Annotated in this window: 112 protein-coding genes (2 of these 112 cut by a window edge); 68 read left to right on the top strand and 44 right to left on the bottom strand. The window is 61.1% G+C overall.

What is annotated here, in order from left to right:
* The 3 genes from GR212_RS09430 to GR212_RS09440 all read left to right on the top strand — a co-directional run.
* Positions 1-117: the 3' end of a DMT family transporter gene (locus tag GR212_RS09430; RefSeq protein WP_163986205.1), read on the top strand. Its footprint begins 765 nt before the window's first position; 117 of the gene's 882 nt are visible here — the last part of the coding sequence; its start codon lies off the left edge, out of view; it ends in the stop codon at positions 115-117.
* Positions 118-182: 65 nt separating this feature from the next.
* Entirely contained in the window at positions 183-404 is a 222-nt protein-coding gene (locus tag GR212_RS09435; protein WP_163986206.1) for an AbrB/MazE/SpoVT family DNA-binding domain-containing protein, read from the top strand.
* Positions 401-793, top strand: coding sequence for a type II toxin-antitoxin system death-on-curing family toxin (locus GR212_RS09440; protein WP_163986207.1), 393 nt, complete (start codon positions 401-403; stop codon positions 791-793). The genes GR212_RS09435 and GR212_RS09440 overlap by 4 nt, the downstream gene beginning before the upstream one ends.
* Before the next feature lie 105 nt (positions 794-898).
* Here the strand turns inward: GR212_RS09440 and parC are convergent, their stop codons facing one another.
* Positions 899-3,157 carry a DNA topoisomerase IV subunit A gene (parC, locus tag GR212_RS09445; protein ID WP_163986208.1) on the bottom strand — a complete coding sequence of 753 codons (2,259 nt, stop codon included), beginning with the start codon at positions 3,155-3,157 and terminating at the stop codon, positions 899-901.
* Positions 3,158-3,387: 230 nt separating this feature from the next.
* Here parC and GR212_RS09450 point away from each other — a divergent pair, with 230 nt between their 5' ends.
* Complete coding sequence (locus GR212_RS09450; RefSeq protein ID WP_163986209.1) at positions 3,388-4,575, top strand: hypothetical protein; 1,188 nt, start codon at positions 3,388-3,390, stop codon at positions 4,573-4,575.
* A 66-nt stretch (positions 4,576-4,641) separates the two neighbouring features.
* Here GR212_RS09450 and GR212_RS09455 read toward each other — a convergent pair whose 3' ends face one another.
* Positions 4,642-5,298 (bottom strand): TetR/AcrR family transcriptional regulator, encoded by a 657-nt coding sequence (locus GR212_RS09455; protein ID WP_348643455.1) that lies wholly within the window; start codon positions 5,296-5,298, stop codon positions 4,642-4,644.
* A 66-nt stretch (positions 5,299-5,364) separates the two neighbouring features.
* Here GR212_RS09455 and GR212_RS09460 point away from each other — a divergent pair, with 66 nt between their 5' ends.
* Positions 5,365-6,534: a serine hydrolase domain-containing protein gene (locus GR212_RS09460; RefSeq protein WP_163986210.1), complete on the top strand. Its 1,170-nt coding sequence runs from the start codon at positions 5,365-5,367 to the stop codon at positions 6,532-6,534.
* 75 nt (positions 6,535-6,609) lie between these two features.
* Here the strand turns inward: GR212_RS09460 and aspS are convergent, their stop codons facing one another.
* Complete coding sequence (gene aspS, locus GR212_RS09465) at positions 6,610-8,400, bottom strand: aspartate--tRNA ligase (protein WP_163986211.1); 1,791 nt, start codon at positions 8,398-8,400, stop codon at positions 6,610-6,612.
* A gap of 409 nt (positions 8,401-8,809) precedes the next feature.
* A complete protein-coding gene (locus GR212_RS09470) occupies positions 8,810-9,166 on the bottom strand; it encodes an endonuclease domain-containing protein (protein ID WP_163986212.1) in 357 nt (118 codons plus the stop codon).
* Between the two features lie 193 nt (positions 9,167-9,359).
* On the opposite strand from GR212_RS09470, the gene GR212_RS09475 reads away from it, so the two are divergent.
* The 4 genes from GR212_RS09475 (at position 9,360) to GR212_RS09490 (ending at position 14,830) form a co-directional block, all read left to right on the top strand.
* Entirely contained in the window at positions 9,360-10,751 is a 1,392-nt protein-coding gene (locus tag GR212_RS09475; protein WP_163986213.1) for a multicopper oxidase family protein, read from the top strand.
* A 166-nt stretch (positions 10,752-10,917) separates the two neighbouring features.
* Positions 10,918-12,063: a ribonuclease D gene (gene rnd, locus GR212_RS09480; protein ID WP_163986214.1), complete on the top strand. Its 1,146-nt coding sequence runs from the start codon at positions 10,918-10,920 to the stop codon at positions 12,061-12,063.
* Positions 12,064-12,255: 192 nt separating this feature from the next.
* Positions 12,256-13,308 carry an adenylate/guanylate cyclase domain-containing protein gene (locus GR212_RS09485; protein WP_163986215.1) on the top strand — a complete coding sequence of 351 codons (1,053 nt, stop codon included), beginning with the start codon at positions 12,256-12,258 and terminating at the stop codon, positions 13,306-13,308.
* 163 nt (positions 13,309-13,471) lie between these two features.
* Positions 13,472-14,830 carry an esterase-like activity of phytase family protein gene (locus GR212_RS09490; RefSeq protein ID WP_163986334.1) on the top strand — a complete coding sequence of 453 codons (1,359 nt, stop codon included), beginning with the start codon at positions 13,472-13,474 and terminating at the stop codon, positions 14,828-14,830.
* Between the two features lie 67 nt (positions 14,831-14,897).
* Here GR212_RS09490 and ppx read toward each other — a convergent pair whose 3' ends face one another.
* The 4 genes from ppx to GR212_RS09510 form a co-directional block, all read right to left on the bottom strand.
* Positions 14,898-16,418 carry an exopolyphosphatase gene (gene ppx, locus GR212_RS09495; protein WP_163986216.1) on the bottom strand — a complete coding sequence of 507 codons (1,521 nt, stop codon included), beginning with the start codon at positions 16,416-16,418 and terminating at the stop codon, positions 14,898-14,900.
* An 11-nt stretch (positions 16,419-16,429) separates the two neighbouring features.
* Positions 16,430-18,631 (bottom strand): RNA degradosome polyphosphate kinase, encoded by a 2,202-nt coding sequence (locus tag GR212_RS09500; protein ID WP_163986217.1) that lies wholly within the window; start codon positions 18,629-18,631, stop codon positions 16,430-16,432.
* Between the two features lie 75 nt (positions 18,632-18,706).
* The gene (gene hdaA, locus GR212_RS09505) at positions 18,707-19,420 is read right to left on the bottom strand and encodes a DnaA regulatory inactivator HdaA (protein ID WP_163986218.1); all 714 of its coding nucleotides are present in this window, start codon (positions 19,418-19,420) and stop codon (positions 18,707-18,709) included.
* Positions 19,417-20,553 carry an AI-2E family transporter gene (locus tag GR212_RS09510; protein WP_163986219.1) on the bottom strand — a complete coding sequence of 379 codons (1,137 nt, stop codon included), beginning with the start codon at positions 20,551-20,553 and terminating at the stop codon, positions 19,417-19,419. The genes hdaA and GR212_RS09510 overlap by 4 nt, the downstream gene beginning before the upstream one ends.
* A gap of 222 nt (positions 20,554-20,775) precedes the next feature.
* Here GR212_RS09510 and purM point away from each other — a divergent pair, with 222 nt between their 5' ends.
* Together purM and purN are read left to right on the top strand one after the other, a co-directional pair.
* Entirely contained in the window at positions 20,776-21,849 is a 1,074-nt protein-coding gene (purM, locus tag GR212_RS09515; protein WP_163986220.1) for a phosphoribosylformylglycinamidine cyclo-ligase, read from the top strand.
* On the top strand, positions 21,846-22,517 hold the full coding sequence (purN, locus tag GR212_RS09520; protein WP_163986221.1) for a phosphoribosylglycinamide formyltransferase: 672 nt from the start codon (positions 21,846-21,848) through the stop codon (positions 22,515-22,517). The genes purM and purN overlap by 4 nt, the downstream gene beginning before the upstream one ends.
* Before the next feature lie 65 nt (positions 22,518-22,582).
* Here the strand turns inward: purN and GR212_RS09525 are convergent, their stop codons facing one another.
* The 3 genes from GR212_RS09525 to GR212_RS09535 form a co-directional block, all read right to left on the bottom strand.
* Positions 22,583-23,752 (bottom strand): alpha-D-ribose 1-methylphosphonate 5-triphosphate diphosphatase, encoded by a 1,170-nt coding sequence (locus GR212_RS09525; protein ID WP_163986222.1) that lies wholly within the window; start codon positions 23,750-23,752, stop codon positions 22,583-22,585.
* Positions 23,753-23,902: 150 nt separating this feature from the next.
* Positions 23,903-24,496, bottom strand: a complete 594-nt coding sequence (locus tag GR212_RS09530) for an NUDIX domain-containing protein (RefSeq protein ID WP_163986223.1) — start codon at positions 24,494-24,496, stop codon at positions 23,903-23,905.
* Positions 24,493-26,616, bottom strand: coding sequence for a molybdopterin-containing oxidoreductase family protein (locus tag GR212_RS09535; protein WP_246725718.1), 2,124 nt, complete (start codon positions 26,614-26,616; stop codon positions 24,493-24,495). The genes GR212_RS09530 and GR212_RS09535 overlap by 4 nt, the downstream gene beginning before the upstream one ends.
* Positions 26,617-26,697: 81 nt before the next feature.
* On the opposite strand from GR212_RS09535, the gene GR212_RS09540 reads away from it, so the two are divergent.
* Positions 26,698-27,549, top strand: coding sequence for a 23S rRNA (adenine(2030)-N(6))-methyltransferase RlmJ (locus tag GR212_RS09540; protein WP_163986225.1), 852 nt, complete (start codon positions 26,698-26,700; stop codon positions 27,547-27,549).
* Between the two features lie 33 nt (positions 27,550-27,582).
* On the top strand, positions 27,583-28,176 hold the full coding sequence (locus GR212_RS09545; protein ID WP_163986226.1) for a glutathione S-transferase: 594 nt from the start codon (positions 27,583-27,585) through the stop codon (positions 28,174-28,176).
* 108 nt (positions 28,177-28,284) lie between these two features.
* On the opposite strand, the gene GR212_RS09550 is transcribed toward GR212_RS09545, so the two are convergent.
* Positions 28,285-28,917, bottom strand: coding sequence for an outer membrane protein (locus GR212_RS09550; RefSeq protein WP_163986227.1), 633 nt, complete (start codon positions 28,915-28,917; stop codon positions 28,285-28,287).
* A 363-nt stretch (positions 28,918-29,280) separates the two neighbouring features.
* On the opposite strand from GR212_RS09550, the gene GR212_RS09555 reads away from it, so the two are divergent.
* From GR212_RS09555 to GR212_RS09575, 5 genes are all read left to right on the top strand, one after another.
* Positions 29,281-30,048 carry an SDR family oxidoreductase gene (locus GR212_RS09555; protein ID WP_163986228.1) on the top strand — a complete coding sequence of 256 codons (768 nt, stop codon included), beginning with the start codon at positions 29,281-29,283 and terminating at the stop codon, positions 30,046-30,048.
* Positions 30,045-32,084: an excinuclease ABC subunit UvrC gene (uvrC, locus tag GR212_RS09560; protein ID WP_163986229.1), complete on the top strand. Its 2,040-nt coding sequence runs from the start codon at positions 30,045-30,047 to the stop codon at positions 32,082-32,084. The genes GR212_RS09555 and uvrC overlap by 4 nt, the downstream gene beginning before the upstream one ends.
* Positions 32,085-32,294: 210 nt before the next feature.
* Positions 32,295-32,882 carry a CDP-diacylglycerol--glycerol-3-phosphate 3-phosphatidyltransferase gene (gene pgsA, locus GR212_RS09565; RefSeq protein ID WP_163986230.1) on the top strand — a complete coding sequence of 196 codons (588 nt, stop codon included), beginning with the start codon at positions 32,295-32,297 and terminating at the stop codon, positions 32,880-32,882.
* The gene (gene moaD, locus GR212_RS09570) at positions 32,883-33,137 is read left to right on the top strand and encodes a molybdopterin converting factor subunit 1 (RefSeq protein ID WP_163986231.1); all 255 of its coding nucleotides are present in this window, start codon (positions 32,883-32,885) and stop codon (positions 33,135-33,137) included. It begins immediately after the preceding gene.
* A gap of 71 nt (positions 33,138-33,208) precedes the next feature.
* A complete protein-coding gene (locus GR212_RS09575) occupies positions 33,209-33,673 on the top strand; it encodes a molybdenum cofactor biosynthesis protein MoaE (RefSeq protein ID WP_163986232.1) in 465 nt (154 codons plus the stop codon).
* 612 nt (positions 33,674-34,285) lie between these two features.
* On the opposite strand, the gene GR212_RS09580 is transcribed toward GR212_RS09575, so the two are convergent.
* Entirely contained in the window at positions 34,286-35,182 is an 897-nt protein-coding gene (locus GR212_RS09580) for a branched-chain amino acid ABC transporter permease (protein WP_163986233.1), read from the bottom strand.
* Between the two features lie 66 nt (positions 35,183-35,248).
* Between GR212_RS09580 and GR212_RS09585 the strand changes: the two genes are divergently transcribed.
* Positions 35,249-35,797, top strand: coding sequence for a CGNR zinc finger domain-containing protein (locus GR212_RS09585; RefSeq protein WP_163986234.1), 549 nt, complete (start codon positions 35,249-35,251; stop codon positions 35,795-35,797).
* Positions 35,794-36,303, top strand: a complete 510-nt coding sequence (locus GR212_RS09590) for a hypothetical protein (protein WP_163986235.1) — start codon at positions 35,794-35,796, stop codon at positions 36,301-36,303. The genes GR212_RS09585 and GR212_RS09590 overlap by 4 nt, the downstream gene beginning before the upstream one ends.
* Positions 36,304-36,376: 73 nt before the next feature.
* On the opposite strand, the gene ndk is transcribed toward GR212_RS09590, so the two are convergent.
* Entirely contained in the window at positions 36,377-36,799 is a 423-nt protein-coding gene (ndk, locus tag GR212_RS09595) for a nucleoside-diphosphate kinase (protein WP_113347435.1), read from the bottom strand.
* A 189-nt stretch (positions 36,800-36,988) separates the two neighbouring features.
* Here ndk and GR212_RS09600 point away from each other — a divergent pair, with 189 nt between their 5' ends.
* The 7 genes from GR212_RS09600 (at position 36,989) to GR212_RS09630 (ending at position 44,992) form a co-directional block, all read left to right on the top strand.
* Positions 36,989-37,498 carry a DinB family protein gene (locus GR212_RS09600; RefSeq protein ID WP_163986236.1) on the top strand — a complete coding sequence of 170 codons (510 nt, stop codon included), beginning with the start codon at positions 36,989-36,991 and terminating at the stop codon, positions 37,496-37,498.
* 156 nt (positions 37,499-37,654) lie between these two features.
* On the top strand, positions 37,655-38,152 hold the full coding sequence (locus tag GR212_RS09605) for a hypothetical protein (RefSeq protein ID WP_163986237.1): 498 nt from the start codon (positions 37,655-37,657) through the stop codon (positions 38,150-38,152).
* Positions 38,153-38,201: 49 nt separating this feature from the next.
* On the top strand, positions 38,202-40,091 hold the full coding sequence (locus GR212_RS09610) for an ABC-F family ATP-binding cassette domain-containing protein (protein WP_163986238.1): 1,890 nt from the start codon (positions 38,202-38,204) through the stop codon (positions 40,089-40,091).
* 107 nt (positions 40,092-40,198) lie between these two features.
* The gene (locus tag GR212_RS09615; protein WP_163986239.1) at positions 40,199-41,089 is read left to right on the top strand and encodes a polysaccharide deacetylase family protein; all 891 of its coding nucleotides are present in this window, start codon (positions 40,199-40,201) and stop codon (positions 41,087-41,089) included.
* 117 nt (positions 41,090-41,206) lie between these two features.
* Entirely contained in the window at positions 41,207-43,261 is a 2,055-nt protein-coding gene (locus GR212_RS09620; protein ID WP_163986240.1) for a prolyl oligopeptidase family serine peptidase, read from the top strand.
* 186 nt (positions 43,262-43,447) lie between these two features.
* Complete coding sequence (locus GR212_RS09625; RefSeq protein ID WP_163986241.1) at positions 43,448-44,371, top strand: Gfo/Idh/MocA family protein; 924 nt, start codon at positions 43,448-43,450, stop codon at positions 44,369-44,371.
* Between the two features lie 75 nt (positions 44,372-44,446).
* Positions 44,447-44,992 (top strand): GrpB family protein, encoded by a 546-nt coding sequence (locus GR212_RS09630; protein ID WP_163986242.1) that lies wholly within the window; start codon positions 44,447-44,449, stop codon positions 44,990-44,992.
* Between the two features lie 29 nt (positions 44,993-45,021).
* On the opposite strand, the gene GR212_RS09635 is transcribed toward GR212_RS09630, so the two are convergent.
* Positions 45,022-45,471, bottom strand: a complete 450-nt coding sequence (locus GR212_RS09635; RefSeq protein WP_163986243.1) for a DNA polymerase III subunit chi — start codon at positions 45,469-45,471, stop codon at positions 45,022-45,024.
* Positions 45,472-45,503: 32 nt separating this feature from the next.
* A complete protein-coding gene (locus GR212_RS09640; protein WP_163986244.1) occupies positions 45,504-47,000 on the bottom strand; it encodes a leucyl aminopeptidase in 1,497 nt (498 codons plus the stop codon).
* A 206-nt stretch (positions 47,001-47,206) separates the two neighbouring features.
* On the opposite strand from GR212_RS09640, the gene GR212_RS09645 reads away from it, so the two are divergent.
* The 7 genes from GR212_RS09645 (at position 47,207) to rsmA (ending at position 55,766) form a co-directional block, all read left to right on the top strand.
* Entirely contained in the window at positions 47,207-47,989 is a 783-nt protein-coding gene (locus tag GR212_RS09645; RefSeq protein WP_163986245.1) for a phosphatase PAP2 family protein, read from the top strand.
* Positions 47,990-48,091: 102 nt separating this feature from the next.
* Positions 48,092-49,270 (top strand): LptF/LptG family permease, encoded by a 1,179-nt coding sequence (locus tag GR212_RS09650; RefSeq protein ID WP_163986246.1) that lies wholly within the window; start codon positions 48,092-48,094, stop codon positions 49,268-49,270.
* Entirely contained in the window at positions 49,267-50,352 is a 1,086-nt protein-coding gene (gene lptG / locus GR212_RS09655) for an LPS export ABC transporter permease LptG (RefSeq protein WP_163986247.1), read from the top strand. Before GR212_RS09650 ends, lptG begins: the two co-directional genes overlap by 4 nt.
* Positions 50,353-52,755: an LPS assembly protein LptD gene (locus tag GR212_RS09660; protein WP_163986248.1), complete on the top strand. Its 2,403-nt coding sequence runs from the start codon at positions 50,353-50,355 to the stop codon at positions 52,753-52,755.
* A 207-nt stretch (positions 52,756-52,962) separates the two neighbouring features.
* Positions 52,963-53,907, top strand: a complete 945-nt coding sequence (locus tag GR212_RS09665) for a peptidylprolyl isomerase (RefSeq protein WP_163986249.1) — start codon at positions 52,963-52,965, stop codon at positions 53,905-53,907.
* 6 nt (positions 53,908-53,913) lie between these two features.
* Positions 53,914-54,939 carry a 4-hydroxythreonine-4-phosphate dehydrogenase PdxA gene (pdxA, locus tag GR212_RS09670; RefSeq protein WP_163986250.1) on the top strand — a complete coding sequence of 342 codons (1,026 nt, stop codon included), beginning with the start codon at positions 53,914-53,916 and terminating at the stop codon, positions 54,937-54,939.
* Positions 54,939-55,766: a 16S rRNA (adenine(1518)-N(6)/adenine(1519)-N(6))-dimethyltransferase RsmA gene (gene rsmA, locus GR212_RS09675; RefSeq protein WP_163986251.1), complete on the top strand. Its 828-nt coding sequence runs from the start codon at positions 54,939-54,941 to the stop codon at positions 55,764-55,766. The genes pdxA and rsmA overlap by 1 nt, the downstream gene beginning before the upstream one ends.
* 46 nt (positions 55,767-55,812) lie before the next feature.
* On the opposite strand, the gene gmk is transcribed toward rsmA, so the two are convergent.
* The 7 genes from gmk to fabD form a co-directional block, all read right to left on the bottom strand.
* Positions 55,813-56,475, bottom strand: a complete 663-nt coding sequence (gene gmk, locus GR212_RS09680) for a guanylate kinase (protein ID WP_163986252.1) — start codon at positions 56,473-56,475, stop codon at positions 55,813-55,815.
* A gap of 3 nt (positions 56,476-56,478) precedes the next feature.
* The gene (locus GR212_RS09685; RefSeq protein WP_163986253.1) at positions 56,479-57,366 is read right to left on the bottom strand and encodes a YicC/YloC family endoribonuclease; all 888 of its coding nucleotides are present in this window, start codon (positions 57,364-57,366) and stop codon (positions 56,479-56,481) included.
* 110 nt (positions 57,367-57,476) lie between these two features.
* The gene (gene mltG, locus GR212_RS09690; RefSeq protein WP_163986254.1) at positions 57,477-58,691 is read right to left on the bottom strand and encodes an endolytic transglycosylase MltG; all 1,215 of its coding nucleotides are present in this window, start codon (positions 58,689-58,691) and stop codon (positions 57,477-57,479) included.
* Positions 58,692-58,904: 213 nt separating this feature from the next.
* Positions 58,905-60,167, bottom strand: a complete 1,263-nt coding sequence (gene fabF, locus GR212_RS09695) for a beta-ketoacyl-ACP synthase II (RefSeq protein WP_163986255.1) — start codon at positions 60,165-60,167, stop codon at positions 58,905-58,907.
* A 114-nt stretch (positions 60,168-60,281) separates the two neighbouring features.
* Positions 60,282-60,518 carry an acyl carrier protein gene (locus GR212_RS09700; protein ID WP_004122114.1) on the bottom strand — a complete coding sequence of 79 codons (237 nt, stop codon included), beginning with the start codon at positions 60,516-60,518 and terminating at the stop codon, positions 60,282-60,284.
* Positions 60,519-60,805: 287 nt separating this feature from the next.
* Positions 60,806-61,543, bottom strand: coding sequence for a 3-oxoacyl-[acyl-carrier-protein] reductase (fabG, locus tag GR212_RS09705; RefSeq protein ID WP_015339359.1), 738 nt, complete (start codon positions 61,541-61,543; stop codon positions 60,806-60,808).
* A 25-nt stretch (positions 61,544-61,568) separates the two neighbouring features.
* The gene (gene fabD, locus GR212_RS09710; RefSeq protein WP_163986256.1) at positions 61,569-62,513 is read right to left on the bottom strand and encodes an ACP S-malonyltransferase; all 945 of its coding nucleotides are present in this window, start codon (positions 62,511-62,513) and stop codon (positions 61,569-61,571) included.
* Between the two features lie 194 nt (positions 62,514-62,707).
* On the opposite strand from fabD, the gene GR212_RS09715 reads away from it, so the two are divergent.
* Entirely contained in the window at positions 62,708-63,751 is a 1,044-nt protein-coding gene (locus tag GR212_RS09715) for an aldo/keto reductase (RefSeq protein ID WP_163986257.1), read from the top strand.
* Positions 63,752-63,799: 48 nt separating this feature from the next.
* Here GR212_RS09715 and GR212_RS09720 read toward each other — a convergent pair whose 3' ends face one another.
* Complete coding sequence (locus GR212_RS09720) at positions 63,800-65,014, bottom strand: hypothetical protein (RefSeq protein WP_204326329.1); 1,215 nt, start codon at positions 65,012-65,014, stop codon at positions 63,800-63,802.
* Between the two features lie 135 nt (positions 65,015-65,149).
* Positions 65,150-65,896 (bottom strand): histidine phosphatase family protein, encoded by a 747-nt coding sequence (locus tag GR212_RS09725; RefSeq protein ID WP_163986258.1) that lies wholly within the window; start codon positions 65,894-65,896, stop codon positions 65,150-65,152.
* A gap of 389 nt (positions 65,897-66,285) precedes the next feature.
* On the opposite strand from GR212_RS09725, the gene rpsF reads away from it, so the two are divergent.
* From rpsF to rplI, 4 genes are all read left to right on the top strand, one after another.
* The gene (gene rpsF, locus GR212_RS09730) at positions 66,286-66,732 is read left to right on the top strand and encodes a 30S ribosomal protein S6 (protein WP_028753379.1); all 447 of its coding nucleotides are present in this window, start codon (positions 66,286-66,288) and stop codon (positions 66,730-66,732) included.
* A gap of 14 nt (positions 66,733-66,746) precedes the next feature.
* Entirely contained in the window at positions 66,747-66,995 is a 249-nt protein-coding gene (rpsR, locus tag GR212_RS09735) for a 30S ribosomal protein S18 (RefSeq protein WP_004122103.1), read from the top strand.
* A 164-nt stretch (positions 66,996-67,159) separates the two neighbouring features.
* The gene (locus tag GR212_RS09740; protein ID WP_163986259.1) at positions 67,160-68,140 is read left to right on the top strand and encodes a DUF2232 domain-containing protein; all 981 of its coding nucleotides are present in this window, start codon (positions 67,160-67,162) and stop codon (positions 68,138-68,140) included.
* Positions 68,141-68,159: 19 nt separating this feature from the next.
* The gene (gene rplI / locus GR212_RS09745) at positions 68,160-68,738 is read left to right on the top strand and encodes a 50S ribosomal protein L9 (RefSeq protein WP_163986260.1); all 579 of its coding nucleotides are present in this window, start codon (positions 68,160-68,162) and stop codon (positions 68,736-68,738) included.
* A gap of 99 nt (positions 68,739-68,837) precedes the next feature.
* Here the strand turns inward: rplI and GR212_RS09750 are convergent, their stop codons facing one another.
* From GR212_RS09750 to GR212_RS09760, 3 genes are read right to left on the bottom strand one after another with little or no spacing between them, the layout of a single operon-like run.
* A complete protein-coding gene (locus tag GR212_RS09750) occupies positions 68,838-69,905 on the bottom strand; it encodes an HlyD family secretion protein (protein ID WP_163986261.1) in 1,068 nt (355 codons plus the stop codon).
* A 17-nt stretch (positions 69,906-69,922) separates the two neighbouring features.
* Positions 69,923-71,560, bottom strand: coding sequence for an MFS transporter (locus GR212_RS09755; protein ID WP_163986262.1), 1,638 nt, complete (start codon positions 71,558-71,560; stop codon positions 69,923-69,925).
* A gap of 8 nt (positions 71,561-71,568) precedes the next feature.
* Positions 71,569-72,012 carry a MarR family winged helix-turn-helix transcriptional regulator gene (locus GR212_RS09760; protein ID WP_163986263.1) on the bottom strand — a complete coding sequence of 148 codons (444 nt, stop codon included), beginning with the start codon at positions 72,010-72,012 and terminating at the stop codon, positions 71,569-71,571.
* Positions 72,013-72,360: 348 nt separating this feature from the next.
* Between GR212_RS09760 and GR212_RS09765 the strand changes: the two genes are divergently transcribed.
* Positions 72,361-73,857, top strand: a complete 1,497-nt coding sequence (locus GR212_RS09765; RefSeq protein ID WP_163986264.1) for a replicative DNA helicase — start codon at positions 72,361-72,363, stop codon at positions 73,855-73,857.
* 113 nt (positions 73,858-73,970) lie between these two features.
* On the top strand, positions 73,971-75,134 hold the full coding sequence (gene alr / locus GR212_RS09770; RefSeq protein ID WP_163986265.1) for an alanine racemase: 1,164 nt from the start codon (positions 73,971-73,973) through the stop codon (positions 75,132-75,134).
* A gap of 24 nt (positions 75,135-75,158) precedes the next feature.
* On the opposite strand, the gene GR212_RS09775 is transcribed toward alr, so the two are convergent.
* Positions 75,159-75,794, bottom strand: coding sequence for a LysE family translocator (locus tag GR212_RS09775; protein WP_163986266.1), 636 nt, complete (start codon positions 75,792-75,794; stop codon positions 75,159-75,161).
* Between the two features lie 153 nt (positions 75,795-75,947).
* On the opposite strand from GR212_RS09775, the gene radA reads away from it, so the two are divergent.
* The 11 genes from radA (at position 75,948) to rarD (ending at position 87,431) form a co-directional block, all read left to right on the top strand.
* Positions 75,948-77,351 carry a DNA repair protein RadA gene (radA, locus tag GR212_RS09780; RefSeq protein WP_163986267.1) on the top strand — a complete coding sequence of 468 codons (1,404 nt, stop codon included), beginning with the start codon at positions 75,948-75,950 and terminating at the stop codon, positions 77,349-77,351.
* Positions 77,352-77,442: 91 nt separating this feature from the next.
* Positions 77,443-78,066, top strand: coding sequence for a CvpA family protein (locus tag GR212_RS09785; RefSeq protein ID WP_163986268.1), 624 nt, complete (start codon positions 77,443-77,445; stop codon positions 78,064-78,066).
* Positions 78,067-78,230: 164 nt separating this feature from the next.
* Entirely contained in the window at positions 78,231-79,715 is a 1,485-nt protein-coding gene (purF, locus tag GR212_RS09790) for an amidophosphoribosyltransferase (RefSeq protein ID WP_163986269.1), read from the top strand.
* 65 nt (positions 79,716-79,780) lie between these two features.
* Positions 79,781-80,521 (top strand): SDR family NAD(P)-dependent oxidoreductase, encoded by a 741-nt coding sequence (locus GR212_RS09795; protein ID WP_163986270.1) that lies wholly within the window; start codon positions 79,781-79,783, stop codon positions 80,519-80,521.
* A gap of 223 nt (positions 80,522-80,744) precedes the next feature.
* Complete coding sequence (cysS, locus tag GR212_RS09800) at positions 80,745-82,136, top strand: cysteine--tRNA ligase (protein ID WP_163986271.1); 1,392 nt, start codon at positions 80,745-80,747, stop codon at positions 82,134-82,136.
* Between the two features lie 200 nt (positions 82,137-82,336).
* Positions 82,337-82,705 (top strand): endonuclease domain-containing protein, encoded by a 369-nt coding sequence (locus GR212_RS09805; RefSeq protein WP_163986272.1) that lies wholly within the window; start codon positions 82,337-82,339, stop codon positions 82,703-82,705.
* Positions 82,702-83,187 carry a GFA family protein gene (locus GR212_RS09810; protein WP_163986273.1) on the top strand — a complete coding sequence of 162 codons (486 nt, stop codon included), beginning with the start codon at positions 82,702-82,704 and terminating at the stop codon, positions 83,185-83,187. The genes GR212_RS09805 and GR212_RS09810 overlap by 4 nt, the downstream gene beginning before the upstream one ends.
* Positions 83,180-83,656, top strand: a complete 477-nt coding sequence (locus tag GR212_RS09815; RefSeq protein ID WP_163986274.1) for a GFA family protein — start codon at positions 83,180-83,182, stop codon at positions 83,654-83,656. Before GR212_RS09810 ends, GR212_RS09815 begins: the two co-directional genes overlap by 8 nt.
* Positions 83,653-84,612 (top strand): prolyl aminopeptidase, encoded by a 960-nt coding sequence (pip, locus tag GR212_RS09820; RefSeq protein ID WP_163986275.1) that lies wholly within the window; start codon positions 83,653-83,655, stop codon positions 84,610-84,612. The genes GR212_RS09815 and pip overlap by 4 nt, the downstream gene beginning before the upstream one ends.
* A 182-nt stretch (positions 84,613-84,794) precedes the next feature.
* Positions 84,795-86,411, top strand: coding sequence for a citramalate synthase (gene cimA, locus GR212_RS09825; RefSeq protein WP_163986276.1), 1,617 nt, complete (start codon positions 84,795-84,797; stop codon positions 86,409-86,411).
* Positions 86,412-86,519: 108 nt separating this feature from the next.
* Positions 86,520-87,431, top strand: coding sequence for an EamA family transporter RarD (gene rarD / locus GR212_RS09830; protein ID WP_163986277.1), 912 nt, complete (start codon positions 86,520-86,522; stop codon positions 87,429-87,431).
* A gap of 28 nt (positions 87,432-87,459) precedes the next feature.
* On the opposite strand, the gene GR212_RS09835 is transcribed toward rarD, so the two are convergent.
* Positions 87,460-88,083, bottom strand: coding sequence for a TIGR00730 family Rossman fold protein (locus tag GR212_RS09835; protein WP_163986278.1), 624 nt, complete (start codon positions 88,081-88,083; stop codon positions 87,460-87,462).
* Positions 88,084-88,237: 154 nt separating this feature from the next.
* Between GR212_RS09835 and GR212_RS09840 the strand changes: the two genes are divergently transcribed.
* The 6 genes from GR212_RS09840 (at position 88,238) to GR212_RS36810 (ending at position 95,544) form a co-directional block, all read left to right on the top strand.
* The gene (locus GR212_RS09840; protein WP_163986336.1) at positions 88,238-90,286 is read left to right on the top strand and encodes a LysM peptidoglycan-binding domain-containing protein; all 2,049 of its coding nucleotides are present in this window, start codon (positions 88,238-88,240) and stop codon (positions 90,284-90,286) included.
* A 209-nt stretch (positions 90,287-90,495) separates the two neighbouring features.
* Positions 90,496-92,382, top strand: coding sequence for an ABCB family ABC transporter ATP-binding protein/permease (locus GR212_RS09845; RefSeq protein WP_163986279.1), 1,887 nt, complete (start codon positions 90,496-90,498; stop codon positions 92,380-92,382).
* Positions 92,383-92,514: 132 nt separating this feature from the next.
* A complete protein-coding gene (locus GR212_RS09850) occupies positions 92,515-93,213 on the top strand; it encodes an acid phosphatase (protein WP_163986280.1) in 699 nt (232 codons plus the stop codon).
* A gap of 299 nt (positions 93,214-93,512) precedes the next feature.
* Entirely contained in the window at positions 93,513-94,211 is a 699-nt protein-coding gene (locus GR212_RS09855; RefSeq protein ID WP_163986281.1) for a phosphatidylserine decarboxylase, read from the top strand.
* Between the two features lie 20 nt (positions 94,212-94,231).
* Positions 94,232-95,092, top strand: coding sequence for a CDP-diacylglycerol--serine O-phosphatidyltransferase (gene pssA / locus GR212_RS09860; RefSeq protein WP_163986282.1), 861 nt, complete (start codon positions 94,232-94,234; stop codon positions 95,090-95,092).
* Positions 95,093-95,403: 311 nt separating this feature from the next.
* On the top strand, positions 95,404-95,544 hold the full coding sequence (locus GR212_RS36810; RefSeq protein WP_204326330.1) for a hypothetical protein: 141 nt from the start codon (positions 95,404-95,406) through the stop codon (positions 95,542-95,544).
* A gap of 75 nt (positions 95,545-95,619) precedes the next feature.
* Here GR212_RS36810 and GR212_RS09865 read toward each other — a convergent pair whose 3' ends face one another.
* Together GR212_RS09865 and GR212_RS09870 are read right to left on the bottom strand one after the other, a co-directional pair.
* Positions 95,620-96,384: an SOS response-associated peptidase gene (locus GR212_RS09865; protein ID WP_163986283.1), complete on the bottom strand. Its 765-nt coding sequence runs from the start codon at positions 96,382-96,384 to the stop codon at positions 95,620-95,622.
* A gap of 43 nt (positions 96,385-96,427) precedes the next feature.
* Positions 96,428-96,748, bottom strand: coding sequence for a YnfA family protein (locus tag GR212_RS09870; RefSeq protein ID WP_163986284.1), 321 nt, complete (start codon positions 96,746-96,748; stop codon positions 96,428-96,430).
* Between the two features lie 156 nt (positions 96,749-96,904).
* Between GR212_RS09870 and GR212_RS09875 the strand changes: the two genes are divergently transcribed.
* The 7 genes from GR212_RS09875 to GR212_RS09905 all read left to right on the top strand — a co-directional run bounded on the left by GR212_RS09875 (position 96,905) and on the right by GR212_RS09905 (position 101,032).
* Positions 96,905-97,324 (top strand): NUDIX hydrolase, encoded by a 420-nt coding sequence (locus GR212_RS09875; protein WP_163986285.1) that lies wholly within the window; start codon positions 96,905-96,907, stop codon positions 97,322-97,324.
* A gap of 95 nt (positions 97,325-97,419) precedes the next feature.
* Positions 97,420-97,854: a TIGR02301 family protein gene (locus GR212_RS09880; RefSeq protein WP_163986286.1), complete on the top strand. Its 435-nt coding sequence runs from the start codon at positions 97,420-97,422 to the stop codon at positions 97,852-97,854.
* A gap of 104 nt (positions 97,855-97,958) precedes the next feature.
* Complete coding sequence (locus GR212_RS09885) at positions 97,959-98,216, top strand: hypothetical protein (protein ID WP_034507811.1); 258 nt, start codon at positions 97,959-97,961, stop codon at positions 98,214-98,216.
* Between the two features lie 15 nt (positions 98,217-98,231).
* Positions 98,232-98,990: a hypothetical protein gene (locus tag GR212_RS09890; RefSeq protein ID WP_163986287.1), complete on the top strand. Its 759-nt coding sequence runs from the start codon at positions 98,232-98,234 to the stop codon at positions 98,988-98,990.
* Positions 98,991-99,063: 73 nt separating this feature from the next.
* A complete protein-coding gene (locus GR212_RS09895; RefSeq protein ID WP_163986288.1) occupies positions 99,064-99,903 on the top strand; it encodes a YgfZ/GcvT domain-containing protein in 840 nt (279 codons plus the stop codon).
* Complete coding sequence (locus GR212_RS09900; RefSeq protein WP_163986289.1) at positions 99,900-100,517, top strand: YfbR-like 5'-deoxynucleotidase; 618 nt, start codon at positions 99,900-99,902, stop codon at positions 100,515-100,517. The genes GR212_RS09895 and GR212_RS09900 overlap by 4 nt, the downstream gene beginning before the upstream one ends.
* On the top strand, positions 100,514-101,032 hold the full coding sequence (locus tag GR212_RS09905) for a tyrosine phosphatase family protein (RefSeq protein WP_163986290.1): 519 nt from the start codon (positions 100,514-100,516) through the stop codon (positions 101,030-101,032). Before GR212_RS09900 ends, GR212_RS09905 begins: the two co-directional genes overlap by 4 nt.
* Before the next feature lie 68 nt (positions 101,033-101,100).
* Here the strand turns inward: GR212_RS09905 and GR212_RS09910 are convergent, their stop codons facing one another.
* The 3 genes from GR212_RS09910 to GR212_RS09920 all read right to left on the bottom strand — a co-directional run bounded on the left by GR212_RS09910 (position 101,101) and on the right by GR212_RS09920 (position 102,994).
* Positions 101,101-101,736 (bottom strand): EF-hand domain-containing protein, encoded by a 636-nt coding sequence (locus tag GR212_RS09910; protein ID WP_246725720.1) that lies wholly within the window; start codon positions 101,734-101,736, stop codon positions 101,101-101,103.
* 259 nt (positions 101,737-101,995) lie between these two features.
* A complete protein-coding gene (locus tag GR212_RS09915) occupies positions 101,996-102,502 on the bottom strand; it encodes a superoxide dismutase family protein (RefSeq protein ID WP_163986292.1) in 507 nt (168 codons plus the stop codon).
* Between the two features lie 150 nt (positions 102,503-102,652).
* Positions 102,653-102,994, bottom strand: a complete 342-nt coding sequence (locus GR212_RS09920) for a hypothetical protein (RefSeq protein WP_163986293.1) — start codon at positions 102,992-102,994, stop codon at positions 102,653-102,655.
* 294 nt (positions 102,995-103,288) lie between these two features.
* Between GR212_RS09920 and GR212_RS09925 the strand changes: the two genes are divergently transcribed.
* The 3 genes from GR212_RS09925 (at position 103,289) to GR212_RS09935 (ending at position 107,629) form a co-directional block, all read left to right on the top strand.
* Entirely contained in the window at positions 103,289-106,048 is a 2,760-nt protein-coding gene (locus GR212_RS09925; protein WP_163986337.1) for a DUF2339 domain-containing protein, read from the top strand.
* 69 nt (positions 106,049-106,117) lie between these two features.
* Positions 106,118-106,771 carry an HD domain-containing protein gene (locus GR212_RS09930; RefSeq protein WP_432444357.1) on the top strand — a complete coding sequence of 218 codons (654 nt, stop codon included), beginning with the start codon at positions 106,118-106,120 and terminating at the stop codon, positions 106,769-106,771.
* Between the two features lie 9 nt (positions 106,772-106,780).
* Positions 106,781-107,629, top strand: coding sequence for an MOSC domain-containing protein (locus GR212_RS09935; protein WP_163986294.1), 849 nt, complete (start codon positions 106,781-106,783; stop codon positions 107,627-107,629).
* 88 nt (positions 107,630-107,717) lie between these two features.
* Here the strand turns inward: GR212_RS09935 and recO are convergent, their stop codons facing one another.
* From recO to GR212_RS09980, 9 genes are all read right to left on the bottom strand, one after another.
* Complete coding sequence (gene recO / locus GR212_RS09940; protein WP_163986295.1) at positions 107,718-108,497, bottom strand: DNA repair protein RecO; 780 nt, start codon at positions 108,495-108,497, stop codon at positions 107,718-107,720.
* A gap of 58 nt (positions 108,498-108,555) precedes the next feature.
* On the bottom strand, positions 108,556-109,065 hold the full coding sequence (locus GR212_RS09945) for a response regulator (protein WP_246725722.1): 510 nt from the start codon (positions 109,063-109,065) through the stop codon (positions 108,556-108,558).
* Between the two features lie 192 nt (positions 109,066-109,257).
* A complete protein-coding gene (locus GR212_RS09950; protein WP_163986296.1) occupies positions 109,258-110,010 on the bottom strand; it encodes a Crp/Fnr family transcriptional regulator in 753 nt (250 codons plus the stop codon).
* Positions 110,011-110,095: 85 nt separating this feature from the next.
* On the bottom strand, positions 110,096-111,040 hold the full coding sequence (gene era, locus GR212_RS09955) for a GTPase Era (RefSeq protein ID WP_163986297.1): 945 nt from the start codon (positions 111,038-111,040) through the stop codon (positions 110,096-110,098).
* Positions 111,041-111,062: 22 nt separating this feature from the next.
* The gene (rnc, locus tag GR212_RS09960; RefSeq protein WP_163986298.1) at positions 111,063-111,782 is read right to left on the bottom strand and encodes a ribonuclease III; all 720 of its coding nucleotides are present in this window, start codon (positions 111,780-111,782) and stop codon (positions 111,063-111,065) included.
* Positions 111,779-112,525: a signal peptidase I gene (gene lepB / locus GR212_RS09965; RefSeq protein ID WP_163986299.1), complete on the bottom strand. Its 747-nt coding sequence runs from the start codon at positions 112,523-112,525 to the stop codon at positions 111,779-111,781. Before lepB ends, rnc begins: the two co-directional genes overlap by 4 nt.
* A 115-nt stretch (positions 112,526-112,640) precedes the next feature.
* Positions 112,641-113,045, bottom strand: coding sequence for a holo-ACP synthase (gene acpS, locus GR212_RS09970; protein WP_163986300.1), 405 nt, complete (start codon positions 113,043-113,045; stop codon positions 112,641-112,643).
* 41 nt (positions 113,046-113,086) lie between these two features.
* Positions 113,087-113,674, bottom strand: coding sequence for a DUF2062 domain-containing protein (locus GR212_RS09975; protein WP_163986301.1), 588 nt, complete (start codon positions 113,672-113,674; stop codon positions 113,087-113,089).
* A gap of 221 nt (positions 113,675-113,895) precedes the next feature.
* Positions 113,896-114,037, bottom strand: partial view of a DUF3563 family protein gene (locus tag GR212_RS09980; RefSeq protein ID WP_163986302.1) — the 3' portion only. 8 nt of this gene lie beyond the right edge of the window; the window shows 142 of its 150 coding nt (coding positions 9-150); its start codon lies beyond the right edge, outside the window; its stop codon occupies positions 113,896-113,898.

Consider the following 114,037-nt stretch of genomic DNA (forward strand, 5'->3'; position numbering starts at 1 on the left):
TTCGCCGAAGCGCCGACCACGCTGACCCTGGCCGGCGGCGCAATCCTGATCCTCGCACTTGCCGCCCACTCGTTATGGCAGGCGCGGGCGAAGGCAAGAGCGGCGCTCGCGGCGTAAGACCTTGTAAATTGAAATCACAATCGCCCAATGTTATAACTCGGTTATTACATTGGAGCTGAGACATGAACGTCACCATCCGAAAGATCGGCAATTCCGAAGGCGTTATTATTCCGAAGGAAGTTCTCCAGAGGCTTGGCCTGAAAAACGGCGACTCGCTGGAAATACGGGAAGTGAACGGCAACATCGAATTGGTTCCGGAGCGCGCCGACATTGCAGAGCAACTACGTGCGGCAAGGCTTGGTATGCAGAAATATCGCAGCGCCCTACGCGAACTCGCAAAATGAATGAGTATCAATGGCTATTACGTGAAGCCGTGGAGATTATGCATGAGGAGCAGATCGTCGAACATGGTGGATTGCCGGCCTTAAAAGACGAGAATGCCCTGGAAGCGGCACTGGCCCGTCCACTGAACAAGGCTGCATATGGTGAAAATGATTTATTCGCTCTAGCTGCGGCCTATCTTTACGGTCTGGTGCGAAACCATCCTTTTTCCGATGGGAACAAAAGAACCGGATACCTCGCAGCTTTCACATTTCTCTACATCAATGGCTATTTGATCGAAGCAGACGATGGGATGGTCGTTGCGCTAGTATTAGGTGTTGCGGCCGGAGAAATCGACGAGATCGGCGCCACGCACTTCTTCAAGGATTACTGCGTCCCGCTAGCCGGGTGACGGCCCGCTCTATCGGCCGCCCCTGCCCTTCGCTAAGGCTCAGGGCGCTTCTTGCGGCAATCGACCGTAACAGGCCGATTGCCTCAAACTCAGTTCAACCAAGCCTCACCCGGAGAACCGTCCGCTTCTGGGGAAGCCCTTGGGCACGGCGCGGCCGGTGCCGGCGCGATCGCCCAGCCATTCCACCAGTTCGTCCTTGGTCTTGGTGAAGGTGCGGCCGGCGCTGTCTTCCCATGTCAGGCCGTCTGCAATCACGAAGCACCGGATATCGGAAATGCCGCCATCCTTGTAGCGCTGCAGGCGCACACCCTTGCCGCGCGACATTTCGGGCACCTGCGCAAGCGGGAAGATGGCCATCTTGCGGTTCTCGCCGACGACGGCGACGTGATCGCCGGACACCGGCACCAGAAGCTTGGTCTCGTCCGGATAGGAGACGTTCATGATCTGCTTGCCCTTGCGGGTGTTGGCGACCAGTTCCGCCTCGGCCACGATGAAGCCGTTGCCGACCGTCGAGGCGATCAGTTGCTTGCGCTGCGGATCGTGGACGAAAGCGGTCAGCACGTCCTGATCGTTTTCCATATCCACCATGATCCGCAGGGGCTCGCCATGACCACGGCCGCCGGGAAGCTTGTCGCCACCGAGCGTATAGGCCTTGCCGCCCGTCGTGATGATGAGGATCTTGTCCGTCGTCTGCGCCGGGAAGGCGACCTTGAGACCGTCGCCTTCCTTGAAGGTCAGCGACGACGTATCGGAAATATGGCCCTTCAGGGCGCGGATCCAGCCCTTTTCCGAGACGACGACCGTGATCGGTTCTTTCTCGATCATCGCCTGCTGGATGGCGGCGTCGTCGGCCTCGGGCGCCTCGGCGAACTGCGTGCGGCGGCGGCCGATGTCGGTCGCCTTGGCGAACTTCTTCTTCACCTCGCCGATTTCCCAGGCAACCGTCTGCCACTGCTTTTCTTCCGAGGCCAGCAAAGTCTCGATATCAGCCTTCTCATTGGTCAGGCCATCGAATTCCTTGCGGATTTCGAACTCTTCCAGCTTGCGCAAGGAGCGCAGCCGCATGTTGAGGATCGCCTCGACCTGATTGTCCGTGAGCCCGAACCGCTCCATCATCACCGGCTTTGGCTCATCCTCCTCGCGGATGATGGCGATGACCTCGTCGATATTGAGGTAGGCGATCAGGAAACCGCCGAGGATTTCCAGGCGTTTCTCAATGGCGGCGAGCCGGAAGCGGGAACGGCGCAGAAGCACTTCGCGGCGATGGTCCAGCCACTCCTTCAGCACTTCGTTCAGCGCCATGACCTTTGGAATGCGGCCCATGGACAGGACGTTCATGTTGAGCGGGAAGCGGCTTTCCAGCTCCGTCAGCTTGAACATCGACTCCATGAGGATGGTCGCATCGACGGTACGGCTCTTCGGTATCAGGACGACGCGGATATCCTCGGCGGACTCGTCGCGAATGTCCTCGAGCAGCGGCAGCTTGCGGGCCAGCAGCAGCTCGGCGATCTTCTCGATCAGCCGGGACTTCTGCACCTGGAAGGGAATTTCCGTAACGACGATCTGGTAGCCGCCACGGCCCAGATCCTCGATCTCCCATTTGGAGCGAACACGGAAGCCGCCGCGTCCGGTCTTGTAGCTCTCGATGATGCTCCGGCGATCATCAATGATGATGCCGCCGGTCGGAAAATCTGGGCCGGGAATATAGAGTTCCACGAGCTTCTCGACGGTGGCGTCGCGATCCTTGATCAGGTGCAGCGCGGCGTCGCAAAGCTCATGGGCGTTGTGCGAGGGGATGGAGGTCGCCATGCCCACGGCGATGCCGGAGGAACCGTTGGCAAGCAGGTTTGGAAAAGCGCCGGGCAGAACGATCGGCTCGGAGTTCGACTCGTCGTAGGTGTCGCGGAAATCGACCGCGTCCTGGTCGATGCCTTCGAGCAGCAGCTCGGAAACCGCCGTCATCTTGGATTCGGTGTAACGCATCGCGGCCGGGCTATCGCCGTCGATATTGCCGAAATTGCCCTGCCCGTTGACCAGCGTGTAGCGCTGCGAGAAGTCCTGCGCGAGGCGTGCCAGCGCGTCGTAGATCGATTGGTCGCCGTGCGGATGATAGTTACCCATCACCTCGCCGACGATCTTCGCGCATTTGCGGAAGGCGGAGTTGGGGCGCAGTCCCATCTCGCTCATCGCATAGACGATACGGCGATGCACCGGCTTCAACCCGTCGCGAACGTCGGGAAGCGCGCGTTGCGTGATCGTCGACAACGCATAGGCCAGATAGCGCTCCTCGAGCGCGGCCTTCAGGTCGACTGGAAGGATATTGTCGTCGCCGTCACCGGACGGCGGTTTAAGATTTTGTCCCATGGCCCTTGACTATCGGAGATGACGATTCCCGGCAAGAAATCGGTGGAAAGCACCTGTGGATGAAGGTGTTTCACGGATCTTGACACGGGCTATCGATACATTTTTGCTGCACTTGCTCTCGACGTTCAATCTCATTGGATTTTTTGAGAAAGATCAATATAAGTCAGCGCAGTACACGCTCAATATGTACGTCCCCATCAATACTACGGGCTCAACGAGGAAACGCCATTATGACTTTCTATCGGACCACGCGGCTGATGCTCTGCAGCGCTGCCATCCTGTCTTTCGCCGGCTCCGCCTTCGCACTTGACGGTAACGATCTCTTGAAGAAGATCAACGACGTGTACGGCCAGCAGGGCGGTTCGATCGCCGCCGAAGGCATCGACATCGACGGCGACACGGTAACGCTGAAGGGCGCCACTCTCAAGGCGACCGGTCTGGAAGACGGCATTCCGCTTGGCGACATCACGCTGGATGGCGTCGAAGAAAACGACGGCGGCTATACGATCGAGGAAATCGACTTTGCGGATGTCGACTTCAACAAGGATGGCGCGGCTGTATCCGCCACCGATCTGAAGCTGAACGGCGTCGAGATCCCGGCTGATGCGACCAAGGGCGACCTGAGCTCGCTTCTCTACTACAAGAGCGCCCATGCCGGCGCCGTGTCCGTTACCAAGGACGATGTCGAAGTGTTCTCGATCGAGGGCGCCGACGCCACGATGAACAAGCGCGACGACAAGTCTGGTCTCGATTTCGACGCCAAGATCAACGGCATCAAGGCCGATCTCAGCAAGGTCGACGATCCGAAGGCCAAGGACGCCATCGAAGCGCTCAAGCTGCAGCAGGTCGACGGCACCGTTGCCATGAAGGGCAGCTGGGAAATCGGCCCCGGCACGATCGACATCAGCGAATATTCCTTCGACTTCAAGGATATCGGCAAGCTGAACCTGGCCTTCAGCATTTCCGGCTATACCCCGGCATTTGCAAAGTCGATGCAGGATGCACTGAAGACGGTTCGCTCCAACCCGAACCAGCAGGAAGCACAGCAGTCGGCCGGCCTCGCCATGCTGGGCCTGCTGCAGCAGTTGACCTTCAACAGCGCCCAGGTTCGCTTCGACGATGCGTCGATCACCGCACGCGCGCTCGACTTCGCCGGCAAGCAGCAGGGCGTTACCGGCAAGCAGCTCGGCGACACGCTGAAGGCAATGACGCCGATCATGATGGCACAGCTTAACGTTCCGGAACTGCAGAACGCCGTTTCGGCTGCCGTTAGCGCCTATCTCGACAACCCGAAGAGCCTGACGGTTACGGCTGCTCCCGGCAAGCCGGTTCCGGTGCCGATGATCATCGGCGCTGCCATGGGCGCACCGCAGACGATCCCGCAGGTGATCGGCCTCAAGGTTTCCTCGAACGACTAAGCTGCCGTTCCCTGAAGCATTTGGAAACCCGGCGATTTCGGTCGCCGGGTTTTTCTTTGCCGGCGACTAAGGCTCCTGCCGCAGCTGATACTTCCTCAGCTCGCTGATCGCATGAGCCATCAGGGCGAGCAATTCTTCCGTCGTCGCGCCGTCGCGCGCCTGAACGGACATGCCCTGCACGATCGCCCCCAGAAAGCGCGCGAGCGAATGAGCGTCGGCACCCGGCCGCATGTCGCCCTCTGCAATGCCGCGTTCGATCCGCGTCACGAAAATCTCCAGCGTCTGGAGGCGCATGGAGGCGACATGATTGGCGATCGGCTCGTTTTCCTCGGCGCAATTCAACACCGCCGTCGAGATCATGCAGCCTTTCGGATGCTCCGGCGCCGTGAAGATCGCGGCGGAATTCATCAGAAAGCGTTCGAAGGCCGTCACCGTATCCACCTTGTCGAGAAACGGATTGCCGGGCTCGGGCCGCGGCATGCGGCGATACTGGTCGAGCGTCTCGCGATAGAGCTCGGCCTTGGAGCCGAACGCCGCGTAGAGGCTTTGCGGCGTGATGCCCATCGCCGCTGTCAGATCGGCGATGGAAGAACCGTCGTAGCCATGTTTCCAGAAAGTGTCCCGCGCCGAGGCGAGAACGGTTTCGCGATCGAACGCCGGCGGACGTCCACGCTTGCGCGGGGAAGAATTTTCCGTCTCTTCAATATTTTTCACAATGGTCACTCTAGAATTATTTCCCGATCTGGTTTATTCAGGAATGGTCATTGTGATTATAGAAGGTTTTGCCCCATGAGTCTTCCCCTGGAAAATTCCACGCGTCCAAGCGACGGCAGCCTTGCTGAAGGCGTCGATGCTGCGATTGACTCCGCTCTGGCGGACAAGAGACTGGTCGGGGCGGTAGTCCTGATCGCAAAGGACGGAGAGCTGGCCTATCACCGCGCCGCCGGGCTGGCGGATCGGGAAAACGACGTGGCGATGCAGGAAGATGCCATCTTCCGGCTAGCCTCCGTCACCAAGCCGATCGTCACCATCATCGCCATGCGGCTTGTCGAGCAGGGCCGCATCGGGCTCCAAGACCCGATCACCAAATGGCTTCCGGATTTCCGGCCGCGACTGCCGGATGGGAGCGAAGCCGTCATCCGTATCCGCCATCTCCTCACGCACACGTCCGGACTGGGTTATACCTTCGCGGAGGAGCAGGACGGTCCATATCATCGGGCCGGCGTATCCGACGGTCTGGACATACCGGGCCGATCAGTGGCTGACAACCTCCAGCGTCTTGCCAACGCGCCACTTCTCTTTACGCCGGGTGAGAACTGGCGTTATTCGCTGGCGATGGACGTGCTTGGCGGCATCATCGAAAAGGAAACCGGTCGCGCGCTCGGCGATGTGGTCGCAGAGCTCGTCATGAAGCCTCTCGGCCTTTCCGATACGGCATTCGCGGTTCGGGATCGCAGCCGCCTCTCGGCCAATTACGTGAATGGCAATCCCCAGCCGCAACGAATGGAAGACGGTACGCTTGTTCCGATACTCGATGGCGTGATCCGCTTTGCGCCCGACCGGATATTCGATCCCGCCTCTTACCACTCCGGCGGTGCGGGCATGGCGGGAACGGCAAGCGATGTGCTGGCTATTCTCGACGCCATCCGCAAGGGCGGTGCGCCGCTGCTCTCACCCGATACGGTGAAAACGATGATGACCGATCAGGCAGGCGGCCATATGCAGGCGTTGCAGGCCGGTTTCGGCTTTGGCTATGGCTGGTCCGTCGTCACCGACCCTGTTGCGGGCCAGGTTCCCTTCTCCGCCGGCACAATCAAATGGGGCGGCGTCTACGGCCACAGCTGGTTCGTGGACGCTGAAAAGGGCTTGACGGTGGTTGCCCTGACCAACACGGCACTGGAAGGCATGTGGGGGCAATTTACGATGGATCTGGCGAAAGCTGTTTACGCCGGGATCTAACTGACACAGTGGCTCCAAACAAAAACCCGGCGATTTCGGTCGCCGGGTTTTGCATTTCGTCAAGCCTGAAGAAACTCAGTCCTTCTTGACCGGCGGCACCGGACGGATGGCAAGTTCACGCAGCTGCGTCGGCGTTGCGGCCGAGGGAGCGCCCATCAACAGGTCCTGTGCCTGCTGGTTCATCGGGAACAGCGAGATCTCGCGCAGGTTCTTGGCGCCGACGAGCAGCATGACGATACGGTCGATCCCGAAGGCCGCACCGCCGTGCGGAGGCGCGCCGTACTGGAAGGCACGGTAGAGACCGCCGAAGCGCTCTTCGACGTCGGCCTGGCTGAGGCCGACCTTTTCGAAGGCGGCAACCATGGTTTCCGGCGATTGGTTACGAATCGAGCCCGAGGCGATTTCGAAGCCGTTGCAGACGGCGTCGTACTGGAACGCCTTGATCGTAAGGGGATCCTGGTTCTGCAGCGCCTCAAGGCCGCCCTGCGGCATCGAGAACGGGTTGTGGGCGAAATCGATCTTCTTTTCTTCCTCGCTCCATTCGAAGAACGGGAAGTCGACGATCCAGCACAGCTCGAAACGGTCGCGATCGATCAGGTTCAGCTCGTCGGCGGCGCGGTTACGCGCCTCGCCGGCAAATTTGTAGAACTTGGAGGGATCGCCGGCGACGAAGAAGCAGGCGTCGCCGTCATCGAGGCCGAGCTGAGTGCGGATCGCATCCGTGCGCTCTTCGCCGATGTTCTTGGCGAGCGGGCCGGCGCCTTCGAGCTTTTCACCTTCCTTGCGCCAGAAGATGTATCCGAGGCCGGGCTGGCCCTGGCTCTGCGCCCAGGCGTTCATGCGGTCGCAGAAAGCGCGCGAGCCGCCGGTCTTGGCCGGGATGGCCCAGACTTCGACCTTCGGGTTGGAGGCGATCATGTTCGCGAAGACCTTGAAGCCGGAGCCGGCAAAATGCTCGGTGACGGCTTCCATGACGATCGGGTTGCGCAGGTCCGGCTTGTCGGAGCCATACTTGCGGATGGCGACGTCATAGGGGATGCGCGGCCATTCCTTGGTGACCGGCTTGCCTTCGGCGAATTCCTCGAACACCTGGGTCATCAGCGGGCCCATAGTGTTCCAGACGTCTTCCTGCGTCACGAAGCTCATTTCGAGGTCGAGCTGATAGAACTCGCCCGGCAGACGATCGGCACGCGGGTCTTCATCACGGAAGCACGGCGCGATCTGGAAGTAGCGGTCGAAACCGGCAACCATCAGCAGCTGCTTGTACTGCTGTGGCGCCTGCGGCAGCGCGTAGAAGGTGCCGGGATGGATACGGCTCGGCACGAGGAAGTCGCGCGCGCCTTCCGGCGACGAGGCCGTCAGGATCGGGGTCGTATATTCGGTAAAGCCGACGTCGCCCATGTGGCGGCGCATCGAGGAGATGACCTGCGTGCGCTTGACGATGTTCCTGTGCAGCGTGTCGCGGCGCAGGTCGAGGAAGCGATACTTCAGGCGAACGTCTTCCGGATAATCCGGCTCGCCGAAGACCGGCAGCGGCAATTCCTTGGCCGCGGAGAGCACTTCGATCTCCTGAGCATAGAGCTCGATCTCGCCGGTCGGCATGGTCTTGTTGACGGTATCGTCCGTGCGAGCCTTGACGAGGCCGTCGATGCGGACGACCCATTCGCCGCGAACGGTTTCGGCGAGCTTGAAGGCCGGAGAATCAGGGTCGGCGACGACCTGGGTGATGCCGTAGTGATCGCGAAGGTCGATGAACAGCACGCCGCCATGATCTCGGACGCGATGAACCCAGCCGGAGATGCGGACGGTCGAACCGACGTCGGACTTGCGCAGGGCGGCGCATGTGTGGCTGCGATAGCGATGCATAGTATATATCCTGGACTTGGCGGGCCGCGGCGAAAGGACATGCAAGCCCCTCGCCTGCCGACGAGAAAATCGGGCGGAAAAGCGCACGGCGAGCCCGATTTGTCAAGGCTCGAACACCGCTTCTATCTCGCCCTGGGCGGGCGAGAAAGCAAAAACTTAGGCTTAGATGAGGGCTCGCCCCTCATCTAAGCCTAAGTTTTTACAAGAGAGGGGGTAGGCAGGGACGCACAGAACCCTTGAATTATATTGAACAAGAAACAGACCCCCGCTCTTGCAATTTCAATGGCTTAGAAATTGCGTCAAGCTTTAGAATGCCCTGTAAGCTCTGTTTCGCAATTCCTAAACCAATGAAATTGCTTTCTCGCCCGCCAAAGGCGAGATAGGGTCCGCATACGCCTCACCTTCCGGTTCATTCTCCGCTATTTTTCAATTCCGCGAGAATTGTCAGGCAAACTCCCTCGAGATTCGTCGTTACCTCGTGGTTCCAGACCCGCACAGTACGAAAGCCCTGTTGCGAGAAATAGGCATCTCTCTTTGCATCCCTTGTGCTTTCGGCATGTTGCGCGCCATCGACCTCGACGATTAACCGAGCTTCGAAACACACGAAATCGAGAATGTAACCATCGATCGGAACCTGCCGCTTGAATTTGAAGCCCTCAAGCTGGCTCCGACGCACGGCTTGCCAAAGCATATTTTCGGCCCTGGTGGCATCGCTACGCATTGCTTTGGCGAATTGACGTAGCCGATCCGGAACATCGCGACGCATATGGTGCCTCCCCTTTCAGCTGGCGTTACACAGAGAGCATACAGCTCCCTCGATATCCGGCATGACGGACATCCCCGCCCATATCGACATCCGCAAGTAGCCGCTGCGGCAGTTTGGCTACCTCAATGCTATTGCTGAACACGATGGTCAACTTTAAACAGACATCGATATATCTTCGCTCCCGGAGCCTGACATGCCGATCCTCACCCGACGCAATCTCCTGAAAGCCTCAGCCGTTGCCGGTGCCTATGGCGTGGGCATCGGCATAGCGGGAAGGTTTACGGGCAAGGCGGCGGCGGCTGAGCCGCTCACGCTGAAGACGGCCAAGATCGAAGCCAGCCTCACGGACGGCGGCAAGACCAGGAGCGTGCTGACCTATGGGGAAGCCGGCATGCCGCCGGTCGTGCGCATGAAAAAGGGCGAAGCCTTCGCGGCCCGGCTCGTCAACGGCATAGACGACCCGACGACCATCCACTGGCACGGCATCCGCCTTCCGAACAACATGGACGGCGTGCCCTTCCTGACCCAACCTTACGTCTATACCGGCGATCATTTCGACTACGCCTTCACCCCGCCCGATGCCGGCACCTTCTGGTATCACCCGCATTGCAACACGCTGGAGCAGATGGGCCACGGCATGACCGGCGTCATCGTGGTCGAGAATCCCAAGGATCCGGCGTTCGATTCGGAAGTGGTGCTCAATCTGCGCGACTGGCGGCTCGGCAGCGATGGACAGTTTATCGCCCAGTTCCGGCCGCGCGATGCCGCCAAGTCCGGCACCTACGGCACGGTGCGAACCGCGAACTGGCAGCAGCAGCCGCAATACAACGCCCCCGCCGGCGGTCTGGTGCGCCTGCGTGTTGCCATTACCGACGTCACCCGCATCTATTCCTTCCGCTTGGATGGCGGCGAGGCGACGGTGATCGCCATCGACGGCAATCCCGTGCCGCAGCGTTTCCCGCTCGACCTCCTGCAGCTCGGCCCCGGACAGCGGCTGGAGCTGGCCGTACGCATGCCCGACAGCGAAGGCGCGATCGTCAAGCTTGAGGATATCAAGGGCACCGATCCGAAGGTGCTGGCGACCTTGCGCTCGGTCGGCAGTTCGCTGAAGCGGGATGTCCGCGACCTGGCGCCGCTGGAAGACAATCCCGTCCGGAAGGCCGATCTCGGCGCGGCAACCCATATTCCGCTGATTCTCAGTGCCACGGCGGAAAACACCGCCGACAACAGCATCTGCGGATCGCTCGGCTACAGTTTCTGGGCCATCAACAAGGTGCCGTGGCCGGGCGACACCCCCGATCCGACCGCGCCGCTCGCCGAACTCAAGCTCGGCAGGAGCTATGTCATCGACATGGAAAACGTCACCCCGCACAGCCATCCGATTCATCTGCATGGAATGAGCTTCACCGTCCTCTCCTCTTCGACGCGGCAGGTGCAGCCTTTCGTGTCCGACACCTATCTGATCCAGCCGGACGAAAAGGTGCAGCTCGCCTTCGTCGCCGACAACCCCGGCGACTGGCTGCTGCATTGCCATATCATCGAGCATCAGAAGACCGGCATGACGAGTTACGTGCGCGTGGCGTGAGCTGTCACGGCTCTAATGTGAGCGATCGCGCCCGAACCCGCCCCCGGTTTGCGAGAATTTCAGCCAAAAGCGAAACGCGGCTAAGGCTTTGTCCGCGAAAGTATTGACATATCCGCCTGAAAGGAGAAGGAAGTTAAAGAAGTATTTTACCGATGAATGTGTTGAGATGATCGAAACTACCGCCCAATTGGAGGCGGCCTGCCAAGAGCTGGCCAAGTCGGAATTCATTACCATCGATACGGAATTCCTGCGAGAAACGACCTTCTGGCCGGAACTGTGTTTGATACAGATGGCCAGTCCCACCACCGAAGTGCTGGTAGACCCGCTGGCCAAGGGGCTGGATCTGGCGCCCTTCTTCGAACTGATGGCCAATCCATCGGTTCTGAAGGTGTTTCACGCTGCGCGTCAGGATATCGAAATCATTTTCCATCGCGGCAACCTCATTCCGCATCCGATCTTCGATACGCAGGTCGCGGCGATGGTCTGCGGTTTCGGCGATTCCGTTTCCTACGACCAGCTCGTCAGCCGAATCAAGAACGTCCACATCGACAAGTCCTCGCGCTTCACCGACTGGAGCCGACGCCCGCTGTCGGAAAAGCAGCTCGACTATGCGCTTGCCGACGTGACCCACCTGCGCGACGTTTATCTCTCGCTCAGCGAGCAGCTGCAGCGGGAAGGCCGCGCCTCCTGGCTGCAGGAAGAGATGGCGATCCTCGAAGCGCGCGAAACCTACGATCTTCACCCCGACGATGCCTGGCAGCGGCTGAAGATGCGGCTGCGCAAGCCGCAGGAGCTCGCCGTGCTGAAGTACGTGGCGGCGTGGCGCGAACGCGAGGCGCGCGCCCGCAACGTCCCGCGCGCTCGCGTGCTGAAGGATGATGCGATTTACGAAATCGCTCAGCAGCAGCCGAAGGACAGCGAGGCGCTTGCCCGGCTGCGGACCATCCCGAAAGGCTGGGAGCGCTCCGCCGCCGGTACGACGGTGCTCGAGGCGATCAATGCGGCGCTGGCATTGCCGAAGTCCGATATGCCGCATCCGCCGCGTCATCAGCAGGCCCCGGAAGGCACGGCCGCCGCTTCGGAGCTGCTGAAGGTGCTGCTGAAACTCATCGCCGAAAAACATGGCGTGGCACCGAAAGTCATCGCCAACAGCGACGACCTGGACAAGATCGCCGCCGAAGGCGAGAAAGCCGAAGTCGCCGCCTTGACCGGCTGGCGGCGCGATCTGTTCGGCGAGACGGCCCTGCAGCTGATCCAGGGTCAGGTGGCCCTGCGCTTCGTCGGCAAGCGAATCGAGACCGTCACTCTCTAGCCACGACATTGTTCTTTCCCAGCGCTTCGCGATTGCGTATGATTCGCGGATCGAGACGCTGGTCGCCATCACGATTGCGCCGCAAATCTCGTAGAATGAACGTCTTGTGTAGTCGTTATATTCGATGACGTTCCGGTTTGCCGGCGCAATCCCGCGTCGATGAAAGGCGTCGGTTCTTGGCGGAAAAAGTGAATGGGTATTCTCCATTCGATACGCAATTGGATCCTGACGTCGCTGTTTCTCGCTTCGACGGGCGTCATCTACGCCAAGGTGTTCTTTCCGCAATCGCCGGAATATATCGGCGCGGTCTTCGCCCTGTTCTGCGGCATGCCGTTGCTGGCTTTCGAGCGCCGCATCATCCTGCCGCGGCTGAATGTCTGGATGCACCGCCTGCCGACGCCGGCCTTCATCCTCTCGGCCCTCGTCGTCGACTTTCTTCTGATGAGCGTCGGCTACGCCATGGCTGGCAGCCTTCTGAAGCTGCTGGGCCTGGTGCAGGCCTCCTGGGAAGACCTGACGGTATTGAAGGTCGATGTCTACATCTATGCCGTCGCGGTGACGGCCGTCGTCATCTTCGTCAGCCGCGTGCGCGAACTGCTCGGCCGCGATGTCTTCCTCAGCCTGCTGACCGGCAGATATCGCAATCCGGTACAGGAGGAGCGCGTATTTCTCTTCATCGATCTCGTTGGATCCACTGCCTTCGCGGAGGAACACGGCGACCTCAAGACACAGGAGTTTCTTGGCGCGGTGTTCGGCGCCATGGCCGAGCCGGTGCGACGGCATTACGGCGCGATCGACGACTATATCGGCGACGCCGCCATCATTACCTGGCCGCTCAAGCGTGGCGTCAAGAATGCCAACTGCGTGCGCTGCGTCTTCAGTATCCTCGACGACATCGAGGCGAATGCGGAAACCTGGCTGAAATCCTATGGCAGGGTGCCGCGCCTGCGCGCCGCCCTGCATGGCGGCAGCATCGTTACCGCCGAAATCGGCGTCGACCATCACAAGATCGCCTATTTCGGCGACTCGGTGAACACGACCGCAAGGCTGGAATCGCTGTGCAAGACACTGGAACGCCAGGTGCTGATTTCCAGCGACCTCGCAAGGCGGCTCGAACTTCCCGAAGCGATCATCAAGGAAGAGCTTGGCGACCATGCCGTTCGCGGCCGCGACCAGTCTCTTGGCGTCATCGCCCTTCACACACAGGACCGGCAAGTGCTGATGACTGCCCGCAACAGATCGTAAGCAATACAAATCATCAGATGCATTTCTATGTCGATGCACGCCCTGGCTTCACACCCTATGGGTTGTCCACAGTCACCAAATCTTCACCTAAGCGTTAATTCGCCGACATGGCTCGCCTGTTAAGCGGGGTTGTTTTCGCCAATCCCACCAACAAGGTGACATGATGACAAGAATTCTTTCCGCCTCCACGGCACTCTTCATTTTGCTTGCCGCCTCGGCCCAGGCAGACGAACAGCAGTTCAAGGCAAAGCTCGCCGGACAGGCAATCCTGCCGGCCAACACGATCGTTGCCGCCCCTGGCGACGCACCCGATTTTCTGAAGACCTCCGGCAAGTTCACGACGCCGGACCGCAAGCGCACCGACGCGCTCGGCACCGTGCCCGGCAAGGACGGCGCCCGCGTCACCGACCTGAAGCTGCCCTTCGACGGCCAGCCGATCCAGGGCTTTTCCGGCATCAAGACCATGCCGGACGGCACCTTCTGGACGCTGTCCGACAATGGTTTCGGCTCCAAGCAGAATTCCTCCGACGCCATGCTTTTCCTGCACCAGCTCAAGTTCGACTGGGACGGCGGCAAGGTCGAAGTCGTCAAGAACCTGTTCCTGTCCGATCCGAACAAGAAGGCTCCCTTCCCGATCGTTCTGGAAGGCGCCGACAAGCGTTATCTGACCGGCGCCGATTTCGATATCGAATCGATCCAGCCGGTTGCCGATGGCTTCTGGATCGGCGAGGAATTCGGTCCCTACCTGCTGAAGTTCGACACCGACGGCCAGCTGACCGACGTCTTCCCGACGACGCTCGACGGCAAGCCGGTCATGTCTCCCGACAATCCGCTGCTGCAGCTGCCGGGCAACCCGACGCAGAAGATGCCCGCCTTCAACCTCAAGCGCTCCGGCGGTTTCGAGGGCCTTGCCATGTCGAAGGACGGCTCCAAGCTCTATGGCCTGCTGGAAGGCCCGATCTACAAGGATGACGGCCAGATGGAGAGCGTAGATGGCAAAACGGCCATCCGCGTCATCGAATTCGACGTCGCCTCGAAAAGCTGGACCGGCCGCAGCTGGCTCTATCCCTTCGCGGACAAGGGCGTCTCGATCGGCGATTTCAACATGCTCGACGAAACGACGGCATTGGTCATCGAACGCGACAACGGCGCCGGCACGAAGGACAAGGCTTGCGCCGATCCGAAGCAGCCGACACCGGATTGCTTCGAGGCTCCGGCCGAACTCAAGCGCGTCTACAAGATCGAGTTCAGCGACGCCAACGTCGGCAAGGCCGTCCGCAAGATCGGCTATATCGACCTGATGCACATCGAGGATCCGGACCACAAGCGTCGCCAGGGCGGCGGCGAAGGCTTCTACGACATGCCCTTCGTCACCATCGAGAATGTCGACCGCATCGATGCCACGCATATCATCATCGGCAACGACAACAACCTGCCCTTCTCCGCAGGCCGCGCCGTCAACAAGGCCGACGACAACGAATTCAGCATTCTTGAAGTCGGTGATTTCCTGAACGCGAAGTAAGCCGCGACGAAACCGCCTCTCCCCGCCATACGGGGAGAGGCTTCCGGCCTGTTCGAAACAGGCAGACTTATTCGAAGCAGAAAGCCAGCCGGCGGTTCGTGAGCTTGCCGAGCTGCTGCAGGCGACCGTCGAGCCTTTCGCCGGCAAAGTCGTGATATTCGGCAGGAACGACGAATTCGAGGTCCAGGTCCGGGTTTGTCGAGCGTCGGAACGACAGATTGCGCACGACACCGGGCATGGATGCGGAAAACAGATAAACGACACGCAGCAGGCCGCCGAGCAGCTTGGCGCGCTCGACGAATTGCGGCGTGGCGATCGTCGACAGCGGTCCCGTCGCTCCGTCGTCGCTCAACCCCTCGAAACGGAAGTAATTGGCAAGCGCGATGAAGGCGCGGCCGGCATGGGTAATGCCGACAAAAGACGTGTGGGCGATGATGTTCAACGCCTGCAGGCCGCGATAATCCGGATGCGCGCGCCAGCTGATGTCGGCAAGCAGGCAGGCGGCCTGACGATAACGGCTCTCCTCTTCCGTCTCGGTGATGCCGAAGAACGGCATCATGCGCCCCGTCCATTCGGCCAGCTCGCGGGCATGTTCCGGCGAGCGGGCGCGCAGGATGGCAAGCTCGCCGGCCGCGACCAGCAGCGGATCGCTGTTGCGCTCGACTTCCGTCAGCAACGAATAGAGGTAGCCCTCGCGCACACCCTGCGCGGAAAAGGAGATGACGGACGGCTTCATGGCCGCCAGCACCTCGCGCATGGCGACGGCGCCGAAAGGCAGCAGCGAACGGCGATGCTTGGAAACCGCCTGCAACGCGGGATCCTTCGAATCCTTCGATTCGACGATCTGATCCAGAAAGCGGATCATCTCTTCAAGCGACACTTCATAGCCCTGCATCATGTGCAGCGGATATTTGCGCATTTCCATGTGCAGCTTGGCGATGTTTCGCCAGGTGCCGCCAACCGCATAGAAGGTTCGCCCCTCGCCCTTGCTCAAAAGCTTGGCCGTCTTGACATGCTTGCGCGCGAAGCTGCGCGCCTTCTCGATCGAGCCGCCGGCATATTCGGAAAGCCGCAAGCCACCGAGCGGCAGCGTGATGCCCTTGCCGATTTCCCGCTCCCTTATGTCGATCAGTTCGAGCGAACCGCCGCCGAGATCGCCGGCTATGCCATCGGGATGGAAGAAACCGCTGACGATGCCGAGCGCGGAGAAACGTGCCTCCTCCTCGCCGGACAGCACGCGCACCTTGCGCTGAAGGATGGATTCGGCCTGATGGATGAATTGGGGACCATTGCTGGCCTCGCGCGCCGCGGCCGTCGCCAGAACGTAGATCGTGGATGCGCGCGCCTGATCGGACAATGCCTTGAAGCGATGCAGCGCAGCAAGAGCCCTCGCCACGCTCTCCTCATCCATCTTTCCCGTCAGCGCTATGCCCTTGCCGAGGCCGCACAGCACCTTCTCGTTGAAAAGGATGGTCGGCGACCGCGAATGGCCCTCATAGACGACGAGACGGACCGAATTCGACCCGATATCGACGACGGAGACAGGGGCAACACCCGGAAGGCGTCCCTGGGCTTCAGATTCAACCATGCAGGTCCAATTTATATGTTACGGCCCGACAGCAGCCCAGCAATCAGTTTCGGTGCGCTGGATTTCAAGGCTTCGCCACGGCCCGACAGGCTGGGATTGGTCATGAAATACTGCTGAGCATTGAACGGCTCTTCTCCCTTGCGCACCTCGATGCGCCTTGAAGTCCCGTCCGGCAATATCTCGTAGCTCTGTTGATTGTCAATGATATTGCCCAGCATGATCTGCGAGAGCACCTGCTCATGCACGGTCTTGTTGGTCAACGGCACAAGCGTCTCGACGCGGCGGTCGAGGTTTCTGGGCATCAAGTCGGCCGAGCCGATATAAACCAACGCCTTGTCCGACGGCAGGCCGTGACCATCGCCGAAGCAGAAGATCCGGCTATGCTCCAGGAAGCGTCCGACGATGGATTTGACGCGGATCCTCTCGGAAAGACCCGGGATCTGCGGGCGCAGGCAGCAGATGCCGCGCACGACCAGGTCGATCTCGACGCCGGCATTGCTGGCGCGATAGAGCGCATCGATGATCTCCGGATCGACCAGGGAGTTCATCTTCATCCAGATGGCCCCGGGACGGCCGTTCCGGGTGTGCTCGATCTCGCCTTCGATATGCTGGAGGATACGCGGGCGCAGCGTATGCGGCGAAACCGCGATCTTCATCCCGTCTTCAGGCTCGCCGTAGCCGGTGATGAAGTTGAAGATGTTCGCCATGTCATGGGCGATCTTCGGATCGCAGGTGAAGTAGGACAGGTCCGTATAGATCTTGGCGGTGACCGGATGATAGTTGCCGGTGCCGAGATGGCAGTAGGTGCGCAGCTTGCCGTCCTCGCGGCGCACGACCATCGACATCTTCGCATGGGTCTTGAGCTCGATGAAGCCGAAGACGACCTGCACGCCGGCTCGTTCAAGGTCGCGGGCCCAGCGGATGTTCGCCTCTTCGTCGAAGCGGGCCTTGAGTTCGACCAGCGCCGTGACGGACTTGCCCATGTCGGCGGCGTCGATCAACGCACGGACGATCGGGCTGTCGTTCGAAGTCCGGTAGAGCGTCTGCTTTATCGCCAGAACGTCAGGATCGCGCGCAGCCTGGAGAAGGAACTGGACCACCACGTCGAAGGATTCATAGGGGTGGTGGACGACCATGTCCTTTTCGCGGATGGCGGCGAAGCAATCGCCGGCATGCTCGCGGACACGCTCAGGAAATCGGGCATTGTAGGGTTCGAAACGAAGGTCGTCGCGCGGCGCCTTGCAGATCTCGGACAGGGTGTTGAGCGCCAGCAGGCCCGGCAGAACCGCGATGCGGTTTTCCGGCACGTTCAGCGACTCCACCACGAACTGGCGAAGCTCGAGCGGCATTTCGGAGTCCGTCTCGATGCGGATCACCGAGCCGCGGCGGCGGCGCTTCAATGCGGTTTCGAAAAAGCGCACCAGATCCTCGGCCTCTTCCTCGACTTCGATATCGCTGTCGCGGATAAGGCGGAACGTACCCGAACCCTGCACTTCGTAGCCGGGATAGAGGCGTTGAATGAAGATGTTCACGACATCTTCAAGCGTGATGTAGCGAATGACGTTGCTCGCGTCCGGCAGGCGAACGAAGCGGTCCAGCGCCGGCGGCAGGCGCAGCAGCGCCGTCATCGGCTCGCGGCCGTTCATGCTCTTCAGCTGCAGCGCGATGGAGAAGCCGAGGTTCGGAATGAACGGGAAAGGATGGGCTGGGTCGATGGAGAGCGGCGTCAGGACAGGGAAGATCGCCTGTTCGAACTCGGTGTGGAGCCATTGCCGATCCATGTCGGAAAGGGCAGCCGGGCGGACGATGAGAATGTCTTCCTTGGCGAGGTATTGCTGCAGGACGGCAAGCGAAGCCTGCTGCTCCATCTGCAGATTGTCGATCTCGCGCAGGATATCGTCGAGCTGTTCGGCAGGCGTCTTGCCGTCGGGCGTGCGCACCAGGATCTTCTGGCGAACCTGGCCTTCGAGGCCGGCGACACGCACCATGAAGAATTCATCGAGGTTGGCGGCGGAAATGGAAAGGAACCGGACCCGCTCCAGCAGGGGATGGGCCGTGTTCAGCGTCTCCTCGAGGACACGGCGATTGAACTGCAGCCAGGAAAATTCGCGGTTGATGAAGCGTTCGGGGCTCGTCAGCAATTCGCTGACGGGTGGGGCCGCCTCCGGAGCCTGCTGGTTGGCGTCCTGATGTTCCGTGAGTGCCGAGTCCATGTTCCACCTACCCTCTTTCCAATCCTGTGCCACGTATATCAGTTTGACGACGGAACTGTGACAGTCGATGTCAGCTCAATCCGGCTGAGCGGAATTGCCCAGTTCGTTCAAGACTTCGGCGGCCAGCAGGCGCGTGATCCTTGTACCCCGCCCGAGTGCCAGCCGATCCAGCCTGTCGACGATCAACTGCGCCGCGTTGAGGGAGCGCTCCATGCGATTGACAATATAAAGGACGAGTTTGTCATCGATATAAAGCTGGCGGTCGGCGAAGAGCTTGACGATCACCTGCGACAGCAATTCTTCGTCGGGCTCGCCGATTTCGACCACCGTCGCGGCCTTCAGGCGGGAGCGCAGATCGGGCAGCGTCACCGGCCAGGACATCGGCCAGAGCCGGCTCGTCATCAGAAGACTGGTGCCGTTTTCGCGAACGCTGTTGATGACATGGAAGAGCTCCGTATCGTCAAAGCCGACACGATCCACGTCCTCGAAGATAACCGGGCCGTGGGACGCCGCGATCGCGGCGGCGGAACCGACCACCGGATGGATGTGGACGGCGGCGCACCGCTCGCTCCAGATGCTGGCGAGATGCGACTTCCCCGAGCCGACCGGGCCCGCCAGAATGACCACGGGCGATGGCCAATGCGGCCAGGAATCGACGATCTTCACCGCAGCACTCAGCGGATCGGCGACGAGCAGGTCATCGCGGCCGCTTGCGGGGTCGTGCGTAAAGGCCAAGGGTAGCTGTTCGGCGATCCTGCGCCTCACATCAGCGTTCTTTGCATCGGTCATGTCTGGCTATTCTCGGGCTTGCCGGCCTTGGCTCTGCGCGCCTTGCCCGCTTCCGAGCGTCCGTAATAGAGATCGCTCTGAAGGTAACGCGAAAGGGCGAAGCGGACAAGGACGCCGCATGCTGCCGCGGCAGGAACCGCGATCAGCAGCCCGACGAAGCCGAAGAGAGCGCCGAAGGCGAAAAGCGCGAACATCAGCCAGACCGGATGCAGGCCGACGCTTTCGCCCACGAGCTTCGGTTGCAGCACGTTGCCTTCAAGGAACTGGCCGGTGAAGAAGACGGCCAGCGTCAGGCCGACCCAGATATAGTCGGGCCAGAACTGCACCAGCGCGACGCCGACCGCCAGGATGAGGCCGACCAGCGAGCCGACATAGGGAATGAAGCTGATCATGCCGGCAAAGAGGCCGATCAGCAGGCCGAAATTCAGCCCGACCAGCGACAGGCCGACGCCGTAGTAGACGCCGAGGATGATGCAGAGCGAACCCTGGCCGCGAATGAAGCCGGCGATCGCCTGATCGATTTCCGTTGCGATCTGGCGAACGGTGGCGACATGGTCGCGCGGTATCCAGTTGTCCACCTTGGCGATCATGCGATCCCAGTCGAGCAGGATGTAGAAGGCGACGACCGGCGTGACGACCAGCAGCGAGATGATGTTGACCAGCGCCTTGCCGGAACTCCAGATCTGCGCGAACAGCCCGCCGACGAAGCTCAGGCCATCCGACATTATGCTGGAGAAATTATCCTTGATCGCGCCGAGTTGGTTGCGGATCCAGTCCGGCAGCACCATCGTCTGCGCCTTGGCGACCAGCTGCTGCATCTGCTGCACATAGGCCGGTATGTGCTGGATGAAGTCGTTGAACTGGTTGATGATGATCGGAATGAAGATCGTCAGCGCCAGCGCGAAGATCAGGATGAAGGATACGAGGATCACCACCGTCGCCATCAGGCGGCTAAGGCCGATCCGCTCCAGCCGATCGGCGACCGGATCGAGGAAATAGGCGACCGCCATGCCGGCGATGAACGGCAGCAGGATCGTGCTGAAGACATAAAGAAAGGCGACGAACACGACGAGCACGATCACCCAGAAAGTGACTTGACGCTTGAGGCTCGCCCCGCTGACCTTTTGCTCCATCGTCTTCCCCGTCGTTTCCAGCCCGTTTGCCGCACGCTTAGGACATAGGATGATGCTGCAATTATGGTCAAGCCTGAGACCGGAAATCCCCCTCGGGCGATGGGAAGCGGGGAAAATCGCGGGGTTTGCGGCGCTTGCGCCTTGCATAAAGGGCCCTATCATGCAATGGCGACCCGATCAAAGCCCTGTCGCGACGGACAGGTGGCCATCGGAGGCGGAAGCATGAGCCAGTCTGGAAAAAACGGTCTGACCTATAGCGACGCGGGCGTCGACATCGACGCCGGCAACCTGCTGGTCGAAAAGATCAAGCCCGCCGTCCGTTCGACGCGTCGTCCCGGCGCCGACGGTGAGATTGGCGGCTTTGGCGGCCTCTTCGATCTCAAGGCCGCGGGCTTCACCGATCCGGTACTCGTCGCCGCCAATGACGGCGTCGGCACCAAGCTGAAGATCGCCATCGACGCGAACTACCACGAGACCGTCGGCATCGATCTCGTCGCCATGTGCGTGAACGATCTTGTCGTCCAGGGCGCCGAACCGCTGTTCTTCCTCGACTACTTCGCCACCGGCAAGCTCGACCCCGACCAGGGCGCGGCGATCGTCGGCGGCATTGCCGCCGGCTGCCGCGATGCGGGCTGCGCGCTGATCGGCGGCGAGACCGCGGAAATGCCGGGCATGTATTCCCACGGTGACTATGATCTGGCGGGCTTTGCCGTTGGCGCCGCCGAACGCGGCCAGCTGTTGCCCTCCGGCGATATTGCCGAAGGCGACATCATCCTCGGCCTCGCCTCCTCCGGCGTTCATTCCAACGGTTTCTCGCTGGTGCGCAAGATCGTCGAGCTGTCCGGCCTCGGCTGGGACGCGCCGGCTCCCTTTGCCGAAGGCAAGGCGCTCGGCGAAGCGCTGCTGACGCCGACGCGCATCTATGTGAAGCCGCTGCTCAAAGCCATTCGCGAAACGCATGCCCTCAAGGCGCTCGCCCACATCACCGGCGGCGGCTTCCCGGAAAATATTCCGCGCGTGCTGCCGAAGCATCTCGCCGCCGAAATCGATCTCGCCGCCGTCAAGGTGCCACCGGTCTTTTCGTGGCTTGCCAAGGTCGGCGGCGTCGAGGCCAAGGAGATGCTGCGCACCTTCAATTGCGGCATCGGCATGATCGTCGTCGTGGCTCCGGAAAACGTCGAGGCCGTGAAGGCCGCGCTTGAGGCCGAAGGCGAGGCAGTCGTTACGCTCGGCCGCATGATCGCCCGCGAAGAAGGCGCCCACGGCACCGTCTACAAGGGCACGCTTGCTCTATGACCACGCCGCGCAAACGCGTCGTCGTCTTTATTTCCGGCGGCGGCTCCAACATGCTGGCTCTTCTGAAAGCCACGAAGGCAGCCGACTACCCGGCCGAAATCGTCGGCGTCATCTCCGACAAGGCGGATGCCGGCGGGCTAGCAAAGGCTTCAGCCGAAGGCATCGCCACCTTTGCTTTCGTCCGCAAGGATTTTGCCAGCAAGGAAGCCCATGAAGAGGCGATCCTTGCGCAGCTGAAAGCCCTCTCGCCCGATATCATCTGCCTTGCGGGCTATATGCGCTTGCTCACCGCCCGCTTCATTCAGGCTTATGAAGGCCGGATCATCAATATCCATCCTTCGCTGCTGCCACTTTTCCCCGGCCTGCACACGCATCAGCGCGCGATCGACGCCGGCATGCGCATTGCCGGCTGCACCGTGCATTTCGTCACCGAAGGCATGGATGAAGGCCCAGTGGTCGGCCAGGCGGCCGTGCCCGTCCTCAGCGACGACACCGCGGACAGCCTTGCCGCCCGCGTGCTTACGGTCGAGCATCAGCTCTATCCGCAATCGCTGCGGCTGTTGGCGGAAGGCAAGATCAGGATGGAAGACGGCAAGGCCGTCAGCGTTGCGAGCGCGCCAGCTATCCAGGGACGGCAGGTCTTGTCACTGCTCGGTGATGTGAATTAATCAGGGGCTGTCGCTCCAGGCTGCCCCCTCATCCGGATGAGGGGGAGCAAACAATCCGATTTTGCTCAGGCGGCCATCGCCATCAGCGGATGCAGCGTGCCGTCGCTATAGACGATGCGGCCGCCGCGGAAGGTTGCTCGGATGCGGTGGACCGAACCGGGCTCGACGGCGACCAGATCGGCGAGCTGACCGATGGCGATTTCGCCGCGATCCATCAGGCCGGCCGCACGAGCGGCATTGGAGCTTGCCGTGGCGACCGCCGCCGGCAGGCCACCGGCAACGACTTCCGCAATCTTGAAGATCGCCGGCACGAAAGCGGCCGGGTGATAATCGGCCGCGATGATGCCGAGCAAGCCGGCGCGGGCAGCATCCAAGGCGCTGAGATTGCCGGACATCGATTGGCCGCGCAGTGCGTTCGGCGCGCCCATCAAGGTCCAGAGGCCACGGCGGCAGGCTTCTTCCGCAGCCGGCCCGGTGACCGGAAACTCGCTGATCGTCACGCCGAGATCGTGCATCGCCGCCACCTTTTCGGCGCTGTCGTCGTCATGCGATGCCAGTGACAGATTATGTTTCAGCGACAGCCCGACGACATCATGCAGCTTGCGCTCGATCTCCGGATCCTGGCGCTGCGCGATGCGGTTTGCCACAACTTCCTCGGCCGCCTCGCGTGACATGGAGCGGCGCTCGGACATGCTGCGGATATAGCTTTCGATGTCGTTATACTGGCCCTGCCCCGGCGTGTGGTCGGTCAGGGAGACCATGTCGACGGACCCCTCCTCCAACAGCCGCTCCAGGGTCGGAGCCGCGCCGAGATTGGTGATTTCGTAACGCGCATGGACGCGATGATCGATCAACAGTTCGTCGCGCAGGCTGCCGATGCCGCGGATAACAGCGGAGGTGGTTTCCAATGAGCGGACGTGACCGTAGACGCTTTCGGTCGCAAACGAGAGTGCCGCAAAGGCCGTGGTGACGCCGGCTGCCGCCAGCTTCTTGTCCAGCTCGTGAATGCCGAAATCGATCGGCATCATCGCATTCGGCCGCGGCGCGATCTCGCGCTCCACCATGTCGCAGTGCAGGTCGACGAAACCCGGCATCAGCAGGCGTCCGCCGCCGTCGAAGGTCGGCCGCTCAACCGGCTCGGAACGGATTTCGGCAATCACGCCGTCCTCGATGCGCACCGCGCCCCGGTCGACGACTTCATTGGGAAGAACGAGCGTGAAATTGCTGAGCCACATCGGCTTTCTCCTGAAACAGCGTCAATGATCGAAGGAGGCTCGGAAACATTCGAATGTTTTCGGCCAGCACGCCCCGGTAAGCTCGATTCGTGACACTGTGATGAATGGCGGCAGGCAGAGTTTCAACAAAGCTCCCGACCGGTCGCCGAGTTATTTCAGACCGGCCAAATTCAACGCCGCCCATTGCAGCAGCATGATCGTCTTGGCGTCATAGATATCGCCCCTCCCGATCATTGCCAGCGCCTCGGACAGCCGAACCTCCAGGACCTCGATATCCTCATGCTCCTCCGCAAGCCCGCCACCATCGGCAACGCGATCTGTCGTGTCGATCACCGCGGCGAAGAAATGAATGACCTCGGTCGAGGAGCCCGGCGAGGTCAGCGCCTTGAAGAGGAAGCGGACGTCGCGGACGCGAAAGCCGGTCTCTTCCATGGCTTCGCGGCGGATCGCGGCTTCCGGATCGTCGCCGTCGAGCAGACCGGCGGGCACTTCGATCATCCAGGCCGGCTCACCGACAAGCTGCGCCGGCAGACGAAACTGCCGAACCAGCACCACCGTTTCGCGCTTGGGATCGTAGAGCAGGATGCATGCGGCTGGCGTGCGGTGATAGACCTCGCGCTTCAGGCGATGCTTTTCGCCTTTTGAATCCGTGTAGTCGACATCAAAGCTGCTCAGCCGCGTCCATTGATCCGCCAGCGTCTTCTCGCCGGCGATTTCGGCTTTCGCCTTTCCGAATCCAGTCATGCCATATCCTTGCGGAGCCATACCTTGTTGTCGTGGACGGCTGCGCCGCCATAGGGCGCGACCGGATCGGCGCCGGTGAGCACATTGATGCCCTCGCCGTCGACATGGGCCTTGTTCGGCCAGAGACCTTCGGCGATCAGCACGCCAGGCTTCACTTCCGTCGTCACGCGCGCATGCAGGCGGATATCGCCGCGTCCATTGCCGATGCGAACCAGCTCGCCATGGTCGACGTCGAGCCGTTCGGCATCGACCGGATTGATCATCACCTCGGGGCGTCCTTCCTTCTGCCGCGACGTCTTCGTTTCCGCGAAGCTCGAATTCAGGAAATTGCGCGACGGCGACGTCGCAAGCCGGAACGGATGCTCGGGATCGGCCACCTCGATGACATCGACCTGATCCGGAAACGCCGGCAGCTCGACATGGGGGCCGAGTAGACCCACCGACGCGGGCGGCCGGTTCGGCGCCGGCTGGTTGGCCCAATCGGGACGGAAGCGGAACTTGCCGTCCGGATGGCCGAAACCGTTGAGAAAATGCGCCTCCTCGAAGGCCGGCTGGCGGTCGAACCATTTATGCTCGAGGAAATGATCGTAATCCGGCAGGCCGCTTTTCGACAGAACCCTGTCGATCATCTCGCGGGCGGAGAAGCCGAAACCGGGACGATCCGCCACGCCGAGGCGCTTGGCCAGTTCCTCGATGACGAAGAGATTGCTGCGCACCGTCGGCGGCGGCTCCACCAGTTTCGGGCCGAGAAGAATGTGGTTCTGGCCGCCGGCGCGGTAGATATCGTCGTGCTCGACGAACATGGTGGCGGGAATGACGATATCCGCCATCTCGGCCGTATCCGTCATGAACTGCTCGTGCACGGCGACGAAGAGGTCGGATCGGGCGAAGCCGCGCTTCACCAGCCGCTGCTCGGGCGCGATGTTCATCGGATTGGTGTTCTGGATCAGCATGGCCGTCACCGGGCCGCGATGGCGAAGCGCCACGGCATCGCCGGTCAAGGCACGGCCGATCTGCGACTGGTCGATCATGCGGACGTCGAGATCCTTCATGGCGCGGCCGGTCAGTTCGCTTGCGTCCATGCGGAAGATATCGCTGTTCGAATGAAAGGCGCCGCCGCCTTCATACTGCCAGGAGCCGAGAACGGTGGCGATCGACGCGGCCGCATGCATGGCGATCGCGCCGTTGCGCTGGCGGGTGAAGCCATAACCGAGGCGGAAATAGGTCTTCTTCGTCGTTCCCACCAACCTGGCGAAAGCTTCGATCTCGTCCACCGAAAGGCCGGTAATGCCTGCAGCCCATGCCGGGGTCTTGGACTTCAGATGCTCTTCGAGCCCAGCCGGATCGTCGGCATACTTGGCCATATAGGCGCGGTCGGCATAGCCGTCGCGGAAGGCGATGTGCATGACGGCGCAGGCCAGCGCCGCATCGGTGCCCGGCTTGACGATCAGCGCCAGATCCGCCTGCTTCATCGTCGGGTTGTCGTAGATGTCGACGACGACGATCTTGGCGCCGCGCTCCTTGCGGGACTTGATCGCATGCGTCATGACGTTGACCTGCGTCGCGACCGCGTTCGTGCCCCAGATGACGACGCAATCCGTACGGCCCATCTCCCGCGGATCGGGGCCGCGCAACACGCCCGTCGCCATGGTGAACCCGGTCCAGGCGGGATTGGTACAGATCGAGGAGAAGAAGCCGGAATAACGCTTGGCGTGGCGCAGGCGCTCGATGGAATCGCGCTGCACCCAGCCCATCGTTCCGGCGTAGAAATAAGGCCAGATCGCCTCGCTGCCATCCTTGGCCTCTGCCTTGACGAAGGCTTCGGCGATCTCGTCCAGCGCGGCGTCCCAGGAAAGCTCCTGCCAGCACCCCTCGCCCTTGGCGCCGGCGCGGCGCAAAGGTTTCATCAGGCGATCGGGGTGGTAAAGCCGCTCGGCATAGCGCGCGACCTTTGCGCAGATGACGCCCGAGGTATAGGAATGATCGCCCGCGCCACGAACACGCCCGATCCTGCCATCGTCAGTCAGATCGACCTCCAGCGCGCAGGTGGAGGGACAGTCATGCGGACAGGCCGTGTGCCCGACACGCGATTTGGCTTGGATAGGGGTCGCAATGTTCATGATGTTTGTATATTTCAAGCAATGTCCGGCCACTAGAGACAATCCGGCTCATCTCAACAATTCATGCGGACTTCACCGACAATGAACTATCGGCACATCTACCACGCGGGCAATTTCGCCGATGTTTTGAAACACGCGATCCTCGCCCGCCTCGTCCGCTACATGCAGAACAAGGACAAGGCATTTCGCGTCCTCGACACGCATGCCGGCATCGGGCTTTACGATCTTTCGTCCGAGGAAGCCCAGAAGACGGGCGAATGGCGCGATGGCATCGGGCGCTTGCTGGAAGCGGAGTTGGTGCCGCAGGTGGCCGGCCTGCTGGAGCCCTATCTTGCCGCCGTCCGCGAGATCAACCCGGAAGGCGGCGTCAGGCTTTATCCCGGCTCGCCGAAGCTGGCGCGCATGCTGTTTCGCCCGCAGGACCGGCTGTCGGCCATGGAGCTGCACCCGGACGATTTTCAGCGGCTTCACCGCCTGTTCGAGGGCGATCACCACGCGCGCATTACCGAGCTGGACGGCTGGCTGGCGCTTGGCGCGCATCTGCCGCCGAAGGAAAAGCGCGGCATCGTGCTCGTCGATCCGCCCTTCGAGGAAGACGGCGAATATGAGCGGCTGGTGGACGGCCTGGCAAAGGCCTGGCGCCGCTTTCCGGGCGGCACCTACTGCCTCTGGTATCCGATCAAGAAGGATGCGCCGATCAAGCCGTTTCACGAGGCACTGCAGGCGCTGGAAATCCCGAAGATGCTCTGTGCCGAGCTGACCATCAAGAGCGACCGCGGCTTCACCGGGCTAACGGGCTCCGGCCTCATCATCGTCAACCCGCCCTTCACGCTGAAGGACGAGTTGCATGCGCTGCTGCCGGCTTTGAAGGATATCCTGGCGCAGGACCGTTTCGCCTCGCAGCGTGCCTTCTGGCTGCGCGGCGAACATTGAGATTTTTCCCGCCCATATCCCACAGGTGATTTCATGAGACTTCTTTGCTCGCCCACCTCTCCCTTCTCCAGCAAGGTGCGCATGGCGGCACGCCATCTCGGCGTCAGGCTGGAGGAAATCCATGTCGATACGAATGCCGGACCGTCGCTTCTCATCGACAACAATCCGCTCGGCAAGATCCCGACATTACTGACCGGCGACGGCGAGGCCATTTTCGACAGCCGCTCCATCATGCACTATTTCGATCGAAAGGAAGGCAGGCTCTATCCGTCGAAGAAGGGCAAGCGGACCGAGATCGAGGTCCTGGAAGCGCTGTGCGACGGCGCCAACGAGTGCCTGCTGTCGATCGTCTACGAGCGGCGCTTCCGTGACGCGGACAAGCAGTACCAGCCATGGATCGACCGGCAGTGGACGAAAGTCAGCCGCGCGCTCGCCCATCTCGACGCCGAGCCGCCGAAGATCGGCAGGAAGCTGCATGCGGGACACTTCGCGCTTGCCGCCCTGATCGGCTATCTGCAGCTTCGTTTCGAAGGGCAGTGGGAAGCGGACCATGCGGAGCTCATCGACTGGGCGCACAGGTTCGAGAAGCACTTTCCGGACTATCCGGCGATGAAGCCCCATGTCTGACGGCCGGCGGCCGTAATCCGCAGCCGATCAGATTTTCAATATTGGACAAACAAAGAGGCCGGGGCAAAACCCCGGCCTCTTTGTTCTTCAGGCGATGCCTTCAGATGATTAGAACTTGACGCCGATACCGACCTTGACGCTCTGTTCGTCGTAGCCGCGCGAGAAGCTGCCGGAGTCGAGGTTGAAGTCCTTCCGGCCGTAGTCGGTGTAACGGTACTCGAGGCGAGCCGTGATGTTGTTGGTGATGAAGGTTTCAGCACCTGCACCGACCGTGTAGCCGACAGCCGTCTTGCTTTCAGACGAGGTATCGTCGGAGAGCTTGTTCTGGCCGAGTGCCAGGCCGGCCGTGCCGTACAGCATGAACGGATTGAAGTCGTAACCGAGGCGGCCGCGAACCGAGCCGTTGACGCCGTTCTTGGCGGTCAGGCCGTTGCGGGTGCTGTCGGCGCCGGAGTAGCCGAGGTCAGCTTCAACGCCATATACGATCTGGCCCTGCTGCCAGTTGTAGCCGGTGAAAGCCTGGCCACCAAAAGCGTAGGCATCGCCATTGCGGTTGAAGTGACCGGCGTTCCAGTCGCCAGCGCCACCGATGTAGAAGCCGCTCCAGTTATTGACGGCCGGAGGTGCATCCTGCGCGACAGGCGGCTGCGGGATCTGCTCAACAGCGTCTGCAGCGTGAGCTGCGGTGTAGCCGCCGAGAGCGAGAGCGGAGACCATGAGGGTCGTTACGAGAGTACGCATACTTTTCTCCTTTCAGTCTCGTGGGCTTCGCTTACTGTCTTTAACTTCGAAGCGTCACGAGCAATTAAAACATATCCCTCCCGGATCGATGCTGAAATTGGAATGCAAATGAGGAATTGGAAGAGCCAAAATATGATATCATTGTGGCACAGGCATGGCTGAATTTCGATGTTGCTTCACCGCAACAGACGAATTGTTAACCATAACCAATGGTTAAAGCGTGTATACTTATTTTTATCTAAATATATTTCAAGCTTTACATAAGAAACACCAAAGGCGCTATTCGCTCGAACATCTTTTCATATGGTGTATCGACGCACTATATGAGCGTCGATCGGGTAACGACGAGAAAAAGGCGACATCTTGAGCCAGGAAAAACTACGCACGGCATTGATCACCGGCGCTTCCAAAAGAATAGGCCGGGCGATTGCCGAGGATTTGGCGGACAACGGCTTCGCAGTCGCGGTGCATGCCAACCAATCCTTCGCCGAAGCCTCGGAGATCGCGGCGAAATTGCGGCAAAAGGGCCGGAAGGCAATTGCGATCAAGGCGGATCTGCAGGATTTGGGCGAGACGTCGACGCTTGTCGAAAGAGCTTTTTCCGAGCTCGGCCCGCTCGATCTTCTGGTCAACAATGCGTCGGCTTTCCTCGGCGATTCCGCCGAGCGCTTCGATGCCGCGGCCTTCGAGGCGCACTTTGCCGTCCATGTCCGCGCACCGTCGATTCTGGCGGCGGATTTCGTCCGGCAGCTTCCCGAGCCGTATCCGGGCCTGATCGTCAACATGGTCGACCAGCGGGTCTGGGCTCTGAACCCGCGCTTCTATTCCTATACGCTGTCCAAGGCGGCGCTGTGGACGGCGACCCAGACGATGGCACAGAGTTTTGCGCCGCGCATTCGCGTCAATGCCATCGGCCCGGGTCCGACCGTGCGCAGCGTGCGGCAGACCGAGGAGGACTTCCAAGCGCAGATCGACGGCCTCATATTGAAGGCAGCGCCGGGGCTCGAAGAATTCGGCCGCACCATCCGCTTTCTTTTTGACACGCCCTCGATCACGGGCCAAATGATAGCGCTCGATGGCGGCCAGCACCTTGCCTGGGAAACGCCAGACGTGTCGGAGAGTGCGGAATGAATGGAAGAAAGCTGCCCGATGGCGGCATTCTCTACGACGAATCAGAAGATACCGATGACGACATCGAGGTGGAAGGCGATGCCGCCGCCAGCCCTGCCACGTCCATCGACTGGAACGAGGGCGTCAAGAGCGAGACAGGGCTTCGCGGCGCCGAGCTGATTGCCGAATTCGTCAAGCGGCTGCCCAACAATCCCGGCGTCTACCGCATGTTCAACGAAAGCGGCGACGTGCTCTATGTCGGCAAGGCGCGCAACCTGAAGAAGCGCGTCTCCAACTATGCGCTGGGCAAGGTCCATTCCAACCGCATCGCCCGCATGGTGCGCGAAACCGCCAACATGGAGTTCGTCACCACACGCACGGAGACGGAAGCGCTGCTACTGGAAGCGAATCTCATCAAGCGCTTGCGTCCGCGCTTTAACGTTCTGCTGCGCGACGACAAATCCTTTCCGTATATCCTGATCACGGGCGCCCATCGCGCGCCGGCCATCTTCAAGCATCGTGGCGCGCGGGCGCGCAAGGGAGACTATTTCGGCCCCTTCGCTTCGGCGGGCGCCGTCGGGCGCACCATCAATTCGCTGCAGCGCGCCTTCCTGATCCGCACCTGCACCGACAGCGTCTTCGAGACGCGCACGCGGCCCTGCCTGCTCTACCAGATCAAGCGCTGTTCGGGCCCCTGCACGCATGAGATCAGCGATGCAGGGTATGCCGAGCTGGTGCAGGAGGCGAAAGACTTCCTTTCCGGCAAGAGCCAGAACGTCAAGGCGCACATGGCCGAGGCGATGAACGCCGCCGCCGAGGATCTGGATTTCGAGCGCGCCGCGATCTTCCGCGACCGGCTGGCGGCGCTGTCGCATGTGCAGAGCCATCAGGGCATCAATCCGGCCGGTGTCGAGGAGGCCGATGTCTTCGCCATCTATCACGAGGGCGGCATTTCCTGCATTCAGGTCTTCTTCTTCCGCACCGGCCAGAACTGGGGCAACCGCGCCTATTTCCCGAAAGCCGATCCGGCGCTTTCGGGCGCCGAGGTGCTGAACGCCTTCCTGGCGCAGTTCTACGACGACAAGCCCGTGCCGCGGCAAATCCTGCTTTCGGAGACGGTCGAGGAAATCGATCTTCTGGCGGCAGCCCTCGGCGAAAAGGCCGGCCACAAGGTCGCGATCCTCGTGCCGCAGCGCGGCGAGAAGCGCGATCTGGTCGATCACGTCGTTGCCAACGCCCGCGAGGCGCATGGCCGCAAGCTCGCGGAGACCGCCTCGCAATCGCGGCTGCTGGAAGGCTTCAAGGAGACGTTCCAGCTTCCCTACGTGCCGCAGCGCATCGAGATCTACGACAACTCCCACATCATGGGAACGAATGCCGTGGGCGGCATGGTCGTGGCCGGGCCGGAAGGCTTCGTCAAAAGCCAGTACCGCAAGTTCAACATCAAATCGACCGACATCACCCCGGGCGACGACTTCGGCATGATGCGCGAGGTCATGACCCGCCGCTTCTCCCGGCTGCTGAAGGAGGAAGGCAAGCCCGATCGCGGCGCTGCCGCCGACGCTACCGTGGATGCGGCCGATCGCCCCTTCCCGTCCTGGCCCGATATCATCCTCATCGACGGCGGCCAGGGGCAGATGACGGCCGTACGGGCCATTCTCGAGGAGCTCGGCATCACCGACAGCGTCATCGCCATCGGCGTCGCCAAGGGCGTCGACCGCGATGCCGGACGCGAGCGTTTCTTTGCCCCATCCCGCGAGAGCTTCACGCTGCCGCCGCGCGACCCGGTTCTTTATTTCATCCAGCGCCTGCGCGACGAAGCCCACCGCTTCGCCATCGGCTCGCATCGGGCCCGGCGCAAGAAGGAGATGGTGAAAAACCCGCTCGACGAGATCGGCGGCATCGGCCCTTCGCGCAAGCGCGCGTTGCTGCAGCACTTCGGTACGGCGAAAGCCGTGTCGCGCGCCGCCCTGTCGGATCTGATGGTCGTGGAGGGCGTTTCGGAAGCCGTCGCGCGGCAGGTCTACAACCATTTTCACGAAGACGCCGCGAAATAAGAAAAGCTGGTCGCAAATTCCACGCAATAGCGGTGAAAAAACAGAAACAATATTGACGATAAGGTAGCCAAACCATCATCTAGGACTTGATCCCAAAAAGTGCGAAGCGGTTTTTGGATAAGATCAGGATCAATCAAATGCCCGGAGCAAGATGAGACCGAATTCGAGCCTCATCACGATCCGCCGAGACAACGAAACGAAATGATTTTCATGGCTTCGCGCGCTTACAGCATTCCCAACCTGCTCACCTACGGCCGCATTCTCTGCGTGCCGCTGATCGTTCTGTGCTTCTTTGTCGAAGGCAAGCTGGAAGGTTCCGATTTCGCGCGATGGGTTGCGCTCTGGATCTTCGTCATCGCCTCGATCACCGATTTTCTCGACGGCTATCTCGCCCGCATCTGGAACCAGACCTCCAATATCGGCCGGATGCTCGATCCGATCGCCGACAAGCTGCTGGTCTCCGCGATCCTGCTGCTCGTCGCGGCCGACGGCACCATCGCCGGCTGGTCGCTCTGGGCGGCCATCATCATTCTTTGCCGCGAAATCCTGGTATCCGGCCTGCGCGAATATCTGGCGGCCTTGAAGGTGAGCGTTCCCGTGACGCGCATCGCGAAATGGAAGACGACGGCGCAGCTCGTCGCCATCGCCTTCCTGCTGGCTGGGCCGGCGGGTGACAAGGTGCTACCCTACACGACGGAGATCGGCATCCTCCTGCTGTGGATCGCGGCCCTGCTGACCATCTACACCGGCTACGACTATTTCCGCGCCGGGCTGAAGCATATCGTGGATGATGAATGAATGACGAAGCTCGTCTATTTCGCCTGGGTGCGTGAGCGGATCGGCAAAGCGGAAGAGGAGATTTCTCTTCCCGCTGACGTCGTTACCGTTGGCGATCTCCTGAGTCATTTGAAGACCTTGGGAGAGGAATACGAGACGGCACTTCAAGTCCCCGAGGCGATCCGCGTTGCCATCAACATGGAGCACGCCGACCACGACGAGCCCATCGCCGGAGCGCGGGAGATCGGGCTCTTCCCGCCGATGACCGGAGGGTGAGCGATGGTTGGCCTGCAGAGATCCGAAGAAGTTTTTCCTTCTCCCCCAACGGAGAGAAGAGGAGCGGGTAGATGACCTCGCCACTCGTCAAAGTTCAGCGCGAGGATTTCGAGCTTCAGGCAGAGATCGATCGTCTGACGGCAGGACGGCACGATATCGGCGCTGTCGTCACATTCTCTGGGCTCTGCCGCGACGAAGGTGGAATGCTCGGCGACCTCGAACTCGAACACTATCCCGGCATGGCCGAGGCGGAGATTACCCGCATCGCCGCGCTCGCCATCGAACGCTTCGAGCTTCTCGGCCTGACGGCCATCCATCGCTACGGCAAGATTATCCCCGGCGAGAACATCGTCCTCGTCATCGCCGCCGCCTCGCATCGGCAGGCTGCCTTCGACGGCGCCAATTTCGTCATGGATTTCCTGAAGACTTCCGCGCCCTTCTGGAAAAAGGAGCATGGGAAGGACGGCGAAGAAGGCGGCTGGATTTCCGCCAAGGATGCCGATGATACGGCTCGGACCAAATGGAAATTGTCGTAGCCTGTTCATTAACTGTGAATAAGTTGTGGAAAAACAGTTATTCACAACATTGATTGCATGATCTCACGCCCGGAATCATTCTTGCGCAAACACAATATATATGCGATTAATTGTCGCAACCACCAGATATAGTGGCGAACATGATGACAATCGCGATGCAGCATCGATTCGTCAACCAGCAATTTGACTTTTCCAAGCCAAATTCGCGAGCGAGCAGCAATTGACGATAAAAGTGAGTGCGGAGAATATTAATGTGGGTGAATCGAGTTCCAGCTCGATCCACCCGCGGAACAGTGAAAAGCGGTCCCACCGCCTCTTTGTCCGATTGCTTCTCAGCATCGGCATGCTGTTCTTTTGCGACTGAAAAGTCAAGTCGGTGGGAGAAAGGAGAACAGGACATGCCAGTAGGAACGACTGCATCGACTGGGCACAAGTGCCCTGAAAGTGGCGTCTGGAAAGTTATGGGAACACCTACAACTACTGCTCCCATCGCTAAAGGTAACGTGATGCCGCCTTATGGCGGCAGATCGGTGAATTGGATTCTTATCCAACTCGCATAGCAAATCAGACCTCCCGATACGAAACGACCGATACTAAGCATCGGTCGTTTCACTAAATGACTGGGCGCTCGCGCCGGCTCAAGACCAGCAGCAGCACGAGCAACGAGAAGATGACGAAATCGCGCCACAGGAACGGGCCGTAGGCCCCCCACATGGTTTCGGACAGGCCCAGCAACGCCGCTCCGCCCGCCGATTTCAGCGGATCGGAATAGCCGCCGACGGCCGCGATCATCAGCACCTTGAGCCCGAACATCAGCCCTGCCCCGAAATCCATCGTTCCGTAGTAGGAGGTGGCGAGCAGGCCGCAGATGGTTGCGACCAGCGCCGAAGCGACATAGGCGAGCAGGAAGACACGATCGGCGCTCGCGCCGCAAAGTTCGGCGGCGAGCGCATCGTCGGTCACCGCCCGCCAGATCCGCCCCCAGCCGGTACATTTCAGCACATAGGCGCCGGCAAGGATGACAAGGATCATCAGCCCCGTGTTGAGCAGCTGGATTTCGGTGAGTGTCACCCGGAAATCGCCGCTGTCCCAGAAAACGATCGCGCCGTTCAGGAAAGGCGGCAGCCAGATGCCACGGGTATTCGATGCCAGTCGCGCGGTCTCCATCAGGATAATCATCATGCCGAGCGCGGCGACGATGATGGTGTTCGGGGATTTGCGCGACAGCGGCAGCATGATCGCGCGGCCGACGAGGAAGCTGGTGCCGAGCGTGTAGCCGACGGCGATGACTGCACCGAAGATAAATGCGGCCGGCAGGATCAGATACATTCTGGTGTAGCCGACATCTGTAAAGAGCACGAGCATCTGACCGGCAAAGGCGAACAGCGCGCCATAGGTGATATCGGCCCGTTTCATCACCCCGAACGCAATCGAATAGCCGAAAGCCAGCGTCGCATAGAGTGCAGCGAGCGGGACGGCATTCGCCAATTGCTGCAAAAGATAGGCCATGCGCTCCTCCGAAGAACAAGCAAATAGTAACTGGCAAAATCTATTTTACCAGTTATAATTTTCGGCATGAGCTTTTCCTGGACTCCACATCGCTTTTCCGGTGGCGCGCTGGCGCTCGATGTCGCCAACAGCGTGATCCTGCGCCATGACGACGAGCGCCGGACCGATCGTTTCGAGGCGCCGGGACAGATGGACAGCTTCCCGAAAGCGGCCGCCAATTTCTGTGCCGAACGGGCGCTTTTCGGCGATATCCTGCCGGTGCAGCGGGAAAACAGGGCCAGCTTCATTTCGTTGCGCGAGACGATCGATCGCTATTTCCGGGCGCGGGTTCTCGGCGAGGGCACCGATGCGCTGCTTGCCGATCTTCTTGCCGCCCTGGCAGATGTCCTGAAGCGAGCCTCGGCCGATGGGCTGGATGCCGCGACGGTGCATTCGACGCTGCGCCTCATCGCCATGCCCGATCCCGAGCGGATGAAAATATGCCGCAACTGCGGCTGGCTGTTCATCGACCGCAGCAAGAACAAGAGCCGCGCCTGGTGCGACATGGCGGTCTGCGGCAACCGCGCCAAGGCAAGCCGGCACTACCGGCGCAAGAAGGAGGAAACCGCGCCATGAAAATCCGAACGATCATCCTGACAGCGGCAATCGTCGGCACGGCGCTGGCCGGTTGTCAGAGGAAAGACGACGAAGGGCCGACCCAGCTGAGCGGACGCCTCTTCATCTTCAACTACCGTGTGGCGAGCGCGAGCTACATGATTACGCTGAAGAAGATCGCCCCGATCCCCGACGGCACGACGGCGGTCGCGGAATTCGAAAATCCCGCCGGCGGCGATCCGCTCGTCGTCCAGCAGAAGATCTATTCCTTCTGGGACAAGATCACGCTGGAAAGCCCCGATCTGCATTGCGTGCGCAAGGACCGCCCCTATTCCGTCTCGATCAAGCTGGTGGATGCCAGCGACAAGACGATCCAGACGATCAAGACCGAAGTCAAATCCGACCTCGACCAGACCGTGCTGCCGACGAAGCCGCTTGTCGTCGGGCCGGTCTATACCGCCAATCCGGATGTCTTCAAGGGAGATGGCAGCGCCGATTACGGGCATGACGCCGCCTGCCCTGCATGAAAAAAGCCGGGATCGAAATCCCGGCTTTGATGAGTCAATTCAAATCGTTCAGCGCTGGAGCTGAGAGGCTGATTCAGCCGACGATTTCGGTTTCGGAGAACCAGTAGGCGATTTCGACGGCAGCCGTTTCCGGAGCGTCCGAGCCGTGAACCGAGTTTTCGCCGATCGAAAGAGCGAAGGTCTTGCGGATCGTGCCTTCGTCAGCGTTCGCCGGGTTGGTCGCGCCCATGATTTCGCGGTTCTTCAGGATGGCGCCTTCGCCTTCCAGAACCTGAACGATGGTCGGGCCGGAGGTCATGCCTTCGACGAGTTCGCCGAAGAACGGACGTTCCTTGTGAACGGCGTAGAAGCCTTCGGCTTCGCGCTTGCTCATCCAAACGCGCTTGGAGGCGATGACGCGCAGGCCGTTGTCTTCAAAAACCTTGGTGATGGCGCCGGTCAGGTTGCGCTTCGTCGCGTCCGGCTTGATCATCGAGAAAGTACGTTCAATCGCCATGGGTTCATTCCTTGTAATCAGAGAAAAGTGGGCGGTGTTTACCTGCCTCAAAGCCCGAAAACAAGGGGGATCGCCCAATTTCACGCCGCTGTCACAGTCAGGCCGAGCGATTCGCGATCGGCCCGATAGCGAAGCGGCGGCTCACGGGCAGAATTCGCGCATACCATCATGACTACGAAGGAAAACCATATGCTCAGACATTTCAGAATGCTTGCCGACTACAATCGCTGGGCCAATATTCAGGTCTACGATGCCGCCGCCCAACTCAGCGATGCGGAATTCCACGAAGATCGCGGCGCCTTCTTCGGCTCGCTCCACGGAACGCTGAACCATCTGCTGGTGACGGACCGGCTGTGGGTGCACCGCTTCAGCGGCACCGGCGAAGCTCCGTCGGCACTGGGCGTCGTCCTGCATGCGGATCTGGCAGGGCTTCGGGCAGACCGGGAAACAGAGGATCGGCGCATCATTTCTTGGATAGACACCCTCGACGCCGAGGCTCTCGCCGCCGACATCACCTATACGTCCGTCCTTCGACCGGGCGCCATCACCCATCCCCTCCACCTGGCCGTGGCCCATATGTTCAACCACCATACCCATCACCGTGGTCAGAGCCACACGATCCTAACGTCCATGGGCAAGCCGTCGCTGGTGCTGGATCTCCTGCACTTCCTGCGCAGCGAAGGGCGGCACTGGATGTAAGCAGGAGGCGAGCCGGTGTTTCCCGGCTTCGCTCAAGCGTTGAGCATGTGCCTCATTTTGCGGCGCGGCCGTGCGGATCGGCCATTTTGTTCATGTTCCCTTAACCTGGCAACCTGCAGATTGGCGAGATATATCAGATCACGGTCATGAGCAGGCATGAAGAACTCGCAGACAGGCGTTTCGGCGTATTCCATCGATGATGAGACGGAAACCGAGCTTGAGGTCATCGGCCGCTTCATGACGCGGCTGAAGGTAAAGAACCTGCCGCGCAATTATCAGCTCTTTCACGAGGCGCTCTATGGGCAGGACCGCCGTCTTGCCGAAGAGATCGAAACGCTTGGTCCCCTTCCCCCGCAAAGCGGCCTCGATGAAATCGGCCTGAAGCACCGCCTCGTCAGCCATTGCGGACTGGTTGCCCGCAAATCCGAAAGCGATGCGGCCGAAATGCTGCGCGAAGTGGCGGAACAGCTCGCCAAGGGGCTGATGAAGAAACAGCATTTCGCCCGCGATATCGAAAAGGCTTCGAAGACCGCCGATGCGCTGGACAGTCTCAACGCATCGCTCAGCAATCTCCTGCTCTACGAAACGGAGTTGACCGAGAGGCTGAGGAATTGCGCAAGCCCGCCGAAGCCGTTGCGCAGCGCGGACGCCTGAACGCTTTCGCACTCTTGCCTTCGGCGCCGAGTTCGGCCAAAACCGCGCCATGATTTCGATTTCAGACCTTTCCGCCCGCATTGCCGGCCGCCTTCTCATCGACCATGCCAGCGTGACGCTTCCGGCGGGCACGAAGGCAGGCCTTGTCGGCAAGAACGGCGCGGGCAAATCCACGCTGTTCAGGATCATTACCGGCGATTTCGCCCCAGAAAGCGGTTCAGTCTCGATCCCGCGCAATGCCCGCATCGGTCAGGTCGCACAGGAAGCGCCCGGCACGGAAGAGCCGCTGATCGATATCGTGCTCGCGGCCGACAAGGAACGCTCCGCCCTGCTCAAGGAAGCAGAGACCGCCACCGATCCGCATCGCATCGCCGATATCCAGACGCGGCTTGCCGATATCGGCGCGCATTCGGCCGAAGCGCGTGCCGCCAGCATCCTGGCCGGCCTGGGTTTCGATCATGACGCGCAGAAGCGCCCTGCATCCTCCTTTTCCGGCGGATGGCGCATGCGCGTGGCGCTTGCGGCCGTGCTGTTTTCCGAGCCGGACCTGCTTCTGCTCGACGAACCCACAAACTATCTCGACCTTGAAGGCACGCTCTGGCTGGAAGACTATATCCGCCGCTATCCGCACACGGTCATCATCATCTCGCACGACCGGGACCTGCTGAATACGGCGGTCAATTCCATCGTGCATCTGGATCAGAAAAAGCTCACCTTCTATCGCGGCTCATACGACCAGTTCGAGCGGCAGAAGGCCGAGGCCGACGAGCTGCAGACGAAAGCCAAAGCGAAGAACGATGCGGCGCGCAAGCATCTGCAGAGCTTCATCGACCGCTTCAAGGCCAAGGCATCCAAGGCCCGGCAGGCGCAGTCGCGTGTCAAGGCGCTGGAGCGGATGGGGACCGTCGCGGCCGTCATCGAAGACCATGTGATGGGGTTCAGTTTCCCGGAGCCAGAAAAGCAACCGGCATCGCCCATCATCGCGATCAGCGGCGGCGCGGTCGGCTACGAGCCGGAAAAACCGATCCTGAAGCGGCTGAACCTGCGTATCGATGCCGACGACCGCATTGCCCTGCTCGGCTCGAACGGCAACGGCAAATCGACATTTGCCAAGTTCATTTCCGGCCGGCTCGACGCGGACAGCGGCGATGTCAGGCTGGCGCCGAACCTGAAGATCGGCTTCTTCGCCCAGCACCAGCTGGACGACCTGATCCCCAACCAGACCGCCGTCGAACATGTGCGCCGCCGCATGCCCGAAACGCCCGAGGCGAAGGTGCGTGCCCGCGTCGCGCAGATGGGCCTCGCGACCGAGAAGATGGACACGCAGGTCAAGGATCTTTCCGGCGGCGAAAAGGCGCGCTTGCTGATGGGCCTTGCCGCCTTCGACGCACCGAACCTGCTGATCCTCGACGAACCGACGAACCATCTGGATATCGACAGCCGCAATGCCCTTATCCAGGCGCTGAACGACTATTCCGGCGCGGTCATCCTGATTTCGCACGACCGCCATCTGATCGAAGCCACCGTCGACCGGCTTTGGCTGGTGCGCGACGGCACGGTTTCGAGCTTCGACGGCGACCTCGAAGACTATCGCAGCCTCGTCGTCGCAAGCCCGAAGCCGCGGGATGACAAGGCAAGGACGAACGGAACCGACGATTCCGTTTCCAAGGCGGATCAGCGCAAGCTCAACGCCGATCGGCGCGCCTCGCTCGCACCGCTCAAGAAGAAGATCAACGAAATCGAATCCTTGACCGGCAAGCTTGAGAAACTGATTCAGGCGCTTGATGCGGAACTTGCGGATCCCGCCCTTTACGAGAAGGCGCCGGCAAAGGCTGCTGAAAAGGCGAAACAACGCTCCGATGCGGCTGAAAAGCTCGCCGCGGCCGAAGAGCAGTGGCTCGAACTTTCATCGGAATATGAAAGCGGCATGGCAGGCTGAAAAGCTTACCTCCACTTAACGATTTTGGACCCGATCCTAACCAATCATTAACCATAACTGCGGAAAGTACGCTCAACTTTCATAGACATAATTGTTGAGCGATTCTGATGAACTACCGTGTTTTGCTGGCTGGCCTTGCCGTGTCCCTGGCTCTGGGAGGGTGCGCCACGAAGCCGGCCAATGATGCATCGCTCAAGAGCGGCTATGCTGCCGAGGAGCCGCGTCACAAGCCGCTGAAGGCCAATGACCCCGTCGAGATGGAGCCGAAGAAATGGCTCGTCGCCGATCTCGAGACCAGAGACCAGGAAGACGCCGGCGGACCGCACAATCTTGCCGGCCGCACGCTGGAAGTGGCCTCGCTCAAGGACATCAGGCTTGCCGACAAGGAAGTCATCCTGACCTTCGACGACGGCCCTGCTCCCGGCAAGACGGACCGCATTCTCGCCACGCTCGACAGATTCGGCGTCAAGGCAGCCTTCATGATGGTCGGGGAAATGGCGCAGGCTCATCCGGCGACCGCTCGCGAGGTTCTCGCGCACGGCGATGCGATCGGCAGCCACACCTTCCGTCATCCCGATCTCGACAAGATGACCTTCGACGCCGCGATGGCTGAAATCGCGCGCGGCAAGGATGCCGTCACCAAGGCGATCGGCACGGACGTACCCTTCTTCCGCTTCCCCTATCTTGCCGACTCCAAGCGGCTGCGCACGGCAATCGCCGCCCGCGACATGGTCGTCATGGACGTCGATATCGACAGCAAGGATTACTTCACCTCGACGCCCGCCTCGGTGGTGGATCGAACCATGAAGCAGCTCCATCAGCGCGGCCACGGCATCGTTCTCATGCACGACATCCACCAGCGCACGGTCAGGATGCTGCCTGTCCTCCTCAGCCGCCTGGAGAAAGAGGGCTACAAGGTCGTGACGCTGAAATACAGGCACACACCCGCTCCGGCGACCAATCTCGTTGCCCAGGCAGACACCAAGATGGTGCGCTGAGGCGGCGCGATATCGACAGCCATGAACCATACAGCCGCGGAAGCATGGTTGCTTCCGCGGCTGTATTTTGATTTGGTTACATGCAGTCCGCACCGTCAATCAGCATATCAGGTTTCCATGCACCTCCATCTTGAACGCGACGACGACCCGATCACCCTGAAATTCGTCGCCGAGAAGGATGCCGAATCCGAGCGGCTTCTGATGACGCCCGAATTCGAGGCGGACCGCATCGCCATAAAGGACATGATCGAACGCGAGGATCGGCTGATCGCCACGACTCGGCGCGGCAACTGGCTGTTCGATTTCCGCCGCAGCGCCGAGCACCCGCTCGGCCGCTGGTATCGGCTGCCGGCCGATCTTGCTCCCCTGCCCGATGCCCCTTGGGAGCCGATCTTCGATCTCGACGCTTTCTGTGCGGCGGAGAACAAGCTCTGGCTGTGGCGCGGCGCCCTGACCTGTCCCTGGGAGCCGACGCGGGTGCTGCTCTGTCTTTCCGACGGCGGCTCCGATCCCATGCGGCTGCTCGAGTTCGACTGCGAGACGAAAAGCCTCGTCGAAGGCGGCTTCGACACCCCGGCCGTTCGCTGTCACGCGACCTGGCTCAGCCGCGACGAGATCGCCTATTTCGGCTCGATCGATCGCGAGTCTTCGACGCGCTCGGGATGGCCTCGCGTCGGCCGCCGCCTGAAGCGCGGTCAGGCGCCGGCAGACGCGCCGGTTCTGTATGCCGCCGCCGACAGCGACATATACGGCTCCTGTTCGATCTTCGATCCGGCACTTGCGGGCCTTGCGAATGAGGATACGGCCAGGCCCATCCGGATCTTCACCGCCGGTCACGAAATCGGCAGCGCCAGCCACTTCATCGAGGACCGGGACGGCTCGCTGCGCAAGATCGACCTGCCCGAGGACATCGATTTCGGATTCAATCATTCCCATCTCATCTGGCTTGCCAAGACCGACGAGCGGATACCGGCCGGCAGTCTGGCCTTGCAGCCTTTGCCGCGCGAGCCCGGCGGCGCGGAGACGGCGCGTATCCTGTTCTCGCCCGCCGAACGGCAATCGGTCTCGCAATTCCTGCTGATGCGCGAATGGTGCGTCTTCGTCGTCTCGGACAATATGCGGCCTCGTCTTTTCCTTCTCGACCTGACGAAGCCGGATGCCGAAATCCGGGAAATTGCGCTGCCGGCGGATATGCAGACAGTATCCGTGCAACCGCTTTATTCGGATCTGCATCTCGGCGACGACACGCTGCAAATCTATGGCTCGGGCTTCCTGCAGCCACCCTCCTGCTACCGGCTGGAGCTCGGCAATCGCCGGCAGCCGCTTGAGCTGAAGCATATCGCGAGCTCGCCTTCCTATTTCGACAGCGAAGGCATGACATCCTTCCTGCTGGAAGCGACCTCCGAAGACGGTACGAAAGTGCCCTATCACATCGCCCTGCCGAAGACCTGGACGAAGGGTGAGCTACCGGTGCTGACCTATGGCTATGGCGGCTTCGACGTGTCGCTCGGCCCGCATTATTCCGGCGTCATCGGCCGCTGGCTGGCGCAAGGCGGCGCCTATGTGATGGCCTATATCCGCGGTGGCGGCGAATTCGGTCCGAACTGGCATCGCGTCGCAAAGGGCCATGGCCGACACAGGGCTTTCGCGGATTTTGCCGCCGTCGCCCGCGATCTCGTCATCCGCGGCTACACAAAACCCTCCCGCATCGCCGCCAATGGCGGCAGCAACGGCGGACTGCTGACCGGGGTCATGGCGACGCGCTACCCACAGGATTTCGGCGCGATCTGGTGCCAAGTGCCGGTGCTGGACATGACGCGCTTCCATGTCTTCCCGGCCGGGAAGGCCTGGATCGACGAATATGGCGATCCCGACGATCCGGCGGATCGTGAATATCTGCTGACCTATTCGCCGCTGCACAATGTCAAGCCGGCTTCCGAGATCACCTATCCGCCGATCTATATCGAAAGCTCGAGCAACGACGACCGGGTGCACCCCTCGCACGCCCGGCGGTTCGCGGCACAGCTGGAAGCCCTTGGTCACCACCCGCTCTTCCATGAGTTCGCCTCGGGCGGGCATGGAGGCGACGGCGCATCGATGCAGCTCGCGACGCGCACGGCACTGGGCTACAGCTTCCTGCGCGAGACGATCGTGAAATCGAAGGGCACCTGATCTATCCCCGACGCTCGGAGAATATCGATGATCACACCACCTTCGTCCGCATTCGAAACGCGGCAGGGGCATGGTTGATCTTGTGCGCTGGGGATCGAGCAGCCGCATTCGCGATTTGCCGCCCTTGCCCACATGCGGCATTCTGCTAAAGATCGCATCAATAATCATACTAATCGAGAGACACCCATGTCCCCCATCAACCTCGCTATTGTCGGCGTCGGCAAGATCGTCCGCGACCAGCATCTTCCATCGATCGTGAACAACCCGGATTTCGAACTGATCGCCACGGCGAGCCGCCATGGCACCGTCGAAGGCATTCCGTCCTTCACGACAATCGAGGCCATGCTCGATGCCGTGCCGGCGATCAATGCCGTTTCGCTCTGCATGCCGCCGCAATATCGCTATGAGGCGGCCTACAAGGCGCTTATGGCCGGCAAGCATGTTTTCCTCGAAAAGCCCCCCGGGGCGACGCTGAGCGAAGTCGCCGATCTCGAAAACCTCGCCAAGGCCAAGGGCGTTTCGCTCTTTGCCAGCTGGCATTCGCGCTATGCGCCGGCCGTGGAAGCTGCGAAAGCCTTCCTCGCCGGAACGAAAGTCCACAGTGTTCATGTGATCTGGAAGGAAGACGTCCGCCACTGGCATCCGAACCAGGAATGGATCTGGCAGGCCGGCGGGCTCGGCGTCTTCGACCCCGGCATCAATGCGCTCTCGATCGTCACCCATATCCTGCCGGCGCTCTTCCTGACCGGCGCGACGCTGGAGTTTCCGGAAAACCGGGACTCGCCGATCGCCGCCGATCTGCATTTCAAGAGCGGCGCGGGCCTTCCTGTCCACGCCGAATTCGACTGGCGCCAGACGGGCAAGCAGAGCTGGGATATCGTCGCCGAGACGGATGCGGGGCAGATGGTTCTCGCCGATGGCGGCTCCAAGCTTTCGGTCGACGGCGAACTTAAGTTCTCCGCACCGGAGGCTGAATACCCCTCGCTCTACCGCCGTTTTGCCGAGATCGTCAAAGCCGGGACGTCCGATGTCGACGTGTCGCCGCTGCGCCACGTCGCCGATGCCTTCATGCTCGGCAAGCGCAAATTCGTCGAAGCATTTTACGATTGATCTGCCTTTCCCGGTGGAGACAATACGCCCCGCAGCATGCTAGCGTAGGGTATTATCTTCATCGGGGAGTTGCCGGTGGCATCGCAACATGAACAATCCTTTGGGCTCGGCGTCGGCAACAAGTCCGTCCGGCTCGCCGAGCCGAACCAGAGCTGGCACGAGGCCTATCTGCTGGAAGAGGCCGCCATTCGCGGCGCACTCGGCGACCTCGCCGTCGATGTCCAGCATTTCGGAAGTACCTCCATTCCCGAAATCAAGGCCAAGCCCATCATCGACATCGCCGTCGGCGTTCGGCGCTTCGAGGACGGCATCGCCTGCATCGAACCAATGGCATCGATCGGCTACGTCTACGCCGGCAGCAATATCGTTCCGAACGATCACATATTCGGCCACGATATCGAGGGGGATACCCGCACGCATCTGGTGCATGTGGTCGAATATGGCGGCGTTAACTGGTGCCAGTTCATCCTGTTCCGGGACCGGATGCGCAAACGTCCGGACCTTGCCCACGCCTATGAGGCGCTGAAGGTCGAGCTTGCGGCGAAATATGCCAATGACCGGGCATCCTATACCGCCGCGAAGAAGGACTTCATTCAAAAGATCCTGGCGGAAAGCGACTAGGCCCGCTTTCTTGGCGCAGAAGGAAAGCCCTAGGCTTTTTTCTCCCAGCGGCCATCCTGCGTCTGCTGCCAATAGGTAAGGTTGTGCCCCTCGCCCTTCAGGCGTTTCCATTGGGCGCGCGCGCTTTCCAGCTGCTGCTGATCGTAGCCGTCGAACATCAGCACGACGCGCTGGTAAGTTCCGACATCCGTGGCCTCGGCACCGTCGACGAAAAAGCGCACCGTGGCGTTGTTCACATTGTCGGGCGAGACCGTCAGCAGCACCGGCTGGCGGTCCGCCATTTCGCCTTCGTCCGTACCGTGCGGCAGGAAGCTGTCCTCGCGGTAGGTCCAGAGATGGGCATCGAGGAGATCCCGCCGTGCCGGCTCGCACATCTGCACGGCGACCTGCCAGCCGCGCTCGATACTCTTGTCGATCAGCGGCGGCAGGGCATCTTCGAGCTTCGATTCCGTCAGGTGATAGAAGAGAACGTCTGTCATGCGGCCTCTTCTACCTCACAAAACCCGGCCGGTCACGATTCGTAGTTGGCGCGGACCAGCTCATCGAGCAGACGCACGCCGAAGCCGGAACCCCAGGACTGATTGATCTCGTCCTGAACGGAGCCCATGGCCGTGCCGGCAATGTCCAGATGCGCCCACGGCGTATCACCGACGAAGCGTTTCAGGAACTGGGCGGCTGTGATCGAGCCCGCATAGCGGCCGCCGGTATTCTTCATGTCGGCGAACTTGCTGTCGATCATCTTGTCGTATTCCTTGCCGAGCGGCATGCGCCACAGGCGCTCGTCGGTGACGAGACCAGCCTCGGTCAGCTCGCCGGCCAGCTTGTCGTCGTTGCTGAACAGGCCGGCCTGAAGGTTGCCGAGCGCGACGAGAATGGCGCCGGTCAAGGTCGCGAGGTTGATCATGAATTGCGGCTTGAAGCGATCGTTCGTATACCAGAGCGCATCGCATAGAACGAGCCGGCCTTCGGCATCCGTGTTGATGATCTCGATCGTCTGGCCGGACATGGAAGTGACGATATCGCCCGGACGCTGCGCATTGCCGTCGGGCATGTTCTCGACCAGACCGATGACGCCGATGGCGTTGACCTTGGCGCCACGCGCGGCAAGGGTGTGCATGAGGCCGGTGACGGCTGCGGCGCCGCCCATGTCACCCTTCATTTCCTCCATGCCCGCGGCCGGCTTGATGGAGATGCCGCCGGTATCGAACACGACACCCTTGCCGATGAAGGCGACCGGCTTTTCCTTCGCCTTGCCGCCCTTCCATTGCATGACCACCAGGCGCGGCGGCCGGGCGGAGCCCTGTGCGACACCGAGCAGAGCGGCCATGCCGAAGCGGCGCATCTCGCGCTCGGTCAGAATCTCGATCTCGACGCCGAGCTTTTCCAGCTCCTTGGCCTTGGCCGCGAACTCGACGGGACCGAGAACGTTCGGCGGCTCGTTGACCAGATCGCGGGCGAGAATCACGCCTCCGGCGACGGCTTCGGAGGTCGCGTAGAGCTTCTTGGCGGCCGCAGCCTCCTGAGTGACGATCGTGACCTTCACGGCCTTGCGGGAGCCGCCCTTTTCGTCATCATCACCCTTCTTCGTCTTATAGGTATCGAAGCTGTAGGCGCGCAGAAGCATGCCCAGGGCAAAATCGGCGGCCTCCTTGGCTCCGACCTCGATTGCCGGCGCGTCCAGAAAGATGGCGACCTTTTCCACATTGCGGATCTTTGCCGCGGCGGCGCCGCCGAGCCTCAGCCAGTCGTGCGCTGCCAGGCTTTTGACCTTGCCCGCGCCGATCACGATGATCCGGTCGACGGGCGCTGCCTCGGGCGCGATGATATCCAGACTGCTCAGCACCTTGCTCTTGAAGCCGGACACGGGTGCAGCCCTGGCGAAAACATTGGCCGGATCTGCGCTCTCGGCTCCCGCCGGAAGCTCGCTGTCCGTGCCTTTCAGGAGAATGGCCAGACCACCGCTGAGGCGAGCTGACTTGGCGAAGGAAATCTCGAATTTCACAGACATTTCTGCTCCGATAAACATGCGTCTCAAGAAGATAAATTTGTGCAGGCATCATTCAAGGTTTGACTAGGGAATACAAGCGTTTGGCAAAGCATTCCCTGGAGAAGCGTGCCCAACGGCTTCAAATCCCTGTCATTTAGCGCGGCTAGGCTATGCGGCATGGTGTTTTAGCCGCCACCGGGCGGCCCAATCTTTTGCCGGAAGCCGCCTTGATTATAGATTTCAACAGCCTCAATCGCGAGGACCGCTTTCCCGAGATTTTGCGACCGCGCACGGCGGGCGATGCCTTCATCGGCCTCTTCTGTCTCTGGTGGGCGCTGCTTGGTCTCTTTTCGCTTTTTCCGCAGATCGATGTCGCCGTTGCAAACATGTTTTTTCTGCCGCGGCAATGTCTGACAAGCGTACGCCCCGACCAGATATGCGGCATCTTCCCTTATAACGACGACGCGCACATGCGGCTGCTGCGCGAGATCTTCTTCCAGCTCCCCTACATCATAGCCGTTGCTCTCATCTGGATGCTGTTCCGGTGCTGGCAACATCACGGAGCCACCTTCAACCAGCTGCGGGCACGCAATCTCCGGATTGCGCTCGGCGCGCTGCTGATCGGACCGGTGCTTATGGTCAATCTCTGGCTGAAGGCCTTCTCCGGCCGGCCGCGTCCGAGACAAACCGACCTCTTCGGCGGCACGCTGGATTTCGTGCATGCCGGATCCTTCGCCGGCAAATGTGTCAGCAACTGTTCGTTCGTCTCGGGCGAGGCAGCCGCAGCGGGCTGGCTTTTCTGTCTGATCTTCATCATCCCGCAGCCGTATCGATCGGCTGCGGCGCTGCCGATTGCCGCCGTCTCCATATTGATTCCGGCGCTCCGGGTGGCCTTTGGCGGACATTACCTCTCAGATGCCGTCCTCGGCTGGCTCTCCTCGCTTGTCATATTTGCCGCCCTGCTGGCATTATCCCAAACGACACACGACAGAAGAATATCGGGAAATTAACGATTTTTTTTCGAGTTGGTTGTCGCCAAAAAAACGTAAACAGCGTAGATGAGGGTGAATCTCTGTCGGCTTGCCCGGCAGCTGTTGCGTTTAAGGGCCGGCATGAAGTTATTCGAGACATATGTCGTACGGCGTGTCGGTATGATGTTCCTGGTAGCGCTGCTGCCGGTGCTCGCCATTATCTGGACCACCCAGGTTCTGCAGCGCATCAATCTCGTGACGGATAGCGGCCAGTCGATGGGATCGTTCGCAAAGCTAGCGACGCTCATTCTCCCGACGATCATTCCCATCGTTCTGCCCTTCGCGCTGGTCATCGGTATCACGCAGACGCTGACGGCGATGAATAGCGATTCGGAGCTGACCGTCATGGAGGCGGCTGGCGCCAAGCGCAGCATCATCATTCGCCCGATCATGATTCTTGCTATCGCGATCAGCGCCTTCTCGTTCTTCGTCGACAATGTGGTCGAGCCCAAGGCTCGCGTCGCCGCCCGTCAGATGGTGGCGGAAGCCTATGCCGACCTTCTTTCGACGGTGATCGAGGAAAAGAATTTCCGGCGCATCGAAGACGGGCTCTATGTCCAGATCTCGCAGCGCTTGTCGGGGCGCATCCTCAAGGGGTTGTTCGTCGTCGATTCCCGCGACCCCGCCTTCGATCTCATCTATTATGCGAAGGAAGGCGCCGTCGATCCGAGCGGCACGTCCCTGTTGATGAAAGACGGCGAAGTGCATCGCAAGACGGCCGATGGCAACGTCTCCGTTATCAAGTTCGATTCTTATTCCTTCGACCTTTCCGACATGACGCAGAGCCGCGGACAGGCGACCTTGCGCTCCAGCGACCGCAGTCTCGGCTTCCTGCTCAATCCGGATCCGAACGATCCGGACTACATGGCGAAACCAGGAAGTTATCGGGCTGAACTGCACCGGCGTCTCAACGAATGGGCGCTGCCGGCCATATTTGCCCTCATATCCCTCGTGATCGCCGGCGATGCGCGCTCGCATCGCGAAGCACGGCTGCATCCGATGGTGTCGGCGCTGACGATAGCCTTTGCGTTACGCTGGGCGGACTTCTATGCCGCAAACCAGATCGACAATGCGCCCCGATTCGTCGGCGTTCTCTACGGCATCAATATCGTCTCGGCCCTCATCGCCATCGTGTTGCTGATGCGCAACCGGAAGATGACGATGCCCGTCTCGATCCGCAATCGTCTCAGCAGCTGGCGACAGAGAATTGTGGATCGCATGCCGACGGCACCGGACGGCTCGAACGGGAGCGGTGCATGATCTTCGGCACGCTCGGGCGTTATTTCTTCACGCGTTACATCGTGACGACGTTCTGGTTCTTCCTGGGCGTCATCTCGATCGTCTATCTCGTCGACTTCAGCGAAACTGCGGGCCGGCTTGCCGGTCTGCCCGGTTATACGGTTTCGCTCGGCCTGATCATGACGGCCGTCAGGCTGCCACTGATCCTGCAGCAGACGGTGCCGTTCATTGCGCTTTTCGTCGGCATGACAGTGCTGATCGCCCTCAACCGGCGCCGCGAACTGGTGATTGCGCGCGCAGCCGGCATTTCCGTCTGGCAGTTCATGACGCCATTCATATTGGGCGCCTTCTGCGTGGGGTTGATGACCATGCTCGCCCTCAATCCGGTGGCGGCATGGGGACAACGCCAGGCCGAAACGATGGAAGCCGATCTTCGCGGCGACCCATCCTACCACAACAAGCTCTCTGTTCCGTGGCTTCGTCAGTCGAGCGGAAAAGACGATACCATCATCGGTGCCAAGGCCATCCTGGACAATGGAACGACGTTGATGGGCGTTGTCTTTATCCACTTCGATTCACAGGGAAATATCATCTCCCGGCAGGACGCCCAGTCGGCAAAATTGGAAGATGGTTACTGGCTTCTTAACAATGTCGTCGAGCGGCGACCGGGGGAAATACCGGATCATAAAAGTTCGGCACAGGTTCGTACTAATCTGAAACAGGACTTCGTCTCCCAGCGCCTGGCGCAGCCTGAAACCATTGCTTTTTATGATCTTTCTAATCGAATAAAGGTCGCACGCTCCTTCGGGATCTCGACCAATGCTCTCGAGACACAGCTTTACTCGTTGTTGTCACAGCCATTCCTGCTTGTGGCAATGACGTTGATTGCGGCAACCGTGTCGTTAAAATTCAGCAGATTCAATCAATCGCGCTCTGTGATTCTGGGTGGAATCCTCTCTGGCTTCGTGCTTTATGTTGTCACCGTGCTTGTAAAGGCATTCGGGAGCAGCGGAGTGGTTCCTCCCTACGTGGCGACATGGATACCCGTGATCGTCGCATTGGCATTCGGAGCAACGATCCTGCTTCATCAGGAGGACGGCTAAGTGGCGGCAGGCAACCGCAAGAGTATCAGAAAGATTGTGGCTGCCCTGGTTACGGGCACGGCTGCATGCGCATATATTATGAGCCCGGTCGCAGCTTATGCTCAGGCTAACAATAATGCCAACAATAACAACGGCGGTGCCGGCGCAGTAGCCTCTCCTATCAAGGTGAAGGTGCCGGATGGCTCAAAGCTAGTCCTTTCGTCCAACGAACTGGTCTACAACAAGGATACGCAGATCGTCACCGCAAGCGGTGCGGTCCAGATCAACTATGGCGGCTATCGTATGGTCGCCCAGAAAGTTGAATATAATCAGAAATCCGGGCGGATGACGGCGATCGGCAATGTCGAGCTGATCAGCCCGGACGGCAATCGCATGTACGGTGACAAAATGGATGTCACCGACAGCTTTTCCGACGGCTTCGTGAACGCCCTGCGCATCGAAATGCCCGACAACACCCGTCTCGCCGCTGAAAAGGGCGAACGCGTGGGCGGCACGCAGATGATTCTGACGAAGGGCGTCTACACGGCCTGCATGGCCTGTTCCGAAGCTGGCCGCGCGCCGCTATGGCAGGTCAAGGCACAGCGCGTCGTCCAGAACGGCGTGACGCATACCGTCCGCCTCGAGCATGCTCGTTTCGAGCTGTTCGGCCAACCGATCGCCTACGTCCCGTGGATCGAAGTTCCCGACAATACGGTCAAGCGCAAATCGGGCTTCCTGTTTCCGTCGGTTACCGTCTCTCAGCGGCTCGGCGTTGGCGTAAGGGTTCCTTACTACTACGTCATATCGCCCAGCATGGATGCGACGGTCACTGCCACCGGTTTCACCAACCAGGGCCTGTTGCTCGAAGGCGAATTCCGCCAGCGTTTCGAGAACGGTACGCACATTCTGCGCGTTGCCGGCATCAATCAGATGGATCCCGGCACCTTCACTGCCGGCACCAGCGATGCCGAGCACAAGGCTCGCGGCATGATTAATTCCAAGGCGGATTTCAAGATCAATCCCCGCTGGTCTTTTGGCTGGGACGTCTTGGTGCAGAGCGACAACAACTTCTCGCGCACCTATGGCCTGGAAGGGCTCAACCAGAGCACGCGTATCAACCAAGCCTACTTGATGGGCATTGGTAAGCGCAACTATTTCGATATGCGCGGGTTCTACTACAACGAGCAGAATGCCGACGACAACGGTCTGGCGGAGAAGCAGCAGGCTGTCGTCTACCCAAGCATCGACTATCACTATGTCGATCCGAAATCGGTTTACGGTGGCGAACTTTCTGCAACCATGAATTTCACGCACCTGTCGCGCGACAAGGAATCGGCCCTCGACAATACCACCAATCTCGGTGATTCCAGTCTGAACGACCGCTTCCTGGGGCTCTCGGGCAGCTACACGCGCCTTAGCACCGAGCTGCAGTGGCAACGCACCTTTACAACCGATGAGGGTTTGGTGCTGACGCCATTGGCCGCCGCGCGCGGTGACGTCTACGGTCTGGACATGGATGCGCCCAATTCTCTGGGCACTGCTTTCAGCTATCCCGGCAACTACGACACCAGCGACTATGCGGCACGCGGCATGGTCACTGCAGGTCTCGAAGCCAAGTATCCGTTCCTGATCACCACGGACAACAGCACTCACGTCTTCGAACCGATCGCGCAGATCTACGTGCGACCGGATGAGCAGCTTGCTGGCCGGTTGCCGAATGAGGATGCCCAAAGCTTCGTCTTCGACGCCACCAACCTGTTCGACCGCGACAAGTTCTCCGGCTTCGACCGCATCGAAGGCGGTACGAGGGCCAATCTGGGCTGGCGCTACACCGCCAGCTTCGATAGCGGCTACAAGTTGCAGCATATCTTCGGCCAGTCTTATCAGCTTGCCGGTCGCAACTCGTTCGCAACCGACGATCTGGCGGCAGCCGGTGCGGAATCGGGTCTTGAAACGACCCGTTCCGACTATGTCACCATGTTCGGCCTGACGACGCCGCAGGGGATATCGCTGGCGACCTCCTATCGCTTCGACGAAAAGGATTTCGCCTTCCGTCGCGGCGATACGTCGGTCGGCTTCTCGAACGATATATTCCAGACGTCGCTGATCTACACTCATATTGCCGCTCAGCCACAATATGGCTTCACCAGCAATCAGGATGAAATCCAGTCGCGCGCCCAGATCAAGTTCAAGGAATACTGGTCTGTCTTTGGCACGGTCAGCTACGATCTCAACAACAACGAGATCACGCGCCAGGGTGTCGGCCTTTCCTACGAGGACGAGTGCACGATCTTCAGTATCTCCTTCCTCGACAAGAAGGATACGACCGCCAATTCGGCGAGCGACTGGTCGATCGGCGCTCGCCTGACCTTCCGAACGCTTGGGGACGTCAACCTCGGCAGCGTTCAGGACGCGACGTTCTGACACAAATGAAATTGCAGGGAGCCGGCTTTACCGCCGGCTCTTTTGCGTTGAAATGGCCGCTAATTCTCAGCGTCATTGTTTCGCCGCAAGGATTTTGCAATTCATCGCGCTTGATGTAGACATGTGGCGCAAATTTGCCGTATTGCGCCGTTGGCGTGCCGTTATGGCGCAACGCCGGCAGAAAAGACCTTTGGGAAGGGGTAGTTGATGTTTTCTGGAAAGACACCGATGCGCGCTCTGCTGTTCGGGGCAGCAGCCCTGGTTATGGCAAGCTTCGCAGTGCCGAGCAGCGATGTTGCCTTTGCCGCAAGCGAGGTAAAGGTCATCGTCAACAGCCAGGTGATTACCTCCGGCGATATCGCCAAGCGTGTCGCCTTCCTCAAATTGCAACGCCAGAAAGGCGATCTCAACAAGCTCGCCAAGGATCAGCTTGTCGACGAGACGCTGAAGCGTGCGGAGATTTCCCGCCTGCGCATGTCCGTTTCGACGACGGATGTCGATGCCGCCTTTGGCCGTTTCGCCACCAGCAACAAAATGACGCCGACACAGCTCAGCCAGATTCTCGAAAAGGCCGGCGTCGGCGTGGACCACTTCAAGTCCTACATCGCCATTTCCATGAGCTGGCCGCGTGTCGTCAATGCGCGCTTCGGCGCAAGAAGCCGCATGTCGAACGACGACCTCGTGACGCGCATGACGGAGAACAAGACGAAGCCGGTCACGACGGAATATTTCCTGAAGCAGATCATCTTCGTCGTTCCAAGCTCAAAGCGGAACGCCATCCTCAATGCGCGCAAGGCTGAAGCCGAAGCGTCGCGTGCCAAATTCCCCGGCTGCGATCAGGCGAAGGTTTTCGCGGCGACCATGCATGACGTCTCCGTTCAGGACCTCGGCCGAGTGCTCGCACCGGAGGTTCCGGAAATGTGGAAGCCGATGCTGGAGAAGGCCACCGGCAACACGACCACGCCTATCGTGACCGACCGCGGCGTCGAGTATGTCGCCATTTGCTCGCAGCGTCAGGTGAATGACGACGTCGCTGCTGCGGCCGTGTTCCGTGCCGAAGATATCGGCAAGACCAATGCCGATGGCGTCAGCGCCAATGACAAGAAATACATGGACGAACTGCGCTCCAAGGCGCAGATCGTCTACCGCTGACCGCCGATGCCATCGCACTCTGCCCTCCCCCTTGCCCTTACGCAGGGGGACCCAGCCGGCATAGGCCCCGACATCACGCTTGCCGCCTGGCTTCGTCGCGGTGAGCTTGATTTACCCCCTTTCCTGTTTCTTGGCGACGCCCGCATACTCGCGGCGCGTGCCTTGCAATTGGGCTTGACCGTGCCCTTGCAGGCAGCCGATCCTGCCGCGGCCTGCGACGTCTTTCAGGATGCGCTGCCTGTTCTGCAGATCGATGCCGGCATAAGCGTCAACGCCGGCGAGCCGCAGGTGGCGACCGCCAAGGGGACGATTACCGCCATAGAAATGGCCGTCTCGCTCAGCATGAGTGGTCGCACATCCGCTGTCGTCACCAACCCGATCGCCAAATCGGTACTCTATGACGCCGGTTTCGGCTTTCCCGGCCATACGGAATTCCTGGCGGATCTCGCAACGCGCGCGACCGGAAAGCCGATCATGCCCGTCATGCTGCTGGCCGGTCCGAAGCTTCGTGCAATCCCGGTCACCATCCACATTCCACTGAAAGATGTGCCCCAGGCACTCACCTCCGACCTGATCGTCGAGACCTGCCGGATCACCGATCACGACCTGCGTAGCCGCTTCGGCATTGCCAAGCCGCGCCTCGCCGTCGCCGGCCTCAATCCGCACGCCGGCGAGAATGGCGCGCTCGGCAAGGAGGACGACGAGATCGTCCGTCCCGCGATCGACACATTGCGGGCGGAGGGCATCGACGCCTTCGGTCCCCTGCCCGCCGATACCATGTTCCATGACGAGGCCCGCCGGCGCTATGACGTCGCCATCTGCATGTATCACGACCAGGCGCTGATCCCGGCCAAGGCGCTCGGCTTCGACGACTCCGTCAACGTCACGCTCGGCTTACCCTTTGTGCGTACCTCCCCGGACCACGGCACGGCATTCGGTATCGCCGGCAAGGGCATTGCCAAAGAGGATAGCCTTGTCGCAGCCCTCAGGCTGGCAAACGAAATCAGCGGCAAGACTGGAAGCAACCGCTGATGGCAGCACTAGACGGCTTGCCGCCCCTTCGCGATGTGATCCAGCGCCATGGTCTCGACGCGCGCAAGGCGCTCGGCCAGAACTTTCTTCTCGACCTCAATCTGACGCAGAAGGTCGCTAGGACCGCAGGCTCGCTCGAAGGCGTGACAGTCTTCGAAGTCGGTCCCGGACCCGGTGGACTGACGCGCGCTATCCTGGCGCTCGGCGCGAAAAAGGTCATCGCGGTGGAGCGCGATTCGCGCTGCCTGCCGGCGCTGGCGGAAATCGCCGATCACTATCCCGGCCGGCTTGATGTGATCGAAGGCGATGCGTTGAAGACGGATTTTGCGACGCTTGCTGCCAATGATCCGGTCAAGATCATCGCCAACCTGCCCTACAACGTCGGGACGCAGCTCCTGGTCAACTGGCTCCTGCCGCCGCAGTGGCCGCCCTTCTGGCAATCCCTGACCTTGATGTTCCAGAAGGAAGTCGGCCAGCGGATCGTCGCGCAGGAGGATGACGATCACTACGGCCGGCTCGGCGTCCTCTGTGGCTGGCGTACGCAGGCGCACATGGCCTTCGACATATCTCCGCAGGCCTTCACGCCGCCGCCCAAGGTAACGTCGACTGTGGTGCACCTTACGCCGAAGGAAAATCCCATTCCCTGTGCCGTCGACAAATTGGAGAGGGTAACGCAGGCTGCTTTCGGGCAGCGCCGCAAGATGCTGCGGCAGAGCCTGAAGCCGCTGGGCGGCGAGGGGCTTTTGCTGAAAGCTGACATCGACCCGCAGCGCCGCGCCGAAACGCTGTCCGTGGAAGAATTTTGCCGGCTGGCGAACTGCCTCTGACCAAGACCGGAGCGCGACCGATCGGGATCAGAACATCTGATCGGGATCAGAGCTTCGGCGTTTCTTCCAGCAATCCGCGGACGAAATCGAACATGCCATGCCGGCGGTCGCGACGAAGGCGCTCCGCCTTGACGATCGACTGGACAGCATCGAAAGCAGCGTTCAGGTCATCGTTGATGATGACGTAGTCGTATTCGCGCCAATGGGCGATCTCGGCCCGCGAATTGGCGAGGCGCATGGCAATCACCTCTTCGGAATCCTCGGCGCGGCGATGCAGGCGCGATTGCAGCTCCGTCATCGTCGGCGGCAGAACGAAGATGGACACGACATCCGCCGGCATTTTCTCCTGCAGTTGCTGTGCGCCCTGCCAGTCGATGTCGAAGAGCATGTCCCGGCCTTCCGCCATCGCCGTCTCCACCGGCTCGCGCGGCGTGCCGTAGAAATTGCCGTGGACCTCGGCCCATTCGAGCAGCGAGTCGGAATCGCGAAGACGCTCGAATTCGCGCTGAGAAACGAAATGATAGTGCACGTCGGCGATTTCGCTCGGCCGGCGCTGCCGGGTCGTAACGCTGACCGACAGGCTGACCTGCTTGTCGGTATCCAGCAAGGTGCGCGCGATCGTCGACTTGCCCGCGCCGGACGGCGAGGAAATGGCCAGCATCAGCCCCCGGCGGGCGATCGGAATGGATGTGGATGTCGCCGGCTTCATGGCCTACTCCAAATTCTGGACCTGTTCGCGGAACTGGTCGATGACTACCTTCAGCTCGATGCCGGCGGCGGTTACGGCCGCTGCATTCGACTTCGAACAGATAGTATTCGATTCCCGGTTAAATTCCTGTGCAAGAAAATCGAGCTTGCGGCCGACAGGACCGCCCTTGGAAATAAGATCGCGCGCCGCTGCCACATGCGCCTTCAGACGGTCGATTTCCTCACGCAGATCGGCCTTGGTGGCAAGAAGAGCGGCTTCGGCATGCAGCCTGTCGCGATCGAGGCCCGACGAGCCCTCCAGAAGCATGGCAACCTGTGTCGCCAGCCTCGCGGCGATTTCCTGCTGGGAGCGCGAAGGGTCGCGTTCGACGGCGGTCGTCAGCGTCTCGATCGTCGCGACCTGCCCTAGCAGAACTCTGCCGAGCGCCTCGCCTTCCTGACGACGCATGTCGCGGAGATCGCCAAGCGCCGCCTCGAGACCCGCCACGATATCGGCATCGCGCGCCGCGAGGGCCTCTTCGTCCTCCTCGACCTCCTTGAACTCCACCAGCCCGCGCACGGCCATCAGGCTTTCCAGCCTCAACGGCGCGGGATCGACGATGCCGGCCAGCTGGTCGCGCAGCGCCAAAACGGCAGCCAGCGCATCCTGGTTCACGACGACTTCGACGCGGCTTTCCTCGACGGAAAGCGACAGGCTGACCTGCAGGTTGCCGCGGGCGAGCTGGTCCGAAATCGCCTTGCGGGTATCCGCCTCCAGGCGCTCCAGGCCCTGCGGCAGGCGCAGGCGGATATCCAGCCCCTTGCCGTTCACCGAACGCAGTTCCCACGCCCAGCGGCCACGACCACTCGTTCCCTCACGCCGGGCAAAGCCGGTCATGGACTGCAATGCCATGCAAGCCTCCGATAAATCCTATCCCCAATCCGCCGAAAATCTCCGGATTATGGATCAATGTAAAGTGAATCCGCGTCGCGCTTCTTGTCCAAGCTACGACGCGGCAAAGATCAGTTGGTCTTCTTCTTCTGCTGGGCGCCCGAGCCCGGAGCTGTGGCAGCGTCGTCCGGCTGGCCATCGACGGCTATCGCGCTGGGATCTTCGCCCTTTTCGGCGACCAGCTTGCGCCAGCGCCTGACATTGGCGTTGTGCTCGTCCAGCGTCGCAGCAAAGACATGGCCGCCGGTACCGTCAGCAACGAAATAGAGATCCTGCGTCTTCCAGGGATTGGCGACGGATTCCAGGGCATCCTTGCCCGGATTTGCAATCGGCGTCGGCGGCAAGCCCTTGATGATGTAGGTGTTGTAAGGCGTTTCCTTCTTCAGGTCTGACTGATAGATGGGGCGATCGGACGGCTTTCCTTCTCCGCCGAAAAGCCCGTAGATGACAGTCGGATCCGACTGCAGGCGCATGCCCTTGCCGAGACGGTTCAGGAAGACGGAGGCGACATGGGCACGCTCGTCGGCCAAGCCGGTTTCCTTTTCCACGATGGAGGCCAACGTCACAAAATCCTGCTTGTTCGCCAGCTGCACGCTCGAGTCGCGCTTTTCCCAGACCTGATCGACCAGCTTCGTCTGCGCTGCCGCCATCTGCTCGATGATTTCCGTGCGCTTGGTGCCGCGCGTGAACTTATAGGTGTCCGGTCTCAGGCTACCTTCGGCCGACAAAGCGGACGGCAGATCGCCCTCCAGCACGGGATCGGCCTGCAGCTTGTTGAACATCTGCCGCACGGTCAGTCCTTCCGGCAGGGTGACCGAATAGAGGATCGACTTGCCGGATTTCAGCAGCTCCATGATATCTTTCATGGAAGCGCCGGCCTTGATCTCATATTCGCCGGCGCGAAGGGTATCGCCGTCATGCAGATAGGTGGCGGTGAGCCAGCGGAAGATACGCTGATCGGTGATGATGTTGTTGGACTCGAGGCGATTGGCGATCTCGCCGAGGCCGGCGCCATTGCGGACGATGAAGTTCGTATTCGTCGTCAGCGGACCGGGGCCCTGATAGATCGAGAATGCATAATAGACACCGCCGATCGCGGCAACGGCGACAAAAACTGCCAGCGTCATCAGGAAGTTCAGGAAGATGACCATCTGGCTGCGGGCTTTGCGGGAGCGCTTCGGCGGATCCGGAACACGCTCCGGACGCAGGGCTTCACTGGCCGATTTCGGGATGATCGGCCCTTTCTGCCCGTTCGGAGTTCCGTTGCTCTGGTTCGTATCGCTCACCGGCAATCCCTTCCCTTTTGTGATTGCCTGCTCTTTGGCCAAGCAATGCGGCAAAAAACAGGTTCAGAAGATAAGGCGGAACTCAGGCTCCGACTTCGACCGATCAGGCATTGCCGCGCCGCATTCCCCGAGAGGGATGGAGGCGCAGCAGCAATCAAGGACGCAGGCAGGATTGCCGAAAAGCACTCCCGCCCCAAAAGTTACGGGCTGTTATTAAGCCTCATAGCGGCGCAGGACAAGCGACGCATTGGTGCCACCGAAACCGAAGGAGTTCGACAGCGCGACATTGATTTCGCGCTTGCGGGCCTTGTGAGGAACGAGATCGATGGCGGTCTCGCGTTCCGGATTGTCGAGATTGAGCGTCGGCGGGGCAATATTGTCGCGAATGGCGAGCGTGGCGAAGATCGCCTCGATCGCACCGGCCGCGCCCAGAAGATGGCCGGTTGCCGACTTGGTGGACGACATGGAAATCTTCGACGCAGCATCACCGACCAGCCGCTCGACGGCGCCGAGCTCGATGGTATCGGCCATGGTCGACGTGCCATGGGCGTTGATGTAGTCGATGTCGGCCGGGGTCAGGCCGGCGCGCTTCAGTGCGGAGGTCATGCAGCGGAATGCGCCCTCGCCATCCTCGGACGGCGCGGTGATGTGATAGGCGTCGCCGGAAAGGCCGTATCCCACAACTTCCGCATAGATCTTGGCGCCGCGGGCCTTGGCGTGCTCCAGCTCTTCGAGAACGACGACACCGGCGCCCTCGCCCATGACGAAGCCGTCACGATCGCGGTCATAGGGGCGGGAAGCCTTTTGCGGATCCTCATTATGCTGCGTCGACAGCGCCTTGCAGGCGGCAAAGCCGGCAAGCGCTATGCGGCAGACGGGAGCTTCGGCGCCGCCGGCCACCATGACATCGGCATCGCCGAGCATGATGAGGCGCGCCGCGTCGCCGATCGCATGCGCGCCGGTGGAGCATGCGGTCACGACGGCATGGTTCGGACCGCGCAGCTTGTGACGGATCGAAACCTGGCCGGAAACGAGATTGATGAGGCGGCCGGGGATGAAGAAGGGAGAGATGCGGCGCGGACCCTTGTCGCGCAGCGTGTAGCCGGCTTCGACGATGCCTTCGAGGCCGCCGATGCCAGAGCCGATCATGACGCCCGTGGCGATCTGATCCTCATCCGTTGCCGGGTGCCAGTTGGCGTCGGCCAGCGCCATGTCGGCGGCGGCCATGCCATAGATGATGAAGGCGTCGACCTTGCGCTGTTCCTTCGGCTCCATCCAGTCGTCGGCTCTGAACGTGCCGTCCGAGCCGTCGCCGACCGGGATGCGGCAGGCAATCTTGGCAGCGAGGTCTTCGACTTCGAATTCGGTGACGAGGCGTGCGCCGTTCTGTCCCGCGAGCAGGCGTGTCCAAGACACCTCCGTGCCACAGCCCAAAGGTGATACCATGCCGGTACCCGTGATAACGACACGTCTCATCGCCCGCAGACCCCCGTCTTTTTATGATGATATGCGTATAAACATGCTTCGCACGGCTTTGCCGGACGAAATAGGGCGGACTCTTCAGCCCGCCCTGTCAAAAAGCACAAAAGATTAGGCCTGGGCCTTCTCAATGAACTTTACCGCATCGCCGACCGTCAGGATCGAGTCAGCAGCGTCGTCCGGGATTTCCACGCCGAATTCTTCTTCGAAGGCCATGACCAGTTCGACGGTGTCGAGCGAGTCCGCACCCAGATCGTCGATGAAGCTTGCGCTTTCAACAACCTTGTCGGCGTCAACGCCAAGATGATCAACAACAATTTTCTTTACGCGTTCTGCGATATCGCTCATGTCGGTTTCCTCGACCTTATGTCCTGATCAGAATGCCTTGTGACATCCCTACCCTAATTCAAACCTGCAGCATCTGTCCTGACGCCGCTGGCAAACTCGTTCAACCCGGCATTAAGATCCGGTCCAGCGCCTTGAATGCGGCCCAGTCCGTCTGCATTTTCCGGACGACTGTTCACAGTCATGGCCCGCTTAACACGGTTTAAGTCCGTCGCAAAGCCAGAAAATAGCCGGCTCCGGGTTGCTCAACATGCTATTGGAGGGAAAGTTCCTTCCAATAAGCAATTCCTTCAGATCATCGCCATGCCGCCGTTGACATGGATCGTCTGGCCCGTGACGTAGCTGGCTTCGGAGGAAGCGAGATAGGCGACGGCGGAAGCAACTTCCGCGCCCGTGCCCATGCGCTTCATGGGGATGGCGCCCATGATGGCTTCCTTCTGCTTGTCGTTCAGCTTGCCCGTCATCGCGCTTTCGATGAAGCCGGGGGCAACGCAGTTGACCGTGACGTTGCGGGTCGCGATTTCCTGGGCCAGCGACTTGGTGAAGCCGATCATGCCGGCCTTGGAGGCGCAGTAGTTCGCCTGTCCCGGATTGCCGGTGACGCCGACGACGGAGGTGATGTTGATGATGCGGCCATAGCGGCGGCGCATCATCGGATGGGTCAGCTCGCGCGTCAAGCGGAAGACCGCCGTGAGGTTGACTTCGAGCACCGCGTCCCAGTCTTCGTCGCTCATGCGAACGAACAGGCCGTCCTTGGTGATGCCGGCGTTGTTGACGAGAATATCGACGCCGCCGAGTTCCTCTTCCGCCTTGGCGCCGAGCGCCTTCACCTCGTCGCGATCCGACAGGTTTGCCGGGAAGATCTTGACGCGATCGCCGAGTTCGGATGCCAGCGTCTCCAGCTTTTCGACGCGCGTGCCGTGCAGGCCGACGATGGCGCCCTGCTTGTGCAGGAGCCGGGCAATCTCTTCGCCGATGCCACCGGATGCGCCGGTTACCAGGGCCTTGCGGCCGGTCAAATCAAGCATGTGTATCCCCTCGTTCCTAAATCTGTCAGCCGAGCAATGCAGCGAGCGCCGTGTCGATGTCTGCGGCATTGTTGACGGAAATGCCGTTGACCGACTTGTCGATGCGACGAGCCAAGCCCGTCAGCACCTTGCCGGCGCCAATTTCATACAATGTTGTCACATTGTTGGCGGCAAACCATTCCACCGTCTCGCGCCAGCGCACCTGACCGGTCACCTGCTCGACCAGTAGCCTGGCGATCTCGTCGGCATCCGTCACCGGAGCCGCCTTGACGTTGGCGATGACCGGCACGACGGGATTGTTCTTGACGACGCCGGCGAGCGCTTCGCGCATGGCTTCCGCAGCCGGCGCCATCAGCGCCGAATGGAAGGGCGCGGAGACCGGCAAAAGGATGGCGCGCTTGGCGCCCTTGGCGGTCGCAAGCTCGGCAGCCTTCTCGACCGGAGCTTTCTCGCCCGAAATCACGATCTGGCCGCCGCCATTGTCGTTGGCGATCTGGCAGGCGCCGAGCGTGGAGGCTTCGGCACAGACCGCGGCGACGTCGGCATGTTCAAGGCCGATGATCGCGGCCATGGCACCGACGCCGACAGGCACGGCCGCCTGCATGGCGTTGCCGCGGATGCGCAGCAGGCGCGCCGTATCGGCAAGCGAGAAGGTGCCGGCGGCGCAGAGTGCCGAATATTCGCCGAGCGAGTGGCCGGCGACGTAGGCGACCTTGCTCTTCAGATCGAAGCCGCGCGCCTGCAGCACGCGGATGACGGCAAGCGATACGGCCATCAGCGCCGGCTGCGCATTCGCCGTCAGCGTCAGCTTGTCTTCCGGGCCGTTGAAGATGACGTCGGAGAGCTTTTCACCGAGCGCTTCATCGACTTCCTCGAAGACGGCACGCGCCTCGGCGAAATTGTCGGCAAGGTCCTTGCCCATGCCGACGGCTTGGCTGCCCTGGCCGGGAAATGTGAAAGCAACTGTCATTATAAAGCGTCCTTTTGGGGGTCGTTTTGCTTCCCAATGACATTGTTTGCGCCGGAGTCAATAGCACAGGGCCTGTCGCCACCGGCTTTTGCGCCTGCGAAGCGCAATGATTTTTTTCTTGCGCTTGCTCAGTTCAAGCTTAAATTCTCGCGACCTTCTTCATTTTAACCTTCTCCCATCCCCAAGGTTTCCCCATGAAATATAAGAATTTAGGCCGTACCGACATTTCCGTTTCGCAGATCTGCCTTGGCACGATGACCTGGGGCACGCAGAACAGCGAAGCCGAAGCCCATGAACAGATGGACTATGCCGTCCACAAGGGCATCAATTTCTTCGATACCGCCGAAATGTATCCGACGACACCTGTAGGACCGGAGACGCAAGGACGCACGGAAGAGTATATCGGCAGCTGGTTCGAGAAGACCGGCAGGCGCAAGGACGTGGTGCTCGCCACCAAGGTCGCCGGTCCGGGCCGCGAGTATCTGCGCGGCGGACAGGGCGCCGACGCCGTCAACATCCGGGCAGCGATCGACGCCAGCCTCAAGCGGCTGAAGACCGACTATATCGACCTCTACCAGGTTCACTGGCCGAACCGCGGCCACTTCCATTTCCGCCAGAACTGGAACTACGATCCTTTCAAACAGGATCGCGAAAAGGTCGTCGCCAACATCACCGACATCCTCGAGACGATGGGCGAGCTGGTGAAGGCCGGCAAGATCCGCGCCATCGGCCTGTCGAACGAGACGACCTGGGGCATCCAGAAATATCTGACGATTGCCGAACAGAAGGGCTTGCCGCGCGTCGCCACCACCCAGAACGAATACAACCTGCTCTACCGGCATTTCGACCTCGACCTGGCCGAACTGTCTCATCACGAAGACGTCGGCCTGCTCGCCTATTCGCCGCTCGCCGGCGGCATCCTCACCGGCAAATATGTCGGCGGCGCACGGCCGGCCGGCTCACGCGGCTCGATCAACCTCGACATCGGCGGCCGCCTGCAGCCGCTGCAGGAGCCGCCGGTCAAGGCCTATCTGGAAATCGCAGCCAAATATGGCATCGATCCTTCCAAGCTGGCGCTGGCCTACTGCCTCACAAAACCGTTCATGGCCTCCGTCATCATCGGCGCGACAACGATGGCTCAGCTTGAGACGGATATCGCCGGCGCTTACGTGACGCTGCCGGCGGAGGCACTGGCGGAAATCGAGCAGGTGCACCGGAAGTATCCGCTGCCGATGTGAGGCGGTGCTAGCTGGCTTCAAATGGAATAAGCGGGCAAACCTGTTCGCTTATTCAGCCGTCGAGGTGGAAGCGCTGCAGCAGATTTCGCGAACGTAATTGTTGCCATAGGTAATAAAAGCGGTCGGAGGGATACTTTTCGTTTTAATTAAAGGCTGAAAAACGAGGGAATCAACGTCTCCGCCGTATGTCCCCACGATTGTGACGGCATAATGTCCCTGCGCTGTTAAATGAACTGCCATTGGAATAAATGACCGCTTGGCCAGAGACATTGCGGAGTCTAGAGACTTTTCGGTGGTTATTTCGATATAACGCTTTCCGAACTGATTTTCTTCAAATTCACGCACCCATATCGATGTCTGAAGCATATAGCCGGTCTTGTTGCCAATCGACACCCGATACCAGTCACCGACACTCTTCTTAATCAGCAACTCGCTCCCATTGGCGAAAACCGCAATCGTCTTGGAGCGCATATCCCGACTGGTCTTTAAGAAGGCCGACCCACTGCCATCTTGAAGGATGCCGCTTCTCGGGACAGGAACTTGCAGAAGTGACGGCTCCTCGCTCGGTGCTTTTACCGCTTTGCGTCCATCGGTAGTCGGCGCCTGAGCCTCACCAGCGGACGATTTGGCGTCAGATTCATGAACCTCTTGGAACGACACGGTTGTCACCCGAAACTTCGTCATTTCGCTCGATGACAAATAGCGGATATCATTGCTGTCATATTTGAGGGCAAGTTGCAGCAAAGCGGGATCGACGCCCATTTCGCTCATATAGGCAATCACGTCGGCGGTTTGCTGTTGAATGGCCGCAACGGCATCCTCGACATTCATTCCACTGGTATCGCCGAACGAGGATTTATGAACGCCGATTGCACCCGGCTCGGCATAGCGAGTTATCCCGCCCATAAATGACAAGGAACAGGCCGAGGCACATTCCGAGCCTCGCGCAGCTACGGTTTGCAAACCCAGAGATCGGATCAGACGGCCAAACTCCATGGCCTTGTATACGTTTCCGCCGCCACTAAAAAAACTAACGGAATACGCGTGGCTGGAAAGAACTTTGCTGCGAAATATGCCCAAGTCATCGTTAGCTTCGAACTGACCGCTTACCATGATAAACTTAGAACCATCTTTCAAGCTTTGAACTTCGTAGCTCAATCTCGCTGTTGCGTCCTGAGCGACAAGGGTAAGGCCCAAAACAAGACCTGCTACAGCAAAGCTTTTTCCCATTACTTTCACAACCAAGCCCCCAATATTCGCCAAGTCATGATTTCCACAGGACCTATCGTTTCACAAGTCATGATTGCAGGGCATATTTCAAGAGTCGCTCAGCCCCATGGCTAGCGTGGGACGGGCCTGTAACACCGCCAGGAATGTCCAGCCGGTCGCCGCAAGCGGTTATTGCCCAGCCTTCGGCGCCGTCGTCAGCTCGGAACCATAAGCCTCCTTCAACCCCTCCTGCCCCTTTACCCGATCCACGGCCTTGTGAAGCAGGGTCGAGCTATAGCCTTGCGAACTCCGCCCTTCGATCAGGGTGACATCGGCGTTTCCCGGATTGTTCGATTGCTCGAACCAATCGACCGGGTGATGCAGGAAGTTCATCTCGAAGGCCCGGTTGGTGACGCCGTGGCCGACGATGATGACATTGTTCTTTCCGTTTTCGGCATCGTGCATGACGGTCTGCAGGAACAGGCGGACGCGCTGGGCGACGTCGGCGCGGCTTTCGCCGTCCGGCGGGCGGGCGTAGAACTTGCCGTTGTTGTTGCGCAACCGCGCCCACTTCTCGAACTCGTCGGGGAATTTCCGCTTCTGTTCGGCGTGATCGTAGATTTCGGTAAAGAGCCCGAAATCCTGCTCGCGCAGCAGATAATCCTCCCTGACGTCCCCGATCAGATCGGCGGGCAAACCCTCCAGCAGAGCATCCTTGCTCTGCCTTGTCCGCAGGAACGGCGAATACCAGACGTTCAGCTTGCGCAACTCGGCGCTCGGCAGCCCCTTCAGATAAGCAGCGATCGCCTGCCCCGCCTCCAGCACCTGCCGATATCCCCACTCCGTCAACGGGACATTGTGATCGCCGAACTGCCGATAGGCCTGGTCATCGATATTGCCGAGGGATTCGCCGTGCCGAACGAGAAGGATGCGCATGAAGGGTCCCGTATTGCTGCAAATCGCATCATATGGGAGAGCGTGGCGCTTGCAACGTCGGGGCAAGCGGGCGCATACGATTTGGCGTGGGTCCCAGCGTGGTCTTGGGCGAGCAAATAACGCAATTTCGTCCTTCCCCTTGCCTTTCCCGGAAAAATCCGTATAAGCCGCCCTGTTCGCAACCCGGTCTTCTGGCTGGTGGCTGAACGGAGGGCCGGTTTTTCGCAAGAAGAATCGTCGGAACGGAAGCGTTCCAGCCTCCCGTGTCTCCGCTCTCGACCGTCTCGGAAACGCTTTTCTTGCTTGGGGTCATCCCTCTCAGGAGCAGTCGTTGAGGCTTAGCCGCCGAATACCGGGTTCAGACCAACGCAAGAAAGGCAAAGCTATCCATGGCTCTTTACGAACATGTATTCCTTGCCCGGCAGGATATTTCCGCGCAGCAGGTCGACGCCCTCGTAGAACAGTACAAGGGTGTTATCGAAGCTAACGGCGGTAAAGTCGGGCGTATCGAAAACTGGGGCCTCAAGTCCCTCACCTACCGCATCAAGAAGAACCGCAAGGCTCATTACGCCCTGATGGACATCGATGCTCCGGCTGCTGCGATCCAGGAAATGGAACGCCAGATGCGCATCAGCGAAGACGTTCTGCGTTACATGACGATCGCTGTCGAGAAGCACGAAGAAGGCCCGTCTGCCATGATGCAGAAGCGCGACCGTGACGACCGTCCGCGTCGTGATGGCGACCGTCCGGAGCGCAGCTTCGGCGATCGTGGTCCGCGCCCGGATCGTGGCGACCGCGAAGACCGTCCGCGCCGTCCGCGCGAAGACCGCGTATAAGGAGATTTTGAACAATGTCTGAAGTTTCCTCCGCACCGGTCCGCCGTCCGTTCCATCGCCGCCGCAAGACCTGCCCGTTCTCGGGCGCCAATGCGCCGCGCATCGACTACAAGGACGTCCGTCTCCTGCAGCGCTACATTTCCGAGCGCGGCAAGATCGTTCCTTCCCGCATCACGGCCGTTTCCCAGAAGAAGCAGCGCGAACTCGCCCAGGCGATCAAGCGCGCCCGTTTCCTCGGCCTGCTGCCCTACGTCGTCGCTTAATAGCAGCCGACGCAGACTGAATAAGGGGAAGGCAGCGATGCCTTCCCTTCTCCCTTTCGCGGTGGGCGCGAATCGGAACCTTGAAACCCCATGTTGGGGACGGCTTTCAGGCCCGAGTGCCGGAAGCATCCTCTAACTGCTCGATCGTGAAGCAGGACAGCGACGTGAAAAAGTTGAACGCAAAAGAGCTTGGTATCGGCGCACTCGCCGGTCTGACCGCCGCCCTACTCGTGTATGGCGCGACGGTACAGCCATTGCTGTTCATCCTCTTCGGCGCACTTTCCGCTCTTCCTATCCTGATCGTCGGCCTCGGCTGGGGCAACATGGCGGTCATTGTCGCCGTCCTCGTCGCCGGCGTGGTTGGTACGATCGCGCAATCGGTCTATTTCGGACTGTTCGTCCTTTTGCTGACGCTGATCCCCGCATGGCTCAGCCATCTCGCGAATCTGGCGCGGCCCGCTTCCGAACTCGGCGGACCGGATCACCTGATGGCCTGGTATCCACTCTCCGATATTATGCTGCACCTGTGCGGCCTTGCCGCCGTGGTCATCGTCGTCGCCGGCGCGGTCATGGGCTACAATGCCGATCTCGTCGGCCAGGTCGTGGATCTCTACGTCAGGGCCGTGAACGAGCAGCAGCCATCGTTGCCGCTCGATCCCATCGCAATCCAGAAGACCAAGACCCTCATGCTCTACGCGATCCCCGTCGCCTGGGGCATGATCTGGGTCATGATGCTGCTGGCCGCGTATTACGTGGCGACCCGCATCGTCGCGACGTCGAACCGTAATCTGCGCCCGCGCGAGGATATTCCCTCCTCGCTGCGCATGAACCGCAATGCGATCTTCGTCTTTCTCGTGGCAATCGTCGCCATCTTCTTCGGCGGCGTCCTGGCCCTCATCGCCGCCGCCGTGCTCGGTGCTTTCGGCGCGGGCTTCATCGTTTCCGGCTTTGCGTCGCTGCACTACCGGACACGCGGCAAGGACTGGCGCATACCCGTGCTGATCCTCTGCTACGTGCTGTCCTTCGTCCTGACGCTGCCGCTCGTCATCATCCTTGTTCTCGGCCTCTACGATACCCGCAAGGCGATATCGCTGACCCCGAACAAGAATGCCGATACATCCAAACCAACAGACACGAAAATCTGACATCGAAAGGAACAAGAAAATGGAAGTCATTCTTCTCGAACGCATCTCCAAGCTCGGCCAGATGGGCGAAACCGTCAAGGTTCGCGACGGCTTTGCCCGTAACTACCTGCTGCCGCTCGGCAAGGCGCTGCGCGCCAACGCCGCCAACAAGGCCCGTTTCGAAGCCGAGCGCGCGACGCTCGAAGCTCGTAACCTCGAGCGCAAGAGCGAAGCCCAGAAGGTTGCCGACGTTCTCGGCGGCAAGTCCTTCATCGTCGTTCGCTCGGCTGGCGAAACCGGTCAGCTCTACGGTTCGGTCGCTGCTCGTGACGTCGTTGAAATCCTCGCCGCCGAAGGCTTTAACATCGGTCGCAGCCAGGTTCACATGAACACCCCGATCAAGGCCATCGGCCTGCACGACGTTGCCATCGGCCTGCACGCCGAAGTCGAAATCACCGTCGAGCTCAACGTTGCCCGTTCCGCTGAAGAAGCCGAGCGTCAGTCCAAGGGCGAGACCCTCACCTCCGCCGACGCCATCTACGGCATCGACGAAGACGCCCTGCGTCCGGAAGACTTCTTCGATCCGGAAGCTGACGGCAACGCCGAAGACGACGCTTGATCGTCAGGTCTTTGCAAGATCGCGAATGAAAGAAAGCCTGGGTCTTACGACCCAGGCTTTTTTGTTGTCATGCGAACGGAGGGGATAGCAGCCTGCCGGTCAATCGCCGCCTGCGGCTTCCGGCAGCGGGGCCGAATCCCTGTCGATCGAAACCAGCACGGACATGCCGGGCGCCAGGTCGTCCGCCAGGGGCTGGCCATCCTCGATCTTGATCCGGACGCCGATGCGCTGGGCGACCTTGGTGAAATTGCCCGTGGCGTTGTCGGCCTTGATGACGGCGAATTCGGAACCGGCGGCCGGCGAAAAGCGCTGGATGCGGCCCTTGATCTCGCGATGCCCCAGCGCATCCACCGATATCGTGGCCGGCTGATCGAGCTTCATGCCGTCGAGCTGCGTCTCCTTGAAATTGGCAATGACCCAGACGTCTTTCGGCACCAGGCTCATGAGCTGCGTGCCGGGCGTCACATATTGGCCTATGCGCACGCCGACCTCGCCGACCCGACCATCGCGCGGCGCCTTGATCGTCGTGTTGTCCAGATCGATTTCGGCAAGCTGCACGGCCGCTTCCGCGCCACTGACGCCGGCCTCGAGCGAGGCGCGGTTGACGATGATCGTCGTCAAATTCTGCTGGGATACGTCCAGACCGGCCTTGGCCTGATTGAGCGACGCTTGCGCCTGCTGCAACGTTGCCTGCGCCTGCTCGGAATCACTGGTGGTCGACACGCCCTTGGAAACCAGCGTCGTCACGCGGTCGGCGGCAAGCTGCGCGCGCTTGAGCGCGGCATTGGCGCTGTCGATCTGGGCCTGGCTGGAGACGATGCCGGCGCGGGCCGCCTGTTCCTGCTGCTGCGAATTGGCAAGCGCCGCCTTCTGCCCGGCCAATGTCGCGCGCGCCTGCGCCACCTTCTGCTTGTAGATGCGGTCGTCGATCTGGGCGAGCACATCGTCCTGCTTGACGAGCTTGTAGTCCTTGATCGGCACGTCGGTTATATAGCCGCTGACCTGCGGGCTGATGGTCGTGACATAGCCCTTCACATAAGCATCGTCGGTCGTCTCGACGGACGTCTTGAACGGCGGCAGATGCCAAGCATAGAGCACCAGCATGACGCCGCCGATGCCTGCCAGAACCGCAATGACTTCGATGGGTGAGCGAACGAGCCTCGGCATGGAACTGTTTCATATCCTCATGGGTTGGATGCGGCGACCTGCGCCCGATCTTCGGCCAGACGGGCTCTGACGAAGCGGTAGAACACGTGGATTGAGAGACCGGCGAGCGATATGAAAGCGATCACGGCGGCGACGAAAAACGCATCGCCATAGGCGAGCATATTGGCCTCCCGGCTCATCTGCGCGCCGAGCAGCGACAGCCCCTCTCCCTTCAGCAGCGCGCTGTCCCCGATCACCCTGCCATAGGAGGCTGAAAGCTGGCTGACGCGATCGGCCACATGCGGATCGGTCAGCAACACGCGCTCGGTCAGGACGGCGGAGTGAAACTTTTCGCGAATGGTGATCAGCGTGCCGTAGAAGGCGGAGCCGATCAGGCCGCCGATGCTCTGGGTGAAGGCGAAGACGACGAAGAAGGTCACCAGGTAAGGCGGCCCCTTGCTCAGCGCCGCCTTGAAGCCCTCCGACATGGATGGCGGCAGAAACAGGGCCGCGCCGGCCGCGACCAGCGCCTGGCTGAGATACATCTGTTCCGGCCGGGTAAGGTTCGTCACCTGCGAATCCATCAACGAGCCCACTCCCATCAGGATGAGCGCGACGAACTGGATCTGCCAGCCGAAGCCGTAACTCATGAACACCGTACAGATGAGCCCGCCGATGATCGAGAACGCAAGGATGATCCAATAGAGCATGGCAAGCTGATCGTAGAGGAGGCCGACCGCGTTCTGATAGAAGGTCATGACGACAGAGGTCTGCTCGGCCGCAATCAGGCGGAAGATCAGCAGAATGCCCGTCAGGTGCAGGATTTCGGGGCGCAGCAGCCAGCGAACGTCGATGAGCGGCGTCGACCGCCTCAGATCGACGACGATGGCGGCTGTGATCGACGCGATGCCGATCGCCAGCACGATGCCGAGCCAGGGCACCTCGAGCCACCAGTAGAGACGCCCGACCGACAGAACGATCGCCAGACAGCCGAAACCGATCGCCACCAGCAGGTAGCTGAAAATATCGCCGAGAACGATGACCTTGACGCGCGGCGGCGGCGTCAGCGGCAAAAGATAGATGATCGGCATGACCAGCAGCGCCAGCGCCATCTCGAGCGTGTAAAGGCCGCGCCATTCGCCATAGTCCAGCAGCGAGGGCGACACGAGGCGGGTGATGGGGGCGGCAAGCAGCGTATTCGTCATCGCCAGGCTGACGCCGACCGTCATCTTCTTCGCCGGCTCGAAGGCCTCCAGCATGTAGAGGAAGCCGAGCGTCGAGAGCGGCGCGCCGGCGATGCCGCTCAGGAAACGGACGACGATGGCCGAATGCAGGTCGGAGACGAACAGATTGAGCAGTGACGCAAGCACGAAACCGAGAATGCTGACCTCGGCGAAATTGCGCACGCCATATTGCAGGCGGATCTTCACCAGGGCGATCGCAAGGCTGACATTGGGCGCCATGTAGGCGGCCGACAGCCAGGCGGACTCGGTGGTCGTCGCAGCGATGGTGCCCTGGATCTGGGTCAGGTTGGCGAAGGCGAGATTGAGACCGAGACCCTGGGTCAGAAAGAACATCACGGATGCCGCAATATAGAGCGGCACTTTCCAGCCCGGCATAGGCGGTGGGACGGCGTTGGCTTCCGCATTGGCGACCAGGCCCGGATCACCGCTCATGCATTACCTCATGATTTGCCGATATTCGGGAGGTTGGCGGTCATTGCGCGGATCACCTTCAGCGCCATCCCGACATCCTCATCCGAAATGCCCTCCAAAATATCCGTACGTACTCCCGTGGCAAGAGCCTCGACGTCGGCGGCAACGACTTTTCCGGATTCCGTCATGAAGATCTGCTTGGCGCGGCGATCCGACAGCGCGGCGCGGCGCTCGATGAAATTCTGCGCTTCCATGGCATCGAGGATGCGCACGAGCGTCGGCGTTTCGAGCTCCAGCTCGTCGGCAAGCTCCCTTTGGTTGATACCGTCCCGGCGGGAGAGTTTGCGAAAAACCCTGGCGCGAGAGAGAGTCATGCCATGCTCGCGAACGAGGGCGTCGAACGCCGCTCTCAGCTTGCGATTAAAGGCGGCAAGGTCGTCGAAAATTTCCTGTCTTATTGGCGCACCGGACATTATTGCAACTTTATACTATTAGCATCCTACCCTAATTTAAGGAAATAACCGCATTTCAGCAGCTTTTCAAGCACGATAGCCGCAACAGTTGATGCGTACGGCGAAAGACCCGGCTAAAATATTCCCCACGAAAGACTTGCTTATGTGATTCGTGTGTCGATCCTTGCGTTGCAAAGTGGCCACAAGAGATTTTTTATGTGGCGGAAATCCGCCCCTGTGGACGAGTGGAACAATGTTGATAGGCCTAGCCTATTTGCTCCATACGGCTTGGACGCCCACTTGCACGGTTGACCGTGACATCGGATCGTCGCAAACCAGTCGATACCCTAAAGCACGAAGAGATGGAAAATGAACGAAGCTGCGCGCAAGCTCGCCGCCATTGCTCCCGCCGAACAGCACTACCGCGAAGCGCCCAACAATATCGAGGCGGAGCAGGCTTTGCTCGGTGCCATCCTCGTCAACAACGATGCCTATTATCGCGTCTCGGACTTTCTGAAGCCCGTCCATCTCTATGAACCGCTGCACCGCAAGATCTTCGAGGTGGCCGGCGACGTCATCCGCATGGGCAAGACGGCCAACCCTGTCACCATCAAGAGCTTTCTGCCGGCGGAGGAAAAAGTCGGCGACATGACGGTCGCGCAGTATCTCGCGCGTCTGGCCGTCGAAGCCGTGTCGATCATCAATGCCGAAGACTATGGCCGCGCCATCTACGACCTGGCGCTGCGCCGGGCGCTGATCACCATCGGCGAGGACATGGTCAACATCGCCTATGACGCGCCGCTGGACATGCCGCCGCAAACCCAGATCGAGGATACCGAACGCCGGCTGTTCGAACTCGCCGAGAACGGCCGCTATGACGGCGGCTTCCAGTCGTTCAACGATGCCGTGGCGCTCGCCATCGACATGGCGGCCGTCGCCAAGGAGCGCGACGGCGGCCTCTCGGGTATCTCGACAGGCATTCATTCGCTCGACAGCAAGATGGGCGGCCTGCAGCGATCCGACTTGATCATCCTTGCCGGTCGTCCGGGCATGGGCAAGACCTCGCTTGCCACCAATATCGCCTACAACATCGCCGCCTCCTTCGAAGGCGAGGTGCAGGCGGACGGCTCCACCAAGGCGAAGAACGGCGGCGTCGTCGGCTTCTACTCGCTGGAAATGTCGTCGGAACAGCTCGCCACCCGTATCATTTCCGAGCAGACGGAAGTCTCCTCGTCGAAGATCCGCCGCGGCGATATCAACGACGCCGATTTCGAAAAGCTGGTGGCATGCTCGATGATGATGCAGAAGGTGCCACTCTACATCGACCAGACCGGCGGCATCTCCATCGCCCAGCTCGCCGCCCGCGCCCGCCGCCTGAAGCGCCAGCGCGGCCTTGACGTGCTGGTCGTCGACTACGTGCAGCTCATGACCGGCTCGAAAAAGGCCGGGGAAAATCGCGTCCAAGAAATCACCGAAATCACCACCGGCCTGAAGGCCCTCGGCAAGGAGCTGAACGTTCCGATCGTCGCGCTCTCCCAGCTCTCGCGTGCCGTCGAAAGCCGCGAAGACAAGCGACCGCAGCTCTCCGACCTTCGCGAATCCGGTTCGATCGAGCAGGACGCCGACGTGGTGCTTTTCGTGTTCCGCGAGGAGTATTACGTCAAAAATGCGGAGCCTCGCGATGTGGCCGATCCGAAATATGCGGAATGGGAAGCCCAGTTCGAGCGTGTCAGGGGAACCGCCGACGTCATCATCGCCAAGCAGCGCCATGGACCCACGGGCACGGTGAGGCTCGCCTTCCAGTCGGAGTTCACCCGCTTCGCCGATCTCGCCGATTCATCGTTCATCCAATACGAAGAGCACTGACAAAGGCGGTTTGCGGCGCATATGTGCGCCTCGGCACTTTTTCTTTTCATCGATGACCACTATCCTGGCCGGAGCCCAATCATCTCCGGCCGTTTTCTTGTTCAGGCAGTTTCATGACAGATACTTTCAATGACGATGATGCTTTCGCTTGCGCCGGCCTGCGGCTGACGGTGGATCTCGGCGCGCTCGTCGAAAACTGGCGCGACATGGCCCGCCGCTCCGGAAGGGCGCGTACGTCGGCCGTCGTCAAGGCCGACGCCTACGGGCTGGGGATCGAGGATGTCGGCGAAACCCTCTACGCTGCCGGCGCCCGCGATTTCTTCGTCGCCACGGCGGACGAAGGCGCGACCTTGCGCCTCTATGCTCCCGAGGCGCGCATCTTCGTGCTCAGCGGCATCTGGCCGGGCATGGAGCGGCGGTTCTTCGAGAACGACCTCGTGCCCGTCATCGCCTCGGAAGAGCAGCTCACGTTCTGGATGTCGGTGCTGTCTGACTACGGCGACTATCCCTGCGCCCTGCAGGTCGACACCGGTTTCAACAGGCTCGGCCTGCCGATGGACGATGCGATCGCGCTTGCCGACGATGTCTCCCGCCCGGCAAGCTTTGCGCCGGTACTGGTCATGAGCCACCTCGCCTGCGGCGACGATCCCGCCAATGCGATGAACCGGCAGCAGCTGGAAGCCTTCCGCAAGGTCAGCGCCGCCTTCGAGGGCATCGAAGCAAGTCTCGCCAATTCAGCCGGCATCTTTCTCGGGCCGGAGTATCATTTCGACCTTACCCGTCCCGGCATCGCCACTTACGGCGCCGAGGCGGTTCCCGGCATGGCCAATCCGATGCGCCCGGTGGCGACGGCGGAAGCGCGGATCATCCAGACCCGCTCCGTCAAATCAGGCGAAGCGGTGGGCTACGGCCGCGCGCTGCAATTGACCCGCGACAGCCGGCTGGCGATCGTCTCTGCCGGCTATGCCGACGGCTACATGCGCAGCCAGTCGAGCGGCGGCGTGCCGCTGCGCCAGACCGGCATTGCCGGCGGCCATGGCTTTATTGCCGGCCACAAGGTTCCCGTTGCCGGCCGCATCACCATGGACCTCACCATCTTCGACGTCACCGACATGCCCGAGCATCTCGTTCGCGCCGGCGACTATATCGAGCTCTTCGGCAGCAACATCTCGGTGGACGAAGCTGCAAAGGCCGCAGGCACGATCGGCTACGAAATGCTGACGAGCATGGGGCTGAGGCACGAGCGCCGGTATATCTCGGAAGAAGCCGAGGAATAGCCGCGGCTCACTCCACACAATGCTTCAGCGCGCGCTGATCGCCAGCCGGACACCGAGAGCGACGAACAGCGTGCCGAGGCCTCGGTCGAGCCACAGGCCGAAGCTGCGATTGCGCCTCAAGGCTTCGCTCAATCGGCCGCCGAGCAGGATAAGCGGCGGCTCGATGAAGGCGGCCACGACGATGATCAGGCTGCCGTGCAACAGAAGCTGCGCCCAGACCGGACCCGCGCCTTCGACGACGAATTGCGGCAGGAAGGCCAGAAAGAAGATCGCGACCTTCGGGTTGAGCAGCGAAACCATGATGCCCTGCCGGTAGATGCGCGCCCGGGACAAAGCCTTGCCCGTCTCCTTGATCCACGCCCCCTCGCCCTTCGAGCGTAGCGCCTGTATGCCGAGCCAGATGAGATAGGCAGCACCGATCCACTTCACGGTCGAGAAAGCCAGCGCGGAGGCGGCCAGGATCGCCGAAAGGCCGGCGGCGGCCATCAGCACATGCAGGCAAGCGCCGCTCCAGATTCCGAACAGCGCCGCAAAGCCGGACCGCATGCCGCTCCTGATCGTATGACCGAGAATGAAGGCAATGTCCGGCCCCGGCGATAGGTTGAGAAGAATCGCGGCGGACAGAAACCCGACCCAGTGAGCAAGCGAATAGTCAAACATCGATCATCATCCATAAAACCCGGCATAATGGCTGACACGATCGCCATTGATATGGAAATCATTAGTTTTGATAGGCGGGGAAAGACATTATCTGACAGCCGATCGCGATTCGCTGCGAAAAGCGAAGCATTTGAACTTTGAGAACAGCATCCGATGGCCAAAACCCGCACACAATTCATCTGCCAGAACTGCGGCACGATCCACAATCGCTGGGTCGGCAAGTGCGACAGTTGCGGCGCATGGAACACCATCGTCGAGGAAGATCCGATGGGCGGGATCGGCGGCGGTCCGGCAAAGACGCCGAAGAAGGGAAAGCCGGTCGCGCTGACGACGCTTTCGGGCGAGATCGAGGAAGCGCCGCGCATCTATACCGGCATATCGGAGCTCGACCGCGCCACGGGTGGCGGTTTCGTGCGCGGCTCGGCCGTCCTCGTCGGCGGCGATCCCGGCATCGGCAAGTCGACCCTGCTGATGCAAGCGGCAGCCGCACTCGCCCGCAAGGGACACAAGATCGTCTACGTCTCGGGCGAAGAAGCCGTGGCGCAGGTTCGCCTGCGGGCCCAGCGGCTGAAGGCGGCCGACACGGAAGTTCTGCTGGCGGCGGAAACCAATGTCGAGGATATTCTGGCGACGCTCGCGGAAGGCAAGCGGCCGGATCTCGTCATCATCGATTCCATCCAGACGCTGTGGAGCGAGCTTGCCGAATCCGCGCCCGGCACGGTTACGCAGGTGCGCACCGGCGTCCAGGCGATGATCCGCTTCGCCAAGCAGACGGGCACCGCGATGGTGCTTGTCGGCCACGTCACCAAGGACGGCCAGATCGCCGGGCCGCGCGTCGTCGAACACATGGTCGACGCCGTCCTCTATTTCGAAGGCGATCGCGGCCATCATTACCGCATTCTGCGCACGGTGAAGAACCGCTTCGGCCCGACCGATGAGATCGGCGTCTTCGAAATGTCCGACGCCGGCCTGCGCGACGTGCCCAATCCATCCGAACTTTTCCTCGGAGAACGCAACGAAAAGTCGCCGGGCGCGGCCGTCTTTGCCGGCATCGAGGGCACGCGGCCGGTGCTGGTGGAAGTACAGGCGCTGGTGGCGCCGACATCGCTGGGCACGCCGCGTCGCGCCATCGTCGGCTGGGATTCGGCACGGCTGTCGATGATTCTCGCCGTTCTCGAGGCCCATTGCGGCGTGCGGCTCGGCCAGCACGACGTTTACCTCAATATTGCCGGCGGTTATCGCATTTCGGAGCCGGCTGCGGACCTTGCCGTTGCTTCTGCACTGGTTTCCTCCCTGGCCGGTCTTGCCCTACCCGCCGATTGCGTCTATTTCGGCGAAGTCAGCCTGTCGGGCGCCGTCCGGCCGGTTGCGCACACCGCCCAGCGTCTCAAGGAAGCCGAGAAGCTGGGATTTTCCGCGGCCGTCCTGCCTGCCGCTTCCGCCGACCTGCCGAAGGTCAATGGCGGACGCTGGAGCGAGATCGACAGCCTGCCGGATCTGGTGGCGCGCATTGCTGGATCGAAGGGCGCGCTCAAGCGCGCGGAAGACGAAGACTGAGCCTTACTTCAGCCGTTCTTGGCGAAGAAGAGGCTCATGATTGAGGCCGATGCCGACCATGAGGTCTGGCAAGTCTTGAAGTGGATTATAAATGCCCATTACGATTTTCGACGGTATTGTTATCGGCGTTCTTCTCTTCTCCGCCGTACTGGCCATGGTTCGCGGCTTTTCGCGCGAGATTCTCTCGATCGTCAGCTGGGGCGGCTCGGCAGTCGCTGCCTACTATCTTTATCCGCTGCTCGTTCCCTATGCCCTGCAATACAAGGCCGACACCAAGATCGCCACGATCGCCTCGGCCGCCGTCATCTTCCTGCTGGCGCTCATCATCATCTCCTTCATCACCATCCGGATTGCCGATTTCATCATCGACAGCCGCATCGGCGCGCTCGACCGGACGCTCGGCTTCCTGTTCGGCGCCGCCCGCGGCCTGCTTCTGATGGTCGTCGTCGTGGCCTTCTGGAACTGGCTGGTGGCTCCCGCCGCCCGGCCGGACTGGGTGAACAACGCCAAGTCCAAGCCTTTCCTGGATTCGATGGTCGAGAAGCTGAAATCGGCGCTTCCTGAAAACGTTCAGGCCATGCTGCCGCCGGAGATCATCAACAAGATCGCGCCGAACCAGCAGCAACAGACGCAGCCGCAGGAAGGCGGCGACAACGCCACGCCGAACGATACCGCTCCGTCGGATGACGCACCTGCGCCGCAGACAAACAATTAACGGTGCGTTTACAGGCTTGACCTGCCGCCCGAGAATCGCCATTTGAGCGGCGTGACATTGAAAGATCCGGCCCGATATTTTTTCCGGCCGGATTTTCAGCTATTTTAATGGTCACCCGTGACGCCGCCCCGATCCGCCCACGTTGAGAGCAAAGGCCCGCAGCCATGAATCATTCCCTTTCCATCGAGGACGATATCGACGGCGACACGCTGCATGAAGAATGCGGCGTCTTCGGCATTCTCGGGCATCCGGACGCGGCGACGCTGACGGCTCTCGGTCTCCATGCCCTGCAGCATCGCGGCCAGGAAGCGGCCGGCATCGTCTCCTTCGACGGCCAGCGCTTCCATTCGGAGCGGCGAATGGGCCTCGTCGGCGACCACTACACCGATCCCGCCACCTTGGCTCGGCTGCCCGGCGATCGTTCGATGGGTCATGTGCGCTACTCGACGACGGGCGATGCCGTTCTTCGCAATGTGCAGCCGCTGTTTGCCGAATTGGAAGTGGGCGGCATCGCCATCGCTCATAACGGCAATTTCACCAACGGCCTGACCATGCGCCGGCAGCTGATCGCCGACGGCGCCATCTGTCAGTCGAATTCGGACACCGAAGTCGTCCTGCATCTCATCGCCCGCTCCAAACATCCCTCCTCTTCCGATCGCTTCATCGACGCCATCAGGCAGATGGAAGGCGGCTATTCGATGCTCGCCATGACGCGCACGAAGCTGATCGCCGCCCGCGACCCGATCGGCATCCGGCCGCTTGTTATGGGCGAGCTCGACGGCAAGCCGATCTTCTGCTCCGAAACCTGCGCGCTCGACATCATCGGCGCGAAATATGTTCGCGACGTCGAGAACGGCGAAGTGATCATCTGCGAGATCCAGCCGGACGGCTCGATTACCATCGACGCCCGCAAGCCGGAAGTCTCCAAGCCAGAGCGCCTCTGCCTGTTCGAATATGTCTATTTCGCACGTCCCGATTCCGTGGTCGGCGGCCGCAACGTCTATGTTGCCCGCAAGAACATGGGCATCAACCTCGCCAAGGAAGCTCCTGTCGAGGCGGATGTCGTCGTGCCGGTGCCGGATGGCGGGACGCCAGCTGCCATCGGTTACGCACAGGAAAGCGGCATCCCCTTCGAGCTCGGCATCATTCGCAACCACTATGTCGGCCGCACCTTCATCGAGCCGACGCAGCAGATCCGAGCTTTCGGCGTCAAGCTCAAGCACTCCGCCAATCGCGCCATCATCGAAGGCAAGCGCGTGGTGCTCGTGGACGATTCCATCGTGCGCGGCACGACCTCCGTGAAGATCGTGCAGATGATCCGTGAGGCCGGCGCTAGCGAGGTGCATATCCGCGTCGCCAGCCCGATGATCTTTTATCCGGACTTCTACGGCATCGACACGCCCGACGCCGAAAAGCTGCTCGCCAACCAGTACAACAGCCTGAAGGCCATGTGCGATTTCATCGGCGCGGACTCGCTTCAGTTCCTGTCGATCGACGGGCTCTATCGGGCCGTCGGCGGCGAGCCGCGCGACAATGCGCAGCCGCAGTTCACCGACCATTACTTCACCGGCGATTACCCGACGCGCCTGCTCGACAAGGAAAGCACCAGCAACGTGCGCAAGCTTTCCGTTCTCGCCAGCAACGGCTGATCTAGCAGCGATTGACAGGGGCGCTTTGCCCCTTTCCCTTCCCTACATATCCGGATCAAGGCAGCATGAGCGTCAATCTCAAGGACAAGATCGCCCTCGTCACCGGCGCATCGCGCGGTATCGGTTACTTTACGGCATTGGAACTGGCGAAGGCCGGCGCGCATGTGATCGCCTGCGCCCGCACGGTCGGCGGGCTTGAGGAACTGGACGACGCCATCAAGGCGGCCGGTGGTTCGGCAACGCTTGTTCCCTTCGATCTTGCCGATATGAACGCCATCGACGCGCTCGGCGCCTCGATCTTCGAACGCTGGGGCAAGCTCGACATCCTCCTCGCCAATGCCGGCGTGCTCGGGGTGATTTCGCCGATCGGCCATGTCGAGGCGAAGGTGTTCGAGAAGGTGATGACCATCAACGTCACCGCCACATGGCGGTTGATCCGCTCCGTCGAGCCGCTGCTGATGCGCTCCGATGCCGGCCGCGCCGTCATCCTGTCTTCGGCCGCCGCCCATCGCTGCCGTCCCTTCTGGGGCCCCTATTCCGCCTCCAAGGCTGCGGTCGAGGCACTGGCCCGCACCTGGGCCGGAGAAACGCAGAGCACGCCGCTGCGCATCACCAGCATAGACCCCGGTGCGACCCGCACTGCCATGCGCGCCCAGGCCATGCCCGGCGAAGATCCGGATACGCTGCCGCACCCGCGCGAAGTCGCCCAGGCGATCCTGCCGCTCGTCGGCCCCGACGTCACCGAAACCGGCAAGCTGTTCGTCGTGCGTGAGAACAGGCTCGTCGACTATCGGATGCCCGAATAAAAAACACCTTCTCCCCATACGGGAGAGGCCCCCTCCCTACTTGACCAAATTCTTCCGGCGCGCGATAAAGCCGCCCATGAAAACGGTTATCTGCATTATCTGCCGGAAGATTATTCGCTAGCGTTTCGCTGGCCTGGCCGTTTTCGTCTCCCAAAATCCAAGATGACAAACGTCCGGCCTGCCGGTGACGGTATTTTTCGGATTTATGCCTTGGGAGAGTAACATGGGCGCCGAGCCGCAACTAAAGTTCTACAACACGCTGACGCGCGAAAAGGTCGACTTCCAGCCGATCGACCGCAACAATGTCCGCATGTATGTCTGCGGCCCCACGGTTTATGACTTCGCCCATATCGGCAATGCCCGCCCGGCCATCGTCTTCGACGTGCTGTTCCGGCTGCTGCGGCAGGCCTACGGCGAGAGCCATGTCACCTATGTCCGCAACATCACCGATGTCGACGACAAGATCAACGCGCGCGCCCTGCGCGACCATCCCGGCTTGCCGCTCAACGAGGCGATCCGCCTGGTGACGGAAAAGACCGAGCGCCAGTATCGCGAGGATACGACCGCGCTCGGCTGCCTGGAGCCGACGGTGCAGCCGCGCGCGACCGACAATATCGCGCAGATGATCGCGATCATCGAAACGCTGATCGCCAAGGGTCATGCCTATCGCGCGGCTGGCGAAGTGCTGTTCGACACGAAATCGATGGCCGATTACGGCCAGCTTTCGAAGCGCAATCTCGACGAGCAGCAGGCGGGCGCCCGCGTCGCGGTCGACGAGCACAAGAAGAGCCCCGGCGATTTCGTGCTGTGGAAGCTCTCCGACGAGAACGAGCCCGGCTGGGAAAGCCCCTGGGGCCGCGGCCGTCCGGGCTGGCATATCGAATGCTCGGCCATGAGCGGGCGTTACCTCGGCGATGTCTTCGATATTCATGGCGGCGGTCTCGACCTGATCTTCCCGCACCATGAAAACGAAATCGCCCAGTCGCGTTGCGCGCACGGCACACACGCCATGGCGAATGTCTGGATGCATAACGGTTTCGTGCAGGTCGAAGGCCGCAAGATGTCGAAATCGGAAGGCAACTTCGTCACCATCCATGAGCTGCTGCAGACGGAAAAACTCGGCGGCAGGACATGGCCGGGCGAAGTGCTGAGGCTCGCGATGCTGATGACGCATTACCGCGAGCCGATCGATTTTTCCGTCAAGCGGCTGGAGGAAGCGGAACGGCTGATCGCAAAATGGCCGGCGGCTGATGTCGGCGGAGCGGCACCAGACCCGACGGTGCTTGCCGCGCTCTCCGACGATCTCAACACCGTCGCCGCCATTCAGGCACTGCACGCATTGGCGCAGGCCGCCAATGCCGACGCTAGCCTCCTGCCCGTCTTCGCGGCCAGCGCCGACCTCCTCGGCCTGCTGCCGAAGAAGACGGAGGTCGATGAAGCCGTCGTCGCCGAGATCGATGCCAAGGTGCGGAAGCGCCTGGAATTGTTGAAAGCCAAGAACTTCGCGGAAGCCGACAAGCTTCGCGATGAGCTGACGGCAAGAGGGGTTCAGCTCAAGGACGGCAAGGATGCGGCGACGGGCGAGCGCATCACCACTTGGGAGATCAAACGGTGAGCTTTGTTACCCCCCTCTGTCACTTTCGTGACATCTCCCCCACAAGGGGGGAGATTGGGGGGAGTTTGCGGCATCTCACCGCAAAACCACAAAGCTTAGTTTCCGCAGCTTCGATCTCCGTTTGGGCCGAGCGAGTGCTACGGGTTATCGATCTCCCCCCTTGTGGGGGAGATGTCACGAAAGTGACAGAGGGGGGTAGCTTGCCGCACACTCCAGTCCCGCCGAAAGTCCGCAACAATGCCCGCCGCATGCGCAAGGTCATGACGGACGCTGAATTGCGTCTCTGGAATGAATTGCGCGCCCACCGCCTCATGGGCCTCGGCTTCCGCCGGCAACTACCCATCGCCGGCTATATCGTCGATTTCGCCTGCGCAGCCGAGAAGCTGATTGTCGAAGTCGACGGCTCTCAACATGCAACCGACCGCGATCAAACCTATGACCAGATTCGCACCCGCCGTCTCGAAGCAGACGGTTGGACCGTTCTGCGCTTCTGGAATGACGACGTCCTGAAGGATATCGACAATGTCTGCATGCATATCCTGATCGTCGCCGGAAAGGATAGAGCATGACCGTATCGACCTACACCGGCGGCTGTCAGTGCGGCGCGGTTCGCTTCCGGGTGCGGGGCGAGCTGAAGGATGCGTCGATCTGTCATTGCCGCATGTGCCAGAAGGCCTTCGGCGCCTATTACGCGCCGCTGGTCTCGACGCGCGGCGCCGAGCTTGCATGGACGCGCGGAGAGCGGAAGACGTTCCAATCGTCCAATTATGTGAAACGGGGCTTCTGCGCGGATTGCGGCACGCCGCTGACCTATGAGGCACCGGATGGCGTGGCGGTGGCGGCCGGCGCCTTCGACCACCCCTCGCAGTTGCCGCCCGTCGTGCAGTACGGCACCGAAGCCAAGATCGATTTCGTCGACCGGCTGCATCTGCTGCCGGGACATCGGACGGAAGACGATGCCGAACAGGCGCCCTTCGTGCTGACCGTCGTATCCTACCAACATCCCGATCACGATACCTCAACCTGGCCACAGGAGAAGCGCCATGAGTGAAGCCACCAGAAGCGGAGGATGCCAATGCGGCGCGGTGCGGTTTCGCATTCGCGGCGAGCTCGGCCGCCCGTCGATCTGCCATTGCCGCATGTGCCAGAAGCAGTTCGGCAGCTTCTTCTCCGCGCTGGTGACGGCGCCGGATGACGGCCTTGAATGGACGCGCGGCGCACCGACCTATTTCCAGTCTTCCGTCAACATCGAGCGCGGCTTCTGCAAGAACTGCGGCACGCCGATGACCTATCGCCATCCCGGCGGCCTCGAAATCGCCATCGGCGCTTTCGACGAGCGCGACGATCTCGCGCCGCAGATTCAGGTGAACCACGCATCGCGCCTGCCCTGGGTGGAGACGATCTTCGAAAAGCCGGTCCATCAGGATCCGGACTTCTACTCGCGCCAGGAGCAGATCATTTCCTTCCAGCATCCCGATCACGATACGGACGTCTGGCCGGCGGAAGGGCTGAAAATATGACCGAAGTCCTGCGGACGCTCTATCCGGAGATCGAACCCTACGCTTCCGGCCATCTCGATGTCGGCGACGGCCACAGGATCTATTGGGAGCGGGTGGGCACGCCCGGCGCCAAGCCGGCGGTCTTCCTGCATGGCGGTCCGGGCGGCGGCAGTTCTCCCAGCCATCGTCGCCAGTTCGATCCGGCGCTTTACGACGTCACCCTGTTCGACCAGCGCGGCTGCGGGCGATCGACGCCGCATGCAAATCTCGAGGCCAACACGACCTGGCATCTGGTCGCCGATATCGAGCGGCTGCGCGAGATGGCCGGCGTCGAGACGTGGCTTGTTTTCGGCGGCTCCTGGGGCTCGACGCTGGCGCTCGCCTATGCCGAAACGCATCCGGAGCGCGTCTCTGAGCTGGTCGTGCGCGGCATCTATACGCTGACGAAGGCCGAGCTTGACTGGTATTATCAGTTCGGCGTCTCCGAAATGTTTCCTGACAAGTGGGAGCGATTCCTGGCGCCGATCCCGCCGGAAGAGCGCCATGAGATGATGTTCGCCTATCACCGCCGCCTGACGCATCCGGACAAGGCCGCTCGCCTGGAGGCCGCCAAGGCCTGGTCGCTCTGGGAGGGCGAGACCATCACGCTGCTGCCGGAGCCATCCACCAGCGACAAGTTCGCGGATGCGGAATTTGCGCATGCCTTCGCCCGCATCGAGAACCATTTCTTCGTCAATGCCGGCTGGCTCGAAGAGGGTCAGTTGCTGCGCGATGCCCATAAGCTGAAGGACACTCCCGGCGTAATCGTCCACGGCCGTTACGACATGCCCTGCCCGGCCAAATATGCATGGGCGCTGCACAAGGCCTGGCCGAAGGCGGAATTTCATCTGATCGAGGGTGCGGGTCATGCCTATTCGGAGCCGGGAATCCTGGACCAATTGATCCGCGCGACCGACAAGTTTGCAGGGAAAGTATAAGGCCGGGCAAGGCCCCTCACCCTAGCCCTCTCCCCGCCCGCGGGGAAAGGGAACGACCTCATAAGCCCCTTCGCCCCGTGTAGACGGGGAGAAGGTGGGCTCGAACGGTTTAGCGAAGCGAAACCGGGAGAGAACGGATGAGGGGCACCCCATTATCAAACCGGTTCGCCGGAGGACACAGTATGACACGCGAAAAAATCCATCTCTTCGACACGACGCTCCGCGACGGCCAGCAGACGCCCGGCATCGATTTTTCCCTCGAGGACAAGATTGCCATTGCGACCATGCTGGACGAGTTCGGCCTGGACTACGTCGAGGGCGGCTATCCTGGCGCCAATCCGACCGACACGGCGTTCTTCGAGGAAAAGCGGACGAAATCGGCCTCCTTCGTCGCCTTCGGCATGACCAAGCGCGCCGGTGTCTCCGCTTCTAACGACCCCGGCCTTGCCAGCCTGCTGCAGGCGAAGTCGGATGCGATCTGTTTCGTGGCCAAGAGCTGGGACTATCATGTCAAGGTCGCGCTCGGCTGTTCCAACGAGGAGAACCTCGAAAGCATCGCCGAGAGCGTCAAGGCCGCCGTTAACGCCGGCAAGGAAGCCCTTGTCGATTGCGAGCATTTCTTCGACGGTTACAAGGCCAACCCGACCTATGCGCTCGCCTGCGCCAAGACGGCCTATGATTCCGGCGCCCGCTGGGTCGTGCTCTGCGACACCAATGGCGGCACCCAGCCGCCTGAGGTCCGCGCCATCGTGGAGGCCGTCATCGCCTGCGGCGTTCCGGGGCACTGTCTTGGCATCCATGCCCATAACGATACCGGTCAGGCGGTCGCCAATTCGCTCGCCGCGGTCGAGGCCGGCGTCCGGCAGATCCAGGGGACGCTTAACGGCATCGGCGAGCGCTGCGGCAATGCCAACCTGGTGACGCTGATCCCGACGCTGGCGCTGAAGAGAGCCTATAGCGAGCGCTTCGAAACGACGATCGATGCCGATCGGCTGGTCGGCCTCACCCGTCTTTCGCACGCCTTCGACGAATTGCTGAACCGCTCTCCGGACCATCAGGCCCCCTATGTCGGCGCCTCGGCCTTCGCGACCAAGGCCGGAATTCACGCCTCGGCGCTGCTGAAGGACCCTCGCACATACGAACATGTGCCACCGGAAAGCGTCGGCAATTTCCGCAAGGTCATGGTCTCCGACCAGGGCGGCAAGTCGAACTTCATCAACGCCCTGAAGCGGCGTGGCATCGAGGTGGGCAAGGACGATCCCAAGCTCGACCGGCTGATCCAGATCGTCAAGGAGCGTGAAGCGACAGGCTACGCTTACGAAGGCGCGGATGCGAGCTTCGAGCTACTGGCCCGTCGCACGCTCGGCACCATTCCGGAATTCTTCGCAGTCGACGGTTTTCGCGTCATGGTCGAGCGCCGCTTCGATTCCCACGGCCGCGTCAAGATCGTCTCGGAAGCGGTGGTCAAGATCATCATCGACGGCGAGACCATCATGTCGGTTGCCGAAGGCGACGGCCCGGTCAATGCGCTCGACCTGGCGCTGCGCAAGAATTTCGGCAAGTACCAGCACGAGATCGACGATCTGGAACTGGCGGACTTCAAGGTACGTATCCTCAATGGCGGCACGGAAGCCATCACCCGGGTCCTGATCGAATCCACCGACAGCAGCGGCGTGCGCTGGTGGACGGTCGGCGTATCGGAAAACATCATCGACGCATCGTTCCAGGCGCTGATGGATTCCGTCATCTACAAGCTGATGAAGAACCGACATATGGCAGGCAAGATCGCGGCGGAGTGATCCGCCGGCTATCAAAAAGCTTGACGATGCCGTCAAGGAAATGAATTAGCCACGCGCGCCGCTTTGGAGTAATTCCGTCACAAATAACAGGGAATGACGGGAAAATTCATGGCCACAGATGCGGTCAAGCCTGAAATCAAGAACAATGACGCTATCCGCGGCTTCGGCTTTGCGATGACGGCCTATCTCTTCTGGGGCATTCTGCCGCTCTATATGAAAGCCCTCGCGCACATTCCGGCTTTCGAGGTCATCGCGCACCGCATCTTCTGGTCGGTTCCGGTGGCCGGCATCGTCCTGCTGGCGCTCGGCCGCATGGGCGACGTCAAGGTGGCGCTGCGCAATCCGCGCACGGTCGCCATGGCGTCGCTGACGGCGACGCTCGTCACCATCAACTGGGGAACCTATGTCTGGGCGATCGGCGCCGGCCATTCGCTCGATGCGGCCCTCGGCTATTTCATCAATCCGCTGTTCAGCATCGGTCTCGGAGCCATCTTGCTCAAGGAAAAGCTCGCGCCGACACAGATCGTCGCAATCTGCCTCGCCGCGATTGCCGTCATCATCCTGACCGTCGAAGCCGGCACCCTGCCGTGGGTCGCACTATCTCTGACCTTCTCCTGGGGCTTCTACGCCTTTTTCCGCAAGACGCTGCCTGTCGGCGCCAACCAGGGCTTCTTTATCGAAGTGCTGCTGCTTTGCATTCCGGCAACGCTTTACATCATCTATCTGGAAGCGCGCGGCGAAGGTCACTTCTATCAGACCGGCTTCTCGGACACCGCGCTTCTGCTCGGCTGCGGGCTGGTGACCGCGCTGCCGCTGATGATCTTTGCGAACGGCGCGAAGCTTTTGAAAATGTCGACCATCGGCATCATGCAGTACATCGTGCCGACGATGGTTTTCCTGATCGCCGTCTTCCTGTTCAGGGAGCCGTTCGGCACGACGCAGATGATCGCCTTTTCGCTGATCTGGGCCGGACTCGCGCTCTACAGCTGGTCGATGCTGCGCCAGAGCAGAGAGCGCTAACCGTTCGATATGGTTAGCAAACTGCTAATCAGAGTTTGGAGATGACGGCCTCTTCGCCGGCGCGGTCGCCTCGCGTCTCGGCGGCATGCTTGCGGATGGCCGGGATGATGTCGGCCACCTTGTCGATGACAAGCGGCTGGACGCGATGGGCGGTATGGACGAAGCCCTCTTCCGTCATATGGCGGATGAGTTCCATCATCGGATCCCAGAAACCGTTGACATTGGCGAAGACCATCGGCTTTTCGTGGCGGCCGAGCTGACCCCAGGTCATAATCTCGACGATTTCCTCCAGCGTGCCGATGCCGCCCGGCAGCGCCACGAAGGCGTCGGAGCGCTCGAACATGCCGTGTTTGCGCGTATGCATGTCCGGCGTTATGATGAGTTCATCCAGTTGACCGAGCGAATGGCGCGTCGCTTCCATGTCGACGAGGAATTCCGGAATGATGCCGGTGACCTGACCGCCGTGCGACAGCACGCCGCTTGCGACAGCGCCCATGATACCCTTCGTTCCGCCACCGTAGATCAGGCGCAGGCCGTTTTCGGCAATGCTTTTGCCCAGTTCGCGGCCAGCGGCCATATGGGAAGGATCGCGCCCCGGCCTTGAGCCGCAATAAACGCAGATGGATCGAATTGGCGCAGAATCGTCGGTCATGGATGCAAACAACTATGCTGCAGATGCTCAGTCAAGATTTTTCAAAGGAAAACTTGTGGCGGGACATGCGAAAATGGCTGAGAAAGCTTGTAAAAGCAGGCGAAATCGCTAGCAATTTCAGAGTTGCGACGACTTCGCCGCGTGGAGATGAATGATGATGAAGAACCGTGCCGGTTGGCTGGCTCTGTTGGTGTTGGTAGTGGCGACCCTGTTGATGGTCTTTTTCGTGATGCCGCGCATCAACGGGGACAAGAACCCTATCGGTGACGCCGTCAATCAGGCCAGCAGCGCGGTGAAAAATACGATCGAGGAAAACACGCAGAAAGCCGGCGAGACCGCCCAGAATACGACCAAGGCCACGCAGAATGCCGTAGCGACCGCTGTCAATACCGCTGATCTCGCCAAGAAGCTGACCGATCTGACGGGCTCCGCAACGGCCTCGCTTGTTGATCTCAAGGCACTGTTCAAGGACGGCAACGCACCCGCTCAGGATATCTTCGCGGCTGCGAAGACGAAGACGATCGCCGCGCTGCAATCGATCGTCGGCTTCGCGCTTCCGGAAGGTATCGACGCGACCACCACAGGGCTCGTGAAGAAAGCACAGGACGGCGCCGGCAAGGCGCTTGCCATCGTCCAGTCCCTCCCCGACAACGCCGCCGATGCCGGCGCCGCGATCGACAAGGCACTGGCGGAGCTCACCGGCCAGCCGGCCCCCGAGACCGATGCGGCCGCCAAGCCACGCGTCCCGTCATTCGACGTGCTGCGCGTCGAGCCCGACGGCTCCACGGTCATCGCCGGTTCGGCCGAGCCGAACGCCAAGCTGGAGATCGTCGACGGCGAAAAGGTCGTCACGACGACCAATGTCGGCCCGAGCGGCGATTTTGCCGCCGTGCTCGACAACCCGCTGCCGCCCGGCGACCACGAACTCGTGCTGCGCGCGACCGGCAAGGACGGCAAGGTTTCCACCTCCGAGGAAGTGGCCACGGTCTCCGTGCCGAAGGACGATTCGACCCAGCTTCTCGCCATGGTCTCCAAGCCGGGCACCGCCAGCCGCATCATTACCGCGCCTTCGGCCAAGCAGGGCCGCGTAACCTCGGCCGAGACCGATGCGCAGGGCAAGGCAACCGATACTCCGGCGGCCACCGCAGATACCAAGCCGCAGCAGGACGGCACGGTCGTCGCATCCGCCAATCCCGCGGCCGGAACAACGCCGCCGGCTGCGAAGACGGACGCCGGCCCCGACGTCATGGTCAACGCCGTCGAAATCGAAAACGATCATATCTTCGTTGCCGGCACGACCAGGCCGAACGCCAAGGTGCGCGCCTATGCCGACGACAAGCTCATCGGCGAGAACGCAGCGGGCGCCGACGGGCATTTCGTGGTCGACGGCCAGATGCCGCTTGCCGTCGGCGATCACAAGATTCGCGTCGACGTGCTCGACGAAGCCGGCAAGGTCGTCGTGCGCGCCAGCGTCAACTTCACCCGCCCCGAGGGCAATCAGGTAACGGTGGCGGCACAGACGCCGGCTGCAGGCAGCAGTCAGGGCCAATCGGCAGCCGCAAGCATGATCCCCCTCGACGAGGGCGAGCTTGCCAAGCTCAGGGAAGGCGCGGGCAAGGCCTTCGCGCTGCTCAAGGGCCTGTTTACCGACGGCAAGCAACCGAACGCGGAACAGCTCGCCGCAGCCCGATCCGGCACGGAAATCGCCCTGAAATCGCTTTCGGAATTCCGGCCGACCATTACCGCCAGCGCGGAACTCAAGAAGGCCGCCGCCGATGCCTCCAGCGCGGCCGCCAAGGCGCTTGCCGCTTTGGTTGCTCTGCCGAAGGACCCCAAATCGGTTGGCGCGGCATTGCCTGGCCTCGAGCAGATGATCGCCGTCATCACGGCGCCTGCCCAGGCGGCGCCGGCACAGCCGAATGCCGAGGTTTCGTCCAACGAGAGCGGCCCGAAGACGCTGGAGCAGGCACCGCTGTCGCAGGACGCCAATGCCGTCATCATCCGCCGCGGCGATACGCTGTGGCAGATCTCGCGCCGCGTCTATGGCGCCGGGGTGCGCTACACGACCATCTATCTGGCCAACGAGGACAAGATCAACAATCCGGACCGCATCCTGCCCGGACAAGTCTTCGGCCTGCCGAAGGACGCGCTGCCGAATGCCGAAGAGCTTCACCGCAAGCGGCTTTCGGGCGAGCATCTCTAGGCTGATTGCCATTCCATCATGAGGACAAACAACGGCCGGGCGCAACCAACGCCTGGCCGCTGCTTTTATACGGGATAAAAATAGTATAAGCGTCGCGCGACCCTCATCGCCTTCGCTCAACGGCCACGCCCTTGCCAGCGAAGGCTTCTCAGCCGGCCGCGCAATGACAATCAGCGCCCGGCTGCTTCAGATATTCGCCGGAGACGGACATGGCAGACCGCAAGAAGACCATATCGGCGGATTCCAGCAATCCATTGAATACCCTCGTCAATCTCTGGCCGTATATGTGGCCCGCCGGGCGCATGGATCTGAAGATGCGCGTGATCTGGGCGACCGTCTTCCTGCTGGTCTCGAAATTCGTCCTGCTGCTGGTCCCCTATTTCTTCAAATGGTCGGTCGACGCGCTGAACGGCAAGCTCGACATGCAGGGCATCCTGCCGGCCTTCATGGTGGGCGCCATCGCGTTGATCGTCGCCACGAACCTGACGCGCCTCATCCAGCTCGGTCTCAACCAGCTGCGCGACGCGCTGTTTGCCAGCGTCGGCCAGTATGCGGTGCGCCAGCTGGCCTACAGGACGTTCGTGCACATGCACGAACTGTCGCTGCGCTTCCATCTGGAGCGAAAGACCGGCGGCCTCTCGCGCATCATCGAACGCGGCACCAAGGGCATCGAGACCATTGTCCGCTTCACCATTCTCAACACGTTTCCGACCTTCATCGAGTTCCTGCTGACCGCCATCATCTTCTGGCGCGGCTACGGCTTCTCCTATCTCGCCGTCACGGCAGTCACCGTCTGGCTCTATATCTGGTTCACCGTCAGGGCGAGCGACTGGCGCATTTCCATCCGCCGGACGATGAACGACAGCGATACCGACGCCAATACCAAGGCGATCGATTCGCTCCTGAACTTCGAAACCGTCAAATATTTCGGCAACGAGGAGATGGAGGCCAAGCGCTTCGACCAATCGATGGCGCGCTACGAGAAGGCCGCCACCAGCGTCTGGACCTCGCTCGGCTGGCTGAATTTCGGCCAGGGCGTGATCTTCGGCCTCGGCACGACCGTCATGATGGTCATTTCCGGCTGGTCCGTTCTCAACGGCCACCAGACGGTCGGCGATTTCGTCTTCGTCAACGCCATGTTGCTGCAGCTCTCGGTGCCGCTGAACTTCATCGGCTTCGTCTATCGCGAGATACGCCAGGGCCTGACCGATATCGAGGAGATGTTCGATCTGCTCGAGGTCAAGCCCGAGGTGCTCGACGCGCCCGACGCCAGGGAGCTGGTCATCGGCAATGGTGCGATTTCCTTCAAGGACGTGCATTTCGCCTATGACCCGGCGCGGCCGATCCTGAAAGGCATTTCCTTCGAGGTGCCCGCGGGCAAGACGGTTGCCGTGGTCGGTCCCTCGGGTGCCGGAAAATCGACGCTGTCGCGCCTCCTCTACCGCTTCTACGACGTGCAAAGCGGAACGATCACCATCGACGACCAGGACCTGCGCACCGTGACGCAGAAGAGCCTGCGCAAGGTCATCGGCATGGTGCCGCAGGACACCGTGCTCTTCAACGACACCATCGCCTACAACATTCGCTACGGCCGGCCGGGCGCAAGCGAGGCCGAGGTGACGACGGCGGCCGAAATCGCCCAGATCGGCGAATTCATCCGCCATCTGCCCGAAGGCTTCGACACCAAGGTCGGCGAACGCGGCCTCAAATTGTCGGGCGGCGAGAAGCAGCGCGTCGCCATCGCCCGCACCGTTCTCAAGTCGCCGCCGGTTCTGATCCTCGATGAAGCGACCTCCGCGCTGGATACGACGACCGAGCGCGAGATACAGGCCGCCCTCGACGTCGTTTCCAAAAACCGCACGACGCTGGTCATCGCCCATCGCCTCTCGACCGTGATCGGCGCGGACGAAATCATCGTGCTGAAAAGCGGCGTCATCGCCGAGCGCGGCACCCATGCCGCCCTGCTGGCGCAGAACGGGCTCTACGCCTCCATGTGGAGCCGCCAGCGCGAGGCAACCCAGGCCGAGGAGCATCTGAAGCAGGTGCGCGAGAACGACGACCTGGGCGTGGTCAACCGGCTGGCGCCGGCAAGCTGAGCAACCATGCGAAGCGCCGCGTCCTGCGGCCTTTCGAAAGCCTCTGCGCGTACCGGTTATGCACCGGCAGTTGTCACGCGCCTGAGATGACAGCTTGCTAGGTACGGGGCTCAACTTCAAGGGAGCCCCGAAATGCGTACTTTTGCCAAAGCCTTAACACTGCTGCTCGTGGTCGGCCTCGCCTCGCCGGTTTTTGCCGATGATGCCAAGCCGTTTACCGACGCCAAGGAAGTCAACCTTCTCGATCTGCTGCCGCCGCCGCCTGCCAATGATTCGGCGCAGATGAAGGCCGAACTCGGCGAAATCCTGACGATCCAGGTAACCCGCACGCCGGAAATGGCGGCTCGCGCCGTGGCCGATGCGGAAGAGAACGTCTGGCGCTTCTCCGACGTCATCGACAATCCGAAGTTCACCAAGGAAAACCTGCCGAAGTTCTCGGCCTTCTTCGATCGCATCGTCGAGACCGAAGGCGCTGTCGTCGATCCGGCCAAGGATGTCTGGAAGCGCCCGCGTCCGCATCTCTACAGCGATCTGGTGAAGCCGATCGTGCCGCTCTCCAAGTCCGGTTCCTATCCGTCCGGCCACACCACGCTCGGCACGCTGATGGGCATCGTGCTGTCGAACATGGTGCCGGAAAAGCGCGCCGTCATCATGACTCGCGCCTGGGAATACGGTCACAACCGCGTCGTCGGCGGCATTCATTACGCGACCGACATCGAAGCCGGCCGCATCGCCGGCACCGTCATCGCGGAGACCATCATGACGCATGACGACTACAAGAGCGAGTATGAAGGCGCCAAGGCCGAGCTGCGCGCCGCTCTCGGTCTCTGATTTTCGTTCGACCATCACAGGACATGCAAGGCCGCCGGATTCCATCGGCGGCCTTTTCACTATCTCTCGCGGGCAACACTTTTCAACGCGGGGGATCGTCGGCATCCTGGCCCGAGGCGGATTGCGCTGGGGGCGAGCGTGCGAAACCATTGCCCATGACCGAGTTTGCCTGTAGTCACGCTCGACTGGTAATCAGAGCAAGACCGCTTATCTTGTTCTCATTCTTTTGACTGGCATGATCTCGCCCGGCGACCGCAACACGGTTTTTGGATGAGGCGCCCTAACGGAGTAGGCCATAGATGAGCTTGTTGAACAGCGTACGCAACGTCATCGTTCCGGTGCACAAGGAAGGCTATCCCTTCGTTGCAGGTTTCTTCGTCGCGTCGCTGGTGCTGGGCTGGATCTTCAAGCCGCTGTTCTGGATCGGCCTGATCTTGACGCTGTGGTGCGCCTATTTCTTCCGCGACCCCGAGCGCATGACGCCGCAGGACGACGATCTGGCGGTGTCGCCTGCCGACGGCCGGGTGTCCGGCGTGCAGATGGTGACGCCGCCGGCGGAGCTCAATCTCGGCAGCCTGCCCATGCTGCGCATCTCGATCTTCATGAACGTGTTCGACTGCCATGTGAATCGTTCGCCGATGCGCGGCCGCATCACCAACATCGCCTACCGCCAGGGCAGCTTCCTCAATGCGGAACTCGACAAGGCCAGCGAACAGAACGAGCGCAACGGCCTCGTCATCGAAACCAAGCACGGCGAGATCGGCGTGGTGCAGATCGCCGGCCTCGTCGCCCGCCGCATCCTTTGCTTCGTCAATCCGAACGAGCCGCTCGATGCCGGCGAGCGCATCGGGCTGATCCGCTTCGGCTCGCGCCTCGATATCTTTCTGCCCGAAGGCGCTTCGTCGCGGGTCGCCATCGGCCAGCGGGCGATCGCCGGCGAGACCGTCATTGCCGAATTCGGCTCGGCAAAAGGCCCGACCGTTAGCCGCCGCAGCTGAACCCTAGGAACACGAGCGAGATGAAAACGCCTTTTCCGCCTTTCGAGCCGCATGGGCCCAACGATGAAGCGCGTGGGCCGCGCCTGCGGGAGATCCCGCTTCGGCTGATCGTGCCGAACATGATCACCGTGCTGGCGATCTGTGCGGGCCTGACGGGCATTCGCCTCGCTTTCGAAGGCCGCTACGAGCTTGCCGTCGTCGCCGTGCTGGTCGCGGCCTTCCTCGACGGCATCGACGGGCGCGTGGCGCGGTTGATGAAGGCCACCTCGAAATTCGGTGCGCAGATGGATTCGCTCGCCGATATCGTCAATTTCGGGGTTGCGCCGGCTCTCGTGGTCTATGTCTTCCTGCTCGACCAGGCCCGTTCGCTCGGCTGGATTGCCGCGCTGATCTATACGATCGCCGCCGGCCTTCGGCTCGCCCGCTTCAACGTCATGGCCGAACGCGAGCACAAGGCCTCCTGGCAGTCCGAATATTTCGTCGGCGTGCCGGCACCGGCGGGCGCCATGCTGGTGCTCCTGCCGGTCTACCTCGGCTTTCTGGGGCTGACGCCGGACCGGGCCTTCGCCTATTGGGGTTCCGCCTACACCGTCCTCATCGGCTTTCTGCTGGTCAGCCGCCTGCCCGTCTGGTCCGGCAAGTCGGAAGGCAGCGGCATCAGGCGCGATCTGGTCCTTCCGATCATGCTAGGCATCGTCGTCTATGTCGCGCTGCTGATGAGCTACACATGGCATGTCATGGTGGTGACCGTTGCTGTCTATCTGCTGTCGCTGCCCCTGGGCGCGCGCTCCTGGGCCAAGAAATACGGCACCTACACGATCAATGGACCTGGCGATCCCAATGTCGACGATTCCAACGACGACATCGGCCGGCATATCTAGCGACCGCACATAGGTCTTCCGCGGCATTCCCGCACTGCAACCGCAAGTCTTCAAACCTCCCTTGTCCGTCAAGGGCGCTGCGGTCGGCCGCGAGCTGACCCGCAAGCCGCGTTGACCTTGCATTTCAGCGATTTCAAACATTGCGGCAGTGCGGAATCTACACGAGGATTCGGCGCTAATCTCTCGAAATATGGTCGTTGTTTATAAAAGCTGATTGGAAAACGCCTTCGATTTGTCATGATTTACGACAAAAAGCACTACTCGACAGTGAATCGCGAAATGCTCCGGGGGAGCATGGTGAGGAGTGAAACATGACGCAGAAGAAAGACGAAGCGGCACAACCGCAAGCAAAGATCGATCCTAGCAAGCATTATCGTCCGCTGGGCCTGAAGGCAGTTCTCGCAGCTCACATGATGCTGAAGACCAAGCCTCTCAAGAAGAAGATTGCCTAAGACTATCGTCCGGCCGATCGCCAGATGGCGTCGGCAGACGGCGTTTCCGGTCGCTGGCCGCCGAAGGGCGGCCGCTTAGAGAAGGCTCAACTGGCCATCCTCGGGATCCTGCTTCTTCGGCGGCTTCCTCACCGGATCGAGCGCTATGGGCGTCTGCACGTCCGGCCCCATGTTCGCGACCTTGTTGACGCGATCCGAAACCGGGACAGCCTCGAAAAAATCCTCCTGGGCCGGCCTCATCAGATCGAGGACATCGCGCGGCTCCTGCGTCTTGCAATCGAGCCAGCGGGCGAAATCCTCCGGCTTGATGACGACAGGCATGCGGTCATGGATGGAGCGGATGGCGCTATTTGCCGCCGTCGTCAGGATCGCGCCGGTATCGACTTCCGAACCGTCGGCCGACGCCCAGGTTTCCATCAGCCCGGCAAAGGCGATGGCGCCGCCGCTGCGTGGCCGGATCCAGTAGGCCTGCGGCTTCTCGCCGCTTTCCTTCGAAGGTCGGTGCCATTCGTAGAAGCCGGATGCCGGGACGAGGATGCGGCGATGGCGCATGGCTGCGCGGAAGGACGCCTTGCCGATTGCCGTTTCGGCGCGCGCGTTGATCAGCAGGGGAAATTCCTTGGGGTCCTTTACCCAGGCGGGCGTAAAGCCCCAGCGCACCAGCAGCGCGCGGCGATCCGGCAGGTTGCTGCCCGGCAATTGCCTGTCACCGGCAATGACGACCAGGATCGGCTGCGTCGGCGCGATATTGTAACGCGCTGGGAAACCTTCATTCAGCAGGACGCCGAGCGCTTCCCCAACCTGGTCTGCCGTCGATGTCAAAGCAAAACGTCCGCACATGGGACTTGTTTTGCACCCGGAGAGCGGCGGGTCAAGCTCAAGCTCAGCCGCGTGGGCCAAGGAGAATGATCGCCGCACCGGCGAGGCAGACGGCTGCGCCGGAAACATCCCATCGGTCCGGCAACCGCCCCTCGACCAGCCAGAGCCAGAGGATGGAGGCAACGATATAAACGCCGCCATAGGCGGCAAAGGTACGCCCTGCGGCTTCGCTCGGCACCAAGGCAAGCAGCCAGGCAAAGAGCGCGAGCGAGACAAGTCCGGGCGCCAGCCACCAGACCGGCTTTGACAGGCGCAGCCATGCCCAGAAGGCGAAGCAGCCGGCAATTTCAGCCAAGGCGGCCAGAGCATACAGCCCGTAGATCATGCGTTTCCGCCCCATATCCCGCGCGCAGAATCGACGCGCGCCGACAGCGAGTTAAGGGTCTTTCATGAAAGACAGCAAGGGTCGTTTCCTGTAGAGGTGGGCCGGTGATGCCGCGTCATCGCCCACAAATCTCCTCTTCCCGATGCAAAGCGATCCATGACCTCTGTTCCCCGCCCTGCCTCTTCCGCCATTCTCGAACGCAACGGCCGCTTCCTGCTGGTATTGCGCAGCAATCCGCCATCCGCCGATATGTATGCCTTTCCGGGCGGTCGAGCCGAGGCGGGAGAAACGCCGGCCGATGCGGCGCTGCGCGAATTCAGGGAAGAGACCGGCATAACCGCCCGCAATCCCCGCCTGTTCGAGACCTATGACCTGCGCTCCCACGCAGCGGACGGGACGCTGACAAGCCACTTCCTGCTCTCGGTCTTCCTCGTGGATGCCGACGAGGATGCCGTCGCCGAAGCGGCCGACGATGCCGCCGCCATCGGCTGGTACACGCTGGAAGAGGTGCGCACCCTGCCCGTTCCGGCAAGCGTTCTCGAATGCGTGGAACGGCTGGCAGCGGCGAGACCCTAGCTCCGGCCGCGATATTAACGATGCTGAGCAATATCCGCGTGGAAACCACCCGACGCGCCTTGTTCCCGTCATGCTTGTTCGCTCAACATGGTTACATGATTCATAACCGCCTTGGCCGACCGCTTCTGATCTGCATCGTGCTTGCCGCAGCCTTTCCCGCTGCGGCGCAGCCGGCAGCAAGCGTGCCGCCGGCTCAGGCGCCCGATGGCGGGAATGCGGGACAGCCCACTCCCTACGACGACCAGCTTTCCCGGCTTGCCGAAATTCTGGGCTCCATCGACTACCTGCGCAATCTTTGCAGCCCGACGCCGGAAGACGGATGGCGGGGCGACATGCAGCAGTTGCTCGATACGGAAACCAAGAGCGAGCCGGAACGCAAGGAAAAGCTGACCGCCGCATTCAACCGTGGGTATCGGTCCTTCGCATCGGTTTACACGAACTGCACGCCGCAGGCTCTCGTCGCGGAAGAGCGATACCGTAACGAAGGTGCAACACTGGCGACAGAAATCACCGCCCGCTTTGGAAATTGACGATTTATTAACCCCTTTTCGTAGCGAGCCGTGTCGTTTTGAGAAAAGGCTGATAAAGTTGTTAAGCAAGTGGTAAGGACATGAACGTCTCGAGGAAAGAAACAATGGAAACCAGCCTGAACGAAATCGACGACATGATCGTCCATGAAAAGATGCAGGCAGCGCTGGAATACCAGAACGAAGCTTGGGCCGATGGGATGGCTGACGGTATCGAGCCGGAAATCATCGCGGATGCCGCCATTGCCCATGCGATTCGCGAGACGATCCGTATTCAGGGTGAACAGGGCGCGGAAGCCTTGCTCGAATCGCTGCGCGAACGCATGCTCGCGGGTGAATTCTCTCCGAACCGAACCCTGCAATAACAATCAGAGATTGCCATGCGTATGTTTCCAGGCAATGCGCTTTCCTGTTCCATTGCCTCGCTTGCCGCCGTAACCCTGCTTTTGGGCGGCACCGCCCTGCCGCTTCCGGCCCTTGCCTTTTCCCAGCTCAATCCGCCGGCTCCGCAGGCAAAGGACGCTGCGCAAACCACACAGCAAAAGAACGACAAGCCGGTCGAACAGGCGCTGGAAGCTCCTTCCAACAACACGCTGCCGATGCCCGATCCGCTGATCAACAAGCAAGCCGACCAGAGCGGCGGCGATGCTTCCAATGCGAATAAATCGGTCGAATTCCTTTTCGACATCGACAAGGCGCCGGAGCCGGTGCGGAAGCTCCGTGCGGCGATCGTCGAGGCTGCTGCCTCCGGCGATCTCGAGCGCCTGCGCCCGCTGATGAACATCGGCGCCGGCCTCAAGCAGACGCAGGTCACTGCCGACGATCCCGGTGAGGATCCGATCAAGACCCTGCATGACCTTTCGGGCGATCCCGACGGCATCGAGATCCTGTCCATCCTGCTCGACATCATGTCGACCGGCTTTGCCCATATCGACCAGGGAACTCCTGACGAAGTCTATGTATGGCCCTATTTTGCCGAAAAGGACATCAAGACGCTCTCCACGCCGGAGAAGGTCGACATGATGCGCATCGTGACGGCGGGCGACTACGCCGACATGCTCGAATTCGGCGGCTACAATTTCTATCGCGTCGGCATTACGCCGGACGGCCGCTGGAAATTCTTCACCTCGGGCGAATGATCCGGCCGGGGAACTTGCGGTTCCCCGCCGAAGGCCCTACCTCTGCGTGATAGGCCAAATCAGCGGATCCATCATGCCAGCCGTTTTCCTGAAAGAACGCTCCTTCATCCGTGTCGCCGGTGCGGAAGCGGAATCGTTCCTGCACAATCTCATCACCACCGATCTTGCTTCGCTTGGCGCCGATGAAGCCCGCCCGGGCGCATTGCTGACGCCGCAGGGCAAGATCCTGTTCGACTTCATGATCTGGCGCGACGGCCCCGGCTTTCTGATCGAGACGGATACGGCGCAGCGTGAGAGCCTGCTCAAGCGGCTCACCATGTATCGGCTGCGCGCCAAGGTCGATTTCGGCGTGGAAGGTGTCGAAGGCGTCACGGTCGCTTGGGGAGATGCCGCAACGGACGGCCCCAGGGACAGCCGCTTCGCCAAGGCGGGAGTTGCGTTGACGCGCACGCCCGGCGAGCATGGCAGCGAGCCCGAGGCGCTCTATGACGAGCTTCGGATCGTCAACGGCATTGCCGTCTCCGGTCGCGATTTCGCGTTGCAGGACGCCTTTCCGCATGATGTGCTGATGGATCTGAACGGCGGCCTTGGCTTTCGCAAGGGATGCTACATCGGCCAGGAAGTGGTTTCCCGCATGCACCATCGCGGCACGGCGCGCAGGCGCGTCGTCATCGTAAAGGGCAATGCCGGGCTGCCCGCTTCCGGTACGGAATTGACCGTCGGCAGCAAGCCGATCGGCACGCTCGGCTCGACCGAAGGCGACATTGGCCTTGCCATCGTCCGTATCGACCGGGCGGGCGAAGCCATTACCGAGGGAACTGCGATACAGGCCGACAATGTGGAGGTCTCCGTGTCGCTGCCCTCATGGTCCGGCCTCTCCTTCCCGGCGAGCGCCGACGAGGCGTCGGCATGACATCGGCCAAGACCGCGCGCGCCTGGCAGCGCATGCTATCCGGGCGGCGGCTCGATCTGCTCGACCCCTCGCCGCTCGACGTAGAGATCAGCGACATCGCCCATGGACTTGCCCGCGTCGCGCGCTGGAACGGACAGACTTCCGGTGACCACGCCTTTTCGGTTGCGCAACACAGCCTTGTCGTGGAAGCGATCTTTCGCCACCTCAATCCGGCGACGCCTGACGAGCAGCTTGCGGCGTTGCTGCACGATGCACCGGAATATGTGATCGGCGACATGATCTCGCCGTTCAAGTCCGTCGTCGGCGGCGATTACAAGGTCGTGGAGAAGCGGCTCGAGGCGGCAATCTACCGGCGCTTCGCCCTGCCCCCGCATTGCGCTCCACAGCTCAAGGACAAGATCAAGAAGGCCGATACGATCTCGGCCTATTTCGAGGCGACGCTGCTTGCGGGCTTCACGCCGGAAGAGGCGCGCAAGTTCTTCGGCCAGCCGCGCGACGTCACGCGCGAGATGCTGCCGATAGAGCCCATGCCGGCGATCGAGGCGCAACGGCTGTTCCTCAAACGCTTCGAGGCGATCGAGGCCGAGCGCGCCACGGTGGGGATCGGGGCGTGAGCGCAATCGTGGTATCGCCGCTGGCACGCATCGCCGAAATGGCCGTTCGCCATGGCGCGCGTGAGATGATCAGCCTCATGGCCAAGGAGCAGAGCTTTCATCGGCCTGCGGTCATCAAGGCAGAGCGGCACCTGCTGCTCAACATGAACGATATCAGCTTTGCCGGAACCGGCGATCTGATCGCCCCGCAGGAGGCGCATGTTCGCGCCATCATCGATTTCGCCACCGGCTGGGATCGCAGCGCGCCTTTGCTCATCCATTGCTGGATGGGCGTCTCGCGCTCGCCGGCGGCAGCGCTGATCGCGGCCCTGGCCGTTCGCCCCGAGGAGGAGGACTTGACGCTGGTGCGCCGCCTGCGCACGAGCTCGCCCTTTGCCACGCCGAATGCACGGCTGGTCGCCATCGGTGACGACATGCTCGGACGCCACGGGCGCCTGGTTGCCGCAGTCAAGGAAATCGGCCGCGGCGCGGATGCGGACGGCAACGCCCCTTTCACGCTGGCATTGGCCGGGTAAGCCGAGAACGCACAAGAGCGGAGATCACGTTTCGCAATCTCCGTTCCTATCGCAGTCGCTTGCCGCGATCAGGCCGCGACACCATCCATCTGGTCAGGATCATACTGGCCATAGGTGTTCTGATAGAGCGAAGACGGGTTCTGCTGCATACCGCTCAAGAACACGTCCATTGCCTGATCCTGCGCTATCGTCGCAGCATCCGCCGGGTTGCTGTCGCTCGAACTGGGCTCCAGGGACAGCATGTCGGCGGCGGAAGCATCCGACGACTTGAGGACATCGAGACCTTCGGCGAACTGATCCTTGGTCAGGGAGCCGGCATTCTGCGTATCCAGGCTCTTGAACAGGTCCTCGGCATCGCTTTCGCTCATGTCCGTCGGACGCCCGGCGACGAACTCGGCCTGTGTGATCTTGCCATCCTGATCGGTGTCGAGGCTGGCAAACAGCTGGTCCATGGGCGACTCGTCGGACGAGCCGTCGGTGGACGTGGAACTGCCCGACTGGCTGTCCTGCTGCATCTGCAAAAGCATCGACGCTAGATTGCCGGAAAAGACATCCGTCGCGCTGGGGTCGCTGCTGCTGTCACTATCCTCGTCGCTGAGAATGCTCGCTGACAGAAGGCCGGACTGCGCGGCCTCCTGCAGTTCCTGAGCATCCACGACACCATCCTGATTTTTATCCAGGGGACTGTACGAGGCAGCCGTCATGCTGCTTCCAATTGAAGAAACCCCGCTCATCCGAATCTCCTACGGCAAATGCCATCGCGTGTTCAATCGACCCCGGCACGCTTAGTCATCTGCGAGCAGGATAGACCGGTTTGACATGCCAATTGAAGATCGTTGTTAATTCACCATTAACCATAATTGACAGGCATCGAATCATATTGCCGGTGGGCGCTCATGTGCCCAGGACAACCGCAGCTTGGCGCTGCTGGCTGCGACGGCGCGAATCACCCGCCGCGTGTTTTTATTGAATGATCGCGCATGCCAGGCGCTTGCCGGCGCCTCCGACGGGCTGGCTGCGGTAGTCATCGGACTCGGCATGGATCATCAGCGTGCGGCCGCGAATGCCGTTCTTGCCGTTCAGCGACACCATGTCGTTGAAGACCTGGGCACGCAGCTTGCCGTCCTGATCGACATATTGGTTGGGCATGTCACCGGCATGCGGTCCTTTGGCGGCAAGGAAACCGTGTTCTGCCTTGGTCGGATTGAAATGGCCGCCGGCCGACTCGAACCCGTGCGTATGGTCGCAACTGCTGTTTTCGTGAATGTGAAAGGCGACCCAGCGATTGGCGGGCATGCCGGAGACTTCCATCTCGATCAGCACGCCCTTCTTGCCCTCGGTCAATGTCGCACGCCCTGCCTGCTTGCCGTCGAGGCCGACAAAATCGGCGGTGGCGGTGCTCTGGCTCTGCGCTGCAACGGGCATGGCTGCGGCAAGCGTGAGAATCGTAGCGATCAGCATCCGTTTCATGGAACGCCCTCCCTCTTCTGCGTGGCAAATGTCCAACGCATGACGGGAGGGAGTGTTCCGGCGAACGGGGAAAATGGGCCTGCATCAAAATGATAGGGCGGCCTGCCGGTGTTCCGGCAAGCCGCCAATATCGTCACGCAACGGTGCTTTTCAGGCCGCCACGTTTTCAACGTCATATTGGCCGTAGGTGCTGTTATAGGCATCCATCGGCGACAGCAGGTCCACGTCGAAAGCGACGTTGTTTTCCGGCGATTTGGCGCTGGAGGCCGCATCGGCGTTCGGCAGCTGCATGAGCTTGGCCATCAGGCTGCCCAATACGCTGTTCGAGCCGTCGGCAGCACTGCCTTCGGCATCATTGGCATCGAGAATGCCGGGGCGCTCGTCCGCTTCGCGCTCTTCACGGCTCAGAACGCCATCACCATTCGAATCGAGGCGCGATAGCGTGCCGCGATAGGGGTAGGAGCTGGCGGATATGGAAGAAACATGGGACATACAAACCTCCTGTGGTAGGAGCCGCCTCATGCGACGTCGTTTGTACGCAATACATTCAGAGTTAAACTACGAAGCCCTATTAAGCTGCTTCGCGCTGCCGGTAAAGACAAATTGTTAATGGGTATTAACCATAGTTGCCAAGCGGTAAATTCGAGTTTCCTAACGTTCGCCTTGCGCGACTTCATCAGGGTGTTTGGCATAATCCCCTGGAATCATAGGCGAATCTGACTATCTATCCTTACCGGGCGAACCGTTTCGTATATGGTGCGGCGCATCGCCCGTGGAGAGGACATGATGGAATTATTACCGCTCGTCATCCTGATCGTTGGTATTCTGGTACTACGAGGCCACAATCTGAGGATTAAACAGCTTGAGGCACGCGTTCAGGAGCTGCAGAACGCGCTCGCCAACAAGGTGCTGACAGCGGATACCGGCGAATCGATTCCCGCACTGGATTCGATGGCTCATGCCACCGCCCAGCCCATCGAAGATCAGCCGGAAGCTGAGATCGAAGATAGTTCAGCTGCCGATATCGACGAACCCGCCGCCGCCGCACGCAATGCTGCGGAGACATTCGAAGAGGATGGCGCGCCTGCTGTGGGCCGGACACCGTCACAGGCGAAGGAAAGCCTGGAAAGCACGATCGGCGCGCGCTGGGCCGTCTGGGTCGGCGGCATCGCGCTGGCGTTCGGCGGCATCTTCATGGTCAAATATTCGATCGAGAGCGGCCTCCTCAGCCCTGGCGTCCGGCTCATCCTTGCCGCGCTCTTCGGTCTTGCGCTGATAGCCGCGGGCGAGGTGATCCGCCGCCGCGCCGCGCCGGTTCTCGGCAACGCCTTCCAGAACGCGATGATCCCCGGCGTGCTCACGGCTGCCGGCGTCGTCGCCCTGTTCGGCTCCACCTATGCGGCGCATGGCGTCTACGGCTTCATCGGACCCGCCATTGCCTTCGTGCTGCTGGCCCTGATTTCGCTCGCCACGCTCGGGCTGTCGCTGCTGCACGGGCAGGCTCTTGCCGGCCTCGGCCTGCTGGCGTCGATGGCAACGCCCGCCCTCATCGCCTCGACCTCGCCGAAGCCCTGGATTCTCTTCGGCTATCTCACCCTGACCTGGCTTGCGACCCTGTTGGCGGCGCGCCTGCGCCGCTGGCTGATTGCACCGTCCCTTGCAAACGGGCTGCTCAGCCTCTGGCCGCTGCTTTACATCACCTTCAGCCCGGCCGTTGACCTGACGCCGGTCACGCTTTCCATGCTTGCGATGATCGGCGGCACGATTTTCCTCTGGCCGGGACGCTACCCGATCCAGGAACCCGCAAGGGAGAACAGGGAAGCGGGACCGGTCGACGACATCGCCCAGCCACAGCATGCCGTCGGTCAATGGGCGGTGTTTCTTGCCAGAGCGCCGCTCGGCATGACGCTGACGGCATCGGTCGGCGCGCTCACGGTGTCGCTCTGCCTGCTCACCTATGCTCTTGATTACGGATATCCCATCGCTGACGCCACATTCATGTTTGCGGCCATCGTCGCGGCAGTCGCAGCCTTCGGTGCCGGCCGTCTTCACGCGGCCTGGGCAACGATCCTGTCGGCAGCCATTGCCGTCATCGGCGCCTCCGGCGTCCTGACGAACTGGATCGCGGGGGTCGAACCCAGCGCTGCGGATGGCACCATCAGTCTGCAGAGCACCGTGCTCTATGAAGTGCTCGGTCTCGGCGCGATCTTCGTGCTGATCGGCTTCTTCTTCCTGAGGCACTTCGCCAGGGAAGAGAAGCCTTATGCCGCGCTCTGGAGCCTGGTCATGGCGGCCACGCCGCTAGCGATCGCAACGATCAGCTTCGTCAATTTCGGCAACTGGACGCTCGACTGGCTGCATGGCCTTTACGGCGTAGGGTTGGCTATCGTGCTGATCGGGCTTGCCGAATGGCAATATCGCCTCGAAGGCGAGGCCGAAAGCCTGCCGACGAACATTCTTGCCGCCGGCTCCTTTGCCGCCGCGATCTTCGCGCTCCACACGCTTGCACACCATGCCGCCGCCACGATCCTGCTGCCGGTTCTGGGTATCGCTTACCTGCTGGCGGGACGTCTGCGCAGCTGGCCCGTTCTGCCATGGGCCATGGTTGCCGCGCTGATCATCACCATGGGGCGCATCGCCTGGCAGCCGACGATCGTCGATCCGGCGGATCTCGGCACGACACCAGTCTTCAACATGCTGCTTGCCGGCTACGGCATACCGGCTGTCCTCGCCGCTTGCGCGGCGTTCATCACTCGCCAGTCGCCGAGCCTGCGGCTGCGCAACACGTTGCAGGCGCTCGCCTGCTTCCTCACGCTGCTGACCATCGCCATCCTCGTGCGTCACGCCATGAACGGCGGCGTCCTGAATGACGCCGTTCCAACACTCGGCGAGCAATCGATCTACACGCTGCTGGCAATCGGCGCCTCCGCAACGCTGATGGCGCTCGATCTGAGCGCGGCAAGCCCGGTCTTCCGCTATGGCGGCATGGCGCTTGGAGCGGCTTCCGTCGTCATGATCCTTACCCTGCATCTGCTCGGACTGAACCCGTTCGTGACGGGCGAGAGCACGGGACGGATTCCGCTCTTCAACCTGCTGCTGCTCGCCTATCTCCTGCCGGCCATTGCCTATGGCGGGCTGGCGCTCTATGCGCGCAATCGGCGGCCCCTGCCCTATGTCGCCATGCTCGCCTTGGCGGCGGCCGTGATGGCTTTCGCCTGGGCGACCTTGTCGGTGCGCCGTTTCTGGCAGGGCGAATATATTCCCTTCTGGAACGGCTTCATCCAGGGCGAGCTCTATTCCTACTCCGTCGTCTGGCTGCTGATCGGCATCGCTCTTCTCGGGCTCGGCGCCCGCTTCGAGGCGCGGAGCCTGCGCATCGCCTCGGCGGCGCTGGTCTCCATTGCCGTCGTCAAGGCTTTCCTGATCGACATGGCGAACCTCGAAGGCTTCCTGCGCGCCCTTTCCTTCATCGGGCTCGGCGCCGTGCTGATCGGCATCGGCCTGTTCTACCAGAAGATCCTGACGGGCAAGAAAGCGACGGAATGATTGCAGCGAATCCCCTGGCCCGGTAGGACGAAGGAACTGCCGACCGATCAATCCGGAGCGAGTCCGACAATGGATACCGACAAGATGGCGCGGGCCTTTGCCCCGTTCGAAGCACTGGCCGCGGATCTTATCCCCCATGCCGCCGATGGCGATGATGGCTCGCACGATATTGCCCATATCCTGCGCGTCTTTCGCAACGCCATGGCCATTCAGGCCGAGGAAGGCGGCAACGCACGCATTCTGGCAGCCGCCGTGCTGCTGCATGATTGCGTTGCCGTGGAGAAGAATTCTCCCCACCGCGCGCAAGCTTCTCGGCTTGCCGCCGAAAAGGCTTCCGGCATCCTGCGGCAACTCGGATGGGCGGATGAGGATATCGCAGCTGCGGCGCATTCGATCACAACGCATAGCTTCTCCGCCAACCTGCCGCCCGCGACGCTGGAGGCGAAAATCTTGCAGGATGCGGACAGGCTGGATGCCATCGGCATGGTCGGAGCTGCGCGCTGCTTTTACATCGCCGGGCGTCTCGGCTCTGGCCTGTACGACCCGTTCGATCCACTGGCGACGGAGCGGCCGCTCGACGACAAGCGTTTCGCCATTGACCATTTCGAGACAAAGCTGTTCAAACTCGCGGATGGATTCCAGACCGAGACCGGACGCAAATTCGCCGAAGCGCGGCACGACCGGCTGAAAACCGTGCTGGCAATGTTCATCGACGAAATCTGAGGGTCATCCATGCGCGTCAGCGATCTCTTCATCTATCCCCTCAAGAGCGCACGCGGCATCGCCATTCCGTCAGCCGCTATCGACGCTTTCGGCCTTGCCGGCGATCGTCGTGCCATGCTGGTCGATCCGTCCGGTCATTTCTTCACCCAGCGCGAGTTGCAGGACCTGGCTCGGATCGATATCCAGCCGGCCCCCTCCTATCTGCGGCTGAAGATGGATGGCAAGGCTGACATCATCGTCCCGCCGCCACATCCGGAAAACCGCATGGATGTCGTCGTCTGGAAGTCGGCGGTCAACGCTTCCGTCGCCGACGATGAAACCAACAAGGCCCTGTCGAGCTGGCTGGGGCGCGAGGTCAGGATGGTCTTCTTCGATCGGCTTGCCAAGCGCATCGCCAGCCCGGAATGGGCCGGCGATGACACGCCCGTCACCTTTGCCGACGGATACCAGATTCTCGTCACCACGACCGGATCGCTGAAGGCGCTCAACGCCGATCTTGCCAGCCACGGCGAAGGCGCCGTCGGCATGGAGCGCTTCCGCCCCAACATCGTCATCGATATCGACGAGGAATGGCCGGAGGACCGCTGGGCGGCGATCGAAATCGGCGGCATTCGTCTCGATCTCGTCAAACCCTGCGCGCGCTGCATCATGACGACGCAGGATCAGCAGACCGGCTCGCGCGACGTGCCGAACCCCATGCCCGCCATGGGCCGCATCCGCATGTCGGCCGACCGGCGCGTTCCCGGCCCGCTCTTCGGCTGGAACGCGGTGCCGCGCGGCGAAGGCATGGTGAAGATCGGCGATGCGGTGACGGTGCTCGAAGAGCGGCCGGAAGGCTGGACGTTCAAGCGGCGCTAATGCCTGCTTTCAGCGGCGGGATGCCATATGGAACCGAGCCGCCATGATCCTGTCGGCAGCCGGCGCCAAACGGCAGTCTCCCTGCCATTCAACCTTTGGCGAGGAGGCTCGGTGAAACCGCCGCATCGTCCAACGATGCCACCGCGACCGCCTTCAGCGCAGCCTGCATGAAACCGTCGCGTGCCACAGCGATCTCAATACCGCGCGGCTCATAGACATGACGATGGAGGAAGAAGCCGGTCAGGCGGAAAGCGGCCGCGAGGCTTTCCCTATCGGCGGCGGCCATGGCTCCGGCCGCAAGGAAGGACGGCAGCACCAGCATCTTGTCCGCCCATGGCATGCCGGCGGCCCGGCAGACGGCACGGCCGGATTTCGGCGAAACGAACGCCAGATCCTCCCGCACGCCGGTCGCGGCGCATTCGGTCAAATCGAGGCCGAAGCCGAGATCGTTCAACACGGCAAGCTCGAAGCGCACGAAGAGCTCGCCGGCATCGGCGGGATTTTGCAGATTCTCCAGGATCACATCGAGCGCATCGTAGAGATGCGGATGCGGATCCCGCTCCGGCAGCAGCCGCAGCAGCGCGGCCATCGCCTGCACGCCATAGACGGAGGTTGCCGTCTCCATCAGCCGCGCAGCCCTGAGCGTGACCGGCTCCATGCGAAATTCGCCGAGATGCTCGTGCAACCTCGCCCGCCAGGTCGCTTCGACAAGATTGCCGGCCTGCAGCACCGGCTGCATGGCACGCGAACGGCCGGAGCGCACCAGACCCATATGCCGGCCACGGGCGCGCGTCATCACTTCGGCGATAACACTGTTCTCGCCGAGGCGCTTGACGCCGAGGATGATCGCGTGGTCCTGCCACTGCATGGGCCGGTTGCCTCGATATGATGTCGCGATTCGAGTTTAGGGCAAATGACCGCGGCTGTCACATGGCGGAAGAGCCGCCAGCCGCCAGTGTCTGGACAAAGAGGCGCATCGCCTGCTCGTCGAAGGGTTTGTTCAAAAGCGGCACATGCCGCAGGTCCGCCGGGAAATCGAGTGTATCGGAGTAGCCGCTGACGAAGCCGAAGGAGATGCCGCGTTCCATCAGCAACCGGGCGAAGCCGAAGCTCGTCGATTCCCCGAGATTAACGTCCAGCATCGCGAAATCATAATGTTCGGCATGAACGGCATTGACTGCCTGTTCCAGATTTGAGGCAATCTCCACCTGCTGAATCCCCACGAGGCGAAGAATTTCCTCAGCCTCCATAGCAATAATGAGATTATCCTCAAGAATAAGGACGCGCTGAAACGTCATATCAACGCCGTCCTTGAATGTGTGCGCCAGCCGGCGCGCCCGGTAAAAAGTCCCACATTTATCCCTCCGGCGCCAATCATCGGCCCGTATTGACTGAATGGTTTTGCCCATCCGTGCTGGCGCGGTCTCTTGCAACATGACCTTGCCTTCCTACCGCTTCGCACTTTTTGCACTGCGGTACTACGGGCTCGTCAGCGTGCTCCAATCGCTTTTGTCGCCGCGGTTAGTAAAAGGTGAAACTGGTAGAAAAGTGACCATGACAATAATCTATGCTGATACAGTTGCTATCAGCATTTAAAAAAGACATGCCGTTTGAATGAAGAGCAGCGCTTAAATGAAGGGGCGCTTGCCCGAATCAAGGCCGTCCCAGCCGGCGAGTTCGGCAAGGCCGTCACCATCCAGAACCTCGCAGCCGCGCTCCTGCCAGAGAAGCAATCCGCGCTCCGCCAGTTTTTTCAATGTCTTATTGGTGTGAACAACCGAGAGACCCAGCGTATCGGCAACATGCTGCTGCGTGATGGGGATGACCTTGCGGCCATTGAACAAATGAAGGGCGCTGGCGCGCTGATGCAGGTAGGCGATCAGATAGGCGGCTCGCTCGACCGCCGAGCGGCGCCCGATGCTGAGAAGATGTTCATCCAGAATCCGTTCCTCGCGCGATGCGATCCAGGTCAGATCGAAGGCAAGAGGCGGGTGGGAATTATAGAGCGTCATCAGTTCCGTGCGCTCGAACACGCAAAGCGAGATCGGCGAAAGCGCTTCGGTCGAATGCTGCATTTCGCCCATGATGGAGCCCTGCAAACCGATGAGATCGCCCGGCATCACATAATTGAGGATCTGCCGGCGGCCGTCTTCCAGCGTCTTGTAGCGAAAGCCCCAACCGGAGAGGATCGTAAAGAGATGGGCGCTATGCGCGCCCTCGAGGAAGATCGTGGCGCCGGCATCGACAAGAAGTTCACCCTTCTTGAAGCCGCTGATGAAATTCAGCTCGTCGCGATCGAATTCCCGGAAATGCGGCAGAGACCTCAATGGACAGTGTTGGCACGGCGTGCGCTGCCCATGCATCGTCGCGGTCTTTGCCATGAAACGCTCCCCTGAGTTGCAGCGGCGTGAGCGACATGCCCGATAAACCGCTGCAATATAAAGCGCTCAGGGAAGCAAAGTTCCATTAATGCGGGAAATCCAGCCCCATCTCCCGGAAGCGCTCGGGATCATTTCCCCAGTTCTCGCGAACCTTGATGAAGAGGAAGAGATGCACGGGCTGTTCCAGAATTTCGGAAAGCTCCTTGCGCGAGGCGGTGGAGATCGCCTTGATCGTCTCGCCGCCCTTGCCCAGCGCGATCTTCTTCTGGCTTTCGCGCTCGACATAGATCACCTGCTCGATACGCACCGAGCCATCCTTGCGCTCTTCCCATTTCTCCGTCTCGACATGAGAGGAATAGGGAAGCTCCTGATGGAGCCGCAGAAACAGCTTTTCGCGGGTGATTTCGGCGGCGAGCTGCCGCATCGGCAGGTCCGAGATCTGATCCTCCGGATAGTACCAGGGGCCTTCCGGCAGGGTCTTTGCCAGATAATCCATGACGTCGTCGCAGCCGGAGCCGTTTTCCGCCGAGATCATGAAAGTCTGCTCGAAGGCGATCTTCTCGTTGGCGGCGGCGGCTAGCGCCAGCAAATCCTCGCGGCGAACGCGGTCGATCTTGTTGAGGACCAGGATCTTCGGCTGGGATACTTCCTTCAACCCTTCCAGAATGGCTTCCGCGTCGCCGCGCAAACCACGCTCGCTGTCGATCAGCAGCATGATGAGATCGGCGTCCTTCGCCCCACCCCAGGCCGACGTCACCATGGCGCGGTCGAGGCGGCGGCGCGGCTTGAAGATGCCGGGCGTGTCCATGAAGACGATCTGCGCGTTGTTGTGGATGGCGATGCCACGCACGATGGCGCGCGTCGTCTGCACCTTATGGCTGACGATCGAAACCTTCGCGCCGACGAGCCGGTTGACCAGCGTCGACTTGCCGGCATTGGTCGGGCCGATGAGGGCCACGAAACCCGAATGGGTCGGGCCGCTGTGTTCAACCGCGCCATCTTCGGCGGGTGTGTCTTCTTGATTGGTCATCTTTTCCGTCGTTTCCAGGCAGTTATTTCTCAGTCGACTGAGACTGCCATACACCTTCGCGCTCCAAAATCCGCGTCGCAGCCACCTGTTCGGCCGCACGCTTGGAGCGCTCAATTCCTGTCTCGGGCGCCGTGCCCGCAACTTCCACCGTCACCGTAAAACGGGGATCATGATCCGGTCCGCTGCGATCATCAACCCTGTAGACGGGAGTGACGCCAAATTTCGCATGTGCCCATTCCTGCAACTCCGTCTTGGCGTCGCGTCTTGCACCGTCCGGCCGCACGGCGCGGCGTTCCCAATAGCGCAGGATGAATTGCCTGGCGATTTCGAGCCCGCCGTCCAGATAGAGCGCGGCAATCAGGCTTTCGACGACATCGGCGCGCACGTTGAGCATACGCTTGCCGGTCAGCTTTTTCACATCGGCGCCGGTGCGGATATAGAGGTGCAATTGCATCTCGTCGGCGACTTCGGCACAGGTTTCGGCGCTGACCAGCTGGTTGAGGCGCACCGAAAGCTCGCCTTCCGTCGCCGTGCCGAAGGTCTTGAACAGCAGCTCGGCAATGCAAAGGCCGAGAACCCTGTCGCCGAGAAATTCAAGCCGCTCGTAATTTCCCGTTTTGTGGGTGCGGGCGCTGGCATGTGTCAGCGCCCAATCGAGACGCTCTCTCTCGATGAATTCGTAGCCTATCGCAGCCTCAAGCCTGGCACGATCCGCCTGCGAGAGCGTCTGCACCTTCGTCATTCGACAACCTTGAAGATGCGGTCCCAACGCATGTTGGTCGGCCATTTCCAGATTTCACGGAACGACGTGTCGTGACCCAGCGAGAAGAAGATGACGCTGGCGCGGCCGATGAGGTTTTCGGCGGGCACATAGCCGACGTCGAAACGGCTGTCATCGGAGTTGTCGCGATTATCGCCCATCATGAAGTAGTGATCGGCCGGTACGACGTATTCCTGGGTGTTGTCGCCACGGGAATTCGGCGAAAGGTCCAGCGTGTCAAAGATCTTGCCCGTATCCGGCAGACGCTCGCTGTAGACCGGAATATTGTCGCCCGGCTCCTGGCTGTAATCCGACGAGAACGTACCATGCGGCTCGCGCGGAACGGCCTGGCCATTGATGTAGAGAATGTCGTTCTTGACCTGAATCCGGTCGCCCGGCAGACCGATCACGCGCTTGATGTAGTCGACATCCGGATTCGGCGGGAAACGGAATACCACGACATCGCCGCGCTTCGGCTCGCTGCCGAAGATGCGGCCGTTGAACAGATCCGGCGAAAACGGCAGCGAATACTTCGAATAGCCGTAGGCGAACTTGTTGACGAAGATGTAGTCGCCGACGAGAAGCGTCGGCATCATCGAGCCGGACGGAATGGTGAATGGCTGAAAGAGAACCGTGCGGATGATCATGGCCAGGACGAGCGCCTGAACGATGACCTTGATGTTCTCCCACAGGGCGTTCTGCTGTTTTACGGCTTTCTCGGACACGCAGTCTTATTCCTTTTTCGCACCCCACCGGCGCAACTTTCATTCAGGCACTCTCTACTCGCTTCACATCATTGCGGCAATGGCGCGGATGCCAAAAGCGACACATGGCTGTGATTCAGCCGTCTATCGGTAGTGCCTCGATGATCACAAAAGCCTGAGCAAGAGGAAAATCATCCGTTATCGTCAAATGAATGGCAGCACGGTGATTTGCCGGCAGCATGGAAGCCAATCTTTCGGCGGCGCCACCGGTCAGCTGCATCGTCGGCTTGCCGCTTCGCAAATTGACGACACCCATGTCGCGCCAGAAGACGCCTTGCGCCAGACCGGTGCCCAACGCCTTGGAGCAAGCTTCCTTTGCGGCGAAGCGCTTTGCGTAGGACGCCGCCTTGTTCTTGCGTCCTTCGGACTTGGCGCGCTCGATGTCGGTAAAGCAGCGCTCGGTGAACCGGGCGCCGAACCGTTCGATCGTCTTCTCCACCCGGCGGATATCGATGAGGTCACTGCCTATGCCGATGATCATGGAATGGCCCTCCTGATGGCCCGGACGGCGTCAAGGCCCCGTCAGACGCTGGATGCGTTTTCGGCAAGCGCCAGCCTTTCGCGGGCGCGTTCCATCAGGCGCTCCTTGCGGCGGGTCTTGAAGGTCTTCACGCCATAATAGGTGAGCGCGTAGACGATGACGCCGCTGACGATGGCGGGAGGAATGCCGCCGATCAGCATCGGCTTCAAGACCGGGTCCCAAATCTGCAGGAGATCGCCCTTGTGCCACAGCGCCGGCAGATCGATGCCGCCGCCCTGCCCGCCGCTGTCACGCGCGAGGATCAGATGGCCGATTTCCCAGGTGAACGCCCAGATGAAGGGATAGGTGATGGGATTGCCGGCCGCCAGGCAGCCGAGCGCGGAAGCAATGACATTGCCGCCGATCAGATAGGCGATTATGATCGCCATCACGAAATGCACGCCGATGAACGGCGTCCACGACACGACGATGCCCGCTGCGAAGCCTGCCGCAACGGAATGCGGCGAGGCGGCAAGGCGAACGAGGCGCTTGCCGAAATATTGGAACGAGCGAACGAAACCCTTGCGGGGCCAAAGGTGCTCCCGCAGTTTTTCGCTGAATGTCAGTGGTTTCCGGCGACGAAATAGCATGCGGCTTATCTAGTGCAATGGGGGCCGCCATGACAAGAGCAGCCAAACGTATCATGCACCTATTAGGAACCGAAAGTACGGCTCTTTTTTGGAACGTCGCCTGCTCAGGAGGCAGAAAACGAGGCGTTCTTTCATTTGCGGGAAGCAATCCCGCAGTATCGGGATGCTCCAAGGGCGCAACAACGGAGCGCCCCTCCTGGTCTTGCAAGTATCAGCTGCGATTAACGCTGGCGGAACAGACCGCGGTCGACCTGACGCTGACGATATTCAAGATCAAAACGGTCATGCGAGCCATTCAGATAAGCCATTTCGCGTTCTTCAACACTCGGAACACGCAAGACGCGGGCGATTTTCCTGATCGGG

Origin of the sequence: Martinezella lusitana (genome assembly GCF_010668395.1) — a bacterium.
Lineage (GTDB): Bacteria > Pseudomonadota > Alphaproteobacteria > Rhizobiales > Rhizobiaceae > Rhizobium > Rhizobium lusitanum_A.

Bases quoted from the DNA above. Each gene is read 5' to 3' on its own strand.
- GR212_RS09715 (WP_163986257.1), top strand. From the start codon at position 62,708: ATGAAATATAAGAATTTAGGCCGTACCGACATTTCCGTTTCGCAGATC.
- GR212_RS09865 (WP_163986283.1), bottom strand. From the start codon at position 96,384: ATGTGCGGACGTTTTGCTTTGACATCGACGGCAGACCAGGTTGGGGAA.
- purN (WP_163986221.1), top strand. From the start codon at position 21,846: ATGACCACGCCGCGCAAACGCGTCGTCGTCTTTATTTCCGGCGGCGGC.
- rplI (WP_163986260.1), top strand. From the start codon at position 68,160: ATGGAAGTCATTCTTCTCGAACGCATCTCCAAGCTCGGCCAGATGGGC.
- pgsA (WP_163986230.1), top strand. From the start codon at position 32,295: ATGGCTTCGCGCGCTTACAGCATTCCCAACCTGCTCACCTACGGCCGC.
- GR212_RS09855 (WP_163986281.1), top strand. From the start codon at position 93,513: ATGAGCTTGTTGAACAGCGTACGCAACGTCATCGTTCCGGTGCACAAG.
- GR212_RS09930 (WP_432444357.1), top strand. From the start codon at position 106,118: ATGGATACCGACAAGATGGCGCGGGCCTTTGCCCCGTTCGAAGCACTG.
- ppx (WP_163986216.1), bottom strand. From the start codon at position 16,418: ATGGTTGAATCTGAAGCCCAGGGACGCCTTCCGGGTGTTGCCCCTGTC.
- GR212_RS09910 (WP_246725720.1), bottom strand. From the start codon at position 101,736: ATGACGGCTGCCTCGTACAGTCCCCTGGATAAAAATCAGGATGGTGTC.
- uvrC (WP_163986229.1), top strand. From the start codon at position 30,045: ATGAATGGAAGAAAGCTGCCCGATGGCGGCATTCTCTACGACGAATCA.
- GR212_RS09620 (WP_163986240.1), top strand. From the start codon at position 41,207: ATGCACCTCCATCTTGAACGCGACGACGACCCGATCACCCTGAAATTC.
- rarD (WP_163986277.1), top strand. From the start codon at position 86,520: ATGGCCACAGATGCGGTCAAGCCTGAAATCAAGAACAATGACGCTATC.
- rnc (WP_163986298.1), bottom strand. From the start codon at position 111,782: ATGACGAAGGTGCAGACGCTCTCGCAGGCGGATCGTGCCAGGCTTGAG.
- GR212_RS09850 (WP_163986280.1), top strand. From the start codon at position 92,515: ATGCGTACTTTTGCCAAAGCCTTAACACTGCTGCTCGTGGTCGGCCTC.
- GR212_RS09750 (WP_163986261.1), bottom strand. From the start codon at position 69,905: ATGCCGAGGCTCGTTCGCTCACCCATCGAAGTCATTGCGGTTCTGGCA.
- GR212_RS09640 (WP_163986244.1), bottom strand. From the start codon at position 47,000: ATGTCTGTGAAATTCGAGATTTCCTTCGCCAAGTCAGCTCGCCTCAGC.
- purM (WP_163986220.1), top strand. From the start codon at position 20,776: ATGAGCCAGTCTGGAAAAAACGGTCTGACCTATAGCGACGCGGGCGTC.
- GR212_RS09470 (WP_163986212.1), bottom strand. From the start codon at position 9,166: ATGCGTCGCGATGTTCCGGATCGGCTACGTCAATTCGCCAAAGCAATG.
- cysS (WP_163986271.1), top strand. From the start codon at position 80,745: ATGGGCGCCGAGCCGCAACTAAAGTTCTACAACACGCTGACGCGCGAA.
- GR212_RS09755 (WP_163986262.1), bottom strand. From the start codon at position 71,560: ATGAGCGGTGATCCGGGCCTGGTCGCCAATGCGGAAGCCAACGCCGTC.
- GR212_RS09665 (WP_163986249.1), top strand. From the start codon at position 52,963: ATGTTTTCTGGAAAGACACCGATGCGCGCTCTGCTGTTCGGGGCAGCA.
- GR212_RS09490 (WP_163986334.1), top strand. From the start codon at position 13,472: ATGACAAGAATTCTTTCCGCCTCCACGGCACTCTTCATTTTGCTTGCC.
- GR212_RS09685 (WP_163986253.1), bottom strand. From the start codon at position 57,366: ATGGCATTGCAGTCCATGACCGGCTTTGCCCGGCGTGAGGGAACGAGT.
- ndk (WP_113347435.1), bottom strand. From the start codon at position 36,799: ATGGCGATTGAACGTACTTTCTCGATGATCAAGCCGGACGCGACGAAG.
- GR212_RS09810 (WP_163986273.1), top strand. From the start codon at position 82,702: ATGACCGTATCGACCTACACCGGCGGCTGTCAGTGCGGCGCGGTTCGC.
- pdxA (WP_163986250.1), top strand. From the start codon at position 53,914: ATGCCATCGCACTCTGCCCTCCCCCTTGCCCTTACGCAGGGGGACCCA.
- era (WP_163986297.1), bottom strand. From the start codon at position 111,040: ATGACCAATCAAGAAGACACACCCGCCGAAGATGGCGCGGTTGAACAC.
- GR212_RS09440 (WP_163986207.1), top strand. From the start codon at position 401: ATGAATGAGTATCAATGGCTATTACGTGAAGCCGTGGAGATTATGCAT.
- GR212_RS09585 (WP_163986234.1), top strand. From the start codon at position 35,249: ATGAGCTTTTCCTGGACTCCACATCGCTTTTCCGGTGGCGCGCTGGCG.
- GR212_RS09915 (WP_163986292.1), bottom strand. From the start codon at position 102,502: ATGAAACGGATGCTGATCGCTACGATTCTCACGCTTGCCGCAGCCATG.
- GR212_RS36810 (WP_204326330.1), top strand. From the start codon at position 95,404: ATGACGCAGAAGAAAGACGAAGCGGCACAACCGCAAGCAAAGATCGAT.
- GR212_RS09725 (WP_163986258.1), bottom strand. From the start codon at position 65,896: ATGCGCATCCTTCTCGTTCGGCACGGCGAATCCCTCGGCAATATCGAT.
- radA (WP_163986267.1), top strand. From the start codon at position 75,948: ATGGCCAAAACCCGCACACAATTCATCTGCCAGAACTGCGGCACGATC.
- GR212_RS09760 (WP_163986263.1), bottom strand. From the start codon at position 72,012: ATGTCCGGTGCGCCAATAAGACAGGAAATTTTCGACGACCTTGCCGCC.
- rpsR (WP_004122103.1), top strand. From the start codon at position 66,747: ATGTCTGAAGTTTCCTCCGCACCGGTCCGCCGTCCGTTCCATCGCCGC.
- rnd (WP_163986214.1), top strand. From the start codon at position 10,918: ATGATCGAAACTACCGCCCAATTGGAGGCGGCCTGCCAAGAGCTGGCC.
- GR212_RS09845 (WP_163986279.1), top strand. From the start codon at position 90,496: ATGGCAGACCGCAAGAAGACCATATCGGCGGATTCCAGCAATCCATTG.
- GR212_RS09765 (WP_163986264.1), top strand. From the start codon at position 72,361: ATGAACGAAGCTGCGCGCAAGCTCGCCGCCATTGCTCCCGCCGAACAG.
- GR212_RS09835 (WP_163986278.1), bottom strand. From the start codon at position 88,083: ATGACCGACGATTCTGCGCCAATTCGATCCATCTGCGTTTATTGCGGC.
- alr (WP_163986265.1), top strand. From the start codon at position 73,971: ATGACAGATACTTTCAATGACGATGATGCTTTCGCTTGCGCCGGCCTG.
- GR212_RS09775 (WP_163986266.1), bottom strand. From the start codon at position 75,794: ATGTTTGACTATTCGCTTGCTCACTGGGTCGGGTTTCTGTCCGCCGCG.
- GR212_RS09785 (WP_163986268.1), top strand. From the start codon at position 77,443: ATGCCCATTACGATTTTCGACGGTATTGTTATCGGCGTTCTTCTCTTC.
- GR212_RS09895 (WP_163986288.1), top strand. From the start codon at position 99,064: ATGCCAGCCGTTTTCCTGAAAGAACGCTCCTTCATCCGTGTCGCCGGT.
- GR212_RS09900 (WP_163986289.1), top strand. From the start codon at position 99,900: ATGACATCGGCCAAGACCGCGCGCGCCTGGCAGCGCATGCTATCCGGG.
- parC (WP_163986208.1), bottom strand. From the start codon at position 3,157: ATGGGACAAAATCTTAAACCGCCGTCCGGTGACGGCGACGACAATATC.
- pssA (WP_163986282.1), top strand. From the start codon at position 94,232: ATGAAAACGCCTTTTCCGCCTTTCGAGCCGCATGGGCCCAACGATGAA.
- purF (WP_163986269.1), top strand. From the start codon at position 78,231: ATGAATCATTCCCTTTCCATCGAGGACGATATCGACGGCGACACGCTG.
- GR212_RS09700 (WP_004122114.1), bottom strand. From the start codon at position 60,518: ATGAGCGATATCGCAGAACGCGTAAAGAAAATTGTTGTTGATCATCTT.
- GR212_RS09435 (WP_163986206.1), top strand. From the start codon at position 183: ATGAACGTCACCATCCGAAAGATCGGCAATTCCGAAGGCGTTATTATT.
- fabG (WP_015339359.1), bottom strand. From the start codon at position 61,543: ATGCTTGATTTGACCGGCCGCAAGGCCCTGGTAACCGGCGCATCCGGT.
- GR212_RS09615 (WP_163986239.1), top strand. From the start codon at position 40,199: ATGAACTACCGTGTTTTGCTGGCTGGCCTTGCCGTGTCCCTGGCTCTG.
- pip (WP_163986275.1), top strand. From the start codon at position 83,653: ATGACCGAAGTCCTGCGGACGCTCTATCCGGAGATCGAACCCTACGCT.
- GR212_RS09880 (WP_163986286.1), top strand. From the start codon at position 97,420: ATGATTCATAACCGCCTTGGCCGACCGCTTCTGATCTGCATCGTGCTT.
- GR212_RS09635 (WP_163986243.1), bottom strand. From the start codon at position 45,471: ATGACAGACGTTCTCTTCTATCACCTGACGGAATCGAAGCTCGAAGAT.
- GR212_RS09975 (WP_163986301.1), bottom strand. From the start codon at position 113,674: ATGCTATTTCGTCGCCGGAAACCACTGACATTCAGCGAAAAACTGCGG.
- GR212_RS09610 (WP_163986238.1), top strand. From the start codon at position 38,202: ATGATTTCGATTTCAGACCTTTCCGCCCGCATTGCCGGCCGCCTTCTC.
- moaD (WP_163986231.1), top strand. From the start codon at position 32,883: ATGACGAAGCTCGTCTATTTCGCCTGGGTGCGTGAGCGGATCGGCAAA.
- hdaA (WP_163986218.1), bottom strand. From the start codon at position 19,420: ATGACCGATGCAAAGAACGCTGATGTGAGGCGCAGGATCGCCGAACAG.
- GR212_RS09625 (WP_163986241.1), top strand. From the start codon at position 43,448: ATGTCCCCCATCAACCTCGCTATTGTCGGCGTCGGCAAGATCGTCCGC.
- acpS (WP_163986300.1), bottom strand. From the start codon at position 113,045: ATGATCATCGGCATAGGCAGTGACCTCATCGATATCCGCCGGGTGGAG.
- GR212_RS09460 (WP_163986210.1), top strand. From the start codon at position 5,365: ATGAGTCTTCCCCTGGAAAATTCCACGCGTCCAAGCGACGGCAGCCTT.
- GR212_RS09545 (WP_163986226.1), top strand. From the start codon at position 27,583: ATGAGACTTCTTTGCTCGCCCACCTCTCCCTTCTCCAGCAAGGTGCGC.
- GR212_RS09890 (WP_163986287.1), top strand. From the start codon at position 98,232: ATGCGTATGTTTCCAGGCAATGCGCTTTCCTGTTCCATTGCCTCGCTT.
- GR212_RS09530 (WP_163986223.1), bottom strand. From the start codon at position 24,496: ATGACTGGATTCGGAAAGGCGAAAGCCGAAATCGCCGGCGAGAAGACG.
- GR212_RS09450 (WP_163986209.1), top strand. From the start codon at position 3,388: ATGACTTTCTATCGGACCACGCGGCTGATGCTCTGCAGCGCTGCCATC.
- GR212_RS09485 (WP_163986215.1), top strand. From the start codon at position 12,256: ATGGGTATTCTCCATTCGATACGCAATTGGATCCTGACGTCGCTGTTT.
- rpsF (WP_028753379.1), top strand. From the start codon at position 66,286: ATGGCTCTTTACGAACATGTATTCCTTGCCCGGCAGGATATTTCCGCG.
- GR212_RS09795 (WP_163986270.1), top strand. From the start codon at position 79,781: ATGAGCGTCAATCTCAAGGACAAGATCGCCCTCGTCACCGGCGCATCG.
- GR212_RS09550 (WP_163986227.1), bottom strand. From the start codon at position 28,917: ATGCGTACTCTCGTAACGACCCTCATGGTCTCCGCTCTCGCTCTCGGC.
- GR212_RS09950 (WP_163986296.1), bottom strand. From the start codon at position 110,010: ATGGCAAAGACCGCGACGATGCATGGGCAGCGCACGCCGTGCCAACAC.
- aspS (WP_163986211.1), bottom strand. From the start codon at position 8,400: ATGCATCGCTATCGCAGCCACACATGCGCCGCCCTGCGCAAGTCCGAC.
- GR212_RS09945 (WP_246725722.1), bottom strand. From the start codon at position 109,065: ATGTTGCAAGAGACCGCGCCAGCACGGATGGGCAAAACCATTCAGTCA.
- GR212_RS09500 (WP_163986217.1), bottom strand. From the start codon at position 18,631: ATGGACTCGGCACTCACGGAACATCAGGACGCCAACCAGCAGGCTCCG.
- GR212_RS09875 (WP_163986285.1), top strand. From the start codon at position 96,905: ATGACCTCTGTTCCCCGCCCTGCCTCTTCCGCCATTCTCGAACGCAAC.
- GR212_RS09870 (WP_163986284.1), bottom strand. From the start codon at position 96,748: ATGATCTACGGGCTGTATGCTCTGGCCGCCTTGGCTGAAATTGCCGGC.
- GR212_RS09815 (WP_163986274.1), top strand. From the start codon at position 83,180: ATGAGTGAAGCCACCAGAAGCGGAGGATGCCAATGCGGCGCGGTGCGG.
- GR212_RS09920 (WP_163986293.1), bottom strand. From the start codon at position 102,994: ATGTCCCATGTTTCTTCCATATCCGCCAGCTCCTACCCCTATCGCGGC.
- recO (WP_163986295.1), bottom strand. From the start codon at position 108,497: ATGCAGTGGCAGGACCACGCGATCATCCTCGGCGTCAAGCGCCTCGGC.
- GR212_RS09525 (WP_163986222.1), bottom strand. From the start codon at position 23,752: ATGTGGCTCAGCAATTTCACGCTCGTTCTTCCCAATGAAGTCGTCGAC.
- cimA (WP_163986276.1), top strand. From the start codon at position 84,795: ATGACACGCGAAAAAATCCATCTCTTCGACACGACGCTCCGCGACGGC.
- GR212_RS09510 (WP_163986219.1), bottom strand. From the start codon at position 20,553: ATGGAGCAAAAGGTCAGCGGGGCGAGCCTCAAGCGTCAAGTCACTTTC.
- GR212_RS09935 (WP_163986294.1), top strand. From the start codon at position 106,781: ATGCGCGTCAGCGATCTCTTCATCTATCCCCTCAAGAGCGCACGCGGC.
- GR212_RS09535 (WP_246725718.1), bottom strand. From the start codon at position 26,616: ATGAACATTGCGACCCCTATCCAAGCCAAATCGCGTGTCGGGCACACG.
- GR212_RS09840 (WP_163986336.1), top strand. From the start codon at position 88,238: ATGATGAAGAACCGTGCCGGTTGGCTGGCTCTGTTGGTGTTGGTAGTG.
- GR212_RS09650 (WP_163986246.1), top strand. From the start codon at position 48,092: ATGAAGTTATTCGAGACATATGTCGTACGGCGTGTCGGTATGATGTTC.
- gmk (WP_163986252.1), bottom strand. From the start codon at position 56,475: ATGAAGCCGGCGACATCCACATCCATTCCGATCGCCCGCCGGGGGCTG.
- fabF (WP_163986255.1), bottom strand. From the start codon at position 60,167: ATGAGACGTGTCGTTATCACGGGTACCGGCATGGTATCACCTTTGGGC.
- GR212_RS09540 (WP_163986225.1), top strand. From the start codon at position 26,698: ATGAACTATCGGCACATCTACCACGCGGGCAATTTCGCCGATGTTTTG.
- GR212_RS09925 (WP_163986337.1), top strand. From the start codon at position 103,289: ATGGAATTATTACCGCTCGTCATCCTGATCGTTGGTATTCTGGTACTA.
- rsmA (WP_163986251.1), top strand. From the start codon at position 54,939: ATGGCAGCACTAGACGGCTTGCCGCCCCTTCGCGATGTGATCCAGCGC.
- GR212_RS09885 (WP_034507811.1), top strand. From the start codon at position 97,959: ATGGAAACCAGCCTGAACGAAATCGACGACATGATCGTCCATGAAAAG.
- GR212_RS09605 (WP_163986237.1), top strand. From the start codon at position 37,655: ATGAAGAACTCGCAGACAGGCGTTTCGGCGTATTCCATCGATGATGAG.
- GR212_RS09575 (WP_163986232.1), top strand. From the start codon at position 33,209: ATGACCTCGCCACTCGTCAAAGTTCAGCGCGAGGATTTCGAGCTTCAG.
- GR212_RS09600 (WP_163986236.1), top strand. From the start codon at position 36,989: ATGCTCAGACATTTCAGAATGCTTGCCGACTACAATCGCTGGGCCAAT.
- fabD (WP_163986256.1), bottom strand. From the start codon at position 62,513: ATGACAGTTGCTTTCACATTTCCCGGCCAGGGCAGCCAAGCCGTCGGC.
- GR212_RS09475 (WP_163986213.1), top strand. From the start codon at position 9,360: ATGCCGATCCTCACCCGACGCAATCTCCTGAAAGCCTCAGCCGTTGCC.
- GR212_RS09590 (WP_163986235.1), top strand. From the start codon at position 35,794: ATGAAAATCCGAACGATCATCCTGACAGCGGCAATCGTCGGCACGGCG.
- lptG (WP_163986247.1), top strand. From the start codon at position 49,267: ATGATCTTCGGCACGCTCGGGCGTTATTTCTTCACGCGTTACATCGTG.
- GR212_RS09580 (WP_163986233.1), bottom strand. From the start codon at position 35,182: ATGGCCTATCTTTTGCAGCAATTGGCGAATGCCGTCCCGCTCGCTGCA.